At 70.8% G+C, this 111,772-nt stretch carries 106 protein-coding genes and 5 tRNA genes (2 of these 111 cut by a window edge); 78 read left to right on the top strand and 33 right to left on the bottom strand.

Annotation, left to right across the window (positions count from 1 at the left end; genetic code table 11):
• The 3 genes from H9Y04_RS23345 to H9Y04_RS23355 form a co-directional block, all read left to right on the top strand.
• On the top strand, positions 1-186 hold the end of the coding sequence (locus H9Y04_RS23345; protein ID WP_187815936.1) for a diacylglycerol kinase. 705 nt of this gene lie to the left of the window's left edge; 186 of the gene's 891 nt are visible here — the last part of the coding sequence; its start codon lies beyond the left edge, outside the window; the stop codon is at positions 184-186.
• A 137-nt stretch (positions 187-323) separates the two neighbouring features.
• The gene (locus tag H9Y04_RS23350) at positions 324-3,128 is read left to right on the top strand and encodes a DEAD/DEAH box helicase (protein WP_187815937.1); all 2,805 of its coding nucleotides are present in this window, start codon (positions 324-326) and stop codon (positions 3,126-3,128) included.
• A 185-nt stretch (positions 3,129-3,313) separates the two neighbouring features.
• The gene (locus H9Y04_RS23355) at positions 3,314-4,690 is read left to right on the top strand and encodes a cytochrome P450 (RefSeq protein ID WP_187815938.1); all 1,377 of its coding nucleotides are present in this window, start codon (positions 3,314-3,316) and stop codon (positions 4,688-4,690) included.
• 203 nt (positions 4,691-4,893) lie between these two features.
• Here H9Y04_RS23355 and H9Y04_RS23360 read toward each other — a convergent pair whose 3' ends face one another.
• The 3 genes from H9Y04_RS23360 to H9Y04_RS23370 form a co-directional block, all read right to left on the bottom strand.
• Positions 4,894-5,442, bottom strand: coding sequence for a DUF1062 domain-containing protein (locus tag H9Y04_RS23360; RefSeq protein ID WP_187815939.1), 549 nt, complete (start codon positions 5,440-5,442; stop codon positions 4,894-4,896).
• A 185-nt stretch (positions 5,443-5,627) separates the two neighbouring features.
• The gene (locus H9Y04_RS23365; RefSeq protein WP_187815940.1) at positions 5,628-6,623 is read right to left on the bottom strand and encodes a pseudouridine synthase; all 996 of its coding nucleotides are present in this window, start codon (positions 6,621-6,623) and stop codon (positions 5,628-5,630) included.
• The gene (locus tag H9Y04_RS23370) at positions 6,620-7,576 is read right to left on the bottom strand and encodes an ADP-ribosylglycohydrolase family protein (RefSeq protein ID WP_187815941.1); all 957 of its coding nucleotides are present in this window, start codon (positions 7,574-7,576) and stop codon (positions 6,620-6,622) included. Before H9Y04_RS23370 ends, H9Y04_RS23365 begins: the two co-directional genes overlap by 4 nt.
• 181 nt (positions 7,577-7,757) lie before the next feature.
• Between H9Y04_RS23370 and H9Y04_RS23375 the strand changes: the two genes are divergently transcribed.
• The 3 genes from H9Y04_RS23375 (at position 7,758) to H9Y04_RS23385 (ending at position 10,443) form a co-directional block, all read left to right on the top strand.
• Entirely contained in the window at positions 7,758-8,417 is a 660-nt protein-coding gene (locus H9Y04_RS23375) for a PadR family transcriptional regulator (RefSeq protein WP_187815942.1), read from the top strand.
• A 197-nt stretch (positions 8,418-8,614) separates the two neighbouring features.
• Entirely contained in the window at positions 8,615-9,661 is a 1,047-nt protein-coding gene (locus H9Y04_RS23380) for an ATP-binding cassette domain-containing protein (protein WP_187815943.1), read from the top strand.
• A gap of 5 nt (positions 9,662-9,666) precedes the next feature.
• The gene (locus tag H9Y04_RS23385; RefSeq protein ID WP_187816177.1) at positions 9,667-10,443 is read left to right on the top strand and encodes an ABC transporter permease; all 777 of its coding nucleotides are present in this window, start codon (positions 9,667-9,669) and stop codon (positions 10,441-10,443) included.
• Positions 10,444-10,651: 208 nt separating this feature from the next.
• Here H9Y04_RS23385 and H9Y04_RS23390 read toward each other — a convergent pair whose 3' ends face one another.
• The 4 genes from H9Y04_RS23390 to H9Y04_RS23405 form a co-directional block, all read right to left on the bottom strand.
• The gene (locus H9Y04_RS23390) at positions 10,652-11,374 is read right to left on the bottom strand and encodes an aspartate/glutamate racemase family protein (RefSeq protein WP_187815944.1); all 723 of its coding nucleotides are present in this window, start codon (positions 11,372-11,374) and stop codon (positions 10,652-10,654) included.
• A 58-nt stretch (positions 11,375-11,432) separates the two neighbouring features.
• Positions 11,433-12,878, bottom strand: a complete 1,446-nt coding sequence (locus tag H9Y04_RS23395; RefSeq protein WP_187816178.1) for an NCS1 family nucleobase:cation symporter-1 — start codon at positions 12,876-12,878, stop codon at positions 11,433-11,435.
• A 271-nt stretch (positions 12,879-13,149) separates the two neighbouring features.
• Complete coding sequence (locus H9Y04_RS23400; RefSeq protein ID WP_187815945.1) at positions 13,150-14,001, bottom strand: siderophore-interacting protein; 852 nt, start codon at positions 13,999-14,001, stop codon at positions 13,150-13,152.
• A gap of 164 nt (positions 14,002-14,165) precedes the next feature.
• Positions 14,166-15,107 (bottom strand): 5'-3' exonuclease, encoded by a 942-nt coding sequence (locus H9Y04_RS23405; protein ID WP_236071327.1) that lies wholly within the window; start codon positions 15,105-15,107, stop codon positions 14,166-14,168.
• Between the two features lie 302 nt (positions 15,108-15,409).
• Here H9Y04_RS23405 and H9Y04_RS23410 point away from each other — a divergent pair, with 302 nt between their 5' ends.
• From H9Y04_RS23410 to H9Y04_RS23435, 6 genes are all read left to right on the top strand, one after another.
• Complete coding sequence (locus tag H9Y04_RS23410) at positions 15,410-16,561, top strand: quaternary amine ABC transporter ATP-binding protein (protein ID WP_187815947.1); 1,152 nt, start codon at positions 15,410-15,412, stop codon at positions 16,559-16,561.
• The gene (locus H9Y04_RS23415; RefSeq protein ID WP_187815948.1) at positions 16,554-19,178 is read left to right on the top strand and encodes an ABC transporter permease/substrate binding protein; all 2,625 of its coding nucleotides are present in this window, start codon (positions 16,554-16,556) and stop codon (positions 19,176-19,178) included. Before H9Y04_RS23410 ends, H9Y04_RS23415 begins: the two co-directional genes overlap by 8 nt.
• A 117-nt stretch (positions 19,179-19,295) precedes the next feature.
• The gene (locus H9Y04_RS23420) at positions 19,296-20,288 is read left to right on the top strand and encodes a hypothetical protein (protein ID WP_187815949.1); all 993 of its coding nucleotides are present in this window, start codon (positions 19,296-19,298) and stop codon (positions 20,286-20,288) included.
• A gap of 44 nt (positions 20,289-20,332) precedes the next feature.
• Entirely contained in the window at positions 20,333-20,797 is a 465-nt protein-coding gene (locus tag H9Y04_RS23425) for a ComEA family DNA-binding protein (RefSeq protein ID WP_187815950.1), read from the top strand.
• 226 nt (positions 20,798-21,023) lie between these two features.
• A complete protein-coding gene (locus H9Y04_RS23430) occupies positions 21,024-21,569 on the top strand; it encodes a helix-turn-helix domain-containing protein (RefSeq protein ID WP_187815951.1) in 546 nt (181 codons plus the stop codon).
• Entirely contained in the window at positions 21,569-22,285 is a 717-nt protein-coding gene (locus H9Y04_RS23435) for a helical backbone metal receptor (protein ID WP_438818139.1), read from the top strand. The genes H9Y04_RS23430 and H9Y04_RS23435 overlap by 1 nt, the downstream gene beginning before the upstream one ends.
• On the opposite strand, the gene H9Y04_RS23440 is transcribed toward H9Y04_RS23435, so the two are convergent.
• Complete coding sequence (locus H9Y04_RS23440) at positions 22,254-23,375, bottom strand: TDT family transporter (protein WP_187815953.1); 1,122 nt, start codon at positions 23,373-23,375, stop codon at positions 22,254-22,256. The two genes, H9Y04_RS23435 and H9Y04_RS23440, sit on opposite strands and share 32 nt — an antisense overlap.
• Positions 23,376-23,445: 70 nt before the next feature.
• Between H9Y04_RS23440 and H9Y04_RS23445 the strand changes: the two genes are divergently transcribed.
• On the top strand, positions 23,446-24,381 hold the full coding sequence (locus H9Y04_RS23445; protein WP_187815954.1) for a LysR family transcriptional regulator: 936 nt from the start codon (positions 23,446-23,448) through the stop codon (positions 24,379-24,381).
• Positions 24,382-24,459: 78 nt separating this feature from the next.
• On the opposite strand, the gene H9Y04_RS23450 is transcribed toward H9Y04_RS23445, so the two are convergent.
• From H9Y04_RS23450 to H9Y04_RS23460, 3 genes are all read right to left on the bottom strand, one after another.
• Positions 24,460-25,179, bottom strand: a complete 720-nt coding sequence (locus H9Y04_RS23450; RefSeq protein ID WP_187815955.1) for a gamma-glutamyl-gamma-aminobutyrate hydrolase family protein — start codon at positions 25,177-25,179, stop codon at positions 24,460-24,462.
• A gap of 31 nt (positions 25,180-25,210) precedes the next feature.
• Positions 25,211-26,668 carry an ethanolamine permease gene (eat, locus tag H9Y04_RS23455; RefSeq protein WP_187815956.1) on the bottom strand — a complete coding sequence of 486 codons (1,458 nt, stop codon included), beginning with the start codon at positions 26,666-26,668 and terminating at the stop codon, positions 25,211-25,213.
• A gap of 180 nt (positions 26,669-26,848) precedes the next feature.
• Positions 26,849-27,574, bottom strand: coding sequence for a FadR/GntR family transcriptional regulator (locus H9Y04_RS23460; protein ID WP_187815957.1), 726 nt, complete (start codon positions 27,572-27,574; stop codon positions 26,849-26,851).
• Between the two features lie 77 nt (positions 27,575-27,651).
• On the opposite strand from H9Y04_RS23460, the gene H9Y04_RS23465 reads away from it, so the two are divergent.
• The 5 genes from H9Y04_RS23465 to H9Y04_RS23485 all read left to right on the top strand — a co-directional run bounded on the left by H9Y04_RS23465 (position 27,652) and on the right by H9Y04_RS23485 (position 33,652).
• A complete protein-coding gene (locus H9Y04_RS23465) occupies positions 27,652-29,016 on the top strand; it encodes a glutamine synthetase family protein (RefSeq protein WP_187815958.1) in 1,365 nt (454 codons plus the stop codon).
• Positions 29,017-29,126: 110 nt separating this feature from the next.
• Positions 29,127-30,488: an aldehyde dehydrogenase family protein gene (locus H9Y04_RS23470; RefSeq protein ID WP_187815959.1), complete on the top strand. Its 1,362-nt coding sequence runs from the start codon at positions 29,127-29,129 to the stop codon at positions 30,486-30,488.
• Positions 30,489-30,493: 5 nt separating this feature from the next.
• Positions 30,494-31,276, top strand: a complete 783-nt coding sequence (locus H9Y04_RS23475; RefSeq protein ID WP_187815960.1) for a 3-oxoacyl-ACP reductase — start codon at positions 30,494-30,496, stop codon at positions 31,274-31,276.
• 77 nt (positions 31,277-31,353) lie between these two features.
• A complete protein-coding gene (locus tag H9Y04_RS23480) occupies positions 31,354-32,619 on the top strand; it encodes a haloacid dehalogenase-like hydrolase (RefSeq protein WP_187815961.1) in 1,266 nt (421 codons plus the stop codon).
• Between the two features lie 28 nt (positions 32,620-32,647).
• Positions 32,648-33,652, top strand: a complete 1,005-nt coding sequence (locus H9Y04_RS23485) for a DUF2510 domain-containing protein (protein ID WP_187815962.1) — start codon at positions 32,648-32,650, stop codon at positions 33,650-33,652.
• A gap of 34 nt (positions 33,653-33,686) precedes the next feature.
• On the opposite strand, the gene H9Y04_RS23490 is transcribed toward H9Y04_RS23485, so the two are convergent.
• Complete coding sequence (locus H9Y04_RS23490; RefSeq protein WP_187815963.1) at positions 33,687-34,889, bottom strand: amino acid deaminase/aldolase; 1,203 nt, start codon at positions 34,887-34,889, stop codon at positions 33,687-33,689.
• 237 nt (positions 34,890-35,126) lie between these two features.
• Between H9Y04_RS23490 and H9Y04_RS23495 the strand changes: the two genes are divergently transcribed.
• The 9 genes from H9Y04_RS23495 (at position 35,127) to H9Y04_RS23535 (ending at position 42,784) form a co-directional block, all read left to right on the top strand.
• A complete protein-coding gene (locus H9Y04_RS23495; protein ID WP_187815964.1) occupies positions 35,127-36,497 on the top strand; it encodes a hypothetical protein in 1,371 nt (456 codons plus the stop codon).
• Positions 36,494-37,642 carry a type VII secretion-associated serine protease mycosin gene (gene mycP / locus H9Y04_RS23500; protein ID WP_187815965.1) on the top strand — a complete coding sequence of 383 codons (1,149 nt, stop codon included), beginning with the start codon at positions 36,494-36,496 and terminating at the stop codon, positions 37,640-37,642. The genes H9Y04_RS23495 and mycP overlap by 4 nt, the downstream gene beginning before the upstream one ends.
• A 71-nt stretch (positions 37,643-37,713) precedes the next feature.
• Positions 37,714-38,553 (top strand): arylamine N-acetyltransferase family protein, encoded by an 840-nt coding sequence (locus H9Y04_RS23505; protein WP_187815966.1) that lies wholly within the window; start codon positions 37,714-37,716, stop codon positions 38,551-38,553.
• 57 nt (positions 38,554-38,610) lie between these two features.
• Positions 38,611-39,351, top strand: coding sequence for an SseB family protein (locus H9Y04_RS23510; protein ID WP_187815967.1), 741 nt, complete (start codon positions 38,611-38,613; stop codon positions 39,349-39,351).
• Positions 39,352-39,491: 140 nt separating this feature from the next.
• Complete coding sequence (locus tag H9Y04_RS23515; protein WP_187815968.1) at positions 39,492-39,854, top strand: DUF1844 domain-containing protein; 363 nt, start codon at positions 39,492-39,494, stop codon at positions 39,852-39,854.
• A 302-nt stretch (positions 39,855-40,156) separates the two neighbouring features.
• Positions 40,157-40,873: a translation initiation factor IF-3 gene (gene infC / locus H9Y04_RS23520; RefSeq protein WP_187815969.1), complete on the top strand. Its 717-nt coding sequence runs from the start codon at positions 40,157-40,159 to the stop codon at positions 40,871-40,873.
• 100 nt (positions 40,874-40,973) lie between these two features.
• On the top strand, positions 40,974-41,168 hold the full coding sequence (rpmI, locus tag H9Y04_RS23525) for a 50S ribosomal protein L35 (RefSeq protein ID WP_003947156.1): 195 nt from the start codon (positions 40,974-40,976) through the stop codon (positions 41,166-41,168).
• A gap of 124 nt (positions 41,169-41,292) precedes the next feature.
• Positions 41,293-41,679 (top strand): 50S ribosomal protein L20, encoded by a 387-nt coding sequence (rplT, locus tag H9Y04_RS23530; protein ID WP_006350245.1) that lies wholly within the window; start codon positions 41,293-41,295, stop codon positions 41,677-41,679.
• A 262-nt stretch (positions 41,680-41,941) separates the two neighbouring features.
• Positions 41,942-42,784 (top strand): TrmH family RNA methyltransferase, encoded by an 843-nt coding sequence (locus H9Y04_RS23535; protein ID WP_187815970.1) that lies wholly within the window; start codon positions 41,942-41,944, stop codon positions 42,782-42,784.
• Positions 42,785-42,800: 16 nt separating this feature from the next.
• Here the strand turns inward: H9Y04_RS23535 and H9Y04_RS23540 are convergent, their stop codons facing one another.
• Positions 42,801-43,349, bottom strand: coding sequence for a TetR/AcrR family transcriptional regulator (locus H9Y04_RS23540; RefSeq protein WP_187815971.1), 549 nt, complete (start codon positions 43,347-43,349; stop codon positions 42,801-42,803).
• Positions 43,350-43,441: 92 nt separating this feature from the next.
• Here H9Y04_RS23540 and H9Y04_RS23545 point away from each other — a divergent pair, with 92 nt between their 5' ends.
• The 7 genes from H9Y04_RS23545 (at position 43,442) to H9Y04_RS23575 (ending at position 52,717) form a co-directional block, all read left to right on the top strand.
• Complete coding sequence (locus H9Y04_RS23545; RefSeq protein WP_236071255.1) at positions 43,442-44,002, top strand: DoxX family protein; 561 nt, start codon at positions 43,442-43,444, stop codon at positions 44,000-44,002.
• Between the two features lie 27 nt (positions 44,003-44,029).
• Positions 44,030-45,160: a sensor histidine kinase gene (locus H9Y04_RS23550; RefSeq protein WP_187815972.1), complete on the top strand. Its 1,131-nt coding sequence runs from the start codon at positions 44,030-44,032 to the stop codon at positions 45,158-45,160.
• A gap of 137 nt (positions 45,161-45,297) precedes the next feature.
• Entirely contained in the window at positions 45,298-46,437 is a 1,140-nt protein-coding gene (pheS, locus tag H9Y04_RS23555; RefSeq protein WP_187815973.1) for a phenylalanine--tRNA ligase subunit alpha, read from the top strand.
• A complete protein-coding gene (gene pheT, locus H9Y04_RS23560) occupies positions 46,437-48,974 on the top strand; it encodes a phenylalanine--tRNA ligase subunit beta (protein ID WP_187815974.1) in 2,538 nt (845 codons plus the stop codon). Before pheS ends, pheT begins: the two co-directional genes overlap by 1 nt.
• Positions 48,975-49,298: 324 nt before the next feature.
• Positions 49,299-50,303, top strand: coding sequence for a PP2C family protein-serine/threonine phosphatase (locus H9Y04_RS23565; protein ID WP_236071256.1), 1,005 nt, complete (start codon positions 49,299-49,301; stop codon positions 50,301-50,303).
• Positions 50,304-50,779: 476 nt separating this feature from the next.
• Positions 50,780-52,120 carry an NsdA family TPR-like regulatory protein gene (locus H9Y04_RS23570; RefSeq protein WP_187815976.1) on the top strand — a complete coding sequence of 447 codons (1,341 nt, stop codon included), beginning with the start codon at positions 50,780-50,782 and terminating at the stop codon, positions 52,118-52,120.
• 66 nt (positions 52,121-52,186) lie between these two features.
• On the top strand, positions 52,187-52,717 hold the full coding sequence (locus tag H9Y04_RS23575) for an NUDIX hydrolase (RefSeq protein WP_187815977.1): 531 nt from the start codon (positions 52,187-52,189) through the stop codon (positions 52,715-52,717).
• 31 nt (positions 52,718-52,748) lie between these two features.
• Here H9Y04_RS23575 and H9Y04_RS23580 read toward each other — a convergent pair whose 3' ends face one another.
• Positions 52,749-53,006, bottom strand: a complete 258-nt coding sequence (locus tag H9Y04_RS23580; RefSeq protein WP_187815978.1) for a hypothetical protein — start codon at positions 53,004-53,006, stop codon at positions 52,749-52,751.
• Between the two features lie 335 nt (positions 53,007-53,341).
• Here H9Y04_RS23580 and H9Y04_RS23585 point away from each other — a divergent pair, with 335 nt between their 5' ends.
• Complete coding sequence (locus H9Y04_RS23585; protein WP_187815979.1) at positions 53,342-53,782, top strand: GNAT family N-acetyltransferase; 441 nt, start codon at positions 53,342-53,344, stop codon at positions 53,780-53,782.
• 77 nt (positions 53,783-53,859) lie between these two features.
• On the opposite strand, the gene H9Y04_RS23590 is transcribed toward H9Y04_RS23585, so the two are convergent.
• Positions 53,860-54,738, bottom strand: a complete 879-nt coding sequence (locus tag H9Y04_RS23590; RefSeq protein ID WP_187815980.1) for a 3-hydroxybutyryl-CoA dehydrogenase — start codon at positions 54,736-54,738, stop codon at positions 53,860-53,862.
• 234 nt (positions 54,739-54,972) lie between these two features.
• Here H9Y04_RS23590 and H9Y04_RS23595 point away from each other — a divergent pair, with 234 nt between their 5' ends.
• The gene (locus H9Y04_RS23595) at positions 54,973-56,196 is read left to right on the top strand and encodes a glycoside hydrolase family 10-like protein (protein ID WP_438818137.1); all 1,224 of its coding nucleotides are present in this window, start codon (positions 54,973-54,975) and stop codon (positions 56,194-56,196) included.
• A gap of 44 nt (positions 56,197-56,240) precedes the next feature.
• Here H9Y04_RS23595 and H9Y04_RS23600 read toward each other — a convergent pair whose 3' ends face one another.
• Both H9Y04_RS23600 and H9Y04_RS23605 read right to left on the bottom strand, forming a co-directional pair.
• Entirely contained in the window at positions 56,241-56,432 is a 192-nt protein-coding gene (locus H9Y04_RS23600; RefSeq protein WP_187815982.1) for a DUF1918 domain-containing protein, read from the bottom strand.
• Between the two features lie 112 nt (positions 56,433-56,544).
• Complete coding sequence (locus H9Y04_RS23605) at positions 56,545-57,504, bottom strand: DMT family transporter (protein WP_187815983.1); 960 nt, start codon at positions 57,502-57,504, stop codon at positions 56,545-56,547.
• On the opposite strand from H9Y04_RS23605, the gene H9Y04_RS23610 reads away from it, so the two are divergent.
• From H9Y04_RS23610 to H9Y04_RS23625, 4 genes are all read left to right on the top strand, one after another.
• Positions 57,503-58,957 carry an aminotransferase-like domain-containing protein gene (locus tag H9Y04_RS23610; protein WP_187815984.1) on the top strand — a complete coding sequence of 485 codons (1,455 nt, stop codon included), beginning with the start codon at positions 57,503-57,505 and terminating at the stop codon, positions 58,955-58,957. The two genes, H9Y04_RS23605 and H9Y04_RS23610, sit on opposite strands and share 2 nt — an antisense overlap.
• A gap of 57 nt (positions 58,958-59,014) precedes the next feature.
• Entirely contained in the window at positions 59,015-59,458 is a 444-nt protein-coding gene (locus tag H9Y04_RS23615; protein WP_236071257.1) for a GNAT family N-acetyltransferase, read from the top strand.
• Between the two features lie 31 nt (positions 59,459-59,489).
• Positions 59,490-60,038, top strand: coding sequence for a histidine phosphatase family protein (locus H9Y04_RS23620; protein WP_187815986.1), 549 nt, complete (start codon positions 59,490-59,492; stop codon positions 60,036-60,038).
• 199 nt (positions 60,039-60,237) lie between these two features.
• A complete protein-coding gene (locus H9Y04_RS23625; RefSeq protein WP_187815987.1) occupies positions 60,238-60,858 on the top strand; it encodes a nucleoside deaminase in 621 nt (206 codons plus the stop codon).
• A 16-nt stretch (positions 60,859-60,874) separates the two neighbouring features.
• Here the strand turns inward: H9Y04_RS23625 and H9Y04_RS23630 are convergent, their stop codons facing one another.
• Positions 60,875-61,285 (bottom strand): PPOX class F420-dependent oxidoreductase, encoded by a 411-nt coding sequence (locus H9Y04_RS23630; protein WP_187815988.1) that lies wholly within the window; start codon positions 61,283-61,285, stop codon positions 60,875-60,877.
• A 134-nt stretch (positions 61,286-61,419) separates the two neighbouring features.
• Between H9Y04_RS23630 and H9Y04_RS23635 the strand changes: the two genes are divergently transcribed.
• Together H9Y04_RS23635 and abc-f are read left to right on the top strand one after the other, a co-directional pair.
• On the top strand, positions 61,420-63,639 hold the full coding sequence (locus H9Y04_RS23635; RefSeq protein ID WP_187815989.1) for an NADP-dependent isocitrate dehydrogenase: 2,220 nt from the start codon (positions 61,420-61,422) through the stop codon (positions 63,637-63,639).
• 255 nt (positions 63,640-63,894) lie between these two features.
• Positions 63,895-65,514 (top strand): ribosomal protection-like ABC-F family protein, encoded by a 1,620-nt coding sequence (gene abc-f, locus H9Y04_RS23640; RefSeq protein ID WP_438818140.1) that lies wholly within the window; start codon positions 63,895-63,897, stop codon positions 65,512-65,514.
• A 202-nt stretch (positions 65,515-65,716) separates the two neighbouring features.
• Here the strand turns inward: abc-f and H9Y04_RS23645 are convergent, their stop codons facing one another.
• Together H9Y04_RS23645 and H9Y04_RS23650 are read right to left on the bottom strand one after the other, a co-directional pair.
• A complete protein-coding gene (locus H9Y04_RS23645; protein ID WP_187815991.1) occupies positions 65,717-66,196 on the bottom strand; it encodes a hypothetical protein in 480 nt (159 codons plus the stop codon).
• Between the two features lie 319 nt (positions 66,197-66,515).
• Entirely contained in the window at positions 66,516-67,343 is an 828-nt protein-coding gene (locus tag H9Y04_RS23650; protein ID WP_187815992.1) for a LysR family substrate-binding domain-containing protein, read from the bottom strand.
• A 117-nt stretch (positions 67,344-67,460) separates the two neighbouring features.
• Here H9Y04_RS23650 and H9Y04_RS23655 point away from each other — a divergent pair, with 117 nt between their 5' ends.
• Entirely contained in the window at positions 67,461-67,868 is a 408-nt protein-coding gene (locus H9Y04_RS23655; protein WP_187815993.1) for a DUF5997 family protein, read from the top strand.
• A 91-nt stretch (positions 67,869-67,959) separates the two neighbouring features.
• Here H9Y04_RS23655 and H9Y04_RS23660 read toward each other — a convergent pair whose 3' ends face one another.
• Positions 67,960-68,883 carry an aminoglycoside phosphotransferase family protein gene (locus H9Y04_RS23660; RefSeq protein ID WP_187815994.1) on the bottom strand — a complete coding sequence of 308 codons (924 nt, stop codon included), beginning with the start codon at positions 68,881-68,883 and terminating at the stop codon, positions 67,960-67,962.
• Between the two features lie 106 nt (positions 68,884-68,989).
• Between H9Y04_RS23660 and H9Y04_RS23665 the strand changes: the two genes are divergently transcribed.
• Positions 68,990-70,429 carry a hypothetical protein gene (locus tag H9Y04_RS23665; RefSeq protein WP_214661490.1) on the top strand — a complete coding sequence of 480 codons (1,440 nt, stop codon included), beginning with the start codon at positions 68,990-68,992 and terminating at the stop codon, positions 70,427-70,429.
• On the opposite strand, the gene H9Y04_RS23670 is transcribed toward H9Y04_RS23665, so the two are convergent.
• Both H9Y04_RS23670 and H9Y04_RS23675 read right to left on the bottom strand, forming a co-directional pair.
• Positions 70,417-70,572, bottom strand: a complete 156-nt coding sequence (locus H9Y04_RS23670) for a hypothetical protein (RefSeq protein ID WP_187815996.1) — start codon at positions 70,570-70,572, stop codon at positions 70,417-70,419. The genes H9Y04_RS23665 and H9Y04_RS23670 overlap by 13 nt on opposite strands.
• Before the next feature lie 31 nt (positions 70,573-70,603).
• A complete protein-coding gene (locus tag H9Y04_RS23675; RefSeq protein WP_187815997.1) occupies positions 70,604-71,893 on the bottom strand; it encodes a HEAT repeat domain-containing protein in 1,290 nt (429 codons plus the stop codon).
• A gap of 182 nt (positions 71,894-72,075) precedes the next feature.
• Between H9Y04_RS23675 and argC the strand changes: the two genes are divergently transcribed.
• The 16 genes from argC to H9Y04_RS23755 all read left to right on the top strand — a co-directional run bounded on the left by argC (position 72,076) and on the right by H9Y04_RS23755 (position 88,455).
• Positions 72,076-73,104: an N-acetyl-gamma-glutamyl-phosphate reductase gene (gene argC, locus H9Y04_RS23680; protein ID WP_187815998.1), complete on the top strand. Its 1,029-nt coding sequence runs from the start codon at positions 72,076-72,078 to the stop codon at positions 73,102-73,104.
• Positions 73,105-73,192: 88 nt separating this feature from the next.
• Positions 73,193-74,347 carry a bifunctional glutamate N-acetyltransferase/amino-acid acetyltransferase ArgJ gene (gene argJ / locus H9Y04_RS23685; RefSeq protein WP_187815999.1) on the top strand — a complete coding sequence of 385 codons (1,155 nt, stop codon included), beginning with the start codon at positions 73,193-73,195 and terminating at the stop codon, positions 74,345-74,347.
• Positions 74,344-75,282, top strand: coding sequence for an acetylglutamate kinase (argB, locus tag H9Y04_RS23690; RefSeq protein WP_187816000.1), 939 nt, complete (start codon positions 74,344-74,346; stop codon positions 75,280-75,282). Before argJ ends, argB begins: the two co-directional genes overlap by 4 nt.
• A complete protein-coding gene (locus H9Y04_RS23695; protein ID WP_187816001.1) occupies positions 75,279-76,475 on the top strand; it encodes an acetylornithine transaminase in 1,197 nt (398 codons plus the stop codon). Before argB ends, H9Y04_RS23695 begins: the two co-directional genes overlap by 4 nt.
• Before the next feature lie 13 nt (positions 76,476-76,488).
• Complete coding sequence (locus H9Y04_RS23700) at positions 76,489-77,022, top strand: arginine repressor (protein ID WP_187816002.1); 534 nt, start codon at positions 76,489-76,491, stop codon at positions 77,020-77,022.
• A 164-nt stretch (positions 77,023-77,186) separates the two neighbouring features.
• Positions 77,187-78,611, top strand: coding sequence for an argininosuccinate synthase (argG, locus tag H9Y04_RS23705; RefSeq protein ID WP_187816003.1), 1,425 nt, complete (start codon positions 77,187-77,189; stop codon positions 78,609-78,611).
• 89 nt (positions 78,612-78,700) lie between these two features.
• A complete protein-coding gene (gene argH / locus H9Y04_RS23710) occupies positions 78,701-80,128 on the top strand; it encodes an argininosuccinate lyase (RefSeq protein ID WP_187816004.1) in 1,428 nt (475 codons plus the stop codon).
• A 119-nt stretch (positions 80,129-80,247) separates the two neighbouring features.
• Positions 80,248-80,793, top strand: a complete 546-nt coding sequence (locus tag H9Y04_RS23715; protein ID WP_187816005.1) for a TetR/AcrR family transcriptional regulator — start codon at positions 80,248-80,250, stop codon at positions 80,791-80,793.
• Between the two features lie 2 nt (positions 80,794-80,795).
• Positions 80,796-82,355, top strand: a complete 1,560-nt coding sequence (locus H9Y04_RS23720) for an MFS transporter (protein ID WP_187816006.1) — start codon at positions 80,796-80,798, stop codon at positions 82,353-82,355.
• Between the two features lie 117 nt (positions 82,356-82,472).
• Entirely contained in the window at positions 82,473-82,721 is a 249-nt protein-coding gene (locus H9Y04_RS23725) for a hypothetical protein (protein WP_187816007.1), read from the top strand.
• Positions 82,718-83,713 carry an AAA family ATPase gene (locus H9Y04_RS23730; protein WP_308801075.1) on the top strand — a complete coding sequence of 332 codons (996 nt, stop codon included), beginning with the start codon at positions 82,718-82,720 and terminating at the stop codon, positions 83,711-83,713. The genes H9Y04_RS23725 and H9Y04_RS23730 overlap by 4 nt, the downstream gene beginning before the upstream one ends.
• Positions 83,710-84,615: a DUF58 domain-containing protein gene (locus H9Y04_RS23735; protein WP_187816008.1), complete on the top strand. Its 906-nt coding sequence runs from the start codon at positions 83,710-83,712 to the stop codon at positions 84,613-84,615. The genes H9Y04_RS23730 and H9Y04_RS23735 overlap by 4 nt, the downstream gene beginning before the upstream one ends.
• On the top strand, positions 84,612-85,562 hold the full coding sequence (locus H9Y04_RS23740; protein ID WP_187816009.1) for a VWA domain-containing protein: 951 nt from the start codon (positions 84,612-84,614) through the stop codon (positions 85,560-85,562). The genes H9Y04_RS23735 and H9Y04_RS23740 overlap by 4 nt, the downstream gene beginning before the upstream one ends.
• A 64-nt stretch (positions 85,563-85,626) precedes the next feature.
• Positions 85,627-86,484: a S1C family serine protease gene (locus H9Y04_RS23745; RefSeq protein ID WP_187816010.1), complete on the top strand. Its 858-nt coding sequence runs from the start codon at positions 85,627-85,629 to the stop codon at positions 86,482-86,484.
• 19 nt (positions 86,485-86,503) lie between these two features.
• The gene (locus H9Y04_RS23750) at positions 86,504-87,178 is read left to right on the top strand and encodes a response regulator transcription factor (protein ID WP_187816011.1); all 675 of its coding nucleotides are present in this window, start codon (positions 86,504-86,506) and stop codon (positions 87,176-87,178) included.
• Positions 87,175-88,455 carry a sensor histidine kinase gene (locus tag H9Y04_RS23755; RefSeq protein WP_236071259.1) on the top strand — a complete coding sequence of 427 codons (1,281 nt, stop codon included), beginning with the start codon at positions 87,175-87,177 and terminating at the stop codon, positions 88,453-88,455. The genes H9Y04_RS23750 and H9Y04_RS23755 overlap by 4 nt, the downstream gene beginning before the upstream one ends.
• 3 nt (positions 88,456-88,458) lie before the next feature.
• Here H9Y04_RS23755 and H9Y04_RS23760 read toward each other — a convergent pair whose 3' ends face one another.
• A complete protein-coding gene (locus H9Y04_RS23760) occupies positions 88,459-89,130 on the bottom strand; it encodes a lysophospholipid acyltransferase family protein (protein WP_187816012.1) in 672 nt (223 codons plus the stop codon).
• Positions 89,131-89,431: 301 nt separating this feature from the next.
• On the opposite strand from H9Y04_RS23760, the gene H9Y04_RS23765 reads away from it, so the two are divergent.
• The 3 genes from H9Y04_RS23765 to H9Y04_RS23775 all read left to right on the top strand — a co-directional run bounded on the left by H9Y04_RS23765 (position 89,432) and on the right by H9Y04_RS23775 (position 91,786).
• A complete protein-coding gene (locus H9Y04_RS23765) occupies positions 89,432-90,595 on the top strand; it encodes a glycerophosphodiester phosphodiesterase (RefSeq protein ID WP_187816013.1) in 1,164 nt (387 codons plus the stop codon).
• 133 nt (positions 90,596-90,728) lie between these two features.
• Positions 90,729-91,265: an RNA polymerase sigma factor gene (locus tag H9Y04_RS23770; protein WP_187816014.1), complete on the top strand. Its 537-nt coding sequence runs from the start codon at positions 90,729-90,731 to the stop codon at positions 91,263-91,265.
• A gap of 17 nt (positions 91,266-91,282) precedes the next feature.
• A complete protein-coding gene (locus H9Y04_RS23775) occupies positions 91,283-91,786 on the top strand; it encodes a GNAT family N-acetyltransferase (protein WP_187816015.1) in 504 nt (167 codons plus the stop codon).
• 47 nt (positions 91,787-91,833) lie between these two features.
• Here H9Y04_RS23775 and H9Y04_RS23780 read toward each other — a convergent pair whose 3' ends face one another.
• Together H9Y04_RS23780 and H9Y04_RS23785 are read right to left on the bottom strand one after the other, a co-directional pair.
• Positions 91,834-92,274: a hypothetical protein gene (locus H9Y04_RS23780; RefSeq protein ID WP_187816016.1), complete on the bottom strand. Its 441-nt coding sequence runs from the start codon at positions 92,272-92,274 to the stop codon at positions 91,834-91,836.
• Positions 92,255-92,614: a hypothetical protein gene (locus tag H9Y04_RS23785; protein ID WP_187816017.1), complete on the bottom strand. Its 360-nt coding sequence runs from the start codon at positions 92,612-92,614 to the stop codon at positions 92,255-92,257. The genes H9Y04_RS23780 and H9Y04_RS23785 overlap by 20 nt, the downstream gene beginning before the upstream one ends.
• 103 nt (positions 92,615-92,717) lie before the next feature.
• Here H9Y04_RS23785 and H9Y04_RS23790 point away from each other — a divergent pair, with 103 nt between their 5' ends.
• The 10 genes from H9Y04_RS23790 (at position 92,718) to H9Y04_RS23835 (ending at position 106,212) form a co-directional block, all read left to right on the top strand.
• Positions 92,718-93,365, top strand: coding sequence for an HAD-IA family hydrolase (locus H9Y04_RS23790; protein ID WP_187816018.1), 648 nt, complete (start codon positions 92,718-92,720; stop codon positions 93,363-93,365).
• A gap of 405 nt (positions 93,366-93,770) precedes the next feature.
• Positions 93,771-94,850, top strand: coding sequence for a methionine ABC transporter ATP-binding protein (locus H9Y04_RS23795; protein WP_187816019.1), 1,080 nt, complete (start codon positions 93,771-93,773; stop codon positions 94,848-94,850).
• Positions 94,847-95,587, top strand: a complete 741-nt coding sequence (locus H9Y04_RS23800; RefSeq protein WP_187816020.1) for a methionine ABC transporter permease — start codon at positions 94,847-94,849, stop codon at positions 95,585-95,587. The genes H9Y04_RS23795 and H9Y04_RS23800 overlap by 4 nt, the downstream gene beginning before the upstream one ends.
• A gap of 96 nt (positions 95,588-95,683) precedes the next feature.
• Positions 95,684-96,514, top strand: a complete 831-nt coding sequence (locus H9Y04_RS23805; protein WP_187816021.1) for a MetQ/NlpA family ABC transporter substrate-binding protein — start codon at positions 95,684-95,686, stop codon at positions 96,512-96,514.
• Between the two features lie 52 nt (positions 96,515-96,566).
• Positions 96,567-97,403 carry a MetQ/NlpA family ABC transporter substrate-binding protein gene (locus tag H9Y04_RS23810; RefSeq protein WP_187816022.1) on the top strand — a complete coding sequence of 279 codons (837 nt, stop codon included), beginning with the start codon at positions 96,567-96,569 and terminating at the stop codon, positions 97,401-97,403.
• Between the two features lie 144 nt (positions 97,404-97,547).
• Complete coding sequence (locus H9Y04_RS23815) at positions 97,548-98,195, top strand: GNAT family N-acetyltransferase (RefSeq protein ID WP_187816023.1); 648 nt, start codon at positions 97,548-97,550, stop codon at positions 98,193-98,195.
• Positions 98,196-98,306: 111 nt separating this feature from the next.
• On the top strand, positions 98,307-99,515 hold the full coding sequence (gene cbiE, locus H9Y04_RS23820; protein WP_187816024.1) for a precorrin-6y C5,15-methyltransferase (decarboxylating) subunit CbiE: 1,209 nt from the start codon (positions 98,307-98,309) through the stop codon (positions 99,513-99,515).
• Positions 99,516-100,005: 490 nt separating this feature from the next.
• Entirely contained in the window at positions 100,006-103,962 is a 3,957-nt protein-coding gene (cobT, locus tag H9Y04_RS23825; protein WP_187816025.1) for a nicotinate-nucleotide--dimethylbenzimidazole phosphoribosyltransferase, read from the top strand.
• Between the two features lie 149 nt (positions 103,963-104,111).
• Entirely contained in the window at positions 104,112-105,338 is a 1,227-nt protein-coding gene (cobA, locus tag H9Y04_RS23830; protein ID WP_187816026.1) for a uroporphyrinogen-III C-methyltransferase, read from the top strand.
• A gap of 55 nt (positions 105,339-105,393) precedes the next feature.
• Positions 105,394-106,212 carry a TrmH family RNA methyltransferase gene (locus tag H9Y04_RS23835; protein WP_187816027.1) on the top strand — a complete coding sequence of 273 codons (819 nt, stop codon included), beginning with the start codon at positions 105,394-105,396 and terminating at the stop codon, positions 106,210-106,212.
• Positions 106,213-106,403: 191 nt separating this feature from the next.
• Here H9Y04_RS23835 and H9Y04_RS23840 read toward each other — a convergent pair whose 3' ends face one another.
• Both H9Y04_RS23840 and H9Y04_RS23845 read right to left on the bottom strand, forming a co-directional pair.
• Complete coding sequence (locus H9Y04_RS23840) at positions 106,404-106,928, bottom strand: hypothetical protein (RefSeq protein ID WP_187816028.1); 525 nt, start codon at positions 106,926-106,928, stop codon at positions 106,404-106,406.
• Positions 106,925-108,238 (bottom strand): serine/threonine-protein kinase, encoded by a 1,314-nt coding sequence (locus H9Y04_RS23845; RefSeq protein WP_187816029.1) that lies wholly within the window; start codon positions 108,236-108,238, stop codon positions 106,925-106,927. Before H9Y04_RS23845 ends, H9Y04_RS23840 begins: the two co-directional genes overlap by 4 nt.
• Positions 108,239-108,441: 203 nt before the next feature.
• Between H9Y04_RS23845 and H9Y04_RS23850 the strand changes: the two genes are divergently transcribed.
• The 4 genes from H9Y04_RS23850 to H9Y04_RS23865 all read left to right on the top strand — a co-directional run bounded on the left by H9Y04_RS23850 (position 108,442) and on the right by H9Y04_RS23865 (position 110,604).
• On the top strand, positions 108,442-108,687 hold the full coding sequence (locus H9Y04_RS23850; RefSeq protein ID WP_187816030.1) for a DUF8836 family protein: 246 nt from the start codon (positions 108,442-108,444) through the stop codon (positions 108,685-108,687).
• A 230-nt stretch (positions 108,688-108,917) separates the two neighbouring features.
• Positions 108,918-109,124 (top strand): hypothetical protein, encoded by a 207-nt coding sequence (locus tag H9Y04_RS23855; RefSeq protein WP_187816031.1) that lies wholly within the window; start codon positions 108,918-108,920, stop codon positions 109,122-109,124.
• A gap of 189 nt (positions 109,125-109,313) precedes the next feature.
• Positions 109,314-110,240 (top strand): aminoglycoside phosphotransferase family protein, encoded by a 927-nt coding sequence (locus H9Y04_RS23860; RefSeq protein WP_187816181.1) that lies wholly within the window; start codon positions 109,314-109,316, stop codon positions 110,238-110,240.
• An 85-nt stretch (positions 110,241-110,325) separates the two neighbouring features.
• Positions 110,326-110,604: a TFIIB-type zinc ribbon-containing protein gene (locus H9Y04_RS23865; protein WP_187816032.1), complete on the top strand. Its 279-nt coding sequence runs from the start codon at positions 110,326-110,328 to the stop codon at positions 110,602-110,604.
• Between the two features lie 100 nt (positions 110,605-110,704).
• Here H9Y04_RS23865 and H9Y04_RS23870 read toward each other — a convergent pair.
• The 5 genes from H9Y04_RS23870 to H9Y04_RS23890 form a co-directional block, all read right to left on the bottom strand.
• Positions 110,705-110,776 (bottom strand) — tRNA-Val (locus H9Y04_RS23870).
• A 32-nt stretch (positions 110,777-110,808) separates the two neighbouring features.
• Positions 110,809-110,880, bottom strand: a tRNA-Val gene (locus tag H9Y04_RS23875).
• A 38-nt stretch (positions 110,881-110,918) separates the two neighbouring features.
• Positions 110,919-110,990: transfer RNA gene (locus H9Y04_RS23880), tRNA-Val, on the bottom strand.
• Position 110,991: 1 nt separating this feature from the next.
• Positions 110,992-111,065 (bottom strand) — tRNA-Cys (locus tag H9Y04_RS23885).
• A gap of 40 nt (positions 111,066-111,105) precedes the next feature.
• Positions 111,106-111,178, bottom strand: a tRNA-Gly gene (locus H9Y04_RS23890).
• 161 nt (positions 111,179-111,339) lie between these two features.
• Between H9Y04_RS23890 and H9Y04_RS23895 the strand changes: the two genes are divergently transcribed.
• A protein-coding gene (locus H9Y04_RS23895) for a chorismate-binding protein (protein WP_214661554.1) crosses the window boundary here: on the top strand, positions 111,340-111,772 show its 5' portion. It continues 587 nt past the right edge of the window; the window shows 433 of its 1,020 coding nt (coding positions 1-433); the start codon lies at positions 111,340-111,342; the stop codon falls past the right edge of the window.

A 111,772-nucleotide genomic window follows, 5' to 3' on the forward strand; every position in this document is an offset into this window, starting at 1 on the left:
CTGCGAGTGTTTCCGCGGGTCTACAAGGGCACACATGTCGACCACCCCAAGGTCACCGTGCACCGCACCGCGAAGATCACCGTCGAGGCGGCGGGCATCACGGGCTACGCCGACGGAGAGCCGCTCGGACCGCTGCCGCTGACGGCGGAGTGTGTGCCGGGGGCGGTGCGCGTACTCGCCGGGTAGGGCTTCGTGGTTCTCGGTCGGGTGGAGCTCCGTCGTGCTGCCGGGCACTGCCTCGTGGTGCTTGCCGGGTAAAGCCTCGTTGTCGGGTCAACAAAGATCGCGACGCTGTCAGTGGCTGCGGGTAGGCTCGAAGCAAGATGACAGAGGACCTCTCACCGGCCGAGCGATATGCGGCAGCACGGGTGCGCGCTGCCGAGCAGGCCACCGCTCTCGCGTCCTTCCGCGAGATGTACGAATTCGGTCTCGACCCCTTCCAGATCGAGGCCTGCCAGGCGTTGGAAGAGGGGAAGGGGGTGCTGGTCGCCGCCCCGACCGGCTCCGGCAAGACGATCGTCGGCGAGTTCGCCGTGCATCTCGCGCTCGGTCAGGGCAAGAAGTGCTTCTACACGACACCCATCAAGGCGCTGTCGAATCAGAAGTACGCGGACCTCGTCAAGCGCTATGGCGCGGACAAGGTCGGCCTGCTGACGGGTGACAACAGCGTCAACTCCGAGGCGCCCGTGGTCGTGATGACCACCGAGGTGCTGAGGAACATGCTGTATGCGGGCTCGCAGTCGCTGCTCGGCCTCGGCTATGTGGTGATGGACGAGGTGCACTACCTCTCCGACCGCTTCCGTGGCGCCGTATGGGAAGAAGTGATCATTCACCTTCCCGAGTCGGTCACGCTCGTGTCGCTTTCGGCCACGGTGTCGAATGCGGAGGAGTTCGGCGACTGGCTGGACACGGTGCGCGGGGACACCGACGTGATCGTCTCGGAGCACCGGCCCGTGCCGCTGTTCCAGCATGTGCTCGCGGGCCGGCGGATGTACGACCTCTTCGAGGAGGAGTCCGCCGCCAAGAAGCGCGAGGTCAACCCCGATCTCGTACGGATGGCCCGGCTCGAGGCCAGCAGGACGCCGCACGGCCCGGGCCGGCGGCGTGGGCGTGAGGCCGACCGGGAGCGTGAGCGCCGACAGCGCTCGCGGATCTGGACGCCTTCGCGGCCCGAGGTCATCGACCGGCTCGACAGCGAAGGCCTGCTGCCCGCGATCACCTTCATCTTCAGCCGCGCCGCGTGCGAGGCCGCCGTACAGCAGTGTCTGTACGCGGGGCTCAGGCTGAACGACGAGGACGCGCGGCTGAGGGTGCGCGAGATCGTCGAGGAGCGCACCGCGGCGATTCCCAACGAAGACCTGCATGTCCTTGGCTACTTCGAGTGGCTCGAGGCTCTGGAGCGGGGCATCGCGGCGCATCACGCGGGCATGCTGCCGACCTTCAAGGAGGTCGTCGAGGAGCTGTTCGTACGCGGTCTGGTGAAGGCCGTGTTCGCCACCGAGACGCTGGCGCTTGGCATCAACATGCCCGCGCGCTCTGTGGTGTTGGAGAAGCTCGTCAAGTGGAACGGCGAACAGCACGCCGACATCACACCCGGCGAGTACACCCAGCTCACGGGACGTGCAGGGCGGCGTGGCATCGACATCGAGGGCCATGCGGTGGTCCTTTGGCAGCGCGGCATGAACCCCGAGGCGCTGGCCGGGCTCGCGGGTACGCGTACGTATCCGCTGCGGTCCAGCTTCAAGCCCTCGTACAACATGGCGGTCAATCTCACCCAGCAGTTCGGGCGGCATCGTTCGCGTGAGCTTCTGGAGACCTCGTTCGCCCAGTTCCAGGCGGACAAGTCCGTGGTCGGGATCTCGCGGCAGGTGCAGCGCAACGAGGAAGGGCTCGACGGCTACAAGGAGTCGATGACCTGCCACCTCGGCGACTTCGAGGAGTACGCACGGCTGCGGCGCGAGCTCAAGGACCGGGAGACCGAGCTCGCCAAGCAGGGTGCGGTGCAGCGGCGGGCCGAGGCGGCCGTCGCCCTGGAGAAGCTCAAGCCGGGCGATGTGATCCATGTGCCGACCGGCAAGTATGCCGGGCTGGCGCTGGTGTTGGACCCGGGGCTGCCTGCGGGGCGTTCCAACGGGCACCGCGGCTTCGAGGCCCACGACGGGCCGCGCCCGCTGGTGCTCACCGCGGAGCGGCAGGTCAAGCGGCTCGCGTCGATGGACTTCCCGGTGCCGGTCGAGGCGCTCGACCGGATGCGGATTCCGAAGTCGTTCAACCCGCGCTCGCCGCAGTCCCGGCGTGATCTGGCGTCCGCGCTGCGCACGAAGGCCGGGCACATCCGGCCCGAGCGGCACCGGCGGGGACGTGCGGAGGCGGCCGACGACCGTCAGATCGCGCGGCTGCGGGCCGAGCTGCGTGCGCACCCGTGCCATGGCTGCGACGAGCGCGAGGACCACGCCCGCTGGGCCGAGCGCTACCACCGGCTCCTTCGCGACACCAAGCAGCTGGAGCGGCGGATCGAGGGGCGTACGAACACCATCGCCCGCACCTTCGACCGCATCGTCGCGCTCCTCACCGAGCTCGACTATCTGCGCGGGGACGAGGTCACAGAGCACGGCAAGCGGCTCGCGCGGCTGTACGGAGAGCTCGACCTGCTGGCCTCGGAGTGTCTGCGCGAGCGGGTGTGGGAAGACCTGACGCCCGCCGAACTGGCCGCCTGCGTCTCGGCGTTGGTGTACGAGGCACGGCAGAGCGATGACGCCATGGCGCCCAAGCTGCCCTCGGGCAAGGCCAAGGCGGCGCTCGGCGACATGGTGCGGATCTGGGGTCGCCTCGACGCGCTCGAGGAGGACTTCGGGATCAGTCAGACCGAGGGAGTCGGTCAGCGCGAACCGGATCTGGGCTTCGCGTGGGCCGCCTATACGTGGGCCTCCGACAAGAGCCTGGACGAGGTGCTCCGCGAGGCGGAGATGCCGGCCGGTGACTTCGTGCGCTGGTGCAAGCAGGTCATCGACGTGCTCGGACAGATCGCGGCGGCCGCTCCCAAGGAGGACAGCACCGTGGCCAAGAATGCGCGCAAGGCAGTGGATGCGTTGCTGCGTGGGGTGGTTGCCTACTCGTCGGTGGGCTGAGGTTCCTTCGTTCGTTCGTGGCCGATGCGCCGTTCCCTGTCGGGAGCGGCGCATTTGTCATACCGGCGAGGGTCAAGATCTCGAACAGTTATCCACAGGGGTGGCGGTGCGTTCGGGGCTCCGATTTCATGGCGTCACATGCGGCGCCGGTGACGAACTGCGCCACCACGGAGGGGAGTTCGACCATGACCACGGAGTCTGCTGCGGCCGTCGACGCGCAGCCGCAGGGCCCCGAGTTGGTGCCGGGTCCGCGCGGTGTGCCGCTGCTCGGCAATCTGCCGCAGTTCGGCAAGGACCCCCTCGCCTTCTTCGAGCTGCTGCGGGGGAGGGGCACGATGGTCGGCTGGCGCTTCGGCCGCACCTCGTGCGTGTACCTCACCGAGCCGGACCACATAGGGGAGTTGATGCGGGAGATCGAAGGGACCTTCGATCAGCCCGACCTGGGCATCGCTTTCCGTACGGTCATGGGTAATGGGGTGACGGTCGCCAAGGGCCGGGACTGGCGGCGCAAGCGGTCGCTCGTGCAGCCCTCGGTGCGGCCGAAGCAGGTCAAGTCGTACGCGCAGACGATGGCTTCGTGCGCGATCGAAGTGGCCGAGTCCTGGTCCGTCGGTCAACAGGTGGACATCAAAAAGGAGATGGCGACGCTGACGCGCAGAATCGCCGTCTCCACGATCTTCGGTGTGGACACGGAGTCCGACTCCGAGGCGATCGGTGAGGCCATGGAGGTGGCGCTCAAGGAGATCGGGGCGGAGTTCAGCGGGCTCGGCGCGGTGCTGCCGGACTGGGTGCCCACACCCGGGCGGGCGCGGATCAAGAAGGCCGCGGCCGTGATCGACGCGGAGGTGGACCGGATCGTCGCAGCGCACCGGGACGCCCCCGATGAGCGACCGGATCTCCTCAGCCGGCTGCTCACCGCCCAGGACGAGACGGGTGCGCGGCTCACGGACGTGGAGATCCGCGACGAGGCGGTCACGCTCTACATCGGCGGTCACGAGACCACCAGCTCGACCCTGGTGTGGGCCTGGTATCTGCTGTCCCGCAATCCCGAAGTGCGGGCGGCGCTGGGTGAGGAGCTGGACCGCGTCCTCGGGGATCGAGATCCGGGCTTCGAGGACTATGCCGATCTTCCGTACACCCAGGCCGTGGTGAAGGAGACGCTGCGGCTCTACCCCACGATCTGGCTGCTCACCGGGCTGGCCAAGGAGGGCGCCTCGATTGGCGGCAGGCCCATGCCCAAGGGCACCCGGGTGTGGAGCAGCCAGTGGGCGACGCATCGTGACCCGCGGTGGTACAAGGACGCGGACGCGTTCCGGCCGGAGCGCTGGACAGGGGCGGAGGGCGAGGAGATACCCGAGTACGCCTGGTTCCCGTTCGGCGGTGGTCCGCGGGTGTGCCTCGGTGCGCGTTTCGCAATGGTGGAGGCGGTGCTGATTCTCGCGGTGATCGCCCGGCGCTTCGAACTCCTGGTGGACCAGAAGGAGATACGTCCTGTGCCGTCGCTGACGCTGCAGCCGGACCGGGAGGTGACGGCGGTGGTGCGGGGGCGGGCTGGGAGGTGACGGCGGTGGTACGCGGCCGGGCTGGGGGAGCGACGGCACTGGTGCAGGACTGGGCCGGGAGGTGACGGCGGTGGTACGCGGCCGGGCCGGGTGAGTCCGGGGCGTGCTGTGGGTGGAGCCGCTGGGTCTCTGATGGGCTCGGCCCGCTGGGTCCGGAGTCTGTCCGGTGGATCCGTAGGACGGACTCCGGACTCGGAGCGAGGTCAGTTCTTGAGCGTGAAGGTGAAGTCGTCGCTGACCTTGCCGGTCAGACGGACTGCCGAGACGAGCTTCCCCTCGGCGATCCGTCGTTCGGTTTCGGTACGGGACAGGCCGCAGCCGGTGGCGATCAGGCGTGACGGCCGGACGGGGATCCGGGCGGCAAAGCGGACTGAGATGTCGATGACCTCCTGGTCCAGATGGGCCGAGCCGTTGGTGTCGAGCCGCCATGCGCCCGACCAGTCGAGGGCTATGCGATTGCGGTGCTGCACAGCCGGATCCTGGAGCAGCTCGGCGGTCAGGCCGAGGTCGTTCTCGTGCAGCCGGTCGAGCAGCTCGGGCCGCACGGTGTGCACAGGTGCCCGCTCCAGGAGCGGGAGCTTGGCCGTGTCACCGCACGAGGTGCAGAGCACGAGAAGCCAGGCGTCGATGAGCTTGTGGTTGGCGTTGACACGGAACTTGCCGCTGGGCCGGAAGCGGCCGGACGCGCAGGAGTGGCAGCGACGCAGTACGTGCGGGAGGCAAGTGGGCATGACGACCCAGTGATTGAGCACAGGGGTACACCGATCTCAGTGAGAAATCCGCAGCAGGAAGCAGCGCATCGCACAGAGTGCGGCGCGCGACACATCAGCACGTAGGAGGTCTCACAGGGTGTACACGGGCACGTCCTTGTCCAGGCGACTCGGCCGGGCAGCACGTTAGTGGGGAGCGCTGCGAGCGCTCCACCGAATTTCGGGCGTCAGTTCGTGGCGGCAGGCAGGCCGGCCCACGCCTCGTATGCGTCCCAGGCCTGCAGCGTGCGACGGGTGGTGAAGCGATGCTCCCGGCCAGTCACCGGGTCGGTGAACTCCAGGGAGGTGGCGAGCAGTTGGAGGGGGCGGGAGAAATCGTCCGGTGCGGGCTGGTCCAGGACTTCGGGATAGACCGGGTCGCCGAGCAGGGGAAGGCCGAGCGAGTTCATGTGCACGCGCAGCTGGTGGGTGCGGCCGGTGCGGGGCAGGAGTCGGTAGCGGCCGAGAGCGGGACGGCTGCGCGGGCCGTCGGCCGCATGCCCAGGTACGGGCCGGTGGTCGAGCAGTTCGACCCGGCTCTCGGCGTTGGGCTCACCCGGCACCTCACTGGCAGCGATCACGCCACGCACCTTCTCGATGCGGCTGATCACCGTACGGGGCAGCTCGAGCTCCGGGTCGCACGGGGCCACGGCCTCGTACTCCTTGCGGACCGCCTTGGCGCTGAAGAGCGTCTGATACCGGCCGCGCTCCTCCGGCCGCACGATGAACATCACGACGCCTGCGGTCAGGCGGTCCAGGCGGTGGGCCGCGCTGAGGGCCGGCAGACCGAGTTCGGTCCGGAGCCGGGCGAGGGCGGTCTGGGTGATGTGGGAGCCACGGGGCGTGGTGGCGAGGAAGTGGGGCTTGTCGGCGACGACCAGATGCTCGTCCTGGTAGAGGACATCGATCGGAAAGGGGACCGGATGCTCGGGAGCGAGTTCGCGATGGAACCAGATCAACTGGCCGCCCACATAAGGTGCGTCGGGTCTCAGCGGCCCGTCGGTGGTGACGAACTCACCGGCGGCCAGCATCGCGTCGATGATCTCGGCCCCTGGGGCGAGTCGTTCGACGAGGTGATCGCGCACGGTGGCCCAGGTCCCGTCGGCGGGCAGCTTCAGGCGTACGGCGTCCACGCCGTCGCGCTGGGGAAGGGGGGAGCGCTTGCCGCGCGACGAGCGGGTCATGGTGTGTCCAGAGTACGAGGTGGCGACGCCCCCGCTCCCAGGCGGCGGGCGAGCGCGGCGAGGTCCTCGGCCCGCAGGATCCGGTCGCCGTACCCCGGCAGGGGGACGTGCAGGGGATCCGTCCAGCGTGCGGGGATGGCGGATGCCCCGTACACGGCGCCCGCCAGGATGCCGGTGACCGCCGCCACCATGTCCGTGTCGCCGCCGAGATCGACGGCGGCGGCCAGCGCCTCCTCGAACGTGGACGTGGTGCGCAGTGCCCAGAGGGCCGAGCCGAGACAGGGCCAGACCGCGCCGTTGAATTCGGTGGCGTCGTCGGGGTGCCAGCCCTCGGCGAGGGCGAGGGCCCAGCGTGCGCGATGGTCCGGGTGCACCTCGGCCAGCGCCTCGGGTACCGCTGCGAGCGGGTCGTCTCCGTCGAGAGCCACGCGGACCAGGTCGTGCAGGATCGCGGTGCCCTCCCAGGCGGCGCGGTCTCCATGGGTGAGTGCGGCGATACGGCGTGCCGCGTCCATCGTGGCGCCGCGGCCGGCCGGGGCGAAGTGCACGGCGGACGTGCTTGCCCGCATCAGCGAACCGTTGCCCGCGGCGCGCAGGTTGACCTGGAAGTGCAGGGCGGCTGCCGAGTCCCAGGGGTCGCCGCTGCTGAGCACGTCCTCCGTCTGCAGTCCGATGTCCTTGGGCTCGCTTGCCGCCCAGCGCTGGAACCGGCTGAAGATATCGGGGAGTTGAAGCCCGCCGCAGTCGAGCAGCGACTCGCCGACGAGCACGGCCATCTGTGTGTCGTCCGTGGCCTCGCCGGGGTCCCAGCCGCCGCCACCGCACATCTCGCCGACCCCGTCCGGAAAACGGCGGCTGTAGCAGCCCGCGGAGCCGAACTCGAAGGGTGCCCCCAAGGCGTCGCCGACCGCGGAGCCGAGCACGGCCCCCACCTCGCGTTCTGTGCGCTGCATGGCGTCAGCCTAGGTGGGCGGGGCGACGCCGAGGGGGGTGGTGTGCTTCCTTACGGGATTCGCGATAGGTCGCGTCTTGCCATGCTCGCGATAGTGGCGATATATTCGGCTACGGATATTCGAAGACGAGCAGGCGTCGGAGAGCGGTAGAGGTCGGAGACCGGAAAGGCAGGTGAGGGCGATGGCGGGGAAGCGGCGCAAGCTCAGCAATCCGCTGGCTCTCACGGTGCTGGTGCAGCTCGTCGAGCGGCCGATGCATCCGTACGAGATCGCGCAGACCCTGCGGCGTCGTGGAAAGGACGCGAGCACAAAGATCAATTACGGCTCGCTGTACACCGTGGTGCAGAACCTGGAGAAGCACGGCTTCGTGGAGGTCGCCGGGGTGCAGCGGGAGGGAAACCGTCCCGAGCGCACCCTGTACGGCATCACCGAGGCCGGGCGGATCGAGATGGTCGAGTGGCTGTCGGATCTGCTTGCCGTACCAGCCGACGAGTATCCGATCTTCGAGACCGCGCTGGCCAATATGGGGGTCATCCACCCCGACGAGGTCGCCCGGCTGCTCAAGGACCGCATCGCGACCCTGGAGGTCAAGGCCGCGCAGGGCCGAGGGGCCCTGCAGAAGCTGTATGAGTCGCTGCCGCGGGTCTTCCTGGTCGAGGTCGAATACCAGTTGCACCAGGTCGAGGCACAGATCGAGTGGTTGAAGGGCTTTGTGACCGAGATCGAGGACGGCTCGCTCGAAGGAGTGGCCGGCTGGCGCTCCTGGCACGAGACCGGCGAAATCCCCACGGAGTTCATCGACTTGGAGGAGGGCATGGCCGGCGACGGCCAGGGTCCCTGACACACGTCGGTACGTGCATCCCGCAGGTACCGAGAGAAAAAAGAAAGACCCCGGCGGTGCTGTTGCAGCAGCGTCCGCCAGGGTCGCGAACCCCGGACCGACCGCGGTGAGGCGGCCAGGCGATCGAGGTGCGGCACACCCAGGATAGCCCGGCGTACTTGTCGTGGATCGGCTCCCTGACATGGAGAGATCCCGTCATGCAGTCATCACAGGGCTCCGCCCTGCCCGCACGGGCCGGTGCGCCCGCGGTGCAGGCGCACGAGTTGACCAAGACCTACCCGGGGGACGTGACCGCGCTCAGCGGGATGTCCCTGACCGTCGAGGCCGGCACCGTGTTCGGGCTGCTCGGCCCCAACGGCGCCGGCAAGTCCACCACGGTGAAGATCCTCACCACCCTGGCCCGCCCCGACAGTGGCTCGGCCACCGTCGCAGGGCACGACGCGCTGCGCCACCCCGACCGGGTGCGCCGCGCCATCGGCGTCGTGGCGCAGAAGTCGGGCGCCGACCCGATGGCCACAGGTCGCGAGAACCTGCAGTTGCAGGGGCGCCTGTACGGACTGCGCGGCACGGACCTCACCCGGCGCGTGGACGAGCTCCTGGAGCGGTTCGATCTGGCAGAGGCCGGCAAGCGACAGGTCAAGGGCTACTCCGGCGGTATGCAGCGCCGGCTCGATGTGGCGCTCGGACTGGTGCACCGCCCCGAGGTGCTCTTCCTCGACGAGCCCACCACCGGTCTCGACCCCGAGGCGCGGACCGCCATGTGGGACGAGATCGCCCGGCTCGCGGGCGACGAGGGCCTCACGATTCTGCTCACCACCCACTATCTGGAGGAGGCCGACCGCCTCGCGGAGCGCATAGCGATCGTCGACCGCGGCCGGGTCGTGGTCGAGGGCACGCCCGATGCACTCAAGGGCGAACTGCGCGGGGACGCCGTGCACTTGGAGCTGCGGGCCCAGGCGCAGGACGCCGACGTGCTCAGGGCCGCGCTCGCCGCGCTGCCCGGTGTGCACGAGGTGCTGATCGACGGGCGCCGTATCAGCGTGCGTACCGAGGACGGTGCCGCCGCCGTGCCGGCGCTGCTCGCCGCACTGGAGCGGGCCGGAGCCGCGGTCGCCGCGGCCACCGTCGCGCGCCCCTCGCTCGACGATGTCTACCTCCGTTATGCGGGGCGCCGCTTCTCGGAGGCCGAGGCCGCACACGACACACCGCATGCCGAGCTCGTCACCGCCGGAGGTGCGCGATGAACACGATGACCGAGTCCCTTGCGCAGAACTGGTTCATGACCCAGCGCCAGTTGAAGGTGATCGTCCGGCAGCCCGCGTACCTCGTGATGATGCTGGTGCAGCCGGCGATCTGGCTCTTTCTGTTCGGCAACCTCTTCAAGAAGGTCGTCGAGCTCGGCGGCTTCGGCACCACGACCTATCTCGACTACCTGGTGCCCGGCATCGTGGTGATGAGCGCGCTCAGCTCCTCGATGTGGGCGGGCATGGGCACCCTGGAGGAGATCGAGCGCGGGACGCTCAACCGTTTCCTGACCACGCCCGTCAGCCGTGGCGCGCTGATGAACGCCAACGTCGTGCAGAACGGCGTCAGTACCGCACTGCAGTCCGTGATCATCGTGCTGCTCGGCAAGCTGGGCGGGGCGGACTATCCCGGCGGGATCACCGGGCTTGTGGTCCTGATCCTCGCCTCGGTGCTGCTCGGCGCGATATTCGGGGCGCTGTCCAACGCCATGGGGATGCTGGTCCGCCAGCGTGAGTCGATCATCGGCGTCAACACCTTCCTGATGCTGCCGCTGACTTTTCTGTCCACCGCCTTCATGGCTCCTGCCCAGATGCCCGGATGGATGCAGTCCATAGCGGACTGGAACCCGGTCAACTGGGCGATGGTCGTGGGCCGTTCGGCCATGGCGGACAACCCCGACTGGGGCCTGGTGCTCAGTCGTGGCGGTGGGCTGCTCGTCCTGACTGTCGTGGCGGTGTGGCTGTCCACGCGGACGTTCCGTTCGTATCAGAAGTCGGTCTGACGCGGCGGAGGGAGCGAGAGCGCCTGACGGGGTTCGAACCCATCAGGCGCCCTCGCGGTCTACTGCCGGACGCCGGGCGGCCGGAAGGTCGGCCAACGCCAACGCCAACGCCAACGCCAACGCCAACGCCGGCCGGACGGTAGGCCAACCCCAACGCCGGGCGGCCGGATGGTCGGCCAACCCCGACGGCGGTCGGCTCGTCAGCCCCTCACACCGCCATCGGCCACGCACGGAACTGCTTGGGCCGCGGTGGCGCGTACGTGCGGACCTTCGACGTGGTCAGACCGAGGCGGACCAGGGACTCGGCGATCGTGACCGCGGCGGCGACCCCGTCGACGACGGGGACGCCGGTGCGCTCCACGACGCGTTCGCTCAGCCCGGACATGCCGCCGCAGCCGAGGCAGATGACCTCCGCGCGGTCCTGTTCGACCGCGCGGGCGGCCTCCTCCGCGATCGCCTCGACCGCGGCCGCGGGGTCACGTTCCAGCTCGAGTACGGGCATTCCGCTGGCCCGGACGGAGGCGCAGCGGGCCGAGAGCCCGGCCAGGAGGAGACGGTCCTCGATGAGCGGCACCGCACGGTCGAGGGTGGTGATGACCGAGTAACTGCGGCCGAGGAACTGCGCGGTGGCGGCGGCCGCTTCGGTGATGTCGACGACGGGGACGTCGAGCAGTTCCTGCAGGCCTTCGCGGCCGTGCTCGCCGTAACCGGCCTGGATCACCGCGTCGAAGGGCTCGGGGTAGGACCTGACGGTCTCCATCACCGCGATCGCCGCGAGGTGGCTCTCGTAGTTGCCCTCGACCGAGTCCGCGCCGAACGCCGGGGTGAGCGGCACGATTTCGGTGCCGGGGGAGGCGGCGGTCATCGCCTGTTCGCCGATGGTCTTCGTCATCGAATCGGTGGTGTTGACGTTGACGACGAGGATGCGCATAGGGGGTGTTCCTGTTTCGTTCGGTGTTCGGTGCGGCGGTTGCGATGGGGAGGGGTGGCTATGCGCTCGGTACCGCGATGTCCTCGCCGTCGACGTCCTCGGCCGGGGCCGCGCCGCGTCCGGGGAGGACGAGGTAGAGCACGCCGGCGAGGATGGCGCCGATGAACCACGAGAAGCCGGCGATCTCGGAGAAGTACGGCACCAGGGCGATGACCACGGCTACGGCCGCGGACGGCACGAGGGCGCCCAGGGCTCGCGGGTTCACGCCGCGGCGATAGGCGTAGGTCGCCGTGGGGTCCTCGGTGTACAGGTGCGGGACGTTCACACGGGTCCTGCGCAGCACCCAGTAGTCGGCCATCACGATGCCGAACGCCGGGCCGAGCAGGGCGCCGAGACCGCCGAGGAAGTAGTCGACGACGACAGGGCTGTTGTAGAGGTTCCACGGCAGGATGACCAGGCCGAGCACGGCGCTGACGATTGCCGCCTTGCGGAAGTCCAGCTTGCGCGGGAAGAGGTTGACCAGCGTGTACACGGGCGCCACGAAGTTGGCCATGAGGTTGACCGCGACGGTCAGCACGATGAGGGAGAGCGAGGCGAGCGCGAGCAGCCAGGTGGAGGGGATCTCCTGCACGATGTCGGCGGGGTTGGTGATGACCTTGCCGTCGAGCTTGAACTGCGCGCCGCTGAGGACGACCACGATGCCGGCGAAGAACAGCATGTTGAGCGGGATGCCGACCAGGTTGCCAAGCAGGATCGAGCGGTTGCTCTTCGCGGAGCGGGTGAAGTCGCAGAAGTTCAGGACGAAGGTGCCGTAGATGACCACCCACAGGGCGGCTGCCTCGAGGATGTGCAGCCAGCGGTCGGCGCCCGTGAAGGGGCTGCCCGCGTCCATCGCGATGGACCAGTCGACCCGCGAGAGCATCCATACGGCCAGCGCCACGAAGGTGATCAGGACGGCGGGGGCCGCGACGGCCACGTACTTGCGGATCACGTCCATGCCGTAGCTGACGATCAGCACCTGGATGATCCAGAGCACCGCGAACGAGACCCAGCCGAGCAGGTCGAGCCCGAGCACGGACGTGTCCTGCCAGGAGGCGAGCCCGGGGGCCACGGCGATCGCGAGGGCGGAGAGCACCACCGAGGCGAGATAGGTCTGGATGCCGAACCAGGCGATCGCGACACCGCCGCGGATCACTGCGGGGACCTGCGCGCCCCGCACACCGAAGGCGATCCGGCTCATCACCGGGAAGGGGACACCCGTCTTCGCGCCCATGTAGCCGGACAGGCTCAAGAGCACGAAGAGGAAGACGGAGGCGAGGACGAAGGCGCCGAGGATGTCCCACACGCCCATGCCGAGTGCGAACAGGCCGATTGCGAAGGCGTAGTTGCCCAGGCTGTGCACGTCGTTGGCCCACAGCGTGAAGACGTTGTAGCCGCCCCAGCTGCGGCCTGCCTTCTGCGTGGGGGCGAGGTCGGGGCTGTACAGCCGGGGGCTCGGCTCCACCGGCGTGGAACCCGCGCCGACGAGCGGAGCCTCGTCCGTACGCAAGGAGGTCTGCGCTGTGGTCACACCGGCACCTTTCTTGATTTCGGTATGCGAAATCTGTTTTCCAAGGAGGGGTGACCGGGACGCTACGGCCGCGTAGGCGCGCTGGTCAAGAGGTCTTGCCGAGTTTTGGTATTCCAAATGAGGGCTCGCTCGGGTCCACTTCGAGGCGCACGCAAAAGCACCCCACCGGTACGAACCGATGGGGTGCTGTGCGGGCCGGGAGCGGTCAGGAGGTCGCCGTGGCGCCTTCCTGTTCCGCCTCCACCTGGGCGTTCCAGTCGCGCTTGGAGGCCTGCCAGCCGTCCTCGTTGTGACCCAGGCGCCAGTAGCCGGAGATGGAGAGCTGTTCGCGCGCGATGCCCCGGTCGATACGGAGATGGCGGCGGAGCTCCTTGACGAAGCCGGCCTCGCCGTGGACGAACGCGTGGATCTCCCCCTCGGGGAAGTCCAGGGTGCGTACGGCCTCGATCAGGGCCGTGCCGACCGGGCGTCCTTCGCGGTGCAGATAGGTGATGCCGACGCCGTCGGGCGCGGAGACCTTCTGCTCCTCCGAGGCGTCCTCCACCTCCACGTAGGCGAACACCTCGGCGCCCTCGGGGAGTTGCTCCAGGGAGGCGGCGATCGCGGGCAGCGCGCTCTCGTCTCCCGCGAGCAGATGCCAGTCGGCGCTCGGCGACGGCGCGTAGGCGCCGCCCGGGCCCAGGAAGCGGATGGTGTCGCCGGGGCGGGCGTCCCTGGCCCAGGGCCCGGCCAGACCCTCGTCGCCGTGGATCACGAAGTCGACGGTGATCTCGCGGAGTTGGGGATCCCAGGCGCGCACCGTGTACGTGCGCGTCACCGGCCACTGCTCACGCGGCAGCTCGGAGCGGATCGCCTGGATGTCGAAGGGCTCGGGATACTCCACGCCGTCGGGCGCGAACAGGAGCTTGATGTAGTGGTCGGTGAACTCGTCGGCCGCGAAGCGGGCGAGCCCCTCGCCGCCGAGCACCACGCGCTGCATGTGCGGGGTGAGCTGCTCGCTGCGGACCACGTTCGCGAGATGGACCTGCGGTGCCTTGCGCGCCGGGCGTTCCGCCACGACAGCCTCCCCTGATCGGCTTACTTAGGTCGACCTAAGTTAACACCCGTCAGGAAAGGAGTGGAGGGGGAGTCGCGCTGACGTCGCATCCTGCGAAACCCGGAATCGAACCACGGGTCGCATCAGGCGCCGCACTTGGCGAAGCCCCCTCCGTCCGGTCCCGCTCAGCCCGCGAGCGTCGTGACCAGCCGCTTCAGCGGGGTCCCGATGCCCCAGCGCTCCGCCAGGTCGTCCAGGGACGCCGGGTCGCGGGGCTCGCTCGGCAGACTCAGGTCGACCTCCGGGACCGGGACGTCCGTGGCCACCCGTACGACCTTCGGCGCGACCGCCACGTAAGGCCGCGACGCGTCGAGCTTCGTGCGCTGCGACGGCGTGAGCTTGGACTTGGGGTCGTCGATGGCGGCCATGATGCCCGCCAGATCGCCGTACTCGGCGAGCAGCTTGGCCGCGGTCTTCTCGCCGACGCCGGGCACGCCCGGCAGGCCGTCGCTCGGGTCGCCGCGCAGAACGGCGAAGTCGACATAGGCGGGACCGCCGCCGTCGAGCGCGTACTTCTCGCGCAGCCATGCCTCGTCGGTGAGCTGCAGATTGCCGACGCCCTTGATCGGATACAGGACGCGGATACCGCGCTTGTCGTCGACCAGCTGATAGAGGTCGCGGTCGCCCGTGACGATGTCGACGGGGCCGGAGGCGCGGGCGGTGAGCGTGCCGATGACGTCGTCCGCCTCATAGCCGGGCGCGCCGATGCGGGCGATGCCGAGTGCCTCCAGGACGTCGACGATCACCGGGACCTGCGGCGAGAGGGTGTCGGGGATCTCCTCCGCGTCGGGTCCGGTCTCCGTCTCCTCGGCGACGCGATGCGCCTTGTACGAGGGGATCAGGTCGACCCGCCACTGCGGGCGCCAGTCGTCGTCCCAGCAGGCGACCAGTTCGTCGGGCCGGTGGTCCTTGACCAGGCGGTCGATGAAGTCGATCAGGCCGCGCACCGCATTGACCGGTGTGCCGTCGGGGGCCTTCATCGACTCCGGTACGCCGAAGTAGGCGCGGAAGTAGAGAGAGGCGGTGTCGAGGAGCATGAGCCGTCGGGTTTGCGTCACATCTCGCATCATGCCGCACCCCACCGACAACGGGCCCTACGGGCGGCCCGGCCCCGCGGACGCGATCCGTGCGGCTCGCGAAGGCGCCTCCCGAAGGCGCCGACCCGAACAGCGGACGTACCTCGACATAAAGAGATTGTGAAACGGATCACTTTCCGTTTGCTCCGGGAAACGCCAGGGCAGGCGCGCACCCGGAGCGGACCCGTGCCGGATACAACCATTTCCGGCCGGGCAGCGGGCAGACCCCGCGCAGCTCCACAGCCCGCCGGCGGGGGAGGCGGGCTGTCTTTACGTACGACCCGAGAGGTTTTATGTCCAGGCTCCAGGCGGAGCACCTGTACAAGGTGTTCGGCAGAAGGCCCGAAGACGCGGTACACCGGCTCGAAGCAGGCGCCGACCGCGACGAACTGCGTGCCGAAGGCACCACGGCGGCGGTGATCGACGCTTCGTTCACCGTGGAGCCGGGGCAGATCTTCGTCGTGATGGGGCTGTCCGGATCCGGAAAGTCCACGCTCCTTCGCATGCTCAACGGGTTGCTGGAGCCCACCGCCGGACGCGTGCTCTTCGACGGCGACGACATCACCCACCTGAACCCCAGGAAGCTCCGCGAGGTCCGCTCCAAGAAGATCAGCATGGTCTTCCAGCACTTCGCGCTCTTCCCGCACCGCAGCGTCCTCGAGAACGCCGCGTACGGACTCGAAGTCCAGGGCGTCGCCAAGGAGGAGCGTCTGCGGCGCGCCACCGAGGCGCTCGAACTGTGCGGCCTCAAGGGCTGGGAGAAGTCCTGGCCGGACGAGCTCTCCGGCGGTATGCAGCAGCGTGTGGGCCTGGCCCGTGCGCTCGCCACCGACGCCGATCTGCTGCTCATGGACGAGTCGTTCAGCGCGCTCGACCCGCTGATCCGCCGCGATATGCAGGACCAGCTGCTCGAACTGCAGAAGACCCTGAAGAAGACCATCGTCTTCATCACCCACGACCTCAACGAGGCCATGCGCCTGGGCGACCAGATCGCCGTCATGCGCGACGGCCGCATCGTCCAGACCGGCACGGGCGAGGACATCCTGGTCCGTCCGGCCAACGACTATGTGCGCCGCTTCGTCGAGGACGTCGACCGCACCCGGGTGCTCACCGCCGGTTCGATCATGGAGAAGGTCGCCGCCGACACCGAGTTCAGCGACGACGAGGGCTCCTCGTGCAGCGCGGAGACCCCGGTGGCCGAGCTCTTCGCGGCGCTCGCCGAGGGCACCACCGAGATCTCGGTGACCGACGACGACGGCGACCTGATCGGTGTCGTCGGGCACGAGCAGCTGTTCTCCGCGCTCGCCGACGAAGCGCGTATCGACGAGACCGCCGACGAGACCCATACCGACAAGGCCGGAGCCGAAGCGGCCCCGACCGCGGGGGTGCAGGCCGCCGTCCCGGCGCCGCGCGAGACCGTGAAGGCGGTGAAGTCCGATGCCTAGGCTCGAATTCGGCTCCTGGGTGGAGGACGCGGTCGGCTGGCTGCAGACCCACCTCGCCTGGCTCTTCGACTTCGTCAACAGTGTCCTCGAGGGCATGTACGAGGGCGTCGACACGGTCCTCAGCGCCGGTGAGCCGCTCCTGATCGCCGGCATCTTCGCCGTGATCGCATGCTGGCTGCGCGGTCTGCTGCCCGGCTTCCTGGCCTTCGTGGGCTTCGCCCTGATCGATTCGCTCGGTCTGTGGGACGACGCCATGGCAACGCTGTCACTGGTGATCGTGGCCGCGGTGATCACCGTGGTGCTCGCCGTGCCGCTCGGTATCTGGGCCGCGAAGAGCAAGCGCATCAGCGGTGCGATACGTCCGGTGCTCGACGTCATGCAGACGATGCCGGCGTTCGTGTACCTGATCCCCGGCGTGATGTTCTTCGGCGTCGGCGTGACCCCGGGTGTCATCGCCACGATCGTCTTCGCGATGCCGCCCGGCGTGCGCATGACCGAGCTCGGCATCCGTCAGGTCGACGGCGAACTGGTCGAGGCCGCCGAGGCCTTCGGCACCAGCCCGAAGCACACCCTCACCCGGGTGCAGCTGCCCCTCGCGCTGCCGACGATCATGGCCGGTATCAACCAGGTCATCATGCTGGCCCTGTCGATGGTCGTCATTGGCGGCATGGCGGGCGCGGGCGGTCTCGGCGAGAAGGTGTACGCCGCGATCACCCAGCTCCAGGTCGGCCTCGCCGCCGAATCCGGTGTCGCCGTGGTCATCCTGGCCATGTACCTGGACCGGATGACGGGCGCCCTCAACCAGCGCGTCTCGCCGCTCGGCCGCCGCGCCGCCGCCAAGGCCGCGGCCGCCGCGGGCCGCCTCAAGTTCGTGCACTACAAGCCCGGCACGGCGATCGCCACCGTCGGTGTGGTCGTGCTCGCCCTGGTCGCCGGCGGCATGAACATCGCCGTTTCCAAGGACGACTCGGGACCGCAGACGGCCGCCGCCGACATCGGCAAGGGCAAGAAGATCAACCTGGGCTACATCCCCTGGGACGAGGGCATCGCCTCCACGTACCTGTGGAAGGAGCTCCTGGAGCAGCGCGGCTACGAGACGGACATCAAGCAGCTCGACCCGGGCCCGCTCTACTCCGGCGTCGCCCGCGGCGACATCGACTTCCAGACCGACGCGTGGCTCCCCACCACGCACAAGGACTACTGGGACAAGAACGCCGCGAACCTCGAGGACCTCGGCTCCTGGTACGGACCGACCTCCCTTGAGCTGACGGTGCCTTCGTACATGAAGGGCATCGATTCGCTCGAGGATCTGAAGGGTCAGGGGAAGAAGTTCAAGGGGAAGATCATCGGCATTGAGGCCAGTGCCGGGATGATGAAGACCTTGAACGAGAAGGTGCTGAAGGACTACGGGCTGGAGGGGGAGTACAAGGTCGTCTCGTCCAGTACGTCGTCGATGCTGGCGGAGCTGCAGCGGTCGATCCAGAAGAAGGAGCCGGTCGTGGTGACCCTGTGGTCGCCGCACTGGGCGTACGGCAAGTACGACCTGAAGAAGCTCCAGGACCCGAAGAAGGCCTGGGGCGAGGGCGAGCAGATCCACACCGTCGCCCACAAGGGCTTCTCCAAGAAGGACCCGACGGTCGCGAAGTGGCTGAAGGACTTCAAGCTGGACGAGAAGCAGCTCACCGGCCTGGAGAACGCGATCAAGGACGCCGGCGAGAACAACGAGCAGCAGGCCGTGAAGACCTGGCTCAAGAAGAACCCGGGCCTCGTCGACAAGCTCGCCCCCGTGCCGGGCGGCGGTGCCAAGGCGCAGGGCCGCGACGCCGGCATGACGGTCGACATGGGCTACTTCCCGTGGGACGAGGCCATCGCCTCCACGTACCTCTGGGAGAACATCCTGGAGGACCGCGGCTACAAGACCACGAACAAGCAGCTCGACCCGGGGCCGCTGTACACCTCGCTCGCGCAGGGTCAGATGGACGTCCAGTTCGACGCGTGGCTGCCGACGACGCACAAGGACTACGTCGACCAGTACAAGGACAAGCTCACCGACATCGGGTCCTGGTATGGCCCGACGTCGCTCGAACTGTCCGTGCCTTCGTACATGAAGGGCATCGATTCCCTTGAGGATCTGAAGGGTCAGGGGAAGAAGTTCAAGGGGAAGATCATCGGCATTGAGGCCAGTGCCGGGATGATGAAGACCTTGAACGAGAAGGTGCTGAAGGACTACGGGCTGGAGGGGGAGTACAAGGTCGTCTCGTCCAGTACGTCGTCGATGCTGGCGGAGCTGCAGCGGTCGATCCAGAAGAAGGAGCCGGTCGTGGTGACCCTGTGGTCGCCGCACTGGGCGTACGGCAAGTACGACCTGAAGAAGCTCCAGGACCCGAAGAAGGCCTGGGGCGAGGGCGAGCAGATCCACGTCATGGGCAAGAAGGACTTCGCCAAGGACTTCCCGGAGCTCAACGGGTGGCTGAAGAACTTCAAGATGACCGAGGAGGAGCTCGCCTCCCTCGAGGTCGAGATCCAGAAGGGCGGCCCCGACCAGCAGAAGGAATCCGCCCGCCGCTGGCTCGACGCGCATCCGGAGATGCTCGACAGGTTCGCGCCGGTGAAGTGAGGTTCGGGGGCTGACGCTCCCGTGTCGCTTCGAAGGGTGGGGTTCACCACGGCCTGTGGTGAACCCCACCCTTCGGTGCGTTCCGCCGGCTTCACCTGTTCCTTACCCTCGGAGCTCGTGTCCCCGTCCCGCCGTGCCGTGCCCCTGAGCGCCGCCGCCGTCCTGGTCCTGGCCCTGATCGTGGGCCTGCTCCAGATCGGCCGCGCCGACGCCGCCCCGGTCTCGGCCGCCGCCGGACGCCTCGCGGTGCTCGCGGGCGACGCGCGCGCCGCCGACGGCCACGCGTACGGACTGACCGACGACACCGGGCGCACCATGGACGCCGCGGAGATACGGCAGGCCGCGGACGGCAGCTATCTCGCCGTCTATCACACGGTGCTCGACGACGGCCGCTTCCACGCGGCCGTCGCCACGTCCACCGACCTCGTGCACTGGACCCGCCGCCATGACTTCGGGCCCGGCACCCATCAGGCCACGCTGGCCGAGGATCCGGCCGGCGGCTGGATCCTCGCCTTCGAGCGCGATCCCCGCAATCACATAGCGATACGGGGATACGCGAGCCTCGACGGCCTTCTGTCCGGGCAGGCGGACCGTTCCTTCGACGCCCCGCTCACGCTCTCGCGCTGCGCCGAGGGCACCCCCGCCATCACCGCGGTCCGCGGCGACACCATCGAACTGACCGGCCACTACCGGTCCGGCTGCGACATCGACCGCCAACTGCGCGCCACGCTCGAGGACTTCACCACCTGGCAAGCCGAGCCCGACCCCACCCTGGACACGGCGCTGCGCGCATGGGGGAGCAACGGCAACATCGGCGACCGCTCGTCCGTACGGCTCGACGGCCGCGACCTGGTCGTCATCGAAGGACAGCGGCTCCGCGACGACTTCGCCAGCTGGCGCACGTACATCTACGATCCCCGCCGCGGCCGCGCCGACCTTCTGACGCTGCGCACCCACGGCGCCAGCACGGCCTTCGCGAACCCCGCGGTCTCCCTGCTGACGTCACCGTCGGGCCGCCCGGCGCTGCTCGTCAGCGCGTTCATCCCGCGGGAGGGCGCGGCGCCCGGCGAGGCCGGACAGATGGTCTTCTGGCGCGAACTCGGGGACTGAGGTCCCGGGGCCCGTCATCGCTTGCTTCCGTAGGTTCGGTGGTGATGAGCCAGAACCCGCCTCCCGCCCTTCTCGCGCGGCTCGTGCTCAGGGCTCGTGCCTGGGTCCACGCCGTGGCCGCCCGCGTGGACGAGTCGCCCGGCTCCGGTGCCGCTTCCACCGGCACGGAGCAGAACCGCGACGCGGCGCATACGGCTGCAGAGAAGGCGGGCCGCCGCAAGGAGGCGCGGCAGCTGCTCGCCAAGAACCCGGCGGCGGCCCGCGAACTGCGGATCGGGCGGCCCGATCTGCCCCGTGCCTACGACGACGGCGGTCTCGTCGACATCAACGGCGTCTCCGCCGATGTGCTCGTCCACGAGCTCGGCTGGAGCGCCGTCGAGGCGGTCGACGTCATCGAGGCGCGGGAGCGGCTCGGGCGGTTCGACGGCCCGAACGAGCTGATCTCCCTCACCGGCATCCCGCCGGCCCGGGTCGACGCGGCGAGCGACCGGCTCGTCTACTCGGCCTGATCTGCTCTCGGCTTGATCCGCTCCCGCCCGGCGCGCGCATCGGCTGCACGCGCATCGGCTGCACGCGGATCTACCGACGGGCGCGTGCATTACCAGGGCGGAGGGCAATCCGGATGGGGTTGTGGGAGCGAACTATCAGCAGACCAGTTGACAGGGCGAGGGCAGCTGCCCTTGCGTAGGGTGCTGGGAACAGCGATCTGACCGCAGCGAAGCGAGGGGGGCCGGCATGGACGACAAGTTCTCCGGACGGGTCGGTTCTGCCATCCGGCGACGGCGCAGGGCGCTCGGCCTCACCCTTGCCGCGGTCTCGGGACGCAGCGGTCTTTCGGTGCCGTTCCTCAGCCAGATCGAGAACGAACGGGCCCGCCCCAGCACCACCTCCCTCGAACGGGTCGCCGACGCGCTCGGCACCACCGCCGTCGAGCTGCTTTCGGCCGCCGATGCCGAACGGATCGTGGAAGTGGTGCGCTCCGGACCGGCCGACGAGATGCCCGAGGTGCGGTCCCTGGTCCACGGCAAGCATCAGCTGCACGCCCTCGAATTCGTCGGCGACCACGACTCGGGGCGCGAATTCCGCCACCGCAACGACGAGTTGATGTACGTGGCCGAAGGCGCCGTGGAGGTCGAGGCCGACGGCCGCGCCTACCGCCTCGCGCGCGGCGACACCATGTTCCTGTCCGGCGGAGTGCCGCACCGCTGGCGCGCGGCCGTGCCCGACACCCGCGTCCTGGTGGTCGCGGTGGCCGAGCACATCAAGGCCGAGCACGAGTGATCCGCAGGGTCGTCTCGCTGGTGCCTTCGCTGACGGAGGCGGTGGCGGCGAGCGCTCCCGAGCTGCTCGTCGGCGCCACCGACTGGTGCACGCATCCCGCGGAGCTCGAAGTGGTCCGCGTGAAGGGCACCAAGAATCCGGACGTACGAAGGATCCTCGCGCTCCGGCCCGATCTGGTGCTCGCCAACGAGGAGGAGAACCGCCCGGCCGATCTCGCCGAGCTGCGCGCCGCCGGGCTGCACGTCCTCGTCACGCACATCCGTACGCTCCCGCAGGCGCTCACCGAACTCGACCGGGTCCTGCGGACGTGCGCCCTGCCCAGGCCGCCGTGGCTCGACGAAGCCGCCGAGGCCTGGGCCGAACCCCCGGCGCTCCCGCCGTGCCGCGCCGTCGTCCCGATCTGGCGCCGCCCCTGGACGGTGCTCGGCCGAGAGACCTTCGCCGGCGATCTCCTCGCGCGCCTCGGTGTGGTCAATCTGTACGCGGAGCACAGCGAGCGCTACCCGCGGATCCCGCTCGACGAACTGCACGCCCAGCGCCCCGATCTGGTGGTCCTGCCCGACGAGCCCTACCGCTTCACGGCCGACGACGGGCCGGAGGCGTTCGCGGGAACCCCTGCGGCGCTCGTCGACGGCCGCTCGCTCACCTGGTACGGACCGTCCCTGGTGGAGGCGCCGGCCCGGCTCAGCGCGGAGCTGCGAGCAGCTTTCCGTTGAACAGACCGCGCAGGGTGTTCACCGCCGCGACCAGGACGGCGGCCACGAGGAACACATAGAGCGTGGTGGCCAGCCAGGAGTAGGCGTCCAGGCCGGTGTGCCGGGCCAGTCCTGCGGCTCCGGTGACACAGGTGCCGACGGGGAAGGTGAATCCCCACCAGGTCATCGCGAAACCCATGCCCGCCCGCCGCGCCCGGATGACCAGGGACAGCGCGAGCGCCAGCCACAGCAGGGCGAAGCCCATCACCGGTACTCCGTAGACGACGGCGAACGCGCTGAACGCCGAGGCGTAGTCCTGGCTGATCGCGTCGGGTGCCACGTCCGCGAGCGCATTGACCGCGGTCGTGGACTGGCCGAGCGGGCCGAGGACCAGGAAGAGGGTGGGCGTCAGGGCGAGCGGCAGCGGTCCGTGCACCACAAGGCGGCCGAAGATCAGGGGCAGCATGACGAAGGTCGCGATCAGGCTGATTCCGAACATCGCGTAGCTGGCGAGCAGCATCGCCTCCTGCCACTGTCCCTGCGGCAGATGGGGCAGCAGGGCCGGGCCCTGAGCGGCCGAAACCATGGGGGCGACCACAGGCAGCAGCCATACGGGGCTCGCCTCGTCCAGGGCGATCTTGTGCCGGGCGACCATCAGATACGGCACGGCCGTGGAGGCCGCGAGCCCCACCAGGGTGCCGGCGACGAAGAGGACCGCGTCCACGCCGATCGCGGCCCGCTCGCCGATCACGTCCTTGCCGACGAGCAGGGTGGCGCCGCCCACCGCGAGCAGGGCCATCGACAGACAGCCGTAGAACGGGGCGACCCGGGGATCGAGCAGGTGCGAGCGGGCCTGGTCGCGGTGGTGGATCCAGTGCACCGCCCGTGCGCAGAGCAGCACGGCAAGGGCGGTCGCGGCGATCGCCCAGACGCCCACGGTGACGGGTCTCGGCACCGGATGCGGCAGCGTGGCTCCGGCCGACGCCACGATGGAGATGCCCATCACCGCGGCGTACCAGTTGGGCCCGAGATGGCGCACCGTCGCTCGCGTCCCGGTGTCGACAGCGGTGCGGGACGGGGAGGGGGTGCGGGTACTCGAGTACGTTGCCATGGCTTCAGCCTGTGCCAGGTGCACGGCCCGCACCAGCCCGTACCGGCCTATGTGGACATAAGCTGGCGTTATGAGTGACAGCACCGCCGCAGGTCAGGAGCCCGTTACGGCCGACCGGCTCGCCCATCGAGTGCCCGACCTGGGCGCGCTGCAACTGCTCATCGCGATCGCCCGCCTCGGCAGCCTCGGGCGGGCCGCCCGCGAGCTCGGGATCACCCAGCCCGCGGCGAGCAGTCGCGTACGGGCGATGGAGCGGCAGCTGGGCGTCGCGCTGGTGGACCGTTCGCCGCGCGGCTCGAAGCTCACCGACGCGGGCGCGCTCGTCACCGACTGGGCGCGTCGGATCGTCGAGGCGGCGGAGGCCTTCGACGTGGGGGCACAGGCGTTGCGCGACGGGCGCGACAAGCGACTGCGCGTGGCGGCGAGCATGACGATCGCGGAGTACCTGCTGCCCGGCTGGCTGATCGCGCTGCGTCATGAGCGTCCCGGTACGGCCGTCCAACTGCTCGCGGGGAACTCGCAGTTCGTGGCAGAGCGGCTGCTGGCCGACGCGGTGGATCTGGGGTTCGTGGAAGGACTGACCGTTCCTTCCGGGCTCACCGGTGTCGTCATCGCCCGTGACCACCTGGTGGTGGTCGCCGCGCCCACGCATCCCTGGGCCAGGCGGCGGCGGCCGCTCGATCCGGAGGAGCTGGCGCGGACGCCGCTGATCCTGCGTGAGCACGGGTCGGGGACGCGGCAGGTGCTGGATGCCGCGCTCGGCGGGCTGGCGGATCCGTTGCTCGAACTCGCGTCGACCACCGCGGTGAAGGCGTCCGCGGTGAGCGGTGCGGGGCCCTCGGTGCTCAGTGAGCTTGCGGTGGGGGAGGAGTTGGCTGCCCGTCGGCTCGTACGTGTCCCTGTGGACGGTGTGCCGCTGGACCGGGCCCTGCGTGCCGTTTGGCGCGTCGGGCACCGGCCTGTGGGGCCTGCTCGGGATCTGTTGTCGTTGACGCGGGCGGGCTGAATTTTCCCCTACCCGCCCCTTCCCGAAACTGGGGGCTTCGCCCCCAGGCCCCCGCATCCGAACTTCGTTCGGATCTCCTCAAACGCCGGAGGGGCTGAGATGGCCGGCCGGGCTGGATTGCGCCGCCTCCACCAACCCCCGCATCACCCGCAGATCCGCCCCCATCTCCGGATGCCACTGCACGCCCAACACCCAGCCGGGACCCGGTAGTTCGACGGCCTCCGGTGTGCCGTCCGCGGCGTGGGCCGATACCGTCAGGCCCCGGCCGAGGACGGCGACGGCCTGGTGGTGGTACGTGGGGACGTCGTCCGGGCCCGGGACGAGTGAGGCGTACAAGGTGTCTGGCACGGGCTGCACCTTGTGCGTGCCGAAGACGCCGACCGGCCCCGTGTGGCCGTCCAGATGCTGCAGCAGCGTGCCGCCGAGCGCGACGTTGAGCAGCTGCATCCCTCGGCAGATCCCCAGGAGCGGCTTGCCCGCCGCCAACGCCGCGTCGATCAGGGCGAGTTCCCACGCGTCCCGCTCCCGCGCGGGCGGCCCCGTACGAGGGTCGGCCTCGGCGCCGTACCGTACGGGCTCCACATCGGGGCCACCGGCGATCACCACACCGTCCAGGCGCGCGACCACGGCGGGCGCGTGCGCCGGATCGTCCGGCGGCAGCAGCGCCGCGATCCCGCCCGCGTCCTGCACGAGCCGGGGATAGCCGACGGGCAGCAGCGCCGCGTCCAGCTCCCAGACGCCCCAGCGCGCACCGGACTCCTTGTAGGTGCTGATCCCGATCAGCGGCCTGCTGCTCACCCGTCACCCTCCATCACGCCGGACGTTCCGGCTAATTGCGTTCCAACTCTGCCTCGGCGGCCGCCAGCGCCGCGAACTCCTCCTCCGGCGCCTTCGCCACCAGATGCTTGCGGCTGTAGACCCCGAAGTACGCGATCGCCACGACGTACACGCCGAGAGCGATGAACGCCGCGGTGACATCCACCAGGAAGGTCGCGACCAGCGCGGAGAGCGAGAGCACCAGGGCGATGCCCGAGGTCCAGACGCCGCCAGGCGTGCGGTACGGGCGGTTCAGGCCCGGTTCGCGGCGGCGGAGCACGATGTGCGAGAGCGACATCAGGGCGTACGAGATGGTCGCGCCGAACACCGCGATGTTCAGCATCCGTGCGCCGTCCCCGCTGCCCGCCGCCAGCGCGAACCCGATCGCGCCGGGCACCAGGAGGCCGAGGTAGGGCGCCTTGCGGCTGCTGGTCAGGGACAGGAAGCGCGGCAGATAACCGGCGCGGGACAGGGCGAAGAGCTGGCGGGAGCCTGCGTAGATCAGCGAGAAGAAGGAGGCCACGAGACCGGCCAGCCCCGCATAGTTGATGATCCGGCTGAGCCCGGTGGCCTTGCCGTCCGGCTGCAGCGCCTCGACCAGCGGGTTGCCCGCCTCCTGGATCGCCGCCGAACCGCGCGCTCCGGACGCGGCGAAGAAGGTCAGCAGGGCGAGCACCACGAGGATCGCCATCGACCAGCGGATCGCCTTGGGCAGCGTACGGGCGGGCTCGCGGGTCTCCTCGGCGGCCAGCGGCACGCCCTCCACGCCCAGGAAGAACCACATGCCGAAGGGGAACGCGGCCCAGATGCCGAGCAGTCCGAACGGCAGCCAGGAGTTGGAGCCGAAGGCGCCGTCGTCCACCTTGATGTCGTTGAGCCCGGATGCGTCGAACTCCATGAACGCGCCGACGGCGAAGATCAGGAGCGCGGCGACCGCGATCCCGGTGACGACGAAGCTGAACCGCAGCGCCTCGCCCACGCCCCAGAGGTGGATGCCGATGAAGATCACGAAGCAGGCGAGATAGACCGGCCAGCCGGATTCCAGGCCGAACAGGCCGAGGGACTCGACGTAGTCGCCGATGAAGATGGAGATCGCGGCCGGTGCCAGGACGTACTCGATGAGGATCGCCGTACCGGTGAGGAAGCCGCCCCAGGGCCCGAGCGCACGCCGCGCGAAGCCGTAACCGCCGCCCGCCGTGGGCAGGATGGCGGAGAGCTCGGCGAGCGAGAAGACCATGCAGACGTACATCAGGCCCATCAGGACCGTGGCGATCGCCAGGCCGCCGAAACCGCCTTCGGCGAGGCCGAAGTTCCAGCCCGAGAAGTCGCCCGAGACGACATAGGCCACGCCGAGCCCGGTGAGCAGCAGCCAGCCGGCGCTGCCGCGCTGGAGCGCGCGCTTCTTCAGATACTCGTCGTCGCTGTTTTTCGGTGGTGCGGTGGCGTCGCTCTTGTCGCTTGCTTGGGTCATCGCAGGGCTCCCCGCTCAGGGCCGGTGGCTTCGGTGGCTTCAATGGAGCGAGTGCATACCATTGCGGTGGGCCGACGCGGAGCGCAAGTCCCTTGCGTTACTTTCCGGTTACCGCATGGACCATGCGGCCTGGCCCTCGGCTACGCGAGAGAGCCTTCGGCTACGCGAGAAGGCCCTCGGCTACGCGAGAAAGCCGCGCAGCAACGCCGCTGTGCCCGCGCAGTGTTCCCGCATCGCGGCCCTCGCGCGCTCCGGATCCCCGTCGAGCACCGCCGCCACCAGCTCCGCGTGCTGCGCCTGCGAGTGCTCCAGATTCCGTACGAGCAGCGGGATGCAGTCGAGCAGGTCATTGACCTGCGCCCGTACGGCGGCATAGTGCGCGGTCAGCGAAGGCGAGCCGGACAGCTCCGCCAGGGTGAGGTGGAACAGGGTGTCGCGGCGGCGGTAGTCGGTCAGCGGCGCGTCCTGGGTGGCCGCGAGCGCCGAACTCAGGTGCTGGGCCTGCTTCTTGGTGAGCGGACGTGCCGCGCACAGCTCGGCCGCCCCGGTCTCCAGGACCTCGCGGAAGCGCAGGACGTCCTCCACGTCGACGTCCTTCAGGCGCCGGCGCAGCTCGTCCTCGCCGGTCGCGTCCGTGCGGGCCAGGACGAAGGTGCCGCCGTACCGGCCGCGCCTGCTCTCCACCAGGCCCTCGTCCTGCAGGACCCTGAGCACCTCGCGCAGCGTCACCCGGCTGATGCCGAGCAGCTCCGCCAGTTCCCGTTCGGCGGGCAGCCGTTCGCCGGCCGCGACCAGTCCCAGGCGGATGACCTGGAGGACCTGCTCCAGGGCCTCCTCGAAACCGTTGCCCGCGCGCACCGGACGCAGGACGCGAGCGAGCCGGTCCATCCGTTCGGCTGTGGTCATCGGCCGTTTCCCCCTTCCCAAGGAATGGTCTGAAGCAATACCTTAAGCCACTCCGGAGCGACCGAGGAGGACTCCCCGTGGCAGACCGCACCGCCCCCCTAGGCGTCGAGGAGCTGCGCGCTCTCGTCGCGAGCGGCGAGATCGACACCGTCGTCCTGGCCTTTCCCGACATGCAGGGACGTCTCCAGGGCAAGCGGTTCGCCGCCGGCTTCTTCCTCGACGAAGTGCTGGAGCACGGCACCGAGGGCTGCAACTACCTGCTCGCCGTCGACACCGAGATGAACACCGTCGAGGGCTATGCGATGTCGAGTTGGGACCGCGGCTACGGCGACTTCGCCATGCACCCCGACCTGTCCACGCTGCGCCGGGTGCCGTGGAACGAGGGCACCGCGATGCTCATCGCCGACCTGGCCTGGAACGACGGGGGGCCGGTCGTCGCCGCACCCCGGCAGATCCTGCGCCGCCAGCTGGAGCGGCTCGCCGAGCTCGGGTACACCGCCCAGGTGGGCACCGAGCTGGAGTTCATCGTCTTCCGCGACAGTTACGAGGAGGCCTGGGACCGCGAGTACCGCGACCTGATCCCGGCCAACCAGTACAACATCGACTACTCGGTGCTCGGCACCGGCCGGATCGAGCCGCTGCTGCGCCGGATCCGCAACGAGATGGGCGCGGCGGGCCTGACCGTGGAGTCCGCGAAGGGCGAGTGCAACCCCGGGCAGCACGAGATCGCCTTCCGCTACGACGAGGCCCTGGTCACCTGCGATCAGCACGCGATCTACAAGACCGGCGCCAAGGAGATCGCCTCGCAGGAGGGCATGGCGCTCACCTTCATGGCGAAGTTCAACGAGCGCGAGGGCAACTCCTGCCATATCCATCTCTCGCTCACCGACGCCGACGGCGCCAACGTCATGGCGGGGCCCGGCGGCCACGGCATGTCCGAGGTCATGCGGCACTTCCTGGCCGGCCAGTTGGCCGCCCTGCGCGACTTCTCGCTCCTGTACGCGCCCAACATCAACTCGTACAAGCGCTTCCAGCCGGGCTCGTTCGCCCCGACCGCCGTGGCCTGGGGCCACGACAACCGCACCTGCGCGCTGCGCGTGGTCGGCCACGGCCGCTCCACCCGCTTCGAGAACCGGCTGCCGGGCGGCGATGTGAACCCGCATCTCGCGGTCGCGGGCCTGGTCGCGGCCGGTCTGTACGGCATCGAGCAGAAGCTGGAACTCCCCGAGGCCTGCGCGGGCAACGCCTACACCGCCGACTACGCGCACGTCCCGACCACGCTGCGCGAGGCGGCCGAGCTCTGGGAGAACAGCCCGATCGCCAAGGCCGCGTTCGGCGACGAGGTGGTGGCGCACTACCTCAACATGGCGCGGGTCGAGCTGAACGCCTTCGACGCGGCCGTGACCGACTGGGAACTGCGGCGTTCCTTCGAACGGCACTGATCCTTCCGGCGCGAACGGCACTGACCCTTCGGGCCCGCTTGCCCTGTCTCGCCCGCTTCCCCTGCCCTGCCCGCTTCTCCCGCCCCGTACGTACATCTGTGAGGCCTGACTTGCTCCACGAGCACCACGTACTCAACCCCGCGACCGAGGAACTGGTCGCAACAGTCCCCGCCACCACCCCCGCCGAGGTCGACGCGGCGGTCGCCCGCGCGGCCCGCGCCCAGTCCTCCTGGGCGGCGCTCGCTCCCGCGGACCGTGCGCGCATCCTGCGGCGCGTGGCCGACGCCATCGATCAACACGGCGAAGAGCTGGCCCAGTTGGAGGTCCGCGAGGCCGGGCACACGGTGGGCAACGCCCGCTGGGAGGCCGGCAACGCCCGCGATCTCTTCGCTTACGCGGCCGGCGGAGTGGAACGGCTGACCGGCCGCCAGATCCCGGTCACCGGCGGCGTCAACATCACCTTCCAGGAACCCCTCGGCGTCATCGGCGTGATCGCACCCTGGAACTTCCCGATGCCGATCGCCGCCTGGGGCACCGCCCCCGCGCTCGCCGCCGGCAACGCCGTCGTGCTCAAGCCCGCGGAGACCACCCCGCTCACGGCTGTGCGCCTGGCCGAACTCGCCCTGGAGGCAGGCCTTCCCGAGCACCTCTTCCAGGTCCTTCCGGGCGCGGGCGATGTGGCCGGAGACGCCCTGGTGGAACACCCGGGTGTCGCCAAGATCGTGTTCACCGGCTCCACCCGGGTCGGCAAGCAGATCATGGCCAAATGCGCGGACCACGTGAAGCGGCTCACGCTCGAACTCGGCGGCAAGAGCCCCAACATCGTCTTCGCCGACGCCGACATCGAAGCCGCCGCCGCGGCCGCCCCCATGTCCTTCCTGGACAACTCAGGACAGGACTGCTGCGCCCGCACCCGCATTCTCGTCCAGCGCTCGGTCTACGACCGCTTCCTCGACCTGCTCGCGCCCGCCGTCGAGTCCGTGGTCGTCGGCGACCCCGCGGACGAGAAGACCCAGATGGGTCCGCTGATCTCCAAGTCCCAGCTGGAGCGGGTGCGTTCGTACGTGCCCGAGGGCGCGGCCATCCGCGGCAGCGCGCCGGACGGACCGGGCTTCTGGTTCCCGCCGACGGTATTGACGGATCTGGACCCCGCGGCGCCGGTCTGCGTCGAGGAGGTCTTCGGACCGGTCGCCGTCGTCCTGCCCTTCGAGGACGAGGCCGACGCCGTACGGCTGGCGAACGCCACCGAGTACGGCCTGTCCGGCTCGCTGTGGACCCGCGACGTGGGCCGCGCGCTGCGCGTCTCGGGCGCCGTGAAGGCAGGCAACCTGTCCGTGAACTCCCATTCCAGCGTCCGCTATTGGACTCCGTTCGGGGGCTACGGGCAGTCGGGTCTTGGCCGCGAACTCGGCCCCGACGCCCTCACCGCTTTCACCGAAACCAAGAACGTCTTCATCAGCACGGAGGCCTGATCCGCATGACCGACCAGAACATCTGCCGCCGCCTCGTCGGCCGTACCGCCGTCATCACCGGAGCCGGCAGCGGTATCGGCCTGGCCACCGCACGCCGCCTCGCCGCCGAGGGCGCGCACGTGGTCTGCGGCGACATCGACGAGACCGCGGGCAAGGCCGCCGCCGAGGAGGTCGGCGGCACGTTCGTACGGGTGGACGTGACCGACGCCGAGCAGGTCGAGGCGCTCTTCAAGACCGCGTACGACACCTACGGCTCGGTCGACATCGCGTTCAACAACGCGGGGATCTCGCCGCCCGACGACGACTCGATCCTGGACACCGGGCTCGAAGCCTGGAAGCGCGTCCAGGAGGTCAATCTGACCTCGGTCTACCTGTGCTGCAAGGCGGCCATCCCCTACATGCGCCGCCAGGGCAAGGGCTCGATCATCAACACCGCGTCCTTCGTGGCCCGGATGGGCGCGGCCACCTCGCAGATCTCGTACACCGCGTCCAAGGGCGGCGTCCTCGCGATGTCCCGCGAACTCGGCGTGCAGTTCGCCCGCGAGGGGATCCGGGTCAACGCCCTGTGCCCGGGACCGGTCAACACCCCGCTCCTCCAGGAGCTGTTCGCCAAGGACCCCGAGCGGGCCGCGCGCCGCCTGGTGCACATCCCGGTCGGCCGCTTCGCGGACGCGGACGAGATCGCCGCCGCCGTGGCCTTCCTCGCGAGCGACGACTCCTCGTTCGTGAACGCCACGGACTTCCTGGTCGACGGCGGGATCTCCGGGGCGTACGTCACCCCGGTGTGATCCCACCGGTCACGGTCGAAGACGGGCGGGCGGAACCACGGGTTCCGCCCGCCCGTCGCCACATCGAGAGGAGACGAATGAACCGCCGCCGCCTGAGAATCGCCACGGCCCTCGCCGCCACCACGGCTGCCGTCGCCGGTATGTCCACGGCCGAGGCCGCACCGGCCGCGCACCGGGCCGAGCCCTGCCCCACCCTGACCGTCACCGAGGGCTGGCATGCCGACAACAAGTCCCGCCTCCAGGACCTGATCGACGAGTACGGCACGTGTGCCACCGGCAACGGTGCACGCCCCGTCGCCGTCTTCGACTGGGACAACACCGTCGTCAAGAACGACGTGGGCGACGCCACCATGTTCTGGCTCCTGCGCAACAGCAGGATCAAGACCCCGTACAAGAACGACTGGCACACGACGAGCCGCTACCTCACGGACGATGCGGCCACCGCCCTGCGGCAGGCCTGTCCCACGACCACGGGCAACCTGCCCACCGGCAGGAACACCGTCTGCGCGGACGAGATCCTCTCCGTGTACGCGGACGGCGAGACCACCGCGGGCAAGGCGGCCTTCGCCGGCCACGACCGCCGCCGCATGGAACCCTCGTACGCCTGGCTCGCCCAGCTCACCCGCGGCTGGACCGCCCACCAGGTCCAGGGCTTCGCGGCGGCGGCCCGCAAGGAGAACCTCGCCGCGCCCGTCGGCACGAAGCGGCGCGTCGGCACGAAGGACGTCACCGGCTGGGTCCGCTACTACGACCAGCAGCGCGACCTGATCCGGGCGCTGCACAAGGCCGGCTTCGACGTGTGGATCAGCTCGGCCTCGCCCCAGCCGGTCGTCGAGGCATGGGCGCGCGGCACGGGAATCGGCCCGGACCGGGTGATCGGCATCCGCAGCGTCGTCGAGCAGGGCCGCCTCACCCGGCATCTGAAGGGCTGCGGCACGGTCGCGGACGGCGACGACTCGATGATCACGTACATCGACGGCAAGCGCTGCTGGATCAACCAGGAGGTGTACGGGGTTCACGGCGCCCCCGCCGAGCAGGTCCAACCCGCCCACCGGCGCCCGGTGTTCGCGGCCGGGGACTCCGACACGGACGTGTCCTTCCTGCGCGACGCCACCGCGCTGCGGCTCGTGATCAACCGCAACAAGGCCGAGCTGATGTGCCGCGCCTACGACAACAGCGACGGCCGCTGGCTCGTCAACCCCATGTTCATCGAGCCGAAGAAGCAGCAGAGCACCCCGTACCCGTGCGCGAGCACCGGCTACACGCACTCCGACGGCTCGTCGGGCCCGGTCCTGCGCGGCGACGGCAGCGTGGTTCCGGACCAGGAGGACACGGTGTACTGACCGAAGGGGCACCGCCTAGGGTGGCCGGATGAGCATGCCCCCGACGCCGCCCGGCTGGTATCAGGACCCTGAGGCGCCGTCCCACGAACGCTGGTGGGACGGCACCGCATGGACCCCGCACACCCGCGTCGCCCAGGCGCCCGCCGTGGGACACGGCCTCGCGCCGGCCGGACCCGCGCAGCACAGCGGTCAGTACCCCGGGCAGCACAGCGGTCAGTACCCCGCGCAGCACAGTGGTCAGTTCGGGCCGCCCGCGCCCGTCGCCTCCGGCGGGCCGGGCGGACACGCCAAGGTCGTGGCGCTCGCCGCGGCCGGGGTCGTGCTCGTCGCCTCGATCGTCACCGGTGTCGTGGTCCTGGGCAAGGACGACAAGTCCGACCCCGGGGCCTCGACCCGCACCAGCCCGACCGCCGAGGCCACGGCGCCGGACGACAAGCCCGAGCCGACGGTGACGGCGTCTCCCGAGTCCGATGCGAAGGTGCTCGAGGACCAGCTCAACGGCATCACGATGCCGATACCCGAAGGCTGGGAGCGGCCGAAGAACACGGTCGAGAAGGCCGTCACCATGACCACCGAGGGCACCTACCCCTGCCCCGGCGACGCGGGCTTCTGCTACCACGGCAGGGTCACCTCGCGGACTGTGGCCTCGGGTGCGGGCAGTGATCCCGAGGTGGCCGCCAAGACCGATATCACCGAGGCCGCCGACAGCTCGTACGACCGCGATGTGATCGACCGCCGTCCGTACAACGGCATCACCTCGCACACCGAGCTCAAGTCCGAGGAGGTCGTCGTCGCGGGATCCACCGGCTACCTGGTGCGCTGGCGGGTCAAGACCGGGGCGGGCAACGGCGGTTACGTGCAGTCCGTGGTCTTCCCGAAGCCCGGCACCGACACTCTGATCGCCGTGCGCTTCGCGTTCGACGCGGACGACGGGCCGCCGTTGTCGCTGATGGATGAGATCACCAAGAGCATCCGCCGCATCGGCGACAAGGGCGCGACGGACGGGGGCGTGGGTTCGAGCATCGCGCCCTGAGCGCGCGGCCCGCAGGCCTGCGCGCCCGGCAGACCTAGAGGAAGGTGTGCCCCTCACCGCGATACGTGGGCACCGTGGCCGTCACCCGGTCGCCCTCGACCAGATGCAACTGCGCGAAGCGCTCGCACAGTTCACCGGCCTTCGCGTGCCGGAACCACACCTTGTCGCCGATCCGCAGATCGTCCGCGGGCGAGCCGAGCAGCGGTGTCTGCACCTCGCCCGCGCCCTCCTGCGGGTCGTACGTCAGGCCTTCCGGGAGATACGGGACCGGCGAGCGGTCCTTGCCCGCCGCACCCGACGCCGGATAGCCGCCGCCGAGCACCGTGACGACCCCGACCCCGGGCCTGCGCACCACCGGCTGCGCGAACAGTGCGGCCGGACGTCCGCTGAACGACGTGTAGTTGTCGAAAAGCCGCGGCTGATAGAGCCCCGATCCGGCGGCGATCTCCGTCACCGCGTCCTCGGCCGCCGTGTGCTGCACACTCCCGGTGCCACCGCCGTTGACGAACTCCAGGTCCGGGGCCACGGCTCGCACCGCCCGTACGGCCTCGGCCCGCCGCGCGGCCAGCTCACGCCGCGCCGCGCTCTGCATCGCGCGGATCGCCCGCGACCTGACCGGCCGGCCGAGCAGCGCATCGCCCACACCGGCGACATGACCCTCGTACGCCATGATCCCGACCAGCCGGAACCCCGGTGTGCGCGCCACGGCCCGTGCCAGGTCGGCCAGTTGGGCGGGGGAGTGCAGCGGGGAGCGGCGCGCCCCGATGCGGACGCGGCCGCCCAGGAGCTTGAGCGCGGTGTCCAGTTCCAGACAGACCCGTACCTCCTCGCGCCCGCCGTCGCGTGCCGCCTCGATCAGCCGCAGCTGCGCCGGGTCGTCGATCATCACGGTCACGGCCGCGGCCAGCTTGGGATCGGAGGTCAGCTCGGCGAAGCCGGCGCGGTCCGCGGACGGATAGGCGAGCAGCACGTCCTCGAAGCCCGAACGCGCCAGCCACAGCGACTCGGCGAGCGTGAAGGACATGATCCCGGCGAAGCCGTCCCTGGCCAGGACCCGCTCGAGGAGGGCGCGGCAGCGTACGGACTTGCTCGCCACCCGGATCGGCTTGCCGCCCGCGCGGCGGACCAGGTCGTCGGCGTTGGCGTCGAACGCCTCGAGGTCGACGATCGCGAGCGGGGCGTCGAGCTCGGCGGTGGCCTTGTCGAAACGGGCACGGTCTGCGCTGCGTGCGGTCATGAACGAAGACTGCCAGACACGATTACCGCTTGGTAGGGGGATGATCCGGACAGATCACCCCTGACCTGCGGACTGGTTCCCGCATGCACAGCACGAGACCGTAGAGTGACGCGCAGGCAGGGAGGAACGGGCCTGTCCCCACAGGTGATCGACACTGGTGACGGACGCGCGTGACCGGCGGCGCCGAGCATGCCGGAGCAAAGGCCCGGACCCGCGAGTTCAGCGAACGGGGGGTGGATGAGTACCGAAGCGCAGCGCGCCGACGTCCCCCCGCGCCCCACGTCCCCGCCTCCGCCGCTCGCCTCGTCGCGGCTGCCGGATCATGCGCCCGCCGTGGACTCTGCCGCGGCCGTCGCGGGCGGCCCCGCGTCCACCGATGCGGACCGGCTCCCGCCCCGTCCCGCAGGCGCCGAGACCTCGGTACCGCCGATGCCCGCCGTGCCGCCCAGACCCGCGGCCGCACCCGCCGCACCCGCCGCGCGCGAAGCGGCCACCGCCGGCGACGCGCCGGTCGCCGAGCCGTCCAACGCGGGCCCGCGCCCCGGAAGTTCCCCCTCCGGTACGCAGGCGCCGGTCGCTCCCCGTTCCCGGCCGGGCCCCGAAACGCCCACCGAGACCACCACCCGCCTGCGTCCGGTGACGGCGGGCCCCCTGCCTCCCGAGGCCCCGCGCCGCCCGGCCGGCGCCCCGCCGCGCCCCGCATCGCACCCGCCGCAGGACCCACCGGGCCTGCGCCGGCGGCGGCCCGTCGGCTCCGTCGACCTCACGCCTCGCCCGGACGCCGGACCGCCGCTGGTCTTCGCACCGCCCGCAGCCTTCGACGACCACACCACCCGGCTGCGCCCGGTGCGCCGCAGCCGCGCGCGGATCGTCGCCGCCACCACCTGCCTCGTACTCGGCGTCGGGCTCATCGCCGGTGCGGTGACCGGCAGTTGGCTGACCGGCGAGTCCGGCGCGGCCGCCGCCGACGCCGATGTGTTCGCCGCCGCGGCCGACGCCTGGCACAGCGAACCGGTGGACACGCTCTTCCCCCGTACGGTCGCGGGCGAAGGCGCCGGACCCGGCGGCGCGGACCGGCGCTGGACGCGGATCGCCGTCGCCCCCGACAGCACCTGCGCCAAGGGGCTCGATCCGCTGCTGCTCAAGACCCTGGAGACGGCCGGCTGCAAGCGGCTCGTCCGCGCCACGTACACCGATGCCACCCACAGCTATGTGACCACCGTGGGCATGGCGTTCACCGAGGCCGACGCCGAGACGATGAGTGCCCTGCGCACCCGCTTCGATAAGGAAGGCCTCACCACCCGCCCCGAACTGATGCCGGGGACCTACCCGGTCAAGGGCACGGTCGCCGAGGACTTCGGGCCACGGCAGCGGGCCAGCTGGAGCGTCTCCGTACTGAACGACGCACCCGTCGTGGTGTTCGCGGTCTCCGGTTTCGCCGACGGCCGCGCGGTCGAGGACCCCGAGCCGGCCGCACAGGCCATGGCCGAGGGCGCCACCAGCGCCCCGGCCCAGTCCGGTCTCGGCCACGAGGCGCAGGGCCTGGCCGACCGCATCGAGCGGGGCCTGCGCAAGAAGGCCGCGGAGGCCACGGAGGACGGTTCGTGAGGGTTCGATCCATCGGCGCCCTGCTCCTCACCGGCGCCCTCGTGCTGCTGCCGACGACCGCCGCGCACGCCGACACGATCCGCGCCCAGCAGTGGGCGCTCGAGGCCCTGGACGCCGACCGGGCCTGGGCGACGACCAAGGGCGAAGGCATCACGGTCGCGGTGCTCGACACGGGAGTCGACGGCACCCACCCCGACCTCCGCGACAACGTCCTCAAGGGCAAGGACATGATCGGCTTCGGCGCCCGGCAGGGCGACACGGCCTGGGCCCGGCACGGCACCAACATGGCCGGCATCATCGCGGGCCACGGCCACGGCCCGGGCCGCGCGGACGGCGTGCTCGGCATCGCCCCCGGGGCCAAGATCCTGCCTGTACGGGTGATCCTCGAGGACGGCGACAAGTCCCGTACGAAGGCCCGCAATACGCGCGGCACCGCCCTCGCCGACGGCATCCGCTGGGCCGCCGACCACGGCGCCGACGTGATCAACATGTCGCTCGGCGACGACAGCGAATCCGCGCACGCCGACGCCCGCGAGGACGCGGCCGTCCAGTACGCCCTCCGCAAGGGCGTGGTCGTGGTCGCCTCCGCCGGCAACGGCGGCGAGAAGGGCGACCACATCTCCTACCCTGCGGCCTACCCCGGCGTCATCGCCGTCACGGCCGTGGACCGCTACGGGGCCCGCGCCTCCTTCTCGACCCGGCGCTGGTACGCCACGGTCAGCGCGCCGGGCGACGACATCCTGATGGCGGGCCCGGACCGCGAGTACTACAAGGGCTGGGGCACCTCGGCCGCCGCCGCCTTCGCCTCCGGCGTGGTCGCCCTGGTCCGCTCCGCCCACCCGGACCTCGACCCCGCCCAGATCAAGCGGCTACTGGAGGACACGGCGGAGGACTCCCCGTCGGGCGGCCGCGACGACTCCTTCGGCTACGGCTTCATCAACCCGGTGGCCGCGATCGAGAAGGGCGCCGGGATCAAGTCCGCGGCGGCACCCGCGTATCCGAAGAAGTACTTCGGCCCGGGCCCCTCCAAGAAGGAAGCGGGATCAGGGCCGTCGAGCTGGTTCGGTCTTGCGGTGGGCGCACTCGGCGCGGGCCTGCTTGTGGCCGCGACGGTGCTGTGGCGCCGGGGGACCGGCAGGCTCTAGCCGGGGGACCGGCAGGCTCCAGCCGTACGCGGGATCCTCGAAGAACATCCGTGGCGAGTGCGAGGGAATCCATGATCGACGTCGACCGGTATCTGTCCGTGCTCGGAGTGGAGCGGCCGTCGGCCCCGACCGCCGAGGCGCTGTGGGTGCTGCACCGGGCGCACGCGGAGCGGATCCCGTACGAGACCACGGACAACCAGCTGGGCCGGCCCTCGGGCATCTCGGCCGAGGAGTCGGTCGCCCGCATCCTGCGCGGACGCGGCGGCTACTGCTTCCACCTCAACGGCGCCTTCGCCGCCCTGCTCGACGCCCTCGGCTACGACGTGACCCTCCACCGGGCCGGTGTCCAGGAAGAAGTCGAGGACCCCGACGGCCCCGGCGGCGACCATCTCGCGCTCACCGTGGGGCTCGACGGACAGCGGTGGCTGGTCGACATCGGCCTGGCCGGCGGCATCCACGAACCGCTGCCGCTGCGCGCGGGCAGCTACACCCAGGGGCCGTTCACGTACGGGATGGCGCCGTCGTCCGTGGTGCCCGGCGGCTGGCGGTTCACACACGACTCCCGTGGCGCGTTCGACTCCATGGTCTTCGCACCGGAACCCGTCACCCTGTCCTCCTTCGAGGAGAAGCACGCCTATCTGTCCGCCGATCCCGAATCCGGCTTCGTCCGCGTCTTCCAGACCCAGCTGCGCGACGCCAAGGGCGTGGACATGCTGCGCGGGCGCGTGCTGCGCCGGATCCACGCCGAGGGCACGGACGAGCGGATCATCGACTCGGCCGAGGAGTTCTACGAAGTGCTCGCCGAGGTGTTCCACCTCGACCTCACCGATATGGACGCCCGCGAGCGCGCCCTGCTGTGGGAGAACGTCACGGAGACCCACGCGCAATGGCTGGCCGCCAGGCAAGGGTGAGCGGCCGGTCGTGCGGGCCGCCCGGGGCGCCGAAACGGGCAGGTAGGGTCGGGCAGCGTGGCGAACAAGAACATTCCCGACCACGGGTACGCGAACGACGACGGCTCCGCCGACCCCCGCCTGAGTGCCGCGCTCGACGCGTGGGCGGCGGACCGTACGCCCGCCCATGAGAGCCGGATCCTCGAAGCGCTCAAGGACGCAAGGCTCCTCGTACCCGTCGTCGCGGTGCTCGGCGAGGTCGAGACGGACGAGAACGGGCTCAAGCGCGAGAAGAACAGCGACATGGCCGTGCCCACCCTGAAGGCCGGCGACCGCACCGCGCTGCCCGCCTTCACCTCGACCCACGCGCTCGCCCTGTGGGACCCGGCCGCCCGGCCCGTCGCCGTACCGATGCAGCAGGCGCTGCGGGCGGCGGCGCACGAGAAGGCGGACACGATCGTGCTCGACATGGCCGGGCCCGTCGCGTACGAGCTGCCGCGGCGTGCGCTGTACGCCCTGGCGGAGGGGCGCACCTCGACGGATCCGCTGGCGGATCCGGCGGTCGTCGCCGCGGTACGGGCTGTGGTTTCCGCGGAGGCCGCTGTCGTACGGGCGCATCTGGGTGCTTCCGGTGCGGCCGACGGGACGCTCGCCCTCGTCCTCGACGCGGACAGCGACACCGCGGCCGCGGCGCAGCGGATCGCCCGGGCGCTGGCCTCGGACGAGGCGCTTCGTGCGCGTCTTGTGCGGGGGCTCGACCTCGCGCTTCTTCCGGCTGAGGCCTCGCCGCCGGGGGAGCCGCTGTACGTGCGCGGCTGAGCGTGGGTGGGCGCTGCGCGAAAAGTCGGCGCCGCCGTGGGGGCCGCTGTGCCCACCCGTGCCGCCCTGCGGCACGACTGCCCACGGCTACGGGTGGCCAGGGTCCTGAGCACCCGTCGGGCGCGCTTAGGCTGAGGGGTATGACTGACGCAAGCCCCACCGGACAGACCGCCGACTTCGACGCCATGGCCCGCGACATCGCCGAGGTCCCCGCCGTCGAGGTAATCGTCACCGTGGCGGTGAATCTGATGAGCGCCGCCGCCGTGAAGGCGGGCCTGACCGAGGAAGGCGACGCGCACAAGGACCTCGACGAGGCCCGCAAGCTGATCCACGCCCTCGCCGGTCTGCTCGACGCCAGCACGACCGAGATCAGCTCCTTCCACGCGGCCCCGCTGCGCGACGGCCTGAAGTCGCTGCAGCTGGCCTTCCGTGAGGCCTCGCTCGTCCCGGACGAGCCCGGTCAGGGCCCCGGCGAGAAGTACACGGGCCCCGTCTTCGGCTGAGCCCGCCCGCGTGCGGCGGCCCGGACACGGGCCGTTAGCCGCACCCCAGAAGCTCTGCTAACCTTGTGTAACGACCGGCCGGACACTCGCGTGCCCGGCCCACAAGTGGAGGCTCCGATCTCCCACCTGGCTGCCCGACAGGGCGGCGGGTCACCGGTCCGACGGACATGTCTCGTATGTGTTCCCGTCGCTGATGCGCCCCGTGTACGTCGCGGTGGTGCTCCGGTATGGAGCCCCGCCTGTGATCGTCCGGGGCATTTTTCATGTGCCGGCGCGGTTAGGTCTGACGAATATGACGTTACGTGGCGGTCCGCCAGACCGTCGCGTGGTGCTACCGAGGAGGATCCATCAGCACCGAGCCCCGCATCAACGACCGGATTCGCGTTCCCGAGGTACGACTTGTCGGTCCCAGCGGCGAGCAGGTCGGGATTGTTCCGCTTGCCAAGGCCCTTGAGCTTGCTCAGGAGTACGACCTCGACCTGGTCGAGGTGGCGGCGAGCGCTCGCCCGCCCGTCTGCAAGCTCATGGACTACGGGAAGTTCAAGTACGAATCGGCCATGAAGGCCCGTGAGGCGCGCAAGAACCAGGCGCACACGGTCATCAAGGAAATGAAGCTCCGGCCGAAGATCGACCCGCACGACTACGACACCAAAAAGGGTCACGTCGTCCGGTTCCTCAAGCAGGGCGACAAGGTCAAGATCACGATCATGTTCCGTGGTCGCGAGCAGTCCCGGCCGGAGCTCGGCTACCGACTGCTGCAGCGTCTCGCGGAGGACGTCCAGGACCTCGGCTTCATCGAGTCGAATCCGAAGCAGGACGGCCGAAACATGATCATGGTTCTCGGTCCGCACAAGAAGAAGACCGAGGCCATGGCCGAGGCCCGTGAGGCCCAGGCCGCGCGCAAGGCGGACGCTCCGGCGACCACCACGCGTCGTGACCGCGCCGCGGACGAGGAGCCCACCGAGGCCGCTGCCGAGGAGCCGACCGAGGCTTCCGCGGAGGAGCCGGCCGAGGCCTGATCCGGGGCGCGAGCCCAGGATCGCCAACCGATACAACTGACGCTCCCGCCTGCCGGTTTCACGACCGGGGGAGCGCCACTGACGAGGAGAGAACGGCGCTATGCCGAAGAACAAGTCGCACAGCGGTGCCAGCAAGCGCTTCAAGATCACCGGCTCCGGCAAGGTGCTCCGTGAGCGCGCCGGCAAGCGCCACCTGCTCGAGCACAAGTCGTCGCGCCTGACGCGTCGCCTCACCGGCAACGCCGAGATGGCCCCGGGCGACGCCAAGAAGATCAAGAAGCTTCTCGGCAAGTGACGTCGCGGCCCCCGCTGTGACATCCGCGGCTCTGCCGCGGGCGGGGGCCGGACGCCTGGACCGGGACCTATTCGAATTCGGGCCGTGTGAACACAACCACGGCCCCGCTACAAGGAGTTAACAAGTGGCACGCGTCAAGCGCGCGGTGAACGCGCACAAGAAGCGTCGGGCGATCCTCGAGCAGGCCAGCGGCTACCGCGGACAGCGTTCGCGTCTGTACCGCAAGGCCAAGGAGCAGGTCACCCACTCGCTGGTCTACAACTACAACGACCGCAAGAAGCGCAAGGGCGACTTCCGTCAGCTGTGGATCCAGCGCATCAACGCTGCGGCCCGCCAGAACGGCATGACGTACAACCGCCTCATCCAGGGTCTGAAGGCCGCGAACATCGAGGTCGACCGCAAGATCCTGGCGGAGCTCGCCGTCAACGACGCCAACGCGTTCGCCGCGCTGGTCGAGGTTGCGCAGAAGGCGCTTCCGGCCGACGTCAACGCTCCCAAGGCTGCCGCCTGAGTGTTGCGCCCCTGAGCGTTCTGATCGGACCCGTGGACCGTTTCGGTCTGCGGGTCCGATTGTTGTTCGGGCATGCGTCTGCCCCTGTTCGTCGTTCGCCGACTGCGGGTTCGTCGTTGCTGGGCGCGCCCACGCGGCGGAGCCGCATATCGATGCAGCCCCGCGCCCCTATGTCGGCGCTTCGCGCCTCCACTGCGCAGTTCCCCGCGCCCCTGGATTGCGCGGCTCTCCCCGCCCCTGATCTGTTGCCTAAGGTTGAGTCATGGTTGCCGTCCCTGAGCTGATCTCGCCGAAGTCCTCCCGTGTCGCCGCCGCGCGGCGGTTGGGGAAGCGGAACTTCCGGACCAAGGATCGGCTGTTTCTGGCCGAGGGGCCGCAGGCCGTACGGGAAGCCGCCGGGCACAGCGTCGACGGGGAGCCCACGCTCGTCGAGCTGTTCGCGACCGTCGAGGCCGCCGAGCGGTACGGCGACATCGTCGAGGCCGCGCACAAGGCCGGGGCGCGGGTGCACCTGGCCGACGAGGCCGTGATCGCCGATATCTCCACCACCGTCACGCCGCAGGGGCTCGTCGGCGTCTGTCGTTTCCTGGACACGCCCTTCGAGCAGATCCTGGCCGCGAAGCCCCGCCTCGTCGCCGTACTGGCGCATGTGCGCGACCCCGGGAACGCCGGCACCGTCCTTCGGTGCGCCGATGCGGCCGGTGCCGATGCCGTGGTCCTGACCGACGCGTCCGTCGATCTGTACAACCCCAAGTCCGTACGGGCGTCGGTCGGTTCGCACTTCCATCTGCCCGTGGCCGTCGGGGTCCCCGTCGAGCAGGCCGTACAGGGGCTCAAGGGCGCGGGCGTACGGATCGTCGCGGCCGACGGCGCCGGGGACGACGATCTCGACGACGAGCTGGACAAGGGGACGATGGGCGGGCCCACCGCCTGGGTGTTCGGGAACGAGGCCTGGGGTCTGCCGGCGGAGACCCGCGCACTCGCGGACGCGGTGGTGCGCGTGCCCATCCACGGCAAGGCCGAGAGCCTCAACCTGGCGACCGCAGCCGCTGTGTGCCTGTACGCGTCCGCGCGCGCCCAGCGCAGGAGCGCGGCACAGGCCTGAACCGGCGTTGCCGGCGTTACCGGGGGAGCTCCAGAAGCGAGATGACCGGACGCGCGGCCTCGCCCGCGTCCGCGCCCGGAGCGGTCCGCAGCGCACCGCTCACCCACAGGCTGGCGAAGCCGTGCACGATGGACCAGGCGGCCAGCTCGTCGTTCTCGTCGGCCGAGGACGAAAGGACCGCGGTGAGCGCCGCGCCCGCCCGCTGCTCGGCGGCGCGCAGGTCGGGGTCATCGGCGTTGTACAGGCCGGGCTGGAACATCACGTCGAAGTGCGCCGGATGGGCGGCCGCGAACCGCACGTAGGCGACACCTGCCTCGATGCGGTCGTCGCCGGCGGCCGTGAGGGCGTCGGCCAGCAGGGCGTAGCCCTCGGTCGCCACCGCGGTGAGCAGGCCCGGCTTGCCGCCGAAGTGATGCTTGAACGCCGCGTGCGAGACGCCCGCCCGGCGGGCGACATCACGCAGGCTCAGCGCGGCAGGGCTGCCGCCTTCCTTGATGGCGTCGACGGCCGCGGTGAGCGCGGCCCGGCGCAGATCTCCGTGGTGATAGGGGCGATCGGCTGTCATGGCCGCCATCTTACCATTGACAACGTCCTGGAGAGCTCTTATCTTTCCATTGGATAGTTAAGGCAATTCGCGCCCACCGAAAGGAAGTTCCGATGTTCGAGACCGTGATGCTCCTCGCCGCACCCACCGCCGGATTCCGCCTGCTCGGTGCGCTGGGTGTCCGCAGGTTCGCCACCTGGCGCGACAGCGCAGCCCACGGGCTCGCGGTGATGCTGGTCTTCACCGCGTCCGCGCACTTCGCCCCGGCCGGCGTCACCGCGATACCCAACCGCGAGGACATGGAGGCGATGATCCCTCCGTTCGTGCCCTTCCACGCCGCGGTCGTCTACGGCTCCGGAGCCCTGGAACTGCTGGGCGCCGCAGGCCTGGTGAAAACCTCGACCCGTCGGGCGGCGGGGCTCGGGCTCGCGGCATTCTTCGTCGGGATCCTGCCCGCCAACATCTACGCCGCCGTCGAGCACGTCACCTTCGACGGCGAACCGGCCACGCCGCTGTGGTTCCGGATCCCCGAGCAGGCGCTCTATGTCGCGACCGCTCTGTGGGCGGCGCAAAGCGTTTCCCGCCGCCACCGCAACTTCTCGCCTTCGCCGGTACACGGGGCATCCCTGCCGTCACCCTCAGCTAGTAGGGTGGCGGACTCGGGGGCCCACTGAATCAAGCGAGAGGTGGGGTACGGGGATATGAGTGTCGGCACCAGGAGGCAGGCCGGAGCACGCCGCTCCGTGCCGCGCCCTGCCGCGCCCCGTATCGACACCCCGCCGGGTGAACTCGGCCTGGATCCCGACGACTTGCCGGACGGACTCGTCGTCGCCGACGAGAAGGGGCGGGTCGTCTGCTTCAACGCCGCGGCCGTGCGGATCACCGCCGTGTCCGCCGACGACGCTCTCGGGCGGCCCGTCGAGGAGGCCCTGCCCCTGGAGGATCTCGAAGGCCGGCGCTGGTGGCAGCTGACCGATCCCTATGGCGGGCTCGCGATCCGCACCGGACAGCCCGAGCGCAATCTGCTGCTCCCCGGCGGCCGCGAGGTGCTCGTCTCGGCGCGCTATGTGCGCACGCGGCCCACCGGGCCCCTGCACCGCCTCGTGGTGAGTCTGCGGGACACCGAGGCCCGGCGCCGTACCGAAAGAAGCCATGCCGAGCTGATCGCGACCGTCGCCCATGAGCTGCGCTCGCCGCTGACCTCGGTCAAGGGGTTCACGGCGACGCTGCTCGCCAAATGGGAGCGGTTCACGGACGACCAGAAGAAGCTGATGCTGGAGACGGTGGACGCCGACGCCAACCGCGTCACCAGGCTGATCGCCGAGCTGCTCGACATCTCGCGGATCGACTCCGGCCGCCTGGAGCTGAGGCGCCAGCCCGTCGACATCGCCGCCGCCGTCGGACGCCATATCCAGTCGCACATCGCGGCCGGACAGGCCCCGGACCGTTTCCTCGTCCGGCTGCAGCAGCCGCTGCCCGACCTGTGGGCCGATCCCGACAAGATCGACCAGGTGCTCTCCAATCTCCTGGAAAACGCCGTGCGCCATGGAGAAGGCACTGTCACCATTGATGTGGCACCGCTTGAGAGCCCCCTGGAAGGGACGGCAGTCACCGTGAGCGACGAAGGCCCCGGCATCCCCGAGGAGTCGATGGGCCGTGTCTTCACCCGCTTCTGGCGGGGAAGCAAGCGCGGTGGCACAGGCCTCGGCCTCTATATCGTCAAGGGCATCGTCGAGGCGCACGGCGGGTCGATCACCGTCGGCCGTGGTCCCGCCGGCGGCGCGGAGTTCCGATTTACGTTGCCCGTGGGCACCCCGGCGTATCTGCTCTAGCAGTCCCCGGCCCTGACCACGGGCGTCAAAGCCACCCTGGCACCCCGTTAGACTCGACCCTTGGCGCATTTGTGTCTGCGTGGGCGCGGTCTGCGGTCCAGGAGAGACCAGCCAGCCAATCGGAAGCACGGGAAGAGATGTCGGCACCGAATAAGTCGTACGACCCTGTTGAGGTCGAAGCCTTGAAACCGGAAGAGATCGAGCGCATGCGGGACGAGGCGCTCGCCGCCTTCGCCGCCGCGGGTGACCTCGACGCGCTCCAGGCCGCCAAGGTCGCGCACACCGGCGGCACCTCGCCGCTCGCTCTCGCCAACCGCGAGATCGGTGCGCTGCCCCCGCAGGCCAAGGCCGAGGCCGGCAAGCGCATCGGCCAGGCCCGTGGCGCGGTCAGCAAGGCGCTCGCCGCCCGGCAGACCGAGCTCGAGGCCGAGCGCGACGCCCGCGTACTCGTCGAAGAGGCCGTCGATGTGACGCTGCCCTACGACCGCGTACCGGCCGGCGCCCGGCACCCGCTGACCACGATGATGGAGCGGGTCGCGGATGTCTTCGTGTCCATGGGATACGAGATCGCCGAGGGCCCCGAGGTCGAGGCCGAGTGGTTCAACTTCGACGCGCTCAACTTCGTGCCCGACCACCCCGCGCGCCAGACCCAGGACACGTTCTTCGTCCAGGGCACGCGCGAGGACGGCAAGCCGACCGTCGACGACGAGTCCGGCATCGTGCTCCGCACCCACACCTCGCCGGTGCAGGCCCGCGCGCTGCTCAGCCGTGAGCTGCCCGTGTACATCGTGTGCCCCGGCCGCGTGTACCGGACCGACGAGCTGGACGCCACGCACACCCCGGTCTTCCACCAGATCGAGCTGCTCGCGATCGACGAGGGTCTGACGATGTCGGACCTCAAGGGCACGCTCGACCACATGGTCCAGGCGCTGTTCGGCGCGGACATGAAGACGCGGCTTCGCCCGAACTACTTCCCGTTCACCGAGCCGTCCGCCGAGATGGACATGCTCTGCTACGTCTGCCGCGGCGAGTCCGTGGGCAACGAGGAGCGGCCCTGCCGCACCTGCTCCAGCGAGGGCTGGATCGAGCTCGGCGGCTGCGGCATGGTCAACCCGCGCGTCCTGACCGCCTGCGGTGTGGACCCGGAGAAGTACAGCGGATTCGCCTTCGGGTTCGGCATCGAGCGGATGCTGATGTTCCGCCACAACGTCGAAGACATGCGAGACATGGTCGAGGGTGACGTCCGGTTCACCCGGCCGTTCGGGATGGAGATCTGATGCGGGTCCCGCTTTCTTGGCTGCGGGAGTACGTCGACCTGCCGGCGGACGCCACCGGCCGTGACGTACAGGAGAAGCTCATCGGTGTCGGCCTCGAGGTCGAGACCGTGGAGCAGCTGGGCAAGGGCCTCACCGGCCCGCTCGTCGTCGGCAAGGTCCTCACCATCGAGGAGCTGACCGAGTTCAAGAAGCCCATCCGTTTCTGCACCGTCGACGTCGGCCAGGCCAACGGCACCGGCGAGCCGCAGGAGATCATCTGCGGCGCGCGCAACTTCGCCGAGGGCGACAAGGTCGTCGTGGCCCTGCCCGGCGCCGTGCTCCCCGGTGACTTCCGGATCGCCGAGCGCAAGACGTACGGCAAGGTCTCGCGCGGCATGATCTGCTCCAGCGACGAGCTGGACATGGGCGAGGACGGCACCAAGGGCATCATCGTCCTGCCGCCCGAGCACGAGGTCGGCACGGACGCCACCAAGCTGCTCGAGCTGTACGACGAGGTCCTGGACATCGCCGTCACGCCCGACCGCGGCTACTGCCTGTCCATGCGCGGCGTGGCCCGCGAGGCCGCCACCGCGTACGGCCTGCCGCTGCGCGACCCGGCGCTCCTGGACGTGCCCGCGCCGAACTCGTTCGGCCACCCCGTGCAGATCTCCGACCCGCGCGGCTGCGACCGCTTCACCGCGCGCACCGTCGTGGGCCTGCAGCCCGAGGCCCGGTCCCCGATCTGGCTGCAGCGCCGCCTGCAGAAGGCCGGCATGCGTCCGATCTCGCTCGCGGTCGACGTCACCAACTACGTGATGCTGGAGCTGGGCCAGCCCCTGCACGCGTACGACCGCTCCCTCATCGAGGGCCCGATCGGCGTGCGCCGTGCCGAGGCCGGCGAGAAGTTCACGACCCTCGACGGTGTCGAGCGCGTCCTGGACGCCGAGGACCTGGTCATCACCGACAACCGCGGTCCGATCGGTCTCGCGGGTGTCATGGGCGGTGCCAACACCGAGATCGCCGACCCCGAGGTCGACCCGGAGACGGGCCTGGCCCAGGGCACCACCGAGGTGGTCATCGAGGCCGCGCACTTCGACCAGCTGTCGATCGCGCGCACCGCACGCCGCCACAAGCTGTCCTCCGAGGCGTCCAAGCGCTTCGAGCGCGGTGTCGACCCGAAGGCCGCGTCCGCCGCGGCCCAGCGGACCGTCGACCTGCTCGTGCTGCTCGCGGGCGGCACGGCCGAGGGCGGCGTCACCGAGGTGATCGCGCCGTTCGCGCCGCACACCATCTCCATCCCGGCCGACCACCCGGACAAGGTCGCGGGCGTCGAGTACGGCCGCGAGACCGTCGTACGCCGCCTCCAGGAGGTCGGCTGCGACGTGTACGGGCAGGACGAGCTCGTCGTCACCGTCCCGTCGTGGCGTCCCGACCTGACCGACCCGAACGACCTGGCCGAAGAGGTCATCCGGCTCGAGGGCTACGAGAACCTGCCCTCGACGCTGCCCAAGCCCCCCGCGGGCCTGGGGCTGACCGACCGCCAGCGGCTGCACCGCCGCGTCGGCCGCGTTCTGGCCGGTGCCGGTTACGTCGAGGCGCTGAACTACCCGTTCATCGGCTCGCAGGTCTTCGACCAGCTGCAGCTGGAGCAGGACGACCCGGCCCGCCGTGTCGTCAAGCTGGTCAACCCGCTCTCGGACGAGGAGCCCGCTCTTCGTACGACGCTGCTGCCCGGGCTGCTCCAGGCGCTGCGCCGCAACGACGGCCGGGGCAGCCACGACCTGGCGCTCTTCGAGACCGGTCTGGTCTTCCACCCGGCTGTTTCGTCGTCGGGTCGCGGCACCGCCGTGCGCCTGCCGGTCGACCGCCGTCCCACCGACGAGGAGCTCGCGGGTCTCAACTCCGTGCTCCCCGTGCAGCCGCGGCATGCCGCGGTCGTCCTCGCGGGCGCCCGTGAGCAGGCCGGCTGGTGGGGCAAGGGCCGCCCGGCCGACTGGGCCGACGCCGTCGAGGCCGCGCGCGCTGTCGGCCGCGAGGCGGGCGTGGAGCTGCTCATCGACCAGGGCCAGTACGGTCCCTGGCACCCGGGCCGGTGCGCCGAGCTCTCCGTCGTCATCGACGGGGTGAAGACCCTCGCCGGTCACGCGGGCGAGCTGCACCCGCGTGTGGTCAAGGCGCTGGGCCTGCCCGCGCGCACCTGCGCGATGGAGCTGAACCTCGACCTGGTCGAGCAGGCCGTGGACGGCACCCTGCAGGCGCCGCGTATCTCCACCTTCCCGGTGGCCACACAGGACGTCGCGCTCATCGTCGACAAGGAGGTGCCGGCCGCCGCGGTCGAGCACTTCCTGCGCGGTGGCGCCGGTGAACTCCTCGAGGACATCCGGCTGTTCGACGTCTATACCGGCGATCAGGTCGGCGAGGGCAAGAAGTCGCTCGCGTTCGCGCTGCGCTTCCGCGCCGCCGACCGCACGCTGACCGTCGAGGAGGCCTCGGCCGCCCGTGACGCCGCGGTGGCCAAGGCCGCCGAGATCACGGGCGCGGTGCTGCGCGGCGCGTAGGACCGCTGCGGGGGCGCGTGTTCCCGTAGAGCAGAGGATCAAAACGCCTGGTGAGGGGCGCACTTGGGAAACTGAGTGCGCCCCTCACTCATTCGGGTGAGAAGAACGGACTCCCTGGCCCGATCGGGCCACCCCATGGACAGAATCGATCCGGCCGTACGCCGCGCCCTCAGGGCCCGGAGCGCGTGCCGTCTCGGGGCTGGCCCCTGCTGGGCAGGGCCTTAAGGGAGGCCGTCGGCGATGATCCGTATCAAGTCCAGGGCACCTGTCGCGCAGGTACCTGGGCATCACAGCGCACCGGCCGGGGCGTCCCGGATCCGGCGCATGGTCACCCTTGCCCTGCCGACGCTGTGGGGCGGCGTCGCCATCGTCTACAAGCTCACCTGCCCGCTCGCCCAGCAGGACGGGCTCGTCGCGCGCATCGCCACCAGTGCGGTGTTCTTCGCCGTGGGCACCGGTCTGATACTGGGCGTGCGCCGGGCCCTCCTCCAGGAGCTGGCCCAGATCCACGAAGTCGCGGGCGCCGCCCAGCGGGTGCTCCTTCGTCCGCTGCCGCCCCGGCTCGACGGTCTGGCGATCGCCGCCGGACAGCTCTGCGCCCACCGGGCCGCCACCGTCGGCGGCGATCTCTACGAGGCCGTCGCGACCGATCACGGTGTACGGGTCGTCATGGGCGACGTCCGCGGACACGGCCTGGCCGCCATCGGCACCGTCGCCGCGCTGCTCGGCAGCTTCCGCGAAGCCGCGCACGACGAGGCCGAACTCCCCGCCGTACTGCGCAGGCTGGAGCGCGCGATGGGCAGGCATCTGCGCGAGCGCGCACGGGCCGAGCATCCGTCGGCCGGCGGCGCCGAGCCCGAGGCACCGCTCTCGGAGGAGTTCGTCACCGTGCTGCTCCTGGAGATCCGGCTCGACGGTTCGGTGTACGCGCTCAACTGCGGTCACCCCTGGCCCTTCCGGCTCGGTCTCCAGGTCGAGCGCATCGCCGGCGGCGAACCGCTGCCGCCGCTCGGCCCGTTCCCGCTCCCCGCCGAACTGCCCGTCCTGCACTGCGGTTGGCTGCACGCGGGCGAGGCGCTGCTTCTGCACACCGACGGGGTGGAGGACGCACGGGACCAGGCGGGGAACTTCTTCCCGCTGGCCTCCGTGCTCGCCGGCAACCGCAGTGCGCCGGGCGAGGTCATCAAGAGCGTCTGCGATGCGCTGCTCCGGCACACCGGGGGCCGGCTCACCGACGACATGGCGCTGCTCGTGCTGCGCAACGAGCGGCGCAAGGTGCCGCAGCAGCCGGGCGAACCGGTGGTGCGCGGGGCGCGGACGGCCACCTGACCGACGGGCTGCCACCCGCGGTCCCCGACCAGCGGGCTGCCCACCCGCGGTCGCTCGACCAACGGGCTGTCACCCGCGGTCTCTTGGTGCGCGGGCTGCCACCCGCGTCCGTGAGCCGTGCGCATCGGTGCGGCTGACCGAAGTCGACCGCCGCGCAGACCACTCCCGTACGAAGGAGGGTCGAATCCACCGGTCCGGCCGGCGCCGCCCACCTCGCCGCGGAGAGTTCGGCAGGCGGACGAGGTGAGCGGCGCGGTTTGGGCCGCCGCACTGTACGAGGGGGAGCCGGCGGCCCGGCCGCCTCTGGCGAGGCCAGAAGGTGTCCGGTCCAGGGGGTCCGGACGCATATATCCAACCTGCGCCGCTCTTGGTACGGCAGAGTGCACGCCCCGTCACCGTGGGCACTTGTTTCGCACCCCGTGTGAAAGGCGCTCGACTAACCTGGGCGGCACCGAGCGCCGCCATCGGAGGGCCTGATGCAGCCCAACACCCTGCTCGACGCCATACTCGACGAGGCCGGGATCTCCCATGCGGGCCTTGCCGCCCATGTGAACCAGGCCGGAAAGGCCCGGGGTCTCGCGCTGCGGTACGAACACACCGCCGTGGCCCGCTGGTTGAAGGGCCAGCGGCCGCGCGGCCAGGTGCCCGACCTGATCTGCGAAGTGCTCGCGGCCCGGCTCCAGCGCCCGGTGACCCTCGATGACATCGGCCTCGGTGTGCCCGGCCAGCAGGCGGGCCCGGCCGCGACCTCGCTGTCCGGATTCGTGGAACGGGCCACTGCCCTGTGGCGGTCCGACATGCAGCAGCGTCCGCATGTGCTCGGCGCGGCCGCTGTCACCGGGACGCCGGCCGTGATGCCGGTCTGGGAGTGGGAGAACCCGCCGGAGGACGTGGATGTCTCGCGCGGCGGGCGGCATCAGGTCAGCAAGTCCGATATCGCGATGCTGAGTTCGGCCCGGGCGCACTACGAGCAGATGTACCGCAAGACAGGAGGGGTCGCGACCCGCGCCCGTATCGTCGGCTTCCTCAACGCGGAGGCGGCACCGCTGCTCCGCGGCAGCTACACGGACGCGATGGGGCGTCAACTGCACAGAGCGACCGGCGGCTTGGTGGCGATCGCCGGGATCTGCGCGTACGACTCCGACGCCCACGGCCTCGCGCAGCGCTACTTCCATCAGGCGCTCCGGCTCGCGAAAGCGAGCGGGGACAGGGGACTTGGCGCCTATGTGATAGCGCTGCTCGTCAACCAGTCGCTGTTCATCCGCGAATACCGGCAGGCCGTCGCGTTCGCGGAGGCCGCCCTGAGAGCCGCGGGGCGGCACATCACGCCCGCGCTCGCCGCCGATCTCTACGCCATGCAGGCCAAGGCGTATGCCCATCTCGGGGACGGCAGCAGCGCGTTGTTCTGCATCCGGCGGGCCGAATCGGCGGCCGACCGGATCAGCCCGGGCCATGAACCCGCGGAGACCGGCTATGTGCAGCCGGGCCTGGTGAACGTCCAGGTGGCGGAGGCCCTGCTCAGTCTCGGTGATCTCGCGGCGGCCCGGATGCACTCGGCCGCGGCCGTGGACACCCCGGCCCATGACCGGGGGCGGGTGCACCGCCTCGCGGTGCTCAGCCAGATCGAGCTGCGGCGCGGTGAGGCGGAGGCGGCGGTCGCCACGGCCGTCGAAATGGCCCGGCAGGCACGGGGAATGGAGTCCCAGCGGCTCCGCGACCGGCTGCGTGCGGTGCGCGAGCACCTCGTCCGCAGTGGATGTTCCGGCACCGAAGAAGCTGCCGCGCTCATCGACGGAGCACTGCGCGTACCGCTGTGACCCTGAGGGCCTGCCGCAAGGGTGCGTGCGATATTGCCATCTATCTCGGCGGAAGGTGGCAGAACCGTGCAGTGGACGAACCTTTGCGAAAAGACTGTGTACCAAAACCGCTGGTTCCAGGTGAACTTGGCGGATGTGGAGCTGCCCGACGGGAAGCATCTCGATCACTTCCTGATCCGGCTGCGCCCGGTGGCCGTCGCCACAGTGGTCAATGAGGCCAATGAAGTCCTCCTCCTGTGGCGGCACCGCTTCATCACGGACAGCTGGGGCTGGGAGCTGGCCGCGGGTGTCGTGGAGGACGGTGAGGACATCGCGGTGGCAGCCGCGCGTGAGCTGGAGGAGGAGACCGGGTGGCGGCCCGGTCCCCTCCAGCATCTGCTCAGTGTGGAACCCTCCAACGGCCTCACCGACGCCCGGCACCACATCTATTGGGCGGACGAGGGGACGTATACGGGCCATCCCGTGGACGACTTCGAGTCGTCACGGCGCGAGTGGGTGCCGCTCAAACTTGTCCCCGACATGGTGGCGCGGGGGGAGGTGCCGGCGGCCAACATGACGGCCGCGCTGCTCATGCTGCACCACCTCCGGCTCGGATAGAACCGGCCACCTGGCGCCAGGACGCACCGGGCTACCGTCCGAGTGCCTGCCACACGGCCACCACCAGCGCGCCGACCGCGGTCAGCGTCGCGACGGTGGGCAAGGGCCAGCGGCTGTGCTCGAGTGCGGTGATACGCGTCGTGAGATCGTCGAGTTCCTTGGTGCTCTGTTCGTCGCGCTGGGTGAGGAGCGCCAAATGCCCCTCGATACGGGTGAGTCCCACATCGAGGCTGCGGCGCAACTCTGCGTGTTCTTCCTGGACCACGGGATGCTCGGGGTCGGTGGTCACGAGTCCTCTCCCTCCTGGGCCGTACCTGGCTGGAAATTGTCCGTGCGCAGCCATCCCTGTTCTGCGCACGGACAGTAAAGCCGCCTGGTGAGGGGCGCGGGAGCGTGTGCGCGGGGCATATGCGGGCCCAGCTTTCACACCGGTGCGAATGCTGCGGGCCGGGCTTCCGCAGACCCCCTCCGGACGCGGTGTCCTGGCGTGAATCTGGCCGGAAGGATACGGAGAGTGGCCGAATCGGCCGGGAAGGGCAGGGAGGCGGAAGAGGACGGGGAGGAGGCGACGGGCGGAAGAAATTCCGGTTGACGCAAGATCCGTGGGGCGGCTTGGGTGCAGGCATGTCAGATCTGCGTATCGAGAAGCCTCTGGACGACGCCGCGCTCGCCGACTGGCGGCGCGTGCACAATACGGTCATCCCGACGCATCCGCTCTCCCTGGCCGACGCCCGGGACCGCGCCGTCCGCCATGTCCTGGAAGTGGCCTACGCGGGAGACGAGTTGGTGGGCTGCAGCACCGTTCGCCCGCCGGTCGACGGCACGCGCACGGCGACCGTGATCGCCCGGGTGCTGCCGGGACACCGGCGCAGGGGATACGGAACCGAGCTGTACCGGCGCGGTCTGGCACGGGCCAGGGAGCTCGGCGCCGAAACAGTGGAGACCGTCGTCCTGTCCTCCAACGAGGACGGGCTCCACTTCGCCGAACGGCAGGGATTCTTCGAGCTGGAGCGGTACACGCTGCCCGGTGAGCCGGTCGAGTGGGTCGATCTGCGGCTCGCCTGAGCCGGCCATGCACCGGGCCGCCCTCCGTCACGGAGGGCGGCCCGGTGCATGGCTGCGTCAGTACGTACGGCGCGGCATCAGTACGTGTAGAACCCCGAGCCCGACTTCCGGCCCAGGCGGCCCGCGTCGACCATGCGCTGGAGCAGCGGGGGAGCGGCGTACAGGGGCTCCTTGTACTCGGCGTACATGGAGTCGGCGACCGAGTGGACGGTGTCCAGGCCGATCAGGTCCGCGAGCTTCAGCGGACCCATCGGGTGGGCGCAGCCCATCTCCATGCCGTTGTCGATGTCCTCGCGGCTGGCGATGCCCGACTCGAACATCCGGATCGCGGAGAGCAGATACGGGATGAGCAGGGCGTTGACCACGAAGCCCGAGCGGTCCTGGGCGCGGATGGCGTGCTTGCCGAGCACCTTCTCGACCGCGACCTGGGCGCGCGCGAGCGTGCCCTCGGAGGTGGTGAGTGCGGGGATCAGCTCGACGAGCTGCTGCACGGGCGCCGGGTTGAAGAAGTGGATGCCGATGACCTGGTCGGGACGCGAGGTCGCGACGGCGAGCTTCACCAGCGGGATGGAGGAGGTGTTCGAGGCGAGGATCGCGTCGGGGCGGGTCACCACCTGGTCGAGCACCTGGAAGATCTCCGTCTTCACCTGCTCGTTCTCCACCACGGCCTCGATCACGAGGTCACGGTCGGCGAACTCGCCGAGGTCCGTGGTGAAGGTCAGACGCGCCAGCGTGGCGTCCCGCTCCTCCTCGCTGATCTTGCCGCGCTCGGCGGCCTTCGCGAGGGAGTTGTGCAGCCGGGTACGGCCGATCTCCAGGGCCTCGCCGGTGGTCTCGGCGACCTTGACCTCCAGGCCGGCGCGGGCGCAGACCTCTGCGATGCCCGCTCCCATCTGGCCGCAGCCGACGACTCCGACGCGCGCGATGTCGGCCGTGCCCAATGCAACGTCTGTCACATCGTCCCTTTCGTGCTCCGGGTCGGCAGGCCGCCCGATCGACTTCTCTTGAATTCGTCCAGCCGGGCCGATGGATGTTCGGCACCTGCCCCGATGTACCGACGTTACTCCGCGTTCACTGGTGCACAGTCCGCCGGGGCGGCATGCTGTGGCACGTCCCACGGGACAACAGGTGCTGTCCGGTAGTTCCGGGCAAAGCGAACAATTCGATACATGAGGTGGCATACGTTGCGTATGACGCGCAGGAGTTTCACGGTGGCCGGTGCCGCGGCGCTCTTCGGGACGGGGCTCGCGGGGGACGCCGCGGCGGTCGACGGCAGGGCCCCGAGGGGCCGCAGGCCCCGTAATACGGCCTTCCGCGGGATGTGGATCGCCAGCGTCGCCAACCGTGACTGGCCCTCGAAGCCCGGGCTGCCCGCCGAGACCCAGCGCGCCGAGCTGCTCGCGTATCTCGACGAGGCGGTACGCCGACGGCTGAACACCGTGATCCTGCAGGTGAGGCCCACGGCGGACGCCCTGTGGCCCTCCGACTTCGAGCCGTGGTCGGCCTACCTCACCGGAGTCCAGGGCAAGGACCCGGGCTGGGACCCGCTGGGTACCGCGGTCCTCGAGGCGCACCGGCGCGGCCTCGAACTGCACGCCTGGTTCAACCCGTACCGCGTCGCCGGCCACGCAGACCCCTCACTGCTCTCGCCCGACCACCCGGCGCGCAAGAACCCCGACTGGCTCGTGCCGTACGGCGGGAAGCTCTACTACAACCCGGGGCTGCCCGAGGTCCGCTCGTTCGTGATGCGGGCGATGCTCGACGCCGTGCGCAAATACCCCATCGACGCCGTGCACTGGGACGACTACTTCTATCCGTATCCGGTCGCCGGCGAGACCTTCGACGACGGCGCGGCCTTCGAGCGCTACGGGGCGGGCTTCGCGGACCGTGCGGCCTGGCGGCGGGACAACACGGACCAGCTCGTACGGGGCATGGCCGCGGCGATTCCGAAGGCGCGCAAGGGTGTGCAGTTCGGGATCAGCCCGTTCGGCGTGTGGCGCAACAAGGCGACGGATCCGCTGGGTTCGGACACCACCGCAGGCGTGCAGACCTACGACGATCTGCACGCCGACGTCCGTAAGTGGATCAAGCGCAACTGGATCGACTACGTCGTGCCCCAGCTCTACTGGAACATGGGCTTCGCGCCCGCCGACTACGCGAAGCTCGTGCCGTGGTGGGCCGACGCGGTCGCGGGCACGGATGTCGACCTGTATCTGGGCGAGGCCCTCTACAAGGCGGGCGATCCCGCGCAGCCCGCACCCTGGCAGGACCCCGCCGAGCTGTCCCGGCATCTGTCGTACGCGGGAAAGCACCGGCAGGTGCGCGGGCATGTGTACTTCGCGGCGCGTGAGGTGGTGGCCGACCCGATCGGGGCGATGGCGCGGGTCGTGGCCGACCACTACACGTTGCGCTGAGGTCCTGGGTCCTGGCTGGGTCCGTCGCCGGGCTCGCGGCTGCGTCAGTCGCGGGCCCTGTGGCGGACGACCGTGTCCGGGCCCGGTGACATCAGCGTCTCGTGTCCGTCCTCGAAGCGGACCCGGAACGGGGGAGAGCCGTCCGGGCCGAGCACTTCGATGACCTCGGCGACCCGGTCCTGCTGCCCGACGACCCTGCCGTGCACCAGCAGCTTGTCGCCCACACGTGCGTGCATCGGGAGTGACCTCCTCGCCTTGCCGGGGAGCGGCGATCCGTGGCCGTAAGTCTACGGCGGGCAGCCCGAGTTGGGACCCGCGCGAACCGGCCGGGGACCGCCGGCCGCCGGCTCAGCCGCGGGCCCGCTGGGTCACCGCGATGCAGATGAGGACGGCCACGGCGGTCAGCGGCGCGGCCGCCGTCATGGACTCGCCGAGCAGCGAGACCGACCACACCAGCGTGAGCAGCGGCTGGGCGAGCTGCAGCTGGCTGGCCTTGGGGATGCCGATGGCGGCCATGCCCCGGTACCAGACGACCAGACCGACGAACTGTGAACCCGCCGCCACCCAGAGCAGGCCGGTGACGGCCTTGGCCGTCAACTCCCAGGGCTCGTACGAGAGAGCCACCGCGGACGCGGGCAGCGCGAGCGGCAGACAGGCGACAAGGGCCCAGCCGATGACCTGCCAGCCCGGCATCACCTTGGCGAGCCGGCCGCCTTCCGTGTACCCGGCGGCGCAGACCAACAGGGCGCCGAACAGATAGAGATCGGCGGTGGTGAGGGCGCCGCCGCTCTGCTGCACCGTGAACGCGATCACCGCGGCGGCGCCCAGGCAGGCCGCCGTCCAGAAGGTGCGCGAGGGGCGGGCCCCCGTGCGCAGGGCCGACATGGCGGCCGTGGTCAGGGGAAGCAGTCCCACGACGACCGCGGCGTGCGAGGTCGTGGAGGTCTGCAGGGCGAGCGTGGTGAGCAGCGGGAAACCGATCACGACACCGGCCGCGACGACCGCGAGGGAGAACCAGTGCTCACGGGCCGGCGGCTTGATGCGCAGCACGAGCAGACAGCCGCCGGCGATGAGTCCGGCGAGCGCCATCCGCACGGAGACCAGCGACCAGGGACCGAAACCGTCAAGTCCCCATGCGGTGGCGGGGAACGTGAGGGAGAAGGCGGTGACTCCGGCGGCGGCGAGCAGGATGCCGGTACGGGTGGAGTCGCGGCCGGTGCCCGTGCTGGTGGCCGGGCCGGTGCTCGTGAGCGGGCGGGTGTTGACCGCTATCGCGGTTGGGCGAGTAGCGCTATCCTGTGCTGTCATGCAAGAGCGTAGCAGTGTGGGGGAATTGGCGAACAGCCTGCGAGGAGAGCTTCATCGCTACTCGCCCGGTGGAAAGCTCCCGTCCAGCCGGATGCTGGTGGAGCGCTACCGTGTGAGCCCGGTGACCGTCTCGCGGGCCTTGGCGCAGCTGGCGGCCGAGGGGCTCGTGGTGACCCGGCCGGGCGCGGGCGCGTTCCGTGCCGAGCTGCGGACCGCTACCCAGTCGTCGGGTGACACCTCCTGGCAGGAGGTCACGCTCAGCGCGCAGGCGGCCGCCGAGCCGCGCAGCGTGGACGCCTCGGGAGTGCTTGCCTGTCTGGCCCAACCGCCCACCGGGGTGATCGAGTTCAACAGCGGCTATCTGCATCCCTCGCTCCAGCCCGAGCAGGCGCTCGCGGCGGCGCTCGGCCGTGCCGGACGCCGGCCCGGTGCGTGGGGCAGGCCGCCCATGGACGGGCTGCCCGAGCTGCGGGAGTGGTTCGCGCGCGGCTGCGGCGGCGCCGTCACCGCCTCCGACGTGCTGATCACCTCCGGCGGCCAGACCGCGCTGACCACCGCCCTGCGCGGTCTTGCCGCGCCCGGCACTCCGGTTCTGGTCGAGTCGCCCACGTATCCCGGTCTGATCGCCATCGCCCGCGCCGCCGGGCTGCGTCCCGTGCCGGTGCCGGTGGACACCGACGGGGTGCGGCCCGAGCTGCTCGCGGACGCGTTCCGGGCGACGGGCGCGAAGGTCTTCGTCTGCCAGCCGCTGTTCCAGAATCCGACGGGAGCGGTGCTCTCGGCGGCGCGGCGGCCCGAAGTGGTGCGTACGGCACGGGAGTTCGGTGCCTTCGTCATCGAGGACGACTTCGTGCGCCGGCTCGCGCACGACGACAGCGGTCCGCTGCCGCCGCCGATGATCGCCTCGGACCCCGACGGGGTCGTGGTCCATGTCTGCTCCCTCACGAAGGCGACCTCGCCCTCGCTGCGGGTGGCCGCCCTCGTGGCCCGCGGTCCGGTACTCGAGCGGCTGCGCGCCATCCAGATCGTCGACCACTTCTTCGTCCCCCGCCCGCTCCAGGAGGCCACGCTCGAACTGGTCGGTGCGCCCGCCTGGAGCCGTCATCTGCGCAATGTGGCCACGGAGTTGCGGACCCGCCGCGACCTGATGGCCACGGCGCTCCTGCGGGACCTGCCCGAGCTCGATCTGCCGCACATCCCGACCGGCGGCTACCACCTCTGGCTGCGTCTGCCGGACGGCGCGTACGGCCGTGGCGGGGCCGCAGCCGAGTCCGCGCTCGCCTCCGCCGCACTGCGCGCGGGTGTCGCGATCACGCCCGGCCGCCCCTACTTCAGTGCCGAACCGCCCGCCGGATATGTCCGGTTGAGCTTCGCGGGGCTCGCGGGTGAGGCGGAGATCACAGAAGGGGTGCGCAGGCTGCGCGCCGCCTGGGACGAGGTGCTCGGAGGGTGACCGCCGGGCGGGGAATCGGCTGGCCGGAAGGGGGCCCGCGGTGCGAGCCTCATGGTCATGACCGAGTTCGAGTTCTCCACGGACAGCGCCCGCCTCGACCGCGCCAGGATCCACCACTGGCTCTCCACCGACGCCTACTGGGCGCTCGGCCGCAGCCGCGGGAAGCAGGACCGCGCGATCGACGGATCCCTGAACTTCGGGGCGTACGACCGAGTTTCGGGTGAACAGGTCGCGTATGCCCGGGTGATCACGGATCGCGTCACCTTCGCGTGGCTCTGCGATGTGTACGTCGATCGCGCCGTGCGCGGCAAGGGCGTCGGCGTCGCCCTGGTGGGCGCCGTACGCGAGGAGATCGAACCGTACGGGGTGCGCCGCATTCTGCTCGCCACCGGAGACGCGCACGGGGTGTACGCGAAGCACGGCTTCGCGCCGCTCGCACGCCCCGAGGACTGGATGGCGCTGCAGCTGCAGCCGGACGCACCGCGGCCCACCGGCTCTTGACCTGCGGAGCGGCAGGTTCCGACATCACCGCATGCATGTTCGGGTCACGCTGATCGCCGCCGCACGCAGCTCGTCGCTGCTCACCGAGCGCTTCGACGACGACCGGCCGCTCGATCAGACCGGCTGGCACGAGCTGCAGCTCGCCGCGCACACCCTGGTGCCGTACGGGCGGGCCGAGCTGCGCTACTGCTCGCCCACCCCGCGCAGCCGGGCGACCGGGGACGCGCTCGGCTTCGCGCCCATGGCGCAGCCGATGCTCAGCGACTGCGACATGGGCCGCTGGCGCGGGCGCACGCTCTCCGAGGTCACGGCGCGTGAACCGGCGGCCGTGGACGCCTGGCTGGGCAATCCGCGCTCGGCTCCGCACGGCGGCGAATCGCTGCTCGCGTTCATCTCGCGCGTGGGCCGCTGGCTGGACACCCGCCCGGTCGGCGACGGCTCGAGCATCGTGGCCGTCGCCGAACTCGGTGTGGTGCGCGCGGCGCTGGTGTACGCCCTGAAGGCGCCGCCGGCGACGTACTGGAACATCGATGTGCCCCCGCTGTCCACGGTCACGGTCACCGGCCAGGCGGGACGCTGAAGCCTGCGTCTTGCGGGGCATGCGGCTTGATGTTGCGCTGCGGAACTTCTCGGGTCCGATGTCCCGACGGGGGACTCTTCCGGTCGGATGCTCCGCTGCTCGGGGCTGAGGCTCCTCTGTGGCTTTCGCCATGCCCGATGTCCTGCTGCGGTACTTCTCGGGCCTCCTGCCCACCTGCGGCGCTCCCTAGGATCGCGCCATGGCCGATGACTTCGCGACCGCATGGCAGGCGCTCGACCCGGCCGCGCGCCGCTGCCTCGAGCTCGCCCACACCTCGCTCCGCAACGGAGGTCTCGCCTGCGGCGCGGTGCTCACCGACGCATCGGGCGCCATCGTCGCCGAGGGCCGCAATCGCGCGTACGACCCTCCGGGCGGCTCGGATCCGCTGCAGGGGACCCCGCTCGCCCATGCCGAGACGAATGCGCTGGCCCGGGCGCGCACGGAATGGGATCTGGCCGCGCACACGCTCTGGTCCAGCCTCGAACCGTGCGCGATGTGCACGGCCGCCGCGGAGTTCACCGGAGTCGGCACCGTGCGGTACGTGGCCCGTGATCCCTGGGCCGTCGCCGGTGGCCTGCCCGTTTCGCCGGGGCTGCCGCTCAACTCGCCTGTCTGGGCCGTGAGTTCCGCGCTCCTCTTCTTGCGGGGCGTCTATGAGATGCGGGGCCCGGACGCCGAGGTGCTGCGCGCGTACGAACGCCGTGCGCCGGAGGTCGCCCGGCTCGTCGCGGACCCGGCGTTCGAGCGGGCCGACGGGGCGGGCGAGCTCTTCGGCGTGCTGTGGAGCCGTATACGGGAAGCCGCCGGCGCCGCGTGGTGACGCCGGCGGCCGTCGCTCAGTGGGCGTCCCGTCCCGCCACGTGCTCGGGCGTGATGCGGATGACGATCCGCTGGACCTCGGGCGGCAGCGCGAGCACGGAGTCGCCCGCGCCCGGGCCGTCGTACTGCTCGTCGAGCGCCGCCGCGAGCCGGCGCCCGGTGTCCTCGGTGACGGTGGCCGTGCCGCGCACCTCGACGTAGTTCTGCGGGTGGGCGGTGTCGTACACGGTGATGCTGACCCGCGGGTCCCGCAGCAGGTTCCGGTGCTTGCGCCGGCCCGCCTGCGAGGGGATGACGAGAACGTCGCCGTCCAGGCCCACGTAGACCGGGGAGGTCTGCGGGCTGCCATCGGCATTGAGCGTGGCGAGGATCGCAGGGTGAGGGTCTTCGAGGAGGCGGCGGGCCGCGGCGCCGAGTGTGATGGACATGACGTGAACCCTAGGGGAGAGGTCGCCCGGCCCTCTGGCCAGAGAGCCCCCGGCACGAGATATCTTGATGTCGAGTAATCTCGACCGACGACGCACAGACGTACCGACGATGCAGACGTGGAGCGGAGCACCCGGTGACTGACTCGACCATCATCTACACGCACACTGACGAGGCCCCGGCCCTGGCCACCCATTCGTTCCTGCCGGTGATCCAGGCGTACGCCTCGACGGCCGGCGTGAGCGTCGAGACCCGTGACATCTCGCTGGCCGGGCGGATCATCTCGCAGTTCCCCGAGTACCTCGAAGAGGGACAGCGGATTCCGGACGCGCTCGCGGAGCTCGGCGAGCTGGCCAAGACGCCCGAGGCCAACATCATCAAGCTGCCGAACATCTCGGCCTCGATCCCGCAGCTCAAGGCCGCCATCGCCGAGCTGCAGGGCCAGGGCTACGCGCTCCCCGCGTACCCGGACGCCCCGAAGACGGACGAGGAGCGCGAGATCCGCGCCCGCTACGACAAGGTCAAGGGCTCGGCCGTCAACCCGGTCCTGCGTGAGGGCAACTCGGACCGCCGCGCCCCCGCCTCGGTCAAGAACTACGCGAAGAACCACCCGCACCGCATGGGTGCCTGGACCCCCGAGTCCAAGACCAACGTCGCGCACATGGCCGCCGACGACTTCCGCTCCAGCGAGAAGTCCACGGTCATCGCCGAGGACGGCGCCCTGCGCATCGAGCACGTGGCCGCCGACGGCACCACGACCGTCCTGCGCGAGTCCGTACCGGTCCTCGCGGGCGAGGTCGTCGACGCCTCCGTGATGCACGTCGCCGCGCTGCGCACCTTCCTCGGTGAGCAGATCGCGCGCGCCAAGGCCGAGGGCGTGCTGTTCTCGCTGCACCTCAAGGCCACGATGATGAAGGTCTCCGACCCGATCGTCTTCGGCCACGCGGTGCGTGCCTTCTTCCCGAAGACCTTCAAGCAGTACGGCGAGGTCCTGGCCGGCGCCGGCCTCTCCCCGAACGACGGCCTCGGCGGCATCCTCAAGGGCGTCGAGTCGCTGCCCGAGGCCGCCGAGATCAAAGCCTCCTTCGAGGCCGAGCTGGCCGAGGGCCCGGAGCTCGCGATGGTCGACTCCGACAAGGGCATCACCAACCTGCACGTGCCGTCCGACGTCATCGTCGACGCCTCGATGCCGGCCATGATCCGCACCTCCGGCCACATGTGGGGCCCGGACGGCCAGGAGGCCGACACCCTCGCGGTCCTGCCGGACAGCTCCTACGCCGGCATCTACCAGGTCGTCATCGACGACTGCCGCGCCAACGGCGCCTACGACCCGGCCACCATGGGCTCGGTCCCGAACGTCGGCCTGATGGCGCAGAAGGCCGAGGAGTACGGCTCCCACGACAAGACCTTCGAGATCGCCGCGGCCGGCACCGTCCGCCTCGTCGACACCGCGGGCAACGTCGTCCTGGAGCAGGAGGTCGCCGAGGGCGACATCTTCCGCGCCTGCCAGACCAAGGACGCCCCGATCCAGGACTGGGTCAAGCTCGCCGTCACACGTGCCCGCGCCACCGGCGACCCGGCCGTGTTCTGGCTGGACGCGACCCGTGCGCACGACGCCGTCCTGATCGAGAAGGTCAAGAAGTACCTGGGCGACCACGACACCTCGGGTCTGCAGATCGAGATCATGTCCCCGGTCGAGGCGACCGCGTTCTCCCTGGAGCGCATCCGCCGCGGCGAGAACACCATCTCGGTCACCGGCAACGTGCTCCGCGACTACCTCACGGACCTGTTCCCGATCCTGGAGCTCGGCACCAGCGCCAAGATGCTCTCCGTCGTCCCGCTGATGAACGGTGGCGGCCTCTTCGAGACGGGCGCCGGCGGCTCCGCCCCGAAGCACGTCCAGCAGCTGGTCAAGGAGAACTACCTGCGCTGGGACTCGCTCGGCGAGTTCCTCGCGCTCGCGGTCTCCTTCGAGCACCTCGCGACCACCACGGGCAACGCCCGCGCCCAGGTCCTCGCGGACACCCTGGACCGCGCGACGGCCACGTTCCTGGAGAACGACAAGTCCCCGACCCGTCGCGTCGGCGGCATCGACAACCGCGGCTCGCACTTCTACCTGGCCCTCTACTGGGCCCAGGAGCTGGCGAAGCAGACGGCCGACGCCGACCTGGCGAAGGACTTCGCCGCGCTCGCCGAGTCGCTCGCGGCCGACGAACAGAAGATCGTCGACGAGCTGCTCGCCGTCCAGGGCAGCCCGGCCGACATCGGCGGCTACTACCAGCCGGACGTCACCAAGGCCTCCGCGGTGATGCGTCCGTCGGCCACGCTGAACAAGGCGCTGTCGACGCTGGCGTAACGCTCAGGGTCTTTGACACCGGGACCGCCCCGGCCGGAGTTCTCCTCCGGCCGGGGCGGTCTTCTTGCGTTCCCTCCGGCCTTTTCCGCTCCCCGTCCGCTTTGCGTTTGAGACGAGACGGCTCGTCTTGTATGGTGGCGGCATGCGTCACTACTTCTTTCTCTGAGTCCGGGCACGGCCCACGCCGCCGTTTCTGCTGCCCGTAGACCCCTCGTATCCAGGGAAAGAACCATGCGCGAACGCGCCCATACCGTCATGCCCGCTGCCGTGGCGCAGCTGTCCGTCAAGGACGTCACCAAGTCGTACGGGACGAGAACCGTCCTCGACCAGGTCGGTTTCACCGTCCGCCCGGGCGACAAAGCCGCCGTCATCGGCGAGAACGGCTCCGGCAAGTCCACCCTCCTGCGGCTGCTCGCCGCGGCCGAGACACCCGACTCCGGCGAGATCACCGTCAGCTTCCCCGGCGGAGTCGGCCACCTCGCCCAGACCCTCGACCTCGATCCCGAGTGCACCGTGCAGGACGCGGTCGACCTCGCCCTCGCCGATCTGCGCGCCATGGAGCGCGGCCTGCGGGCGGCGGAGGAGCGCCTCGGGGAGGCGTCCGAGGCCGAACTCGCCGCGTACGGCGAACTGTTGATCGCGTACGAGGAGCGCGGCGGCTACGAGGCGGACACCCGCGTCGACGCCGCGCTGCACGGGCTCGGACTCGCCGGGATCACCCGCGACCGCGTGCTCGGCTCGCTCTCCGGCGGCGAACAGTCCCGCCTCGCGCTCGCCTGCGTGCTTGCCGCCGCCCCCGAACTGCTGCTCCTCGACGAGCCGACCAACCACCTCGACGTGGGCGCCGTGCGCTGGCTGGAGGAACAACTGCGCGCCCACCGCGGCACCGTCGTCGCGGTCACGCACGACCGCGGCTTCCTGGAGCGCATCGCCACCACCATCCTCGAGGTGGACCGCGATACGCGCAGCGTGCGCCGGTACGGGGACGGCTGGGCCGGATACCGCACCGCGAAGGCATCCGCGCGGCGCCGTGCCGAGCAGGACTACGCGGAGTGGGTGGACGAAGTCGCCCGTACCGAGGAGCTGTTGGAGGCCGCCGGGCGGCGCCTCGCCGGCACCGGCAAGGACCCAGGCCAGGGCTTCGGCAAGCACCGCCGCTCGCACGAGGCGAAGCTCGGCGGCCAGGTGCGGGCGGTCCGTGAGCGGCTCGCGGACCTGCGGCGCCATCCGGTGGCGGCGCCGCCGGTCCCGCTGCGGTTCGGGGCCACGCTGCCCGCGGCGCCTGCTCCGGCCGGCGAGCGCACGCTGGTCGCCCTCGATGACGTGCGGGTCGGCGAACGGCTCTTTCTGCCCGGGCAGTTGACCGTCACGCCCGGGCAGCGGCTGCTCGTGACGGGCGAGAACGGCGCCGGCAAGACCACCCTGCTGCGTGTCCTGGCCGGCGATCTGGAGCCGGACGCGGGCACGGTCCGCCGCTCGGCGAGTACCGGCTATCTGGCGCAGGAGCTGCCGGTGCGCACCACGCGCCTCCCGCTCCTCGCGGCCTTCGCGGCGGGACGGCCGGGGCTGCCCGACGAGCACGCCGAAGAGCTGCTCTCCCTCGGCCTGTTCCGCGAGGAGGACCTGCGCGTCCCGGTGGCGGACCTGTCCGCGGGACAGCAGCGCAGGCTGCAGCTCGCGGTCCTCGTGACGCGGCCCTCGGACCTCCTCGTCCTGGACGAGCCGACCAACCACATCGCGCTCGATCTGGTCGAGGACCTGGAGACCGCGCTCGCCGAGTATCCGGGCGCGGTGGTCGTCGTCTCGCACGACCGGGGCTTCAGGGAGCGGTTCGCGGGGGAGCGGCTGGAGTTGCGGGGTGGGCGCAGGGTGTGAGGCGGGCTCGGGCTTCGGGGCGGGCGCAGGGTGTGAGGCGGGCTCGGGCTTCGGGGCGGGGTCCTCGACTCGGCCGTGGCTGCAGGCGGGCTCCGACTGGGGCCCGCCCGGGTGCACTTGGCGTGCCGGCCGGGTTTGGTCGGCACGTCGACGGGCTCGCTCGGTGGAGTCGCCCACGCTCACTCGGCAGGGCAGCCCACGCTCACTCGGTGCGGCCGAGCTCCATGACCATCGCTGGATACGAAGGCACCTGCGGTGTCGCGTACTCGGGTGGCAGCACGTTGTCCATCCGCATCCGCAGGCCTTCCGCGGTGGCCGTCACGGCGATGTGCCAGCCCCAGCCCTCGCCGTACCGCGCGTCCAGACCGACCGAACCGTCCTCGGCGAGGCGCCCTGCGAGGGTCATCGGGGCCGGCTTCTGGTGCCAGGAGTCGCCCCATGTGGCCGTGAGCGTGCCCGCGCCCTCGCCGCGCTCCCCGTCCTCCGCTCTGCCGATGACGAGGAGCCCCTCCTGCGGGCCGTCGTCCGGGTGCTCCCAGCTGTACGTGAGGGAGGTCAGGTGGCCGCCTGCGGCGAGCGCGAGGGTGGCCGTCGCTGGGCGTTCGGACAGCGGGTCGTCGGGCATGAGCCGGAACCCGTTGGTGCCGGTCCACTCACCGGCCGCTGCGGAGAGAAGCGCCATCCGTCCAGCATGGCAGTGTGCCGGGTCTCGTGCGCGGGGCGGGCAGAGACCCGGGCGTCGTGCGCGGGTGCGGGGCGGGCAGAGATCCGAGCCTCGTGCGCGGGTGCGGGGCGGGTGGGTTCCGGGCCTGGGACAGGTCTCGGGTCGAGGGCCATGTCCTGGTCCGTTGGCCGGGTTCCGGGCTGGGGGCCAGGTCCCGGGCCGAGGGCGCGATCGGATCCCGGGCCTCGGGCGAGGTCCTGGGACGAGTGCCCGATCGGATCCCAGGCCTCGGGCCAGGTCTGGGGCCGAACGCGAGACCCCGGCCGATCGCCCTGCCTCAGCCCCGCCGGCGAGGCTTTCCGCCGCGGGCGCCGGACGCCGAGCCGCCGGACCGCGCACCGCCCTTGCCCGCGCCACCCCTGCCCGCGCCGCTGCGGGGCGAGCCCTTGGCGGAACCGCCCTTGCCGCCCTTGGCCGAGCCCGAGCCGCCCTTGCCGGACCCGGCTCCGGCCCCCTTCTTCCCCTTGCCGCGCGCCGCCTCGACCTCCGCCGGAGACGGACCGCGCGAACTGTTCACCGTCCGCCCGCGCACGATCCCGATGAACTGCTCCATCAGATCGGAGGTGTCACCCTGCGGCCACACCAGCCCCATCCGCGACTCGGGCGCATCGGCGACGGGCCGGTACGTGAGGTCCTTGCGGTGGTGCAGCCGGGCGAGGGACTGCGGCACGATCAGCACGCCGATACCGGCCGCGATCAGCTCGACGGCATCGGCGGTCGTGGCCGGACGCTCGAGCGCGGGCTTCCCCGGCAGCTCGTCCCAGCCGAGGGTGTCGTCGAGCGGATGCAGCACGATCTCGTCGGCCAGATCGGCGAGCGTGATCTCGTCGGCGGCCGTGACCACGTGGTCCTTGGGGACGACGGCCACGGTCGTCTCCGCGTACAGCGGGATCGCGTTGAACCGGGTCTTGTCCACCGGCATCCGGAGCAGCCCGGCCTCCGCTCCGCCCGAGGCCACCAGATCGGCGGCTTCGGCGGGCTCGACGGCGACCAGCGTCAGCGGGATGGAGGGCAGCCGTTCACGCCAGATCCGCACCCACTTGGCGGGCGTCGCGCCCGGAACGTAGGCGAGCCGGAACTCCGCCGGACCGTCCGAGCCTGTCACCGGGGGTACTGCAGCGCCTGTCACCTGGCCAGATTACCCGCCGGGCGCTGTCCGCCCGGCCTCGGACCGTGCCGCTCGTGGTCGGCCGGACCGCTGGTGATCGCTACCCTTGATGCCATGACCCAGCACCAGAACACCCAGACCATGAAGCCCGCGACCGCGGCGAAGAAGCTGGGCGTGTACCTTCCGGCCACTCCCGCGGAGTTCCAGGAGGGCGTCGTCTCGCGCGCCGAGCTCAACGCTCTGCAGGCCGAGCCGCCCCAGTGGCTCGCCGACCTCCGCAAGAACGGTCCGCACCCGCGCCCCGTCGTCGCCGCCAAGCTCGGCGTCTCGATCGCCGGCCTCGCCCGCGGCGGTGTGACCGATGCGCTCACGACCGAGCAGATCGACGCGCTCCGCGAGGAGATGCCCGAGTGGCTGCGCCAGGAGCGCGCCACGCAGGCGAAGGTCCGCGAAGAGGCCGTCCGTCTCAAGGAGAAGAAGGCCGCCAAGGCCGAGGCGGAAGCCGAGGCTCAGGGCCGCTGAACCAGCGCCGAGGGCCGACCGTCTCGGAGACGGTCGGCCCTCGCGTCGTTGTGTCCGCCAGAACGGGGTGTGCTCCGTGTACGGGGTGTGCTCAGCCCTCCCGTACAAGCAGCCCGGCTGTCTGCAGGAACGGCCGGCCGATTTCGGGTGCACCGTGGGCCAGGCAGTACAGCCCGCTCGACACCCGCTCCAGAAATCCCCACTCCCATACGGCGGTCTCGTCCTCGCCGGTGGCGGCGGCCAGCCGCGCGCAGTAGCCGCGGGCCAGCCGCACCGGGTCCTGCGCGGCGAGCAGCTCGGCACACCACTCCCTGAGCACCACGCCCAGGTCGTACGCGGGCGGGGCGAGGAACCCTTCGGGGTCGACGAACACATAGCCGGTCCCGGCGCCTTCGCGGGGCGTGAGGGTCCGCAGGGCGTTGCCCGGATGCGGATCCCCGTGCACCAGGACGCAGTCGCCGGGTCCGAAGCGGGCCCGCCTCTCCGCGTATGCGAGCGCCTTGGCCACCACCGGCTCCGGACAGGGCCGCCCCAGCTCGTGCCACAGACGGTTCACGAGCTCGTACAGGCTGCGCGCCTTGTTCTCGAACGGTCCGTCGGCGGGCGGCAGCGGTACGGCCCAGGCCTGCTGCAGCAGCGCCGCGAGCACATCCAACTGCTCCTCTGCGCCGGCCAGTTGGTCCAGCGGATCACCGAGCGCTTCGAGCAGGAGCGCGTTGCGCCCTTCATCGTGGCGCAGCAACCGCACATAGCCTTGTCCCCGCGCGAGCCGCAGCGCCCGGGCCTGCCCCGCGAACCCGTCATCGGGCACGGCGAGCTTCAGCACCGCGTCCTCACCGTACGACGTGCGGACCCGCGCCACATACGCCGCCGTACCACCGACCAGCGGCTCCCCGACGGTGACCGCCCACGCCCGCTCGATGTCCCGCACCAGCACCGGCAGCGAATCGATCCACTCCCGCCCCCGCTCACCCAGACTCAGAGCCTTGCTTCGCGCGATCGCCGGGATCTCCATGCCACGACGGTAGCCGTGACACGGAAGCGCGGAATGCGCTCGCTGCTGTCGAAGGCGCCCGGGGTCCGCGATATTCGCAGGCGCCGGCCGCAGCCCTCACGGCACCATGCCTGCCGTGGACTCACTTCTGCGCGGTCTCGCCGCCAATCCTGCCCTTCCCGCCGACCTGGTCGACGTACTGATCGCGCAGGCGGGACCCGTCCTCGCCGACGAGCTGGCGAGCCGCCCGGACCTGACGCGCGCGCAGACACGGGCGCTCTTCGCGCAAGGCCCGGAGTGCGGTGTGGCCCTCGCGCGTGCGGGACGGCTGACGGCGGCTGACGTCGATCCGATGGCGCGGCCGGATGTCGCGCTCGCGCTCCTCGAAGAGGGCGCGGGTGAGGCCGGGTTGGCGCGTGTCCTGGCCCGGAGCGCTGTCGTCGAGCACCGTGAGCGGCTCGCGGCCTGTTCTGGGCTGCCGGATGATGTTGTGGCCTTGCTCGCGGCGGACGGCGCCGAAGGGGTGGTGGCCGAGCTCGCGTTGTGGGCCCCGGCCGAGGTGGCGGCTCGCCTCGCGGGCCATGCGTCAGCAGCCGTTCGTCGCGCCGCGGCGTGCAACGAGGCAACGCCGCCTGCGGTCCTTGCCGCACTGCTTACGAGGGATGGGCTCGCGTCCCTCGCGGAGGCGGAGCCCTGCGCTGAGCCGCGCGCCATCCGGGACGCGGCTCTGCTCAATCCGGCCACGCCCGTCTCGGCGATCCTGCCGCACCTCGACCATGAAGCGGTGTGGCCCAGTTGGGGCCCGGCGTCGCGGACGGACCTGCCGCCGGAAGCGTACGAACTGCTGGCAGGCCATCTGGTGCCCGGCGTTCGGGAAACGGTCGCGCAGAACCGTGCGATCACCGAATCCCTGCTGCACCGCCTCGCCGAGGACACGCATGAACTCGTCCGCCGAGGCGCCGCGCACAACCCCCGGCTTCCGCTCGCCCTCCTTGACCGCCTGACCGCCACCACGAAGCTCGGGCCCGGGGTGCTGCCGAGAATCGCCGCGGCCACGCCGGGCGAAACGGAACAGCTGGCCCGCTCACGCAACCCGGAGCTGAGGATGCTCGTGGCCGGGCGACGCGATCTGCCGCCGCGGATACGCGACTTGCTCGCCGAGGACCCCGACGCGAAGGTGGCCAAGTCCATCGCACCGCACCCCGGACTCACCGAGTCCCAGCTGCGGGCCATGGCCGAGCGCCATGGCAGCCGGGTGTACGCGAAGGTCACGGAGAACCAGGCGACGCCGTCGTCCCTGCTGGAGGAGCTCGCGGCCAAGTCCACCCCCGTACGCAAAGCGCTCCGCGCCATCGCCCGCCATCCGCACGCGACCGACGCAGCGCTACGTGTCTGCCTCACGGACGTACAAGCCCGCGTCCCCGCCGCCTCGCACCCGGCACTGGCGCCGTCCACGCTCGCCGCCCTGCTCGATCACGCCGACTGGCAAGTGGTCGAGGCGGCGGCAGCCCATCCGGCTCTGCCACGGGAACGGCTGCGCGAGTTGGTGTCCGCTCAACTGCCGTGACCCGGCGGCAGGTTCTCCTGCAAGTGGCTCTTGATGTACCGCGCCAGGATCAGCGGGTCCTCGGTGCTGTCCACGGCGTCCGACTCCTGCGCCGGGTGACTGATGTCCCGGACGGCGCCGGCCATCCACGCGACGGCCGACATTCTCGTACGAGAATGAGCTGCAACGTCCGATTCAGAGGGCGTATGCCCCGGTGCGCGGTCGCCCGTTTTCCCTGGCGTACGGAGTGAGCGCCACGAGCCCGGCGCCGCGCACCTTCGTGTGCGGGCCCAAGTCGAGCGGGCTCACGCCCAGTTGGCCTGCCAGAAGGGGCGCGAGGTAGGGCGCGAGCTCTTGCCACTCCTCGGGTTCCTCCATCGCCACACCTTCCTCCTGGCAGGCGGCGTGCTCCTCGGGCAGGGGATCGCCCAGCGTGAACTGTGCGTCATCGCTGCTCCAGGAGGCGCTGAAGCGGCGCACGACCTCGCCGTTCTCGGCGATGAGCCAGCCCGAACCGCCGCCCTGTTCACCGAAGTAGTACGCCTGCGCCCTGCCGTAGCGGCGACTCAGCTCGGTGACGAGCCGCAGGACGTCCGCCGCGCGCTCCGGGGCGACGGGGGAACACCAAGGGCCGAGCACCAGAGTCCAGCCGTCCACCGCCGGAGTGACGTAGACCCTGCCGTACTCGGCTCCGTCGTGGCTGTCGTGCGCCCCGATGTCGCGGCCCAGGGCGAATGTGGCCGGACGGGCCTCGTGGAGGCCGAGCAGATCGGCGATGCCCCGCTGGTCGTCCGTGGGGACGGCGAGCCAGGAGGTGAAGCACACGTCCAGGGACATGGCCTTGTCGTGCGGGAGCTTGATGCGGATCAGCCGCTCCACCGCGGCGCGGTCCGCCGGCGACAGTGCTTCCTCGCCGCCCGAAGCGGCCAGTGCGGTGAGCGCCCTGGCCCGCAACCGCCCCGGACCTCGCGCCCGCACGCGGCGCAGCGGCTCATGGGCGGACGGACCGAGCATGTCCAGCGCCCACTCGGCGCGCTGGGCCACCTCCGGATCGGGATCGCCGAGCAAGGGGAGCAGGGCTTCGGCCACCTGTGCGTAGTCGACACCGGGCTGCGGCTCCCTGCCGAAGGCCACCGAGCAGAGGGTCTGAATGCCGTACGCGGCAGAGCTGCGCACGGCCGCGGAGTCGTGCGCCAGTGCCTCCACGAAGCGCTCGACGCTGCGGAACTTGGTGAACGCCGAGCTGAGCTGTCGACGTGACGCGTCATCCGCCGCCTCGGCAAGAGCCGAGAGCACGGCGTCGTATGCGAGCTCCGGGCCCAGGCCGTGTGCCAGGACCCCCTCGATCTGCGAGCAAAGGCGCCGGGAGTCAGTGCCGACCAGGGCACGCACCAGCGGCCCCACCGCCGCCGCCCCCTGCGCCACCAGCCTCTCCCGCGCCGCTTCACACAGCTCGGGATCCGACAGCTCTTCGATCGCACCCACCGCAGGCCCCCCTTTTCACGTCTGTCGTCCGCATCCCCATGGTGGCTCAGGCCAATGACAGCGCGGCGAGCGCCCCTGGGCCCATGGCTCCGCTCAGGCGTCCCCAGGGCGCTGCGACCATGGAACCCTTTGCATAACCGTACGGCTCCACGTATAGTCATGCCATCAAAAGGGAGGCATCCATGGTGGTACGGGCCGCTGTCGCAGGAGCAAGTGGGTACGCGGGCGGGGAGCTGCTGCGTCTGCTGCTTGCGCACCCCGGGGTCGAGATCGGCGCCCTGACCGGGAACTCCAACGCGGGTCAGCGCCTCGGCGCCCTGCAGCCTCATCTGCTGCCCCTCGCCGACCGGATCCTGGAGCCGACCACCGCCGAGGTGCTCGCCGGGCATGACGTGGTCTTTCTCGCGCTGCCGCACGGACAGTCCGCCGCTGTCGCCGAGCAGCTGGGCGAAGGCACCCTCGTCGTCGACATGGGGGCCGACTTCCGGCTGAAGGACGCGGGGGACTGGGAGAAGTTCTACGGCTCCCCGCACGCCGGGACCTGGCCCTACGGCCTGCCCGAGCTGCCGGGCGCGCGGCAGGCACTCAAGGACACCAAGCGCATCGCCGTCCCCGGCTGCTACCCGACCGCCGTCTCGCTCGCCCTCGTCCCCGCGTATGCGAACGGTCTCGCCGAGAACGACGCCGTGATCGTCGCCGCCACCGGCACCTCCGGAGCCGGCAAGGCGCTCAAGCCGCATCTGCTCGGCTCCGAGGTGATGGGCTCGATGTCCCCGTACGGCGTGGGCGGCGGGCACCGGCACACGCCCGAGATGATCCAGAACCTCAGTGCGGCGGCGGGCGAGAAGGTCACCGTGTCCTTCACGCCGACCCTCGCCCCGATGGCCCGCGGCATCCTCGCCACCTGCAACGTCAAGGCGAAGCCGGGTGTGAACGCCGAGGCCGTACGCGCGGCGTATGAGAAGGCGTACGCGGACGAGCCGTTCGTGCACGTGCTGCCGGAGGGGCAGTGGCCCGCCACCGCCTCCGTGTACGGGTCCAACGCCGTGCAGATCCAGGTCGCGTACGACGAGAGCGCCCAGCGCATCGTCGTGATCAGCGCCATCGACAACCTCACCAAGGGCACCGCAGGCGGTGCCGTCCAGTCCATGAACATCGCCCTCGGTCTCGACGAGGCCACGGGGCTTTCTGCGATCGGAGTCGCTCCGTGAGCGACGCACGCGCAGCCGCCGGGCCGCAGATGACCACGAAACCCGCGCCTCTGCGCTGCGCGGGCGGAGAAGCGAACAAGGAGACACAGTGAGTGTGACGGCAGCCAAGGGATTCCAGGCCGCGGGCATCGCCGCCGGAATCAAGGAGAACGGAAACCCCGACCTCGCGCTCGTCGTCAACCGCGGCCCCCGACAGGCCGCCGCCGGCGTCTTCACCTCCAACCGCGTCAAGGCCGCCCCGGTCCTGTGGTCCGAGCAGGTCCTCAAGAGCGGCCAGGTCTCGGCCGTCATCCTCAACTCCGGTGGCGCCAACGCCTGTACGGGCCCCAAGGGCTTCCAGGACACCCACGCCACCGCCGAGAAGGTGGCCGAGGTGCTCGACGGCGTCGACGCCGGCGAGGTGGCCGTCTGCTCCACCGGGCTGATCGGTGTGACCCTGCCGATGGACAAGCTCCTGCCCGGCGTCGAGCAGGTCGCGGCCGAACTGTCCGAACACGGCGGTGAGAAGGCCGCCATCGCCATCAAGACCACGGACACCGTGCACAAGACCGCCGTCGTCACCAAGGGCGGCTGGACCGTCGGCGGCATGGCCAAGGGCGCCGGCATGCTCGCTCCCGGGCTCGCCACCATGCTCGTGGTGATCACGACGGATGCCGCCCTCGACAGCGACGTACTCGACAAGGCGCTGCGGGACGCGACCCGGCTGACCTTCGACCGGGTCGATTCGGACGGCTGCATGTCGACGAACGACACCGTGCTGCTGCTCGCCTCCGGTGCGTCCGAAGTCACCCCGGAGTACGACGAGTTCGCCGCCGCCGTACGAGAGGTCTGCGACGACCTCGGCCAGCAGCTGATCCGCGACGCCGAAGGCGCCAGCAAGGACATCAAGGTCGAGGTGGTCAACGCCGCGAGCGAGGAGGACGCCGTCGAGGTCGGCCGGTCCATCGCCCGCAACAACCTCCTCAAGTGCGCCATCCATGGCGAGGACCCCAACTGGGGCCGGGTGCTCTCCGCGATCGGCACGACGAAGGCCGCGTTCGACCCGAACCAGCTGAACGTCGCCATCAACGGCGTCTGGGTCTGCAAGAACGGCGGCGTCGGCGAGGACCGCGACCTGGTCGACATGCGCTACCGCGAGGTGCACATCGTCGCCGACCTCGCCGCGGGCGCCGAGACGGCCACGATCTGGACCAACGACCTGACCGCCGACTACGTCCACGAGAACAGCGCGTACTCCTCATGAGCGACCCGAAGAACAATCCGAAGAGCAGTACGACCCGCAAGCACACCGCCCTGCCCAAGGCGCAGATCCTCATCGAGGCGCTGCCCTGGCTGACGCGGCACCAGGGCAAGACCGTCGTCATCAAGTTCGGCGGCAACGCCATGGTCGACGAGGAGCTGAAGTCCGCCTTCGCGCAGGACGTGGTCTTCCTGCACCACGCGGGCCTCAAGCCCGTCGTCGTGCACGGCGGCGGCCCCCAGATCAGCAAGGCGCTCGACCGGCACGGGATCGTCAGCGAGTTCAAGGCCGGTCTGCGGGTCACCACCGAGGACGCCATGGACGTCGTACGCATGGTCCTCGCAGGACAGGTGCAGCGCGAGCTCGTCGGGCTGCTCAACGAGCACGGACCGCTCGCCATCGGCCTCACCGGCGAGGACGCGCACACCATGACCGCGACCAAGCACCAGCCGCGCGTCGACGGCGAGTTGGTCGACATCGGCCGGGTCGGCGAGATCACCGAGATCGACACCGGCGCCATCGAAGCCCTGCTCGCGGACGGCCGTATCCCGGTCGTCTCCTCGATCGCCCGCTCCCAGGACGACGGACATGTCTACAACGTCAATGCTGATACGGCGGCTGCGGCACTCGCTGCTGCGCTGGATGCCGAAACCCTGATGGTCCTGACCGACGTCGAGGGCCTCTACGAGGACTGGCCGAACTCCGACGAGGTCATCAGCAAACTCACGGCCGGTGAACTCGAGAAGCTGCTCCCGGAGTTGGCGAGCGGCATGGTGCCCAAGATGGAGGGCTGCCTGCACGCCGTACGCAACGGGGTGCACACCGCCCGTGTGATCGACGGACGCGTACCGCACTCCATCCTTCTGGAGATCTTCACCGACGAAGGCATCGGCACGATGGTCGTGCCGGACGAACCCGAGGGGGACGAAGCCTCATGAGCAACGCCGCATTCGCCGCGCGCTGGCAGGGCGCGATGATGAACAACTACGGCGCCCCGCGCATGACGCTCGCCCGCGGTGAGGGCCTGAAGGTCTGGGACGCCGACGGCAAGGAGTACCTGGACTTCATCGGCGGTATCGCCGTGAACGCCCTTGGGCACGCCCACCCGGCGGTCGTCCGCGCGGTCAGCGACCAGGTCGCGACCCTCGGCCAGATCTCCAACTTCTTCATCGCCGAACCGACCGTGGCGCTCGCCGAGCACCTCCTGCGCTGCTTCGGCCGAGAGGGCAGGGTCTTCTTCTGCAACTCCGGTACGGAGGCCAACGAGGCGGCCTTCAAGCTGGGCCGGCTCACCGGGCGCACCCACATGGTCGCGACCGAGGGCGGCTTCCACGGCCGGACCATGGGCGCGCTCGCGCTCACCGGACAGGCCGGCAAGCAGAACGGGTTCACGCCGCTGCCCGGCGACGTCACACATGTCCCGTACGGGGACGCGGAGGCGCTGCGCGCGGCCGTGACCACGGAGACCGCCTTCGTCATCATCGAGCCGATCCAGGGCGAGAACGGCGTGGTCGTGCCGCCGGCCGGCTATCTCCGGGCCGCGCGGGAGATCACCCGGGCCACCGGGACCCTGCTCGTGCTCGATGAGGTGCAGACCGGGATCGGGCGGACCGGGCAGTGGTTCGAGTACCTCGCGCACGAAGGTGTCGAGCCCGATGTCGTCACGCTCGCCAAGGGACTCGGCGGCGGTCTGCCGCTCGGCGCTGTCGTGGCGTTCGGCGCCGCGGGCGAGCTGCTTCAGCCCGGCCAGCACGGCACCACCTTCGGCGGCAACCCGATCGCCTGCGCCGCGGGACTCGCCGTACTGGAGACCATCGAGGCGGAGGGTCTGCTCGACAACGTCAAGGCGATGAGCGCGAAGCTCGTCGACGGAATCGAGAGTTCCGGACATCCGCTCGTCGGCCATGTCCGGGGAGCGGGCCTGCTGCTCGGTATGGTGCTCACCGAGCCGCTCGCGCCCCAGGTGCAGAAGGCGGCTCAGGACGCCGGGATCCTGGTGAACGCACCCGCCCCCGATGTGGTCCGCCTGATGCCGGCGCTCACCATCGGCGACGCCGAGGTGGAATCGTTCCTCCAGGCGCTGCCCGGCATTCTGGACAAGGCCCTCGCGGCCGACGGGGACGGACGATGAGAATGAGACGACGATGAGCCAGGCGCAGGACAACGACCAGCACGGGCCGTCCGTACCGCAGACGCGCACCGCACGGCACCGCCGGATCGTGGACATCCTCAACCGGCTGCCGGTGCGCTCGCAGAGCCAGCTGGCGAAGCTGCTCGCGGACGACGGTCTGAACGTCACGCAGGCGACGCTCTCGCGGGACCTCGACGAGCTCGGTGCCGTGAAGATCCGCAACACCGGCGGTGAGCTGATCTACGCGGTGCCCAGCGAGGGCGGTTTCCGTACGCCGCAGGCTCCGCTCGGCGAGTCCGCCAAGGAGGAGCGGATGCGGCGGCTGGCGGGGGAGCTGCTGATCTCGGCGGAGGCCTCGGCGAACCTCGTTGTCCTTCGCACGCCTCCGGGGGCGGCCCAGTTCCTGGCCTCTGCCATCGACCAGGCCGAGCTGCATCCGATTCTCGGGACGATCGCCGGGGACGACACGTTGATGCTGATCTGCCGGGATCCGTCCGGTGGGCAGGCGCTGGCCGATCACCTTTTGAAGCTGGCTCAGCGGGGCTGAGTCGGTCTTCGGCGAGGGGCCGATCTGCGGGTTTCCGCGGGTTGGCCCCTTTTTGCTGCCTCCGGCGGGTGCCGCTGTGCCCACCCGTGCCGCCCTGCGGCACGACTGCCCAGAGCTACGAGGCGCCGGTTGCATGATCATGCGGAGTCATGCATACTCTTCCTATGTCCAAGGTCCTCACTTCCCTTCCGGCCGGCGAGCGCGTCGGCATCGCCTTCTCCGGTGGTCTCGACACCTCCGTCGCGGTCGCGTGGATGCGCGACAAGGGCGCCGTTCCGTGCACGTACACCGCCGACATCGGCCAGTACGACGAGCCCGACATCGCCTCGGTGCCGGGCCGTGCGAAGAATTACGGCGCGGAGATCGCGCGCGCGGTGGACTGCCGCGCCGCGCTTGTCGAGGAGGGCCTTGCCGCACTGACCTGCGGCGCGTTCCACATCCGCTCCGGCGGCCGTGCGTACTTCAACACCACGCCGCTCGGCCGGGCGGTCACCGGCACCATGCTGGTCAAGGCGATGCTCGAGGACGACGTCCAGATCTGGGGCGACGGCTCCACGTACAAGGGCAACGACATCGAGCGGTTCTACCGTTACGGCCTGCTCGCCAACCCCAATCTGCGGATCTACAAGCCCTGGCTGGACGCCGACTTCGTCGCGGAGCTCGGCGGCCGGCAGGAGATGTCCGAGTGGCTGGTCGCGCACGGACTGCCCTACCGGGACTCCGCCGAGAAGGCGTACTCCACCGACGCCAACATCTGGGGCGCCACCCACGAGGCCAAGATCCTCGAGCACCTCGACACGGGCGTCGAGACCGTGAACCCCATCATGGGCGTGAAGTTCTGGGACCCCTCGGTCGAGATCCCCACCGAGGACGTCACGATCGGCTTCGCGCAGGGCCGGCCCGTCACCATCAACGGCAAGGAGTTCGCCTCCGCCGTCGACCTGGTGATGGAGGCCAACGCCATCGGCGGCCGGCACGGCCTGGGCATGTCCGACCAGATCGAGAACCGGATCATCGAGGCCAAGAGCCGCGGCATCTACGAGGCCCCCGGCATGGCGCTCCTGCACGCCGCCTACGAGCGGCTCGTCAACGCCATCCACAACGAGGACACCCTCGCCCAGTACCACAACGAGGGCCGGCGGCTCGGCCGTCTCATGTACGAGGGCCGCTGGCTGGACCCGCAGGCACTGATGGTCCGTGAGTCGATTCAGCGCTGGGTCGGTTCGGCCGTGACCGGCGAGGTCACGCTGCGGCTGCGCAGGGGCGAGGACTACTCGATCCTCGACACCCAGGGCCCGGCCTTCAGCTACCACCCGGACAAGCTCTCCATGGAGCGCACCGAGGACTCCGCGTTCGGCCCGGTCGACCGGATCGGCCAGCTCACCATGCGGAACCTCGACATCGCCGACTCGCGTGCCAAGCTGGAGCAGTACGCGGGCCTCGGCATCCTGGGTGCGGAGTCCGCGGCCGCCACCGGCCTGATCGGCGCCATGCCCGAGGGCGGTGCCCAGGCGATCGCCTCGCGCGGCGAGGCCACGGACGAGGACGAGGCCCTGGACCGGGCCGCGATGGAGTCCGGCACCGACTGACCGGCGCCCGCCGCACGTAACGTCAGTCGCCTCCCCGCCCGACGGCGGGGAGGCGACCGCACCACCACCCTCCCGAGGAGCACCCCGCAGTGAGCACCCCCGCCGACAACCTCCGCCTCTGGGGCGGCCGTTTCGCCGACGGTCCCGCCGAGGCCCTGGCGAAGCTGTCCGCATCCGTGCACTTCGACATGCGGCTCGCGCCGTACGACATCGCCGGTTCGCGCGCCCACGCCCGCGTCCTGCGCAAGGCCGGACTGCTCACGGCCGACGAGCTGGAGCGCATGATCGGCGGGCTCGACCAGCTCGAACAGGACGTCGCGAGCGGCGAGTTCACCGCCACGATCGCCGACGAGGATGTGCACACCGCTCTGGAGCGCGGCCTGCTCGAACGCCTCGGCGCCGAGCTCGGCGGCAAGCTGCGGGCAGGCCGGTCCCGCAACGACCAGGTGGCCACGCTCTTCCGGATGTACCTGCGCGACCACGCCCGGATCATCGGCGGTCTGATCGCCGACCTCCAGGACGCGCTCGTCGGCCTCGCCGAGGCGCACCCCGACGTCGCGATGCCCGGCCGCACCCACCTCCAGCACGCCCAGCCGGTGCTCTTCGCGCACCACGTACTGGCGCATGCGCAGTCCCTGTCCCGGGACGCCGAGCGGCTGCGGCAGTGGGACGAGCGGACCGCGGTCTCGCCGTACGGCTCGGGTGCGCTCGCGGGCTCCAGCCTCGGCCTCGACCCGGAGGCGGTGGCGAAGGACCTGGGCTTCGAGCACGGGAGCTCGGGCAACTCGATCGACGGCACGGCCTCGCGTGACTTCGTCGCCGAGTTCGCCTTCATCACCGCGATGATCGGCGTGAACCTCTCGCGGATCGCCGAAGAGGTCATCATCTGGAACACGAAGGAGTTCTCCTTCGTCACGCTGCACGACGCGTTCTCCACCGGTTCGTCGATCATGCCGCAGAAGAAGAACCCGGACATCGCCGAGCTGGCGCGCGGCAAGTCCGGCCGTCTGATCGGCAATCTGACCGGTCTGATGGCGACGCTCAAGGCGCTGCCGCTCGCGTACAACCGCGATCTGCAGGAGGACAAGGAGCCGGTCTTCGACTCCTGTGACCAGCTGGAGATCCTGCTGCCCGCCTTCACCGGGATGATGGCCACGCTCACCGTGCACCGCGAGCGCATGGAGGAGCTGGCCCCGGCCGGGTTCTCGCTCGCGACCGACATCGCCGAGTGGCTGGTCAAGCAGGGCGTTCCGTTCCGCGTCGCGCACGAGGTCGCGGGGGAGTGCGTCAAGGTCGCCGAGTCCGAGGGCAAGGAGCTCGACGAGCTCACGGACGAGCAGTTCGCCAAGATCTCGGCGCATCTGACCCCCGAGGTCCGCACGGTCCTGACCGTCCCGGGCGCGCTCGCCTCGCGCAGCGGCCGCGGCGGTACGGCGCCGTCGGCGGTCGCGGTCCAGCTGGCCGAGGTCAAGCAGGACCTCGCTGTCCAGCGCGCTTGGGCTGACGCCAAGAAGTAGGTCGTACGAGGAAGGGCCCGGTCACCGTCTGCGGTGGCCGGGCCCTTCGGCGTGCGGCGGTGGGCGCAGCCGCGTGAGTGCATGAGACATTCTTGTCTTATGTGAGGTATGGTCGTCTCATGGCAGTCGACCGTGAACACATCCTCCGAGCCGCCGCGGCCCTCCTGACCCGCAAGGCCACCTCCACGATGGACGAGGTGGCGAAGGCGGCCGGGATCAGCCGTGCGACCCTGCACCGGCAGTTCGCCGGCCGGGACGCCCTGATCAAGGCCCTCGAAGAACTGGGCCTGCGGCAGCTCGGGGCCGCGCTCGACGCCGCGCGTCTCGACGAGGGCACCGCCGCCGACGCGGTCCGCCGCCTCGTCGCCGAGGTCGAACCCGTCGCCGGTTTCCTCGCCTTCCTCGTCACCGAGAACCAGCTGTTCGAGGCCGACGAGATGAACGAGGGCTGGAACCGCATCGACGACCGGATCACCGCGCTGTTCCGGCGCGGCCAGGAGTCCGGTGAGTTCCGGATCGATCTCTCGCCCGTGTGGCTGACCGAGGCCCTCTACGGCCTCGTCGGCTCCGGCGCCTGGTCCGTACAGGACGGCCGGGTCGCCGCCAAGGATTTCCAGTTCATGATCGTCGAGCTTCTGCTCGGCGGCGTACGACGGAGTGCATAGCCATGACCACCATCCGACCCGAGATACCGGCCGGGAAGGCGGCCGCCCCTGACCTGCAGGCTCCCCACCCCGGCCGCTGGCTGGCCATGTCCGTACTGGCCCTGGCCGTCCTGCTCGTCGGCATCGACGCCACCGTCCTCGGCCTCGCCTCGCCGTACATCAGCGAGGATCTGCGGCCGAGCGGCACGCAGCTGCTCTGGATCGGTGACGTCTACTCGTTCGTGATCGCCGGTCTGCTGGTCTCCATGGGCAGCCTCGGCGACCGCATCGGCCGCAAGAAGCTGCTGCTCGTCGGCTCGGTCGCGTTCGGCGCCGTGTCCGTGCTCAACGCGTATGCCACCAGCCCCGAACTGATGATCCTGGCCCGCGCCCTGCTCGGTGTCGCCGGTGCCACTCTGATGCCTTCGACGCTGGCCCTGATCCGCAACATCTTCCACGACCCGCGCGAGCGCTCGCTCGCCATCGGCATCTGGGGCGCGATGGCCTCGGCCGGTGCCGCCGTCGGTCCGGTCGTCGGCGGGTTCCTGCTCGAACACTTCTGGTGGGGCTCGGTCTTCCTGATCAACCTCCCTGTGATGGCGGTCCTGGTCCTCGTCGGCATCAAGCTGCTCCCCGAGTCGAAGAACCCGGCGCCGGGACCCTGGGACCTCCTCAGTGTGGGCCTCTCGCTCGTCGGCATGGTCTCGATCGTGTACGCCATCAAGGAGGCGGCCGCGCACGGCTTCCGGGCCGATGTGGCCGGCACGGCGCTGCTCGGTGTCGTGGCCCTGGTCTGGTTCGTCCGGCGTCAGCGCACCCTGACCTCGCCGCTGCTCAACGTGGAGTTGTTCCGCCACCGGGGCTTCTCCGGCGCCGTGCTCGCCGATCTGCTGACCATCCTCGGTCTGTCGGGTCTGGTCTTCTTCCTCTCGCAGTTCCTGCAACTCGTGCAGGGGCGGCAGCCGTTGGAGGCCGGCCTTGCCGAACTGCCCGCCGCGATCGGCGCGGTGGTCGCCGGTCTGATCGCCGGACGCGTCGCGCGCCGGTTCTCCGTCCGCGTGGTGGTGGCCGGCGGGCTCGCGGCCGTCGGCGGTGCGCTCGGGGTGCTCACGCTGCTCGACCGCACCACCGGCTATCCGATGCTCGGCGCGTTGCTCCTCGTCGTCGGCATCGGCGCGGGATTCGCGTTCACCGTCACGGCGGACGTGATCCTCTCCAGCGTGCCCAAGGAGGAGGCCGGTGCCGCGTCGGCGGTCTCGGAGACGGCGTACGAGCTCGGTGCGGCGCTCGGTATCGCGCTGCTCGGTTCGATCGTCACCGGGGTCTACCGGGACTTCTCGGCGCCCGCCGGACTGCCGGCCGAGGCGACGGGTGCCGCACGTGAATCCCTGGGCGGAGCCTGGGAGTCGGCGGCCTCGCTGCCCGCCGAACAGGGCGCGGCGCTGCTGACCTCGGCGCAGGACGCGTTCGTGGACGGGCTGCGCATGGCGGCCGGCGCCGGCTCGGCGGTCCTGCTCGCGGCCTCGGTCGCGGCCTGGTTCCTGCTGCGCGGGCAGAAGCTGGCGGACGGGATCGAGCACTGAGGTTCTCCGGGCCCTGCGGCCCCAGGCCGCTGAGCCCGCCCGGCTTCTTTAAGCCCGTTTTCGCCTCATGATGATGGTCTGGCCTTCCGAGCCCCAACTGCTCTGGAGGCCAGACCCATGTCACGTACGCGCAAAGCAATCGTCGCCTCGGTCACCGCACTCGCCGCAGCAGGCATCGCCACAGGAGCAAGCGGCGCGTTCGCCGACGACGGCGGGGATACGCCGAAGAATGTACGGATCGTCGTCGACGAACGCGGATCCGGCCAGGAACCCGCGGCCGACAAGGAGGACTGCCCCGGCAAGGGCGCCGGCAACGGCAACGGCACCGGCACCGAGGACCCGGCCACGGTGGCGGAGGCGCTGTGAGCGTCGCACTCGCCCCCGACGACCAAAAGCTCCTGGAAGAGGCGCTGTTCGAGGTCAAGCGGGTGATCGTCGGCCAGGACCGGATGGTGGAGCGGATGTTCACCGCCGTCCTGGCCCGCGGCCACTGCCTGCTCCAAGGCGTGCCGGGCGTCGCCAAGACGCTCGCCGCCAAGTCCCTGGCCGAAGTGGTCGGCGGGCACTTCGCGCGGATCCAGTTCACCCCCGACCTCGTCCCCTCCGACATCACCGGCACCCGGATCTACCGGGCCTCGCGGGAGACCTTCACCGTCGAGCCCGGACCGGTCGTCGCCAACGTGGTGCTCGCCGACGAGATCAACCGGGCGCCCGCCAAGGTGCAGTCGGCCCTGCTCGAAGTGATGGCCGAACGCCAGGTCTCGCTCGGCGGCACGACCGTCGAGGTCCCCGAGCCCTTCCTCGTCCTCGCCACGCAGAACCCCATCGAGTCCGAGGGCGTCTACCAGCTGCCCGAGGCCCAGCGGGACCGCTTCCTGCTCAAGGTGGAGATCGACGTGCCGAGCGAGTCGGAGGAGCTCGCGATCCTCTACCGGATGAGCACCGACGCGCCGCGCCCCCGCCGCGTGCTCACCCCGTCCGTGGTCCTGTCCCTGCAGCGGGCGGCCGACGAGGTGTTCGTGCACCACGCGGTGGCCGAGTACGCGGTCCGCCTGGTGTGCGCGACCCGTGAACTGGCCGGTCCCGAACGCCGGTTGGCGCACGGCGCGGGCCCGCGCGCCACGCTCGGCCTGGTCGCCGCCGCCCGGGCCCTGGCCCTGCTGCGCGGCCGCGGGTACGTCCTGCCCGACGATGTGCGCGGCCTCGCCCACGACGTCATCGCCCACCGGCTCGTGCTGTCCTTCGACGCCCTGGCCGACGGAGTCGAACCCGCCGCCCTGGTCGACGAGGTGCTCGCCGCCGTCGAGCAGCCGAAGATCAGCCCGCGCGAGGCGGCCGTCGAGGAGGCGGCGGCATGACGACACTCGCCGAACTCACCCCCGAACAGGCCTTACGGCACCTGGAGTTGCTGTTCACGCGCCGCGTGGACGGCGTGCTCCAAGGCGACCACCGCGGCCTGAACACCGGTCCTGGCACCGAACCCGACCGCACCCGCGTCTACGAGCCCGGCTCGGACGACGTGCGCCGGATCGACTGGAACGCGACCGCGCGCACCACCGTCCCCCATGTCCGCCTCACCGAGGCCGAACGCGAACTCACCACCTGGATCGTGCTCGACGCCTCCGCCAGCATGGACTTCGGTACGGGGCGGATGGAGAAGCGCGACCTGGCGGTCGGCGCCGCCGCGGCCGTGGCGTTCCTCACCGAACGCTCCGGCAACCGCATCGGCGCCCAGATCACCGGCCCCGACGGCATCCTGCGCATCCCGCCGCGCACCGGCCGCCGTCATCTCCTGTCCATCCTGTACGCCGCCCTCGACCGTCCCCGGGTCGCGGCCGGCCCGCAGCGGCACTCCCTCGGCGACACCCTGCGCTCGCTTCGCTCCCTCAGGCGGCGCGCACTCGTCGCGGTCGTCTCCGACTTCCTCGAGGACGGCTGGGAACGGCCGCTGCGGGCCGTCGCGCGCCACCACCAGGTCCTGGCCGTCGAGACGGTCGACCCACGCGAACTGGAGCTGCCCGCCGTCGGCCTGCTCACCGTCGTGGACCCGGAGACCGGCCGACGCCGCGAAGTGCCCACCCAGGCACGCAAGTTGCGGGAGCGCTACGCGAACGCCGCGCTGGAGCAGCGGGCGCAGATCCAGCAGGCGATACGGTCGAGCGGCGCCGCCCATCTGCGGCTGCGCACCGATCGCGACTGGGTCCGCGATGTCGTACGCCATCTCGCGGAGCAGCGGCGCAGGGGCGGAGGCGCGGCATGACCCTCGCCTCGCCCGGCTGGCTCCTGCTGCTCGTGCCGCTGGCCGCGCTCATCGGCCTCTACGTGGTGATGCAGCGCAGACGCGGCCGGTATGCCGTCCGCTTCACCAACCTCGACCTGCTCGACAAGGTGGCGCCGACCACGCCCGGCTGGCGGCGGCACGTCCCCGCGGCGGCCTTCTGCGCCACGCTCGGACTGCTCGTCGTCGGCTTCGCCCGGCCGAGTGTGGACGTACAGGTGCCCAGGGAGCGGGCCACGGTGATGGTCGCGTTCGACGTGTCCGGCTCCATGGAGGCGACCGATGTGGCGCCGAGCCGGTTCGCGGCCGCGCAGAAGGCGGCACTCGGCTTCGTGGAGCAGCTGCCGGACCGGTTCAACGCGGGCCTGGTGCCGTTCAGCGGCTCCGCCACGGTGGCAGTGCCGCCGGGCACGGACCGCGAAGCGCTGCGGGCTGCCATCCGGAGCCTGCGTACCGGCGAGGGAACCGCCATCGGCGAAGCGGTGATCGCCGCGCGCGACGCCGTACGGCGGCTCGACGAGGAAGCGGGCGAGAACCCTCCGCCCGCGCATGTCGTCCTTCTGTCCGACGGGGCCAACACGGTGGGACGCTCGGTGAGTTCGGCGGCCGCCGCCGCGGCCGAGGCGCGGATTCCGGTCTCGACCATCGCGTACGGCACCGAGGAGGGGTGGATCGAGACACCCGCGGGGTCGCGGGTACCCGTGCCCGTCGACGGCCCGGCGCTCGAAGAGCTGGCCTCGGAGACCGGCGGCGACTTCCACGAGGCGGCGTCCGGGGAGGAACTGGAGGAGGTCTACGAGGACATCGGCAGCTCCGTCGGGCACCGCACGGAGGAGCGCGAGGTGTGGGCCTGGTTCGTCGGCGCCGGTCTGGCGGCGGCGCTCCTGACCGCGGCCGCGTCACTGCTGTGGTTCTCGCGACTGCCGTGAGCCCTGCGACCTGGTGTGCCGTGAGCCCGAAGTGGGCCCGACCCACGCTGACTTGGGAGGAAGCATGAGCGATCCCTACCACCACGGTCTGGGCGAACCCCGGGGCCCGGCCTTCACCCCGGGGCGGCCGCCGCCCCCGTTCGGACAGCCCGTGTATCCCACGCAGCCGTACTATCCGGCGCCCGAGCCGACCGCTCAGCCCCGGCAGCGCACCGGGCGCCCCGTCCTGGCCGCGATCGTCGCCGCGGTGCTCGCGGGCGGCGGCGCAGGCTACGCGGCCGGGCAGTGGGGTGACGGCAGCGCCCCGCCCGCCGCCGCGGGGCGGGACGCGAGCGGCCTCGACGCCGTGGCGGCGCGGGTGCTGCCGAGCGTGCTCTCGGTCGAAGCGCCGGGCGGCCAGGGCTCCGGGTTCGTCTTCGACCGCGAGGGACGCATCCTCACCAACGCCCATGTGGTGGGTGAGAGCCCGCAGGTGGTCGTGGTCCTGCAGAGCGGCCGGCGAGTGCCCGCCCAAGTCCTCGGCACCGACCCGGCGTTGGACGTCGCGGTGCTCAGCCCCGAGTCCACGCAGGGCCTGACCCCCGCGGAGCTCGCCCCCGACGCGGAGCCCGCCGTCGGCGACACCGTGCTCGCCATCGGCTCGCCGCTCGGCCTGTCCGGCACCGTGACCTCCGGCATTGTCAGCGCACTCGACCGCAAGGTCAGCCTCGGCGACGGCGACCAGCGCGCGCTGCAGACCGACGCCTCCATCAACCCCGGCAACTCCGGCGGCCCGCTGGTCGACGCCGACGGACAGGTCATCGGGATCAACACCGCCATCGCCACCCTCGACCGGGAACGGGGCGGTTCCATAGGCATCGGCTTCGCCATTCCCGTCGGCGAGGCACTCGACTCCGCGGAGTCGATCGTCGCGGGGGACTGACCACCGGAGGTGTCCGCAGATGCGCCTGCTGTTCGTCGAGGACGAGGAAGACCTCGTCACAGCCGTCAAAGTCGGCCTGGTCAGAGCGGGTTACGCCGTGGACACCGCGCCCGACGTCGCCTCCGCCCTGGAGAAGCTCGACATCAACGCGTACGACCTGGTCCTGCTCGACCTGACCCTGCCCGACGGCGACGGCTTCGCGGTGTGCCGGGCGGTGCGCACCGCGCCCGGCGGGCCGCGGATCCTGATGCTCACGGCCCGCGACCGCCTCGCGGACCGGGTGCGCGGCCTCGACGAGGGCGCCGACGACTATCTCGTCAAACCCTTCGCCCTGCCCGAACTCCTGGCGCGCATACGGGCGTTGCTCCGGCGCGAGGAAGGCGGTACCTCGGTCGTGGAGGTGGGCGAGCTCCGTCTGGACACCGCACGCTTCGAGGCCTTCCGCGGGCAGCGGCCGCTGCAGCTGACGCCCAAGGAGTTCGGCGTACTGCACTATCTGATGACGCGCCCGGGCCGAGTCGTACCGACGGAGGAGCTGCTCGAGCACGTGTGGGACGAGCACGCCGATCCGTTCACCAACACCGTGCGGGTGACGGTGGGGTCACTGCGGCGGAAGATCACCGGGGACGGGGAACCGCTGATCGAGACGGTGATCCGCGCGGGCTACCGCCTCAAGGAGACACCCGCCTCATGAAGCTTCCGCGCCCCGTGCAGAGCCTGCGCCTGGTCGGCCGCCTCCGACCCGTACGGCGCCTTCGAGGTATGAGCCGTCCCGGTCTCCCCGCCTTCACCCACACCATCCGCTTCCGCCTCACCGTCCTGTACTCGGCCCTGCTTTTCGCCCTCACCGCCCTCGTCCTCGGCGGCGTCTACGTCGCCGTCGAGCGCAGCGGCGAAGCGCACCCGGTCACCAAGCAGTTCACCGCGCAGAAGTACATCGACGGCGAGTACGCGGGGGAGTTCCAGGGCGTCAAGGTCGAGGAGGTGGAGGCCGCGGTCAACTACGAGACCCTGGCGAATCTGCGCCGGGTCTCGTTCGTGGTGCTCGGCGGTGTGGCCGTGGCGAGCCTCGGCATCGGCTGGATTCTGTCAGGACGCGTCCTGCGCCCCGTGCGCTCCATCTCCCGTACGGCGGCGGACATCCAGGCCACCGATCTCTCCCAGCGGATCCGCCTGGACGGCCCGCGCGACGAACTGCGCGATCTCGCCGACACCGTGGACTCCATGCTGGAACGCCTGGACAACGCCTTCGACGCCCAGCGCCGCCTGATCGACGACGCCTCGCACGAACTGCGCAGCCCGCTCGCGATCATCCGCGCGAATCTGGACGCGGTGCTCAACGCGGAGGAGTCCGACGACGAGGAACGCAGGGCCGCGGTACGGGTGGTCGACCGCGCGACCACCCGTATGACCAGGCTGGTGGAGGACCTCCTGGCCACCGCACGCCGGCAGGCACCCGCACTCGCCGACACCGATGTCGACTTGTCGGCGGCGGTCGCGGACGCGTGCGAGGAGTTCGAACTGCCCGCGGCCGAGGGCGATGTGGTGATCCGCCGGCGGCTGCCGCCGGGGCTCACGGTGATCGGCGACCATGACGCGTTACGCAGAGCCGTGGGCAATCTGCTGTCCAACGCGGTCCGTCTGTCACCACCGGGAGCCGCGGTCACGGTGACGGCGGGGCGGGACGAGGACGGCACGGTGTGGACGTCCGTGACGGATCAGGGGCCCGGGATCGCGGAGGCCGACCGGGAGAAGGTCTTCGACCGGTTCTGGCGTGGGAGCAGAACGGACGGGGGCGATCCGGGTGCCGGACGTGATCCGCGGGCCGGACGCGACCGTCACGCGGGTCTGGGCCTGGCGATCGTCCGGCAGATCACGGAGTCGCACGGGGGCGAGGTCCGGGTGACCTCGACGCTCGGTGCGGGGGCGACCTTCACACTGCGGCTGCCGGCCCGCACCGACGAGACCTGAGGGTCAGGCGGCCTTGGCCTTCGTGGCGTACATGTCCACGTACTCCTGGCCGGACAGGGCGAGCACCTCGGACATCACCGAGTCGGTGACGGCCCGCAGCACATAGCGGTCGCGGTCCATGCCCTCGTACCGCGAGAACTCCATCGGCTTGCCGAAGCGCACCGTCACCTTGCCCGGCCGCGGCACACCGGCACCGCCCGGCTGGATCTTGTCGGTGCCGATGATCGCGAAGGGGACCACGGGAGCGCCGGTCATCAGCGTGAGGCGCGCGATGCCCGTACGGCCCCGGTACAGGCGGCCGTCGGGGGAGCGGGTGCCCTCGGGGTAGATCGAGAAGACCTTGCCCTCCTCGAGCACACGCCGGCCGGTCATCAGCGCGGCGACCCCGCCGCGTCCGCCGTCGCGGTCGACGGGGATCATGCCGGTTCCGGTGAAGAACCAGGCCATGACGCGGCCCTTGATGCCCTTGCCGGTGACGTACTCGTCCTTGCCGATGAAGAAGACCTGCCGCTTCAGGCTCAGCGGCATGATCATCGAGTCGATGAACGTCAGGTGGTTGCCCGCGAGAATCACGGGCCCGGTGCCCGGAATGTTCTCCGCACCCTCCACCCGTGGGCGGAACATCAGGCGCAGGACCGGGCCGAGTACTGCCTTGATGAGGGTGAAGCGGGACAACGAGTCCTCCGGTGTCAAGGGCTGGCGGGGTTGTCTGTGCAGGTGAGGACGATACTCGCGGTTGCGCTCTCGTCGCGAGTCGGGTTCATCACGTGGATACGCAGTGTTGACGTGCCTTTGCGCTGAGTTTGCGCCGCGTTGGTTTCAGAGGCTCCCCTTCGTCACATCAAGCCCCCTAGCATCGGTGACTCGCGTTGGCAGGTGCGGGACATCACAGACGGACGGCTACTACTCCTCGTACGGGCACGTACTGCTGATCCCTTCGGCACGTACGACCTCGTACGACGTCGGAAGGACCCCCATGACGCAGGGCAAGGCGAACGAGCAGCAGCAGGGCGGCCGCCCCGGGCGGCGGGCGGTGCTGACCACCGCGGTCCTCGGCGCGGGCGGCGCGGCACTCGGCGTTGCCCCCGCCGCGAGCGCCGGTGAGCGCCGCGGTGGCGGCATCAGATCACTGCCGGTCCCGACCGTGATCGCGCACCGCGGCGCGAGCGGCTACCGGCCCGAACACACCCTCGGTTCGTACCAGTTGGCGCTCGACATGGGCGCCCATGTGATCGAACAGGACCTGGTGCCGACCAAGGACGGCCATCTTGTATGCCGTCACGAGAACGACATCACGGGTACCACGGATGTCGCGGATCATCCCGAATTCGCCGGACGGAAGACGACGAAGAGCGTCGACGGCGTCTCGTACACGGGCTGGTTCACCGAGGACTTCACCCTCGCGGAGCTCAAGACCCTGCGCGCCAAGGAGCGCATCCCCGGCACCCGCCAGGAGAACACCCTCTACGACGGCCGCTGGGACGTGCCCACCCTGGAGGAGGTCTTCCAGTGGGCCGAGCGCGAGGGCCGCAAGCGGGGGCGCGAGATCTGGCTGCACATCGAGACCAAGCACCCCACGTACTTCCGCGGCATCGGTCTCGGCCTCGAGGAGCGGCTCGCCAAGCTCCTCCGTAAGTACGGGCGCCACAAGAAGCACTCCCCGAACTTCCTGCAGTCCTTCGAGCCGAGCAGCATCCAGCGCCTGAGCAAGCTGGTCGACGCCCCGCTCGTCGTGCTGCTCTCCTCCGCCGCCTCCCGGCCCTGGGACTTCGTCGAGGCCGGTGACCCGCGCACCGTCGCCGATCTGGTCAAGCCCGAGGGACTGAAGTGGATCGCCTCGTACGCGCAAGGGCTCGGCCCGACCCTCGACCTGATCATCCCGAGGGACGCGAGCGGCAGGCTGACCCAGCCGACCACGCTGGTGCGCGACGCCCATGCCGAGGGCCTCATCCTGCACCCGTACACGATGCGCAACGAGAACAGCTTCCTGCCGGCCGAGTTCCGGCGCGGCACCGTGGCCAGTGACTACGGGGACGCCTTCGGGGCCTTCAAGGTGTGGTTCGAGACCGGCATCGACGGGATCTTCACCGACAACCCCGACACGGGGCTGCTGGCCGCGGCGGACTTCCGTAAAGGCTGATCGGTCGTGGGCTGATCGGCCGAGGACTGATCGGCCAAGGGCTGATCGTCAACACCCCCGGGCCGCGCGCCCATTGCGGTGATCTCGCGCCGCCCCGGCAACCCGATGCCGGGGCGGCGCAGTCCTGAGCCGCATGAACACCAGCGATCTGCTGTACGAGCTGCGCCCGCTCCTGAAGGCCGAAGCCGCCGCCGAGGCGCCCGCGGGCATCGAACCCGCCGACCTCGAACAGGACGTGTGGCTGCGCCTGTTGGAGCGCATCAAGGACGAGGGGCCGCCGGCCGTGCCCGCCGACTGGCTGCGCAGAACCGTCCGCGGCGAGGCCCGCCGGCTGCGCCGTACGACCCGGATCGAGACGCGGTACGAGGCCGAACCCGCGGCCGCCGTCGACACCGGCCCCGAAGGCCTGGCCCTGCGCGCCGAACACCGCCGCGCGCTGCACGCCGCGGTGCGCAGACTGCCCGGAAGATGCCCCCGGCTCCTGGCGGCGCTGCTGTCCAGGGAGGACCTCACCTACCGTGAGATCGCAGGGGAGTTGGGTATCTCACAGGGCAGTCTGGGCCCGGAACGTTCCCGATGCCTGGGTTGTCTGCGCAGAATCCTCGCGGCGGAGGTTGCGGCACCTGGCCGGAGGGGAAAGGTGCGCTTTAAGCAACCGGCGGACAGGTGAGCGGGAGGCATGCACACATGGGCATGAGCGTGACCATCTCTGCGGCGACCGAGCAGGACGCCGAGCAGATCCTCAAACTGCAGTACCTCTGCTACCAGAGCGAGGCGGAGCTGTACGGGGACTACTCGATCGAACCGCTCACCCAGTCGCTCGACTCCATCAAGGCCGAACTCTCCAGCGGGACGGTCCTGGTGGCCCGTCTCGGCCCCGAGGTCGTCGCCTCGGTGCGCGGCACCATCGTTACGGACGGCACGGCGCGGATCAACAAACTGATCGTGCATCCCCGGATGCAGCGCCACGGGCTCGGCGGCCGGCTCCTGATCGCGGTCGAGGAACGGCTCGCGGCGGCGGGCGCGGTCAAGCACTACCAGCTGTTCACGGGCCACCGCTCGGAGAACAACCTGATGCTCTACCGCAAGCACGGTTACGTGGCTGTGGCGACAGAACCGGTCAGCGAGCGGCTGACGTTGGTGACGCTGGCCAAGGACGCGGAACCGGCTGCGTATGCGGCGAGTGCCTGAGGCGCAGGCGACACGGGCTTGAGCCTCGGGCAGCGCGTGCCTGAGGCTCAGGCCGCCGCGACGGCCGTACGGGATCGGCGCAGCCAGAAGATCGCGGTGACCGGAAGCAGCACCGGGATGAACAGATAGCCCATCCCGAAGTCCGACCACACCGTGGCGTCGGGGAACGCGGAGGGGTCCACCAGCGTCCACGTCCCGACGACCAGGACACCCACCAGCTCGGCGGCGCAGCAGGCCAGCGCCGCCTTGCGGGCCGTCTCGCCGCCGCGGACCAGGGTGTACGTGATGAACGCGTAGACCACGGCCGCGATCGCGGAGAGCGAGTAGGCGAGCGGTGCGCGGTCGAACTCGGTGGAGATCTGGTACGCCGAGCGCGAGACCGCACCGACCACCATCACCCCGTACAGCCAGACCAGCAGCATGCCGGGGCCGCCGCTCAGTTTCGTCCGCTGCGGGCGATCCGCCATGTCAGCCTCCCCAGATGTCATAGAGCCGCACTTCGAGCACGGCAAGCACGACGGCACCCGCGGCCACCGTCGCGCTGCCCCAGCGGGTGCGCTCCGCAAGGGACATGAAGGCCACGGCCGGAATCGCGCAGGCCGAACCGATCAGATACGCGACGAACAGCGTCGTGCCCTGCTCGGGAGCCTCGCCGCCCGCCAGCTGCACGATGCCGACGATCAGCTGGACCACCGTGAGCAGGGTCACCACGGCCATGCCGATGAAGTGCCAGTCCTTGGTGGGCTGGTCGCGGAAGGCGGCGAAACCGCACCAGGCGGCCAGGGCCAGCGCGGCCGCGGACGTCGCGATCGTCAGGGCGTCGAGCATGCTGGGAGCCTATTACGGGGTGAAGAGCCCCCGGCCCCCGGGCCGGGTCCACGAGCCGATACCCGTTCGCGCCCCCGCGATCAGGACGCTTAGGGTCGAAACCATGAAGATCCAGGCCGAAGCCCTCCTGTTCGACAACGACGGAACCCTCATCTCCTCCCTGGAGTCCGTCTACCGCTGCTGGCGGCGATGGGCCGAGGAGTACGGGATCACCGCGGAGGACTTCGAACGGGTCGAGCTGCACGGCCGCCCGGCGGTCGAGATCATCGCCGAGCTGCTGCCCGCGGAGAAGATCCCCGAGGCCCTCGTACGCATCGAGCAGCTCGAGGTCGAGGACGTGCCCGGTGGTGTGGTCCTGCTGCCCGGCACCAAGGAGCTGCTCACCTCGCTGCCGCGCGAGCGCTGGGCCGTGGTCACCTCCGCGACCCGGCCGCTGGCCGAGGCGCGGCTGCACGAAGTGGGCATCGACTTTCCCGTGATGATCGCCGCCAACGACATCAGCCGCGGCAAGCCCGACCCCGAACCCTTCCTGCTCGCCGCCGAGCGGCTCGGCGTGGACCCCGCCCGCTGCGTGGTCTTCGAGGACGCCCCCGCGGGCCTCGCGGCCGGCCGCGCCGCCGGCATGACCACCGTGGCGTTGACCACAACGCACACCGCCGACGAGCTCGCCGCCGACCACGTCGTGAAGGACCTGTCGGCCGTGTCCGCGCAGGCCATCGACGGTGGTGTGGAGCTCACCGCACAGGACTGAACAGGCCACGGGTGTCCGCACCGCGACAGCATCTGTCCGCATTGCGGACACCCGTGATCCGTTCGTAGGCCTGTCTGCTTTACTTGAGCACATGACCACGACGAGCAGCCGCACCCTTGCGACCGAGGCGATGATGACGCCCGGTGCTCGTTGTATGGGTCGAATGCGCGCCTTCTAGAGGGCCCCTGCACCACCTCTCGCGCCCCGAAGCGAGACTGCTGAGCCGCGTCCCGTGACGTTCACGTCAAGACCGAGCCGGCCCCCGCGCACGACGCTCTTCCTTTGCTGATTCACAGCCACAGCTGTGTCTTTCAGACGTGCACGGTTTCCGAAGACTTCCGAAGAAGAAATGCCCCGTGCCCGGTGCACAGCCTGCGCCTCGCACTCGACAGTGACGGAACCCCAGTGATCACCACTTCCGGCCTGACGAAGGTCTACCGCTCACGCGGTCGTGAAGTAACCGCCCTCGACGGAGTCGATCTCCAGGTGCGCGAGGGTGAGGTGTTCGGCGTCATCGGCCAGTCCGGCGCCGGCAAGTCCTCCCTGATCCGCTGCATCAACCTCCTGGAGAAGCCCACCTCCGGCACGGTGATGGTCGACGGCGTCGACCTCACCGCGCTCGCCGGCCGCGGACCGCGCGCCGGCAAGGAGCTGCGCCAGGCCCGCAGCAGGATCGGCATGGTCTTCCAGCACTTCAACCTGCTCTCCTCGCGCACGGTGCAGAGCAATGTCGAGGTACCGCTCGAGATCCTCGGCGTCTCCGGCAAGGAGCGCTCCCGCAAGGCCCTCGAACTCCTCGACCTGGTCGGTCTCGCCGACAAGGCGAAGAACTACCCGAGCCAGCTCTCCGGCGGCCAGAAGCAGCGCGTCGGCATCGCCCGCGCCCTGGCCGGCGACCCCAAGGTGCTGCTCTCGGACGAGGCCACCAGCGCTCTCGACCCCGAGACCACCCGCTCCATCCTCGAGCTGATCCGCGACCTCAACCGCCAGCTCGGCCTCACGGTCCTGCTGATCACGCACGAGATGGACGTCGTCAAGACCATCTGCGACTCCGCCGCCCTCATGGAGCGCGGCCGGATCGTCGAGTCCGGCACGGTCGCCGAACTGCTCGCGACCCCCGGCTCCCAGCTCGCCGACGCGCTCTTCCCGGTCAGCGGCGAGGCAACCGAGGCCGACCGCACCGTCGTCGACGTCACCTTCCACGGGGAGGCCGCGACCCAGCCGGTGATCTCGCAGCTCTCCCGTACGTACAACATCGACATCTCGATCCTCGGCGCCGCGATGGACACCGTCGGCGGCAGGCAGATCGGCCGGATGCGGATCGAACTGCCCGGCCGTTACGAGGAGAACGTCGTGCCGATCGGCTTCCTGCGCGAGCAGGGCCTCCAGGTGGAGATCGCCGGGGACGCGGCCGGCGCCCCGCTGCTCGTCACCGAGGGCGGCGCCGGTAACCCGCACCTGGTCAAGGAAGGTGTCGCGAAGTGACCTGGAACGAAATGCAGCCGCTCCTGGAGACCGCCTCCCTGGAGACGCTGCGGATGGTCGGCTGGTCGACCCTGATAGCGATCCTCGGCGGTCTGCCGCTGGGCGTCTTCCTGGTCCTCACCGACCGCGGCGGACTGCTGCAGAACGCGGCCGTGAACAAGGTCGTCGGCCAGGTCGTGAACATCGGCCGCTCGATGCCCTTCATCATCCTGATGGTCGCCCTGATGCCGCTGACCCGGTCCATCACCGGCACCACCATCGGTGTGGAGGCCGCGATCGTGCCGCTCGCGATCGGCGCCATCCCGTTCTTCGCGCGGCTCGTCGAGACCTCCGTACGCGAGGTCGACCACGGACTCGTCGAGGCCGTGCAGTCGATGGGCGGCAACACCTGGGCCGTCGTGCGCAAGGTGCTCGTGCCCGAGTCGCTGCCCTCGCTGATCTCCGGCGCCACCACCACGGTTGTCGCGCTCATCGGCTACTCGGCCATGGCCGGCGCGGTCGGCGGCGGCGGCCTCGGCAACATCGCCATCACGTACGGCTATCAGCGGTTCGAGACCGGCCTCATGTGGGTCACCATCGCGATCCTCGCCGTGGTGATCTCCGTGATCCAGTTCATCGGCGATTACGCTGCGCGCGCCGTCTCCCGCAAGGGCCGCGGCGCGACCGCCCCCAAGCTGCGTCTGCTCCGCAACACCCCGGCGCCCGCCGCGGCCGTCGAGCCGACCAAGGCCGCCTGACCCCCGCCCCCCCCGCATTTTCCTGAACTTCCCCCCACAGCAATGCCCCCGGCACCTGCCGCCGGGTCGCACCACCATTGGAGAAAGGCACTTTTCGTGCGTAACACTGCCAAGATCACCGCTGCTGTCCTCGCCACCGGAGCCCTCACCCTCGGCCTTGCGGCCTGCGGCTCCGACAACGGCTCCGGCTCCGCCGACGCCGACGGTCCGCTGATCGTCGCGGCGAGCCCGACCCCGCACGCCGACATCCTCAACTACGTCAAGGACAACCTGGCGAAGAAGGAGGGACTCGACCTCGAGGTCAAGGAGTTCACGGACTACGTCCAGCCGAACACCGCGACCCAGGACGGCTCCGTCGGCGCCAACTACTTCCAGCACAAGCCGTACCTCGACGACTTCAACAAGAAGAACGGCACCGACCTGGTCTGGGTGAACGACGTCCACCTGGAGCCGCTCGGCCTGTACTCGCAGAAGATCAAGAAGACGGACGAGCTGGCGAACGGCGCGACCGTCGCGCTGCCCAACGACACCACCAACGAGGGCCGCGCGCTCAAGCTGCTCGACGCCAACGGCATCATCAAGCTGAAGGACGACGCCGCGCTCGACGCGACCCCCGCGGACATCGCCGAGAACCCCAAGAACCTCAAGTTCAAGGAGATCGAGGCCGCCCAGCTGCCGCGCTCGCTCGGTGACGTGGACGCCGCGGTGATCAACGGCAACTACGCGGTCGAGGCCGGCCTCAGCCCCAAGAAGGACGCGCTCGTCCTCGAGGCCGCCAAGGGCAACCCGTACGCCAACGGTCTCGTGGTCAAGAAGGGCCAGGAGAAGGACCCGCGCGTCGAGAAGCTCGCGAAGCTCCTGAACTCTCCCGAGGTCAAGAAGTACATCGAGGACAAGTTCGACGGCGCCGTCGAGCCCGCGTTCTGAGAAGCCGTCGAGCCCGCGTTCTCAGAACACGGGACCAGGGGGGGGACGCGCCATGCAGCGCAGTACGAAGCTCGTCTCCGCGGTCGTGGCCGCCGGCGCTCTGCTCACGCTGAGCGCCTGCGGCTCCGGCTCGGACGAGAGCCGGGGCGGCGACAGGAACGGCACGCTCGTCGTCGGTGCCACGCCGGTACCTGCCGGTGAGGTCCTCGCGTACATCCAGAAGGACCTGGCGAAGAAGGAAGGCCTCGACTTCGAGGTCAAGGAGTTCACGGACTACGTCCTGCCGAACACCGCGCTCGACGAGGGCAGCCTCGACGCCAACCTCTACCAGAACGCCCCGTTCCTGGAGGACTTCAACAAGTCCAAGGGCACGGACCTCACCTCGGTGACCGGGGTCTACCTGCCGCCGATGGGCGTGTACTCGAAGAAGACGAAGGACGTGTCCTCCCTGAAGGAGGGCGCCGTCGTCGCCGTGCCCAACGACACGACCAACGAGGGCCGGGCGCTGCAACTGCTCGCCTCGCAGGGCGTGATCGAGCTCAAGAAGGACGCGGGCACGACCGCTTCTCCGGCGGACATCACGTCCAACCCGAAGAAGCTCGTCATCAAGGAGCTCGAACCGGCCCAGCTGCCGCGCTCCTTGGAGGACGTGGACGCGGCCGTCATCAACAACAACTTCGCGCTGGACGCGGGTCTCAGCCCGAAGGAGGACTCCACCTACCTGGAGTCCGTCGAGAACAACCCGTACGTCAACATCCTCGCCGTGAAGAAGGGCGACGAGAGCGATCCGCGGGTCGAGAAGCTCGCGAAACTGCTCACTTCGCCCGAGGTGAAGAAGTTCATCGAGGAGAAGTACAAAGGTTCCGTCCTGCCCGTCGAGGGTTCCTGACGGTTCGTCTGCTCCACTACCACAGGGCCCGCATCCTCAAGGTGCGGGCCCTGTGGTGCAGTTATGCGCTCCGATGCTGCATGCTGGGCTCTTCAGCGGCTTGATGCTGAACACTTCAGCAGCCTGTAGTGACGGAGCGGCGCGATGACCACGGCTCACCCGATGTTCCCGGACATCTCCATCAGCACCGAGCGCCTTGTGCTGCGCCCGCTCGAAGACGCCGACGCACCCGGGCTCGCCGAGATGATGAACGACGAGATGATCGGGGCGTGGACGGCCGTCCCGCAGCCGTACGGCGAGGCCGACGCGAGCAAGTGGATCAGCGAGTACGCCCCCACCGAGCGCGAGTCGGGGCGCGGACTCGACCTCGCCGTCACCGAGTTCCTCACCCAGCGCCTGGTCGGCATCGTCCAGCTCGCCAAGACCAACTGGCGGGTGCGCTCCACCGAGATGTCGTACATCATCGCGCCCTGGGCCCGCGGCGAGGGCTATGCCGCCGAGGCCGCGCTCGCCACCGCGCAGTGGCTCTTCCGAGACCAGGCCCTGGAGCGCATCGAGCTGCGCACCGCCGCCGACAACACCGCATCCCAGCAGGTCGCGCAGAAGATCGGCTGCATCAGCGAAGGCGTGCTGCGCGGCGCCTGCATAGCGCGCACCCGCGGCGAGGACGGCACCTGGACCGACTTCCGTACGGACTACATCGTGTGGTCCCTGCTGCCCGAGGACCTCGAAGGCGTCACCGACCAGCTCGCGGAGGCCTCCGGGTACTCGGCGTACCCGGAGTGGAACTGACTGCTTGCCGTCCTCGGAGCCGAGCCGCCCGCCCGGCGGGCCGTCGCCACGCGCACCAGGTACGCTCACCGTGCCTCGACGATCCCCGAGTACCGCAGGAGACTTAACGCCATGGCCGACCGCGTCACCGTGATCGGCTGGGACGGCTCCCCGCTGACCGACGCGGCACGCTCCGCACTCGGCGCCGCCACCCTCGTCGCCGGTGCCGCCCACCATCTCGCGCTGCCCGAGGTTCCTGAGCGCGCCGAGCGGATCCGGCTCGGCAGCGTCTCGCTCGCGGGCCGGCGCATCGCCCGCCACCGCGGCACGGCCGTGGTGCTCGCGGACGGCGACCCCGGGTTCTTCGGAGTGGTACGGACTCTGCGCGCCCCCGAATTCGGCCTCGAGGTCGAGGTGGTGCCGGCGGTTTCGTCCGTGGCCCAGGCCTTCGCGCGGGCCGGTATGCCCTGGGACGACGCCCAGGTCGTCGTCGCCCACCGTCGCACGCTGCGCCGCGCGGTCAATGTCTGCCGGGCCCATACGAAGGTCGCGGTCCTCACCTCGCCCGGCGCGGGCCCCGCCGAACTCGGCCTGCTGCTCGGCCCGGTGCAGCGCACCTTCGTGATCTGCGAGGAACTCGGCACCTCCCGTGAGCAGGTCACCGTCCTCACCTCCGACAAGGCCGCCGACCGCACGTGGCGCGACCCCAACGTGGTCATCGTCATCGGCGGGCCCGTCACCGCCGACACCGGCTGGATCGCAGGCCGCGACCCCTCAGGCACCTCACGCGGTTGGGCACTGCCCGCCTCGGCCTTCGGTGGCGGGCTCGGCGAGGGCGAGAACGACCGGGTGCGCGCGGCCCAGCTCGCCCGGCTCGGCCCGCGCGTGGGCGATCTGGTCTGGGACATCGGCAGCGGCGGCGGCGCCTTCGCGGCCGAGGCCGCGCGCTTCGGCGCCGCCGTCATCGCCGTCGACCGCGACGCCGACTCCTGCGCCCGCACCACGGCGGTCGCCCGCCGTTTCGGTGTGCAGCTGGATGTGGTGCACGGCACCGCCCCGCACGTCCTGGAAGATCTGCCGGAGCCCGATGTCGTACGGGTGGGAGGCGGGGGAGCCCCGGTGGTCTCGGCCGTAGCCGACCGCCGTCCCGAGCGCATCGTCACGCACGCGTCCACCCGCGACGAGGCCGAACTCATCGGCAGGGACCTGATGGAGCACGGCTACGCGGTCGAGTGCTCGCTGCTCCAGTCCGTCGAGCTCGACACCCGCGCCTGGAGCGAACTCGAACGCGTCGTGGCCTTTGTGATCTCGGCCGAACGGTCAAGCGGAAACGGGGACTGAGAGTCCTTTTCCGGCTCTTCGGCCGCCCGTTGCCTTCTGTGCACAGAGCGCTTTGAGTACATGGCCGGTTCACAGAGTCGACGCATCCTGGTGCGCGGCCGGTCAGGGCCGCTCAGGAGATGGCGTAAATCCGCCCCGCGACCTTGGTGCGCCGGTGCTCGCGGTAGGCTGGCCGATCGTTGTACTGCTCCCGGGCGTTCGTCGCTTCGTACGTCAATGTCCGGAAAGCGCGCCCGTTTTGGGGCGTGTGTGGTACGGCAGGACCGGAGGACGCGCGACGTGGCGCAGTCCACAGCGGGCTGTGGTGGATCTACTCGTCACGACGGTGGTTCGGCCGCGACAATGCCTAGGGCGTCGATGCCTTTGACGCTTTGTCGACGAGTCGTACGTGCCGCGCGGCGCGCACGCTCGTTCTTGTCCTTGGGTGGGTGCTACACCGCCCCGGGCAGCCGGCCGAAGGAGAAGTACGACCAATGGGCGAGGGGTACGCATGACCGACACCGGCCAGGTCCCGGGCGAGGGACTGCCTCAGGACGCAGGCACGGTGGGCCGGCCCGGGGTTCCCGCCCCGGGTGCGCACACCTTCCACGATCCTTCCGGCGCTGCCGCCGAGGACGACGATCTGCTCCTGATGCCGGGGGCGCAGGGCGCATGGACGGAAGACCGTCCGGCGTTCACGCCCGAGGGGTACGCCGCGGCGCAGGGGTACGGCATGGGGGAGGCCGGCCCTCAGGGCGGTCTGCCCCAGGGCGGCTTTCCGCAGGAGGGCTTTGCTCAGGGCGGGCTTCCGCAGGGCGATGCTTCGCAGAGCGGCGCTCCCCAGGCCGGAATGCCTCAGGCCGGGACCCCCATGGGCGGTACTCCGATGGGCGGGGCTGCCATGGGCGGGGACGCCCGGATGCCGTCCGCTCAGCACGGTCAGGCCCCGCTCGGCGCCCACCCCGGCTCCGGCTACGCACCTGGTGAACAGGGCGGCCCCGACGCTGCCGGTGGCGAGTACCCCGGCGCGTACGACGGCGGTTTCGCCGGCGCGGACGCGGAGGCCGGGCCCCTGGACACCGGCGCGCACGAAGCGGCCGGGCGTGACAGCGGTTCCGTGGACCTCGGAGGCGCCCGCATGTCCGCCCCCAAGGAGGCCCCGGTCCGCCGCCCGCTGCACATGGGTCCGCCCGCTGTGGCCGCTCCCGCGACGCCCAGCCCGGTCCGCTCGCTGGCCGACCGCGGTCCGGCCGGCACCCCGGCCACCCCGGTGCGCCGCCCCGGCCCGCCGACCAGCGGTCCCGAGTACCTGGACATCCCGCGCGAGGCCGACGGCACCCCCGTCGCTCCCGGGCCGCAGCTCGGCTCGATCCCCGCCGGCCCCGGTGAACCGTCCGGCCCTCAACTCGGCGAGATCCCGGCCCAGTCCGCGACCCCCTGGCCTCAGCCCTCGCAAGCGCAGGGTGCAGAAACGGTCGTTCCCCAGGCGCGCCCCGCCGGAGCCACCCCCGCGACCCCCGACGCCGAAGCCTTCCGTGCGGCACAGGAGGCGGCCGGTTTCCAGGCCGCCCCGGCCCCGCAGGGCGCCGCGCTGCTCGGTGTCCCCGAGCCCGCGTATGCCGCGCAGGGCGCCGCGCTGTCCGCCGACTCCGCCCAGGCGTACCCGGCCCACGGCGGCGACTTCGCCCAGGGTCCGGCCGAGCCCACGCCCGGAGAGGGCTTTGCGCCCCAGGGCGGTCCCCAGCTCCACCTCGGTCCGCAGCAGTCCGCCGGCGCGGCCATGCAGGCGGGCGAACACCACCCGCCCGTCGCCCCGATCCCCATGCCCGCGGCCTCGTCCGAGGACCTGCCCGCCGGTGACGGCGGCGCCATTCCCGCGGGCCTGAACCCTCAGGACCCGGGCCCCATCGGCGAGTTCGTCCCGGTCGACGGCGTCGTCCCGTCCACCCCGCACCTCGCGCCCACGCCTCCGCAGCCGCTCCGGCTGCCCCAGGAGCCGGACGAGCGCACGGAGGAGCAGGCGGCCGCGGCGCAGGAGTCCGTGGCCGAGGCCGCCGCACCGGCGCAGGACGTTGCCGAGCAGGCCGTGCCGCTGCAGGACGCCGCCGTGTCGATACAGAACGGCCCCGTACCCGCCGAGGCCACCCCCGTACCGGCGCAGGACGCCGCGGCCACGGCGCCGGAAGCCGGTGCCCCCGCGCAGGAGCCCGCTGCCCCGGCCGAGCCCGGTCAGCCGCAGGACGAGCAGTCCGCTCAGGCCGAACAGCTCGCTGACGAGCCGGTGCTCCCCGCCGACGTCGACGCTGCTCAGCAGCCCGCGAACCAGCCCGCGAACCAGCCCGAGAATCAGCCGGAGACCGAGGCAGCCGAGGCACTCGAGGCCGGCACCGAGCCCGCGCCCGACGCCTCGCTCCCCGTCCCCGCACCTCGCGAGGGCGAGCCCGCGCAGCCGGCCGAGACGCCGGAGCACTTGGCCACCGCGGACGCCGAGGTTCCGGCCGAACAGGAGCCCGCTCCCGCCGCCGATGCGACCGAGACCCCGGCCGAGTCGGCGGAGCCGCAGGCCCCGGCCGCGGCGCAGGCTCCGGCCGACGAATCCTCCCCGGAGTCCGAGCCCGTCGCCGCCGAGCCCCTCACCGATGAGCTCGCCGAGGAGGGTCCCGAACTCCTCCAGTTCGCCGACGAGTTGGCCACGCAGGAGGGCGCCGCGGACGATGCCGAGGTCCGCACCGACGCTCCCGCCGCCCCCGGCTACGCCGACGCCGAGCGCGAGGCCGTCCTGCGCGTGATGCGCGAGCGCCGCGACATCCGCAACGGCTTCCGCAGCGACCCGATCCCGCACGAGGTCCTGCTCCGCGTCCTCGAAGCAGCCCATACGGCACCGTCCGTCGGCCACTCCCAGCCCTGGGACTTCGTCGTCATCCGCTCCGCCGAGACCCGGCGCACGATGCACGAACTCGCCATGCGTCAGCGCGAGGCGTACGCGAAGTCGCTGCCCAAGGGCCGCGCGAAGCAGTTCAAGGAACTGAAGATCGAGGCCATCCTCGAGACCCCGGTGAACATCGTCGTCACCGCCGACCCCACCCGCGGCGGCCGCCACACCCTCGGCCGGCACACTCAGCCGCAGATGGCCCCGTACTCCTCGGCGCTCGCCGTCGAGAACCTCTGGCTCGCGGCCCGCGCCGAAGGCCTCGGCGTCGGCTGGGTCAGCTTCTTCGACGAGCGCGAGATGGTCCGTACGCTCGGCCTGCCCGACCACCTGGAGGTCGTGGCGTATCTCTGCGTCGGCTACGTGGACGAGTTCCCGGACGAGCCCGAGCTGATGCAGGCCGGCTGGTCCAAGCGCCGCCCGCTGTCCTGGGTGGTCCACGAGGAGACGTACGGCCGCCGCGCCCTGCCCGGCGAGGACCCGCACGACCTGCTCTCCGAGACCGTCGCCAACATCCGCCCCCTGGACGCCAAGGCGCTCGGCGAGGCCTGGGAGCGGCAGAAGCGGATGACCAAGCCGGCCGGCGCGCTCGGCATGCTGGAGATCATCTCCGCGCAGCTCGCGGGCCTGTCCCGGATGTGCCCGCCGCCGATCCCGGAGCCCGCGGCCGTCGCGATCTTCGCGGGCGACCACGGGGTGCACGCCCAGGGCGTGACGCCCTGGCCGCAGGAGGTCACCGGCCAGATGGTCGCCAACTTCCTCGGCGGCGGCGCGGTCTGCAACGCATTCGCCAACCAGGTGGGCGCCGAGGTCTGCGTCATCGACGTGGGCGTCGCCTCCGACCTGCCCGCAACGCCGGGCCTGCTGCCCCGCAAGGTGCGCGCCGGCACGGCCGACATGACGACCGGACCCGCGCTCACCCGCGAAGAGGTCAAGGCGGCCATCGAGGTCGGCATCGAAACCGCCCGCGACCTCGTGGCCGCCGGCAACAAGGCCCTGCTCACGGGCGAGATGGGCATCGCGAACACCACCGCGTCCGCCGCCCTGATCTCCGTCTTCACCGGCGCCGACCCGTCCGAGGTGACGGGCCGCGGTACCGGCATCAACGACGAGACGCTCGCCCGCAAGACGGACGTCGTACGACGGGCCCTGGAGCTGCACCAGCCGGATCCGGCCGACCCCATCGGCGTGCTCGCGGCCATCGGCGGTCTCGAACACGCCGCGATCGTCGGCCTGTTGCTGGGCGGCGCCTCGCTGCGCACGCCGGTCATCCTGGACGGCGTGAGCGCCGGCGCCGCGGCCCTGGTCGCCCGCGCCATCGCCCCCGAGGTCCTTGCGGCCTGCATCGCGGGCCACCGCAGCGCGGAGCCCGGCCACGTCGCGGCCCTCAACAAGCTGGGCCTGCGCCCCCTGGTCGACCTCGACCTGCGCCTCGGCGAGGGCACCGGCGCCCTGCTCGCGCTCCCCGTCGTCCAGTCGGCGGCCCGTGCGATGCACGAGGTCGCGACGTTCGACTCCGCGGGCGTCACCGAGAAGTAGCACGGCGGGCGGAGGGCGGTACGGGCACTGCCCGGCCGCCCTCCGCCGCTGTGCGCCGTAATCTGAGAACGCACCACCCACCCCTGTCAGAGCTGCTCCACCGCCGCAGCGGCTCATCAAGCCCTCCGCACCAGGAGCCGCAGAAACCCATGGCCGAACACCCCGCGTACCCCGTAGGCCTCCGCCTCTCCGGCCGCCGAGTAGTCGTCCTCGGCGGCGGCCAGGTGGCCCAGCGCCGCCTCCCGGCCCTGCTCGCGGCCGGCGCGGACATCACCCTGATCTCCCCGGAGGCCACCCCCTCCGTCGAGGCCATGGCGGACACCGGCGAGATCCGGTGGACCCGCAGGCCGTACGAGTACGGGGACCTCACCGACGCCTGGTACGCGCTCATCGCCACCAGCGACCACACCGCCAACGAGGCGGCGAGCGCCGAGGCCGAGACCCACAGGGTGTGGTGCGTACGCTCCGACGACGCGAGCGCCGCCACCGCCTGGACCCCCGCGACCGGCCGCAGCGAGGGCGTCACGGTCGCCATCCTCACCACGGACCGCCCCGACCCCCGCCGTACGGCCGCGATCCGCGACGCGGTCGTCGAGGGCCTGCGCGACGGCACCCTGGTCGCCCCGCACCAGCGCACCAAGACCCCCGGAGTGGCCCTCGTCGGCGGCGGCCCGGGCGACCCCGACCTGATCACGGTCCGCGGCCGCCGCCTGCTCGCCGAGGCCGACGTGGTCATCGCCGACCGGCTCGGCCCGCGCGACCTGCTCGCCGAACTCCCGCCCCATGTCGAGGTCATCGACGCCGCGAAGATCCCGTACGGCCGCTTCATGGCGCAGGAGGCGATCAACAACGCGCTGATCGAGCACGCCAAGGCCGGCAAGTCCGTCGTCCGTCTCAAGGGCGGCGACCCGTTCGTCTTCGGCCGCGGCATGGAGGAGGCGCAGGCCCTCGCCGAGGCGGGCATCGCCTGCACGGTCGTGCCCGGTATCTCCAGCTCGATCTCCGTGCCCGGAGCGGCCGGCATCCCGGTCACGCACCGGGGCGTGGCCCACGAGTTCACCGTGGTCAGCGGCCATGTCGCACCCGACGACGAGCGCTCCCTGGTCAATTGGCAGGCCCTCGCGCAGGGCACCGGCACGCTCGTCGTCCTGATGGGCGTGGACAAGATCGGCAAGATCGCCGAGACCCTGATCGCGGGCGGCCGCGCCCCCGAGACCCCCGTCGCCCTGGTCCAGGAGGGCACCACCGCCGCCCAGCGCCGCGTGGACGCCACCCTGGCCACGGTCGCGGAGACCGTCGTGGCCGAGGAGGTACGTCCGCCCGCCGTGATCGTCATCGGCGACGTGGTCGGGGTCGGCACGGGTAACCAGCGGTAACGGAACTTCTCCCGATCCCGTTGGCACCGCACCTAGGACAAGGCAGTATCACCCTGTGGCCGATCTCATCCATGTCGACGACCCCGACGACCCGCGTCTGCGCGACTACACCGGACTCACGGACGTAGAGCTCCGGCGCAAGCGCGAGCCCGCCGAAGGACTCTTCATCGCCGAGGGCGAGAAGGTCATCCGGCGCGCCAAGGACGCGGACTACGAGATGCGCTCGATGCTGCTCTCCGCCAAGTGGGTCGACGTCATGCGCGACGTCATCGACGAACTCCCGGCGCCCGTCTACGCGGTGAGCCCCGAGCTCGCCGAACGCGTCACGGGCTACCACGTGCACCGCGGTGCCCTCGCCTCGATGCAGCGCAAGCCGCTGCCCACCCCCGAGGAGCTCCTGACCACGGCCCGCCGGGTGGCGGTCATGGAGGCGGTCAACGACCACACCAACATCGGCGCGATCTTCCGCTCCGCCGCGGCCCTCGGCATGGACGCGGTGCTGCTCTCGCCGGACTGCGCGGACCCGCTCTACCGCCGCTCGGTGAAGGTCTCGATGGGCGCGGTCTTCTCGGTCCCGTACGCGCGCCTGGAGTCCTGGCCCAAGTCCCTGGAGACCGTACGGGAGGCGGGCTTCAACCTCCTCGCCCTCACCCCGGACGAGAAGGCCGCCACGCTCGACGACATGGCCCCGCACCGCATGGACCGCGTCGCGCTGATGCTGGGCGCCGAAGGCGACGGCCTCTCCACGCAGGCCCTGGTCGCCGCCGACGAATGGGTCCGCATCCCGATGGCCCACGGCGTCGACTCCCTCAACGTGGGAGCGGCGGCGGCGGTCGCCTTCTACGCGGTGACGGCTGGGCGTCCCAAGGCCTGACGCCGGACGCCGACGGTCAGACGTAAGTCGCCGTCCATCAGACGCCGACTGCCAGAAGCCATCCGTCGGACGCCGACTGCCAGGCGTGGGTCGCCATCCGTCAGACGCCAACTGCCGGGAACCATCCGTCAGACGCCAACTGCCGGGAACCATCCGTCGGACGCCGACTGTCGGACGCGGGCCGCCATCCGTCAGACAGCGGCGTCGGGACGGATGTTGAGGATCGCCTCGCGGGCGAACGCCGCGATGTTGCGAGGGCAGCGCCACGCCGAAGCGGCAGCTGCTCCGTCCGCGCCCTCTTCGTCCAGGCCGTCGAGGTCCTCCACGCCTTCCCAGGCGTCGTCCGAAGCGTCGAGAATCAGCGGAAGGATCTCCGGGAACCGCTCGATGAGGGACTCGACGTCGCCCTCACCCGGGTGGCCGTCATGCGCGCAGTCCACCGCGCGCCCCTCGGCCACCACCTCGCCAAGCACCGCGACCACCCGTTCCTCGACGCCAGGTCCCGGCTCCCAGGCCACGTAGCCGTACATCTGGACGAGCCCGAGCGCATGGAACGCGGCCCCCAGGGCGTCGCCGCCGCTGCGGGCCGCGACCAGCGCCTCGGCGCAGTCGAGCACGCAGGCGTCCTTCGCGGACCGGTCACCCGGGTAGTACCCCTCCCGGATGCTCTCCCAGTCGCCCCCCAGCTCCGCCACGCGATCCGCGGACCGGTTCATCGTCCGTCCGCCGGCGTGGGCGCCTCGCCCGCCGGCCCGGCGCTGATCCCGTGGATCTGCCGCAGCCCCTGCGCCGGCCCCTGACACCCCTGCGCCGCCGCGATCCCCAGCGCGACGAGCAGCGTCACCACGACGAACACGAAGAGCCGCTGCCGGAGCAGACGGGGATTGGCCGGGATCCGACGGCCCGTGCCCGTCGCACGAGGCGCCGGGCGTCCCGAACCACTGCGCGGCGCAGGCCTGTTGCCCGTCCCCGGACGCGACGCACGCGGAGCAGGCGCCTGCGGACGGCGCGCAGGGGGCCGCGAGCCGGCGCCGGACGGCGGGGGAGTGGGCCCGGGACGCCGCGGACGCTCGGCGGGGGGCCGGCTCTGCGAGGCGGCCGCACCGGAAGCGGAAGCGGACTGCGTCCGCTCGTCCACCCGCGCGGTGGGCCGGTCCGCATCACGCCGCGGCGCGGGCGGCCTGGCGTCCGTCGGCGACTGCGCCTCGCGGGCCGCGATCTCCTTGAGCCGCATCGACAGCTGCAGCGTGCTGGGACGCTCTTCCGGGTCCTTCGCGAGGCACGCCCGGATCAGCGGCGACAGCGCGTCCGGCACACCCTGGAGCTGCGCCTCCTCGTGCACCACGCGGTACAGCATCACCTCGGAACTGCCGTGCCCGAAGGGCGAATCACCCATCGCCGCGTACGCGAGGGTCGCCCCCAGCGAGAACACATCCGTGGCCGCGGTGACCGCCTGCCCCCGTACCTGCTCGGGCGCGAGGAAGCCGGGCGAGCCCACCGCCGTACCGACGTGGGTCAGGGTCGACGCCCCCGTCGCCCAGGCGATACCGAAGTCGATGATCCGGGGGCCCTTGGGCGACAGCAGGATGTTGGACGGCTTGAGATCCCGGTGCACCACACCGGCCTCGTGCACCGCGACGAGCCCCTCGGACAGCGCCGAGCCGACCGCGGCCACCTCCGCCGCCGTCAGCGGCCCCTCGTCGGCCACCTTGTCGTGGAGCGAGGGCCCGGGCACGTACTGCGTCGCGAACCACGGCCGGTCCGCCTCGAGATCGGCGGCCACGAGCCGGGCCGTGCAGCCGCCGCGGATCCTGCGCGCCGCGGACACCTCGCGCGCGAACCGCGAACGGAACTCCTGATCCTCCGCCAGATCCGGCCGGATCACCTTCAGGGCGACCCGCTGCCCCCGCCGGTCGGACCCGAGATAGACGACACCCATGCCGCCCGCGCCGAGCCTGCGGTGCAGCCTGAACGAGCCGACGACACGCGGATCCTCGCGCCGGAGCCGCATCATCGCCATGTCCATCCCCGCTGCCTGGCCGCCCTCTTGAATGACGAGCCACAGCTTACGTATTCGCGCTCATTCGCGCGCATAGGCCGCGCCTTCGGCGACAGATCGATTGTCAGTGCCGGGTGGGAGACTTGAAGAGTGGTCAGAAGACGTGCGGACCAGGGCCGTTCGGGGTGCCGGGTTCGCCAACGGGCCGTCGCAGAAGGGGGATTGAGCGTATGAAGGGCGATCGAGTCGAGATAGTCGTGGACGCCGGGGACACGACGAGGACCTACGAGGTGGTGGCCAGCCGGGCGGGCCGCCGGGTGGAAACCGCGGTGCGCCGGGGCGTGGTCGAAGTGAGCGAAGTCACGCGCAGTGGGTCGGTGGTGCGCACGGCGCGCTTCATGGCCACCCGCGTCCTCGCGCTGGTCGAGCAGCCGGTCCCGCGCGAACACACCTCCGAGGAAGAGCGCGCTCAGTAGTCACCCCGGGTGCAACCCCTCCGGGAAGACCCCAAGTCCTAGGACCTCGTCTCCACCCAGGGGAGTACGAAATGGGCGTGGGGGTCCTCCTGCAGGAGGCCCGGTAATCGGTACGAGGGCATGACGACCGGGGCGCCCCGCGCCCCTAGATTTGAAGTCAAGCGGCGAGTGCAGCACTCGTCCCCCGAGGTCAGACACTCGCCGCTGCCAGACATGACAGGAGAGGGACCATGGCGGACACGGCAGCGCGGGCGATGATCCGCACGCAGGGACGTAAGGCGCAGGCCGCGTTCGGCGGCAGCCGTACCGGCCGGCGCCACCCGCTGGTGGCCACGGCCATGGTGCTTCCCCTGGCGGCCCTGCTCGTAGTCGTCTTCGGCGGCTGGGAAGCAGTGGTCACACAGGCGTCGTCCGTGGGCGTGATGCTGGGGCGCTGAGCGGCGCCCCAGGCCCGGAAGAGCGGTCCGGGCGGGGACACACGGCCATAACCCCGTGGGGACGGGGGTGCGGCGGACGGCACAAAGGGCCCGCGCAGCTGGGGAGCTGCGCGGGCTGTGTGCTGTCCGGGGCCGCCGCGTAGCCTGCCCGCAGTAGGTACGACCTTTGGGGGAGCCGTGGCGCGAGCCGTGTCCGCAGACCTGGTCCGTGCGCTGGGCACCGCGGCACGCGTGGCCGCGCACGCGGCGCCACGCGACTGCGCCTGCAGCGCCCCGGTCCTCGCGGACCGCTCCGACGGCACCGTGGTGCGCCATGGAGACCTGGTCGTCAAAGCCCACGCCTCCGATACGGACAGGGCGGGCCTCGACGTCCAACTGGCCGTCGCCGCACACCCTGCGCTCGCGGGCATCCTGCTCGCACCACTCCCGGGACCGCCCCGCACCGAACTCGACGGCCGCCCCCTCACGTATTGGCCGCACGGCACCCCCGTCGACCCGGAGCACCCCGAGCACGCGCCCTGGGAAGCGGCAGGCGATCTGCTCGCCCGCCTGCACCGCACGCCCGTCGGGACACTGCCGCGCCCGCTGCCGCCCATGCGCGGACCCCGTAAGGCCGCCGAGGCCCTGGCCCGTATGCGAAAAGCGGGCCCGCACCCCGTCGCGGCCGTCATCGAGCGCGCCTGGGCCGCACTCCCCGCCTGGGCCCGGGCCGAGGCGCCCCTGACGCACGCCACGGCGCTCTGCCACGGCGATCTCCACCTGGGCCAGCTCGTCCATCACGAGGGCCGCTGGCTGCTCATCGACATCGACGACCTCGGCACCGGCGACCCCGCATGGGACCTCGCCCGCCCCGCCGCCTGGTACGCGGCCGGTCTGCTGCCGCCGGACGAGTGGGCCCGTTTCCTCGGCGCCTACCGCGCGGCCGGCGGTCCCGCGGTCCCGGCCGAAGGCGACCCCTGGCCGGCCCTCGACGTGCCCGCCAAAGCGCTCACGGTCCAGACCGCCGCCCTCGCTGTCGCGAAGTCCCTCCGCGAGAGCCGAGCGCTGGACGAGGTGGAGGAGTCGGTGGTGCAATCCTGTGACCGTATTGGCGCACTACCCGCCGAGTTGACGTGAAGATCCCCGAAGTAGTCTGCGGGAGACCGAAGCCGGGCACAGATTCCGGTGAAACCGTCACGACCGGCGAGGAGTTGAGCCCACGATGCAGTGCCCCAAGTGCCACGCAATGATGCACACGTACAACCGCAACGGCGTTCAGATCGAGCAGTGCAGCGGCTGCCGCGGGATATTCCTGGACTACGGCGAGCTGGAGTCGCTGACCCGCCTCGAGTCCCAGTGGAGCCAGCAGGCCCCGCCGCCCGCGCCGGCCCCGCAGGCGTACCCGGCACCGCCGGCCCCGGCCTGGGGAGCCCCGCACCACGGCGGCCACCACGGCCACCACCGGAACAAGAGCTTCGGCCGGATGCTCTTCTCCTCCTGAGCCCTGAGCCCTGAGCCCTGAGCCCTGAGCCCGGGCCTCAGGGCCCTTCAGCCCGGGCACGCAGAAGCCCCCGGCCGATCCGGCCGGGGGCTTCGCTCTGTGCGCGATACTGGGATTGAACCAGTGACCTCTTCCGTGTCAGGGAAGCGCTCTCCCGCTGAGCTAATCGCGCGGGACCAAGACCCGAGGGTCGTGGGTGATACGTGCGCGATACTGGGATTGAACCAGTGACCTCTTCCGTGTCAGGGAAGCGCTCTCCCGCTGAGCTAATCGCGCGGGGATCCTTGCGGACCAAGATCTTCAATTGTGTTGAGTGCGCGATACTGGGATTGAACCAGTGACCTCTTCCGTGTCAGGGAAGCGCTCTCCCGCTGAGCTAATCGCGCTTGGAGGTGGAGACGGGATTTGAACCCGTGTAGACGGCTTTGCAGGCCGTTGCCTCGCCTCTCGGCCACTCCACCAGGAGTGTGGGGGTTCGGGAATGATCCCCCTGCTCTTTCGAGCGAACGACGAGGTTCGAACTCGCGACCTCAACCTTGGCAAGGTTGCGCTCTACCAACTGAGCTACGTTCGCCTGTCTCTCGGGGCGCTTTCGCGTCCCGGCGACGTGTTGAACTGTAGCGGATTCCAGGGCCAGTACAAAAACTCGTTTACGCAGCGTGCTGCCCTGACCCGGCCCCGGGGCGGCCGCGCGGACCCGGTCATAGACTCGCAGCCGTGCACGACCCCGCTCCCATGGCACGCCTCGGCGGCCTCATCGCCACCGATCTGCGCGATGTCACCAGTGATCCCTCAGCCCTCGACTCCGCCGGCTTCTGGGCCGTGTCGGCCGACTTCGAGGGCCGCCTCGTCTGCGCGCGCTTCGGCGACGTACGCGAGGCGCCCCCTGTACGTACGGGGCGCTGGCAGGGACCCGCTCCGGACGCCTGGACGACTTCCCTGGACCGTGCGGCCTATACGGCGGGAGTACGGCGCATCCGCGAGTACATCGCGGCCGGCGAGGTCTACCAGGCCAACCTCTGCCGCGTCCTGAGCGCGCCCGTGGGGCCCGAGGCGGACGTGGACGCGCTCACGGCCGAGCTCGCGCACGGCAACCCCGCTCCCTATGCGGGAACGATTCGGCTCCCGGAGCACGGCGTGGAGATCGCGACGGCGTCCCCGGAGCTGT

It is taken from the genome of Streptomyces polyasparticus (assembly GCF_014493765.1).
Taxonomy (GTDB): domain Bacteria; phylum Actinomycetota; class Actinomycetes; order Streptomycetales; family Streptomycetaceae; genus Streptomyces; species Streptomyces polyasparticus.

What these genes read in the sequence shown, in the direction of transcription:
- H9Y04_RS23425 (WP_187815950.1), top strand. Translation starts at nt 20,333, where the DNA reads ATGAGCCAGAACCCGCCTCCCGCCCTTCTCGCGCGGCTCGTGCTCAGG.
- H9Y04_RS23570 (WP_187815976.1), top strand. Translation starts at nt 50,780, where the DNA reads ATGCAGCCCAACACCCTGCTCGACGCCATACTCGACGAGGCCGGGATC.
- H9Y04_RS23670 (WP_187815996.1), bottom strand. Translation starts at nt 70,572, where the DNA reads ATGTCGGCCGTCGCGTGGATGGCCGGCGCCGTCCGGGACATCAGTCAC.
- H9Y04_RS23430 (WP_187815951.1), top strand. Translation starts at nt 21,024, where the DNA reads ATGGACGACAAGTTCTCCGGACGGGTCGGTTCTGCCATCCGGCGACGG.
- H9Y04_RS23740 (WP_187816009.1), top strand. Translation starts at nt 84,612, where the DNA reads ATGACCCTCGCCTCGCCCGGCTGGCTCCTGCTGCTCGTGCCGCTGGCC.
- H9Y04_RS23480 (WP_187815961.1), top strand. Translation starts at nt 31,354, where the DNA reads ATGAACCGCCGCCGCCTGAGAATCGCCACGGCCCTCGCCGCCACCACG.
- H9Y04_RS23460 (WP_187815957.1), bottom strand. Translation starts at nt 27,574, where the DNA reads ATGACCACAGCCGAACGGATGGACCGGCTCGCTCGCGTCCTGCGTCCG.
- H9Y04_RS23615 (WP_236071257.1), top strand. Translation starts at nt 59,015, where the DNA reads ATGACCGAGTTCGAGTTCTCCACGGACAGCGCCCGCCTCGACCGCGCC.
- H9Y04_RS23840 (WP_187816028.1), bottom strand. Translation starts at nt 106,928, where the DNA reads ATGAACCGGTCCGCGGATCGCGTGGCGGAGCTGGGGGGCGACTGGGAG.
- H9Y04_RS23845 (WP_187816029.1), bottom strand. Translation starts at nt 108,238, where the DNA reads ATGGACATGGCGATGATGCGGCTCCGGCGCGAGGATCCGCGTGTCGTC.
- H9Y04_RS23630 (WP_187815988.1), bottom strand. Translation starts at nt 61,285, where the DNA reads ATGTCCATCACACTCGGCGCCGCGGCCCGCCGCCTCCTCGAAGACCCT.
- pheS (WP_187815973.1), top strand. Translation starts at nt 45,298, where the DNA reads ATGTCGGCACCGAATAAGTCGTACGACCCTGTTGAGGTCGAAGCCTTG.
- H9Y04_RS23505 (WP_187815966.1), top strand. Translation starts at nt 37,714, where the DNA reads ATGATCGACGTCGACCGGTATCTGTCCGTGCTCGGAGTGGAGCGGCCG.
- H9Y04_RS23355 (WP_187815938.1), top strand. Translation starts at nt 3,314, where the DNA reads ATGACCACGGAGTCTGCTGCGGCCGTCGACGCGCAGCCGCAGGGCCCC.
- H9Y04_RS23390 (WP_187815944.1), bottom strand. Translation starts at nt 11,374, where the DNA reads ATGCGCATCCTCGTCGTCAACGTCAACACCACCGATTCGATGACGAAG.
- H9Y04_RS23370 (WP_187815941.1), bottom strand. Translation starts at nt 7,576, where the DNA reads ATGCAGCGCACAGAACGCGAGGTGGGGGCCGTGCTCGGCTCCGCGGTC.
- H9Y04_RS23600 (WP_187815982.1), bottom strand. Translation starts at nt 56,432, where the DNA reads ATGCACGCACGTGTGGGCGACAAGCTGCTGGTGCACGGCAGGGTCGTC.
- H9Y04_RS23610 (WP_187815984.1), top strand. Translation starts at nt 57,503, where the DNA reads ATGCAAGAGCGTAGCAGTGTGGGGGAATTGGCGAACAGCCTGCGAGGA.
- rpmI (WP_003947156.1), top strand. Translation starts at nt 40,974, where the DNA reads ATGCCGAAGAACAAGTCGCACAGCGGTGCCAGCAAGCGCTTCAAGATC.
- cobT (WP_187816025.1), top strand. Translation starts at nt 100,006, where the DNA reads ATGACCGACACCGGCCAGGTCCCGGGCGAGGGACTGCCTCAGGACGCA.
- H9Y04_RS23855 (WP_187816031.1), top strand. Translation starts at nt 108,918, where the DNA reads ATGGCGGACACGGCAGCGCGGGCGATGATCCGCACGCAGGGACGTAAG.
- H9Y04_RS23810 (WP_187816022.1), top strand. Translation starts at nt 96,567, where the DNA reads ATGCAGCGCAGTACGAAGCTCGTCTCCGCGGTCGTGGCCGCCGGCGCT.
- H9Y04_RS23490 (WP_187815963.1), bottom strand. Translation starts at nt 34,889, where the DNA reads ATGACCGCACGCAGCGCAGACCGTGCCCGTTTCGACAAGGCCACCGCC.
- H9Y04_RS23605 (WP_187815983.1), bottom strand. Translation starts at nt 57,504, where the DNA reads ATGACAGCACAGGATAGCGCTACTCGCCCAACCGCGATAGCGGTCAAC.
- H9Y04_RS23745 (WP_187816010.1), top strand. Translation starts at nt 85,627, where the DNA reads ATGAGCGATCCCTACCACCACGGTCTGGGCGAACCCCGGGGCCCGGCC.
- H9Y04_RS23725 (WP_187816007.1), top strand. Translation starts at nt 82,473, where the DNA reads ATGTCACGTACGCGCAAAGCAATCGTCGCCTCGGTCACCGCACTCGCC.
- H9Y04_RS23815 (WP_187816023.1), top strand. Translation starts at nt 97,548, where the DNA reads ATGACCACGGCTCACCCGATGTTCCCGGACATCTCCATCAGCACCGAG.
- H9Y04_RS23515 (WP_187815968.1), top strand. Translation starts at nt 39,492, where the DNA reads ATGACTGACGCAAGCCCCACCGGACAGACCGCCGACTTCGACGCCATG.
- H9Y04_RS23765 (WP_187816013.1), top strand. Translation starts at nt 89,432, where the DNA reads ATGACGCAGGGCAAGGCGAACGAGCAGCAGCAGGGCGGCCGCCCCGGG.
- H9Y04_RS23550 (WP_187815972.1), top strand. Translation starts at nt 44,030, where the DNA reads ATGAGTGTCGGCACCAGGAGGCAGGCCGGAGCACGCCGCTCCGTGCCG.
- H9Y04_RS23785 (WP_187816017.1), bottom strand. Translation starts at nt 92,614, where the DNA reads ATGCTCGACGCCCTGACGATCGCGACGTCCGCGGCCGCGCTGGCCCTG.
- H9Y04_RS23565 (WP_236071256.1), top strand. Translation starts at nt 49,299, where the DNA reads ATGGTCACCCTTGCCCTGCCGACGCTGTGGGGCGGCGTCGCCATCGTC.
- cobA (WP_187816026.1), top strand. Translation starts at nt 104,112, where the DNA reads ATGGCCGAACACCCCGCGTACCCCGTAGGCCTCCGCCTCTCCGGCCGC.
- argG (WP_187816003.1), top strand. Translation starts at nt 77,187, where the DNA reads ATGTCCAAGGTCCTCACTTCCCTTCCGGCCGGCGAGCGCGTCGGCATC.
- H9Y04_RS23415 (WP_187815948.1), top strand. Translation starts at nt 16,554, where the DNA reads ATGCCTAGGCTCGAATTCGGCTCCTGGGTGGAGGACGCGGTCGGCTGG.
- H9Y04_RS23365 (WP_187815940.1), bottom strand. Translation starts at nt 6,623, where the DNA reads ATGACCCGCTCGTCGCGCGGCAAGCGCTCCCCCCTTCCCCAGCGCGAC.
- H9Y04_RS23385 (WP_187816177.1), top strand. Translation starts at nt 9,667, where the DNA reads ATGACCGAGTCCCTTGCGCAGAACTGGTTCATGACCCAGCGCCAGTTG.
- H9Y04_RS23475 (WP_187815960.1), top strand. Translation starts at nt 30,494, where the DNA reads ATGACCGACCAGAACATCTGCCGCCGCCTCGTCGGCCGTACCGCCGTC.
- H9Y04_RS23780 (WP_187816016.1), bottom strand. Translation starts at nt 92,274, where the DNA reads ATGACATCTGGGGAGGCTGACATGGCGGATCGCCCGCAGCGGACGAAA.
- pheT (WP_187815974.1), top strand. Translation starts at nt 46,437, where the DNA reads ATGCGGGTCCCGCTTTCTTGGCTGCGGGAGTACGTCGACCTGCCGGCG.
- H9Y04_RS23495 (WP_187815964.1), top strand. Translation starts at nt 35,127, where the DNA reads ATGAGTACCGAAGCGCAGCGCGCCGACGTCCCCCCGCGCCCCACGTCC.
- H9Y04_RS23775 (WP_187816015.1), top strand. Translation starts at nt 91,283, where the DNA reads ATGGGCATGAGCGTGACCATCTCTGCGGCGACCGAGCAGGACGCCGAG.
- H9Y04_RS23595 (WP_438818137.1), top strand. Translation starts at nt 54,973, where the DNA reads ATGACGCGCAGGAGTTTCACGGTGGCCGGTGCCGCGGCGCTCTTCGGG.
- H9Y04_RS23750 (WP_187816011.1), top strand. Translation starts at nt 86,504, where the DNA reads ATGCGCCTGCTGTTCGTCGAGGACGAGGAAGACCTCGTCACAGCCGTC.
- H9Y04_RS23350 (WP_187815937.1), top strand. Translation starts at nt 324, where the DNA reads ATGACAGAGGACCTCTCACCGGCCGAGCGATATGCGGCAGCACGGGTG.
- H9Y04_RS23410 (WP_187815947.1), top strand. Translation starts at nt 15,410, where the DNA reads ATGTCCAGGCTCCAGGCGGAGCACCTGTACAAGGTGTTCGGCAGAAGG.
- eat (WP_187815956.1), bottom strand. Translation starts at nt 26,668, where the DNA reads ATGACCCAAGCAAGCGACAAGAGCGACGCCACCGCACCACCGAAAAAC.
- H9Y04_RS23700 (WP_187816002.1), top strand. Translation starts at nt 76,489, where the DNA reads ATGAGCCAGGCGCAGGACAACGACCAGCACGGGCCGTCCGTACCGCAG.
- H9Y04_RS23380 (WP_187815943.1), top strand. Translation starts at nt 8,615, where the DNA reads ATGCAGTCATCACAGGGCTCCGCCCTGCCCGCACGGGCCGGTGCGCCC.
- H9Y04_RS23665 (WP_214661490.1), top strand. Translation starts at nt 68,990, where the DNA reads ATGCCTGCCGTGGACTCACTTCTGCGCGGTCTCGCCGCCAATCCTGCC.
- H9Y04_RS23375 (WP_187815942.1), top strand. Translation starts at nt 7,758, where the DNA reads ATGGCGGGGAAGCGGCGCAAGCTCAGCAATCCGCTGGCTCTCACGGTG.
- H9Y04_RS23535 (WP_187815970.1), top strand. Translation starts at nt 41,942, where the DNA reads ATGGTTGCCGTCCCTGAGCTGATCTCGCCGAAGTCCTCCCGTGTCGCC.
- argC (WP_187815998.1), top strand. Translation starts at nt 72,076, where the DNA reads ATGGTGGTACGGGCCGCTGTCGCAGGAGCAAGTGGGTACGCGGGCGGG.
- abc-f (WP_438818140.1), top strand. Translation starts at nt 63,895, where the DNA reads ATGCCCGCTGCCGTGGCGCAGCTGTCCGTCAAGGACGTCACCAAGTCG.
- argB (WP_187816000.1), top strand. Translation starts at nt 74,344, where the DNA reads ATGAGCGACCCGAAGAACAATCCGAAGAGCAGTACGACCCGCAAGCAC.
- H9Y04_RS23655 (WP_187815993.1), top strand. Translation starts at nt 67,461, where the DNA reads ATGACCCAGCACCAGAACACCCAGACCATGAAGCCCGCGACCGCGGCG.
- H9Y04_RS23440 (WP_187815953.1), bottom strand. Translation starts at nt 23,375, where the DNA reads ATGGCAACGTACTCGAGTACCCGCACCCCCTCCCCGTCCCGCACCGCT.
- H9Y04_RS23850 (WP_187816030.1), top strand. Translation starts at nt 108,442, where the DNA reads ATGAAGGGCGATCGAGTCGAGATAGTCGTGGACGCCGGGGACACGACG.
- H9Y04_RS23735 (WP_187816008.1), top strand. Translation starts at nt 83,710, where the DNA reads ATGACGACACTCGCCGAACTCACCCCCGAACAGGCCTTACGGCACCTG.
- H9Y04_RS23545 (WP_236071255.1), top strand. Translation starts at nt 43,442, where the DNA reads ATGTTCGAGACCGTGATGCTCCTCGCCGCACCCACCGCCGGATTCCGC.
- H9Y04_RS23865 (WP_187816032.1), top strand. Translation starts at nt 110,326, where the DNA reads ATGCAGTGCCCCAAGTGCCACGCAATGATGCACACGTACAACCGCAAC.
- H9Y04_RS23755 (WP_236071259.1), top strand. Translation starts at nt 87,175, where the DNA reads ATGAAGCTTCCGCGCCCCGTGCAGAGCCTGCGCCTGGTCGGCCGCCTC.
- H9Y04_RS23405 (WP_236071327.1), bottom strand. Translation starts at nt 15,107, where the DNA reads ATGCGAGATGTGACGCAAACCCGACGGCTCATGCTCCTCGACACCGCC.
- cbiE (WP_187816024.1), top strand. Translation starts at nt 98,307, where the DNA reads ATGGCCGACCGCGTCACCGTGATCGGCTGGGACGGCTCCCCGCTGACC.
- H9Y04_RS23790 (WP_187816018.1), top strand. Translation starts at nt 92,718, where the DNA reads ATGAAGATCCAGGCCGAAGCCCTCCTGTTCGACAACGACGGAACCCTC.
- H9Y04_RS23660 (WP_187815994.1), bottom strand. Translation starts at nt 68,883, where the DNA reads ATGGAGATCCCGGCGATCGCGCGAAGCAAGGCTCTGAGTCTGGGTGAG.
- H9Y04_RS23715 (WP_187816005.1), top strand. Translation starts at nt 80,248, where the DNA reads ATGGCAGTCGACCGTGAACACATCCTCCGAGCCGCCGCGGCCCTCCTG.
- H9Y04_RS23695 (WP_187816001.1), top strand. Translation starts at nt 75,279, where the DNA reads ATGAGCAACGCCGCATTCGCCGCGCGCTGGCAGGGCGCGATGATGAAC.
- H9Y04_RS23645 (WP_187815991.1), bottom strand. Translation starts at nt 66,196, where the DNA reads ATGGCGCTTCTCTCCGCAGCGGCCGGTGAGTGGACCGGCACCAACGGG.
- H9Y04_RS23620 (WP_187815986.1), top strand. Translation starts at nt 59,490, where the DNA reads ATGCATGTTCGGGTCACGCTGATCGCCGCCGCACGCAGCTCGTCGCTG.
- H9Y04_RS23485 (WP_187815962.1), top strand. Translation starts at nt 32,648, where the DNA reads ATGAGCATGCCCCCGACGCCGCCCGGCTGGTATCAGGACCCTGAGGCG.
- H9Y04_RS23720 (WP_187816006.1), top strand. Translation starts at nt 80,796, where the DNA reads ATGACCACCATCCGACCCGAGATACCGGCCGGGAAGGCGGCCGCCCCT.
- H9Y04_RS23625 (WP_187815987.1), top strand. Translation starts at nt 60,238, where the DNA reads ATGGCCGATGACTTCGCGACCGCATGGCAGGCGCTCGACCCGGCCGCG.
- H9Y04_RS23770 (WP_187816014.1), top strand. Translation starts at nt 90,729, where the DNA reads ATGAACACCAGCGATCTGCTGTACGAGCTGCGCCCGCTCCTGAAGGCC.
- H9Y04_RS23585 (WP_187815979.1), top strand. Translation starts at nt 53,342, where the DNA reads ATGTCAGATCTGCGTATCGAGAAGCCTCTGGACGACGCCGCGCTCGCC.
- H9Y04_RS23445 (WP_187815954.1), top strand. Translation starts at nt 23,446, where the DNA reads ATGAGTGACAGCACCGCCGCAGGTCAGGAGCCCGTTACGGCCGACCGG.
- H9Y04_RS23540 (WP_187815971.1), bottom strand. Translation starts at nt 43,349, where the DNA reads ATGACAGCCGATCGCCCCTATCACCACGGAGATCTGCGCCGGGCCGCG.